The following is a 115,343-nucleotide window of genomic DNA, read 5'->3' as shown; positions in this document are numbered from 1 at the left end:
GGGCAGCGGCAGGGATCAATAGTGAAAATGTCGCTATGAGTGCTACAGAAACGATTACCACCAACAGTCGCATTTTGGGGCTGGACCCCTTAGTCGACGATGGCTTAGGAGAAGAAGATATCCCCACCATTGTCTTGCCCTATATCCACAGTGCGCGCCAAGGAGTAGAACGTTTAGGACAATTGTTAGAAGACTACGGCACCTATGAGACTAACGGCATTTGCTTTGCCGATAATGATGAAGTTTGGTATTTCGAAAGTATTGCCGGTCACCACTGGGCCGCAATCCGGATTCCTGATGATTCTTATGTAATTGCTCCTAATCGCTTTAACATTACTGATTTTGATTTTCAATCGCCCGATACCCTCTGCTGTAGCGATTTAGAGGACTTAATTGAACAAAACAACTTAAATCCCGATCCCGAAGGCTATAATTTACGCCATATCTTTGGTAGTGCCACTATCAAAGATACCCGTTACAATAATCCTCGTGCGTGGTTCGGACAAAAATATTTCAATCCCGAATTTCAAACGACACCAATTGATCAAGACCTGCCTTTTATTTGTCAAACAACGAAAAAAATCAGCATTGAAGATGTCAAGTTTGTCTTAAGTTCCCATTACCAAAACACGCCGTATGATGTTTATGGTACAACCAATAGTGCGGAACAAAAGAAATTATTCCGGCCTATTGGCATCAACCGCAATCAAGAGTTACACATTTTACAGATTCGCAATAATGTTCCTCAAGAAATTGCCGGTGTTCATTGGTTAGCCTTTGGCCCCAATACTTTTAACGCGGTGATTCCTTTCTACGCCAACATTAACGATACTCCAGCACCTTATCGCGATACCACTGACCAATTTGATCCTCAAAAAATGTACTGGTTAGCTAATACTTTAGCCGCTTTTGGTGATGGACATTTTAATTTGGTTGAAGATTCCGAGAATGCTTTCGAACAAAAAACGGTCGCCGCTTGTCGTCATTTACAAATTAAAGCCGATCAACAAGCGATTAAAGAAAGTGATATCCCCAGTTATTTAACCCAAGTTAATGACCAAATGGCCCAAATTTCTTTGACCAACTCGACCGAATTATTAGGTGAGATGGTGGGCTTAGTGGCCCCACGGATGAATTTACAATTTACTTTGCACGATTAAATTAAAGTTGTGACAAAGAGCGGGTCAAAGCTACACTATTACTGTAGCTAGATACAAACTTATGCTTCTGAGAGCAATGTCACATAAAAATTGTGCTCAATTCCGCTTCAAAGCAAAAAAAGAACTTTCCATCCGGAAAGTTCTTTTTTACATATACAACTGATATTAAAACCCAACTATTTAAAATAATGTTGTGCCCAGTCTAAGACTTTGGTTTGATATTGTTGTGGTTGTTTTTGATAAGACTGCGCATGACTAGCGCCTTTCACTAACCACAATTTTTTAGGACCATGGTCATTATCATAGTTAATCCGCGCATTTTTAGTCGGCACGAAAGTGTCTTTAGTACCGTGAATAATAAACAGTGGTACGTGATTATGCTTTAAAGTTTGCGCAGTATCCGCATCATAAAAACTATACTTGGCAATCATTTTAGTAAACATATTAGCGGTTGGAATCAACGGAAAACTTGGCAAGTGAAAGAGGGCCTGTAATTCGTGTTCCAATTCACCCTTAATCGAAGCGTAGCCACAATCAGCAACCGCAAATTTGACTTGCTGCGGCACGTTTAACCCCAAATAATACATGACCGTGGCCGCACCCATACTAACGCCAAATAAACCAATCTGACTCTGCGTGCCATTTTTACGTAAAATTTGCTGCACCCAGCCTTGATAATCCTTGCGATCTAACCAACCGTAGCCCAAGTATTGGCCACCACTGCGTCCTGAAGCACGATCATCCGGTGCTAACACATTATAGCCTGCTTGATGGAATAATTTAATATATGCACCCATTGTTAAACTATTATCGCCATAGCCATGAGCCAATAACATCGTTTTCATCGTCGTCTGAGCAGCTGGATAATAGCGCGCTTTTAAATGAACTCGTGCTTTGTCACTTGTTGTTTGCTGCCAAACTTGCTGCGGCGCTTTTTTGGCCCATAGCTCACTGGTCGTTAATGCTTGACCAGCGTTACGGGCACTGTAGCCCCCCTTTTTAATTGCAAAATTAAACAAATAATAGGCGCCACCCAAATCTGCCGCGAGCAACAACACGACTAAAGTGATCACCAATGCTTTCCAGTGCTTTTTAATCATGCCTGAACCTTCTTCACTAAATCTAACGGTTGCTCAATTAAATCAACGACGCCCGCCTGCTGTAATTCTTGAGCCGTACCAAAACCGTACAATACCCCAATCGTTGCTATTTGATTAGCTTGTGCGCCGAGAACGTCCGTATTACGGTCACCAATCATCAGCGTTTCGGCGGCTGTTAATTGATTATCAGTTAAAGCTTGAGCGATGATCTCTTTTTTAGACATGGTTTCACTCAAATCAGCGCCGTAAATACCATTAAATTGGTCTGTTAAGTTTAATTCTGCTAAAATTTGACGCGCAAAATTCTCCGGTTTGGCTGTTGCCACAAAAAGTTGTTTTCCTAATTGGCGTAATTGTGCTAACATTTCAGTAATCTGCGGATAAAGATTTAATTCTAACCAACCTTTTCGACCATAGTAATCTTGAAAATCTGCAATCAGTTTAGTCGACAATTCACTGTGTGCCGGAATTTGACTGTATTGCGCCAAGCTTTCCATCAAAGGTGGCCCAATGAACTTCCGTAATTGGCTATCAGCTGGGACTGCTAAGCCTTCCGTTTGATACGCAAACTTCAAGGAATTCATAATTCCTAAGCCACTATCAACTAGGGTTCCATCTAAATCAAAAAAAATATTTCTTAACAAATTAATTCCTTCTTCACAATTTTTTTACAAAATAAGACTACAATCATTCGTATATCATAATTGAGGTGAACTCATGAAAGGTACTAACGTCCAAACTGGTCTGAGTCAACAACAGGTGCAAGAACAGTGCCAGCATGGCAATACTAATCAGGTCAAAAATCAAAATTCCACACCAATCTCTAAAATTATATCAAAAAATCTGATTACTTTATTTAATCTGGTCAATTTAGTCATTGCCATTTTGATTTTTAGCACTGGTCGTTTCGCTAATCTGTTCTTTTTAGGACCCGTCGTCGCCAATTTTATCATCGGTACATATCAAGAAATCCACGCTAAAAGGCAGTTGGATCATTTAACTTTTTTAAATCGCCAAAAAACCCAAGTTCTCCGTGCTGGACAGCAAACTACGGTCTTTCAAGATGAATTAGTCTTGCATGATCTCGTAATCTTACAGCGTGGTAACCAAATTCCCGCCGATGGTCGCGTTCGGCAAACCTCCCATTTAGAAGTTGATGAATCTAACCTTACTGGCGAATCAACCCCGGTCATTAAAACCGAAAATGATCAAGTTCTATCCGGCAGTTCCGTTGTTAGTGGCCAGGCCCTGGTTGAATTAACAGCTGTGGGGGAGCAAAGCTTTGCGAATCGCTTAGCCAATTCTGCCAAGCAACAACAACACAATGTTTCACAATTATTAAACATCATCAACCAAATTATCAAAGTTCTCACCTATATCATTGTCCCCTTAGGATTGTTGCTCTTTTGGAGCAGTTTTCAGCATTCCCATAATTGGTCAGCGGCCATTTTAGGGACCTCCGCCTCCATTATCGGCATGATTCCTCAGGGACTCGTCTTACTAACTTCTGTGGCCCTGGCCGTTGGCGCGGTTCACTTGAGCCATAAACAAGTCCTAGTCAAATCTATGACGGCGCTCGAATCCTTAGCACGCGTTGATACACTATGTTTAGACAAAACTGGCACCATTACCACGGGCAACCTGCAATTAACTCAAGTAATTGCGGAAAGTTTAACTACGCAACAGTTGTTAGCCATTAGTCAAACTATCGTTCGTGCTACCAATGAAACCAATGAAACGGCCCAGGCCATTTTAACAGCGCAAGAACCAGCAGCTGATTTACCAGCCATTGAGAGTATCGTCGCTTTTTCTTCACAACGTAAATGGTCCGCCGTTAATTTAAAACACCAAGGCTCGTTTGCCTTAGGTGCCCCGAATTTTATCTTACATGACACTGACCAAATTAAGCGCGCGCAAACTTATGCGCAACAAGGTTATCGTGTCTTGGCTGTCGTCCAATCACCAAAACTCATTACTGAAACCATTGAACAGCCACAACTCTTAGGCTATCTTTTGATTCAAGATGAAGTGCGACCGACGGCGGCTAATACTTTTCAATATCTTCAAACGCAAGGTGTCGCTTTAAAAATCATTTCTGGCGACGATCCAGCTACCGTTCAAACCATTGCGCAACAAGTTAATTTAAGTACCGACATCAAAGCTATTGATATGTCCAGTGTGGCTGTAGACCGTCCCCTCGAAGATTACGGCCAAATTGCCCAAAAATATACCGTTTTCGGGCGCACTTTACCGGAGCAAAAGCAAAAATTAATCAAAGGTTTACAACAAAACCAGCACCAAATCGCCATGACCGGTGATGGAGTCAACGATGTTTTAGCAATGCGCCAATCGGATTGTGGCATTGCTATTGCGGGCAACAGTGATGCCGCTGAAAGTGCTGCCGACTTTGTTTTATTAAACCAAGATTTTGATTCCATGATTTACGTTCTGAATGAAGGGCGGCGCGTTATTAATAACATTGAACGAGTAGCAGCCTTATATCTGATTAAAACTATGTATTCAGTGCTGTTAACCATTTGTTTTATTGTTATGCGCACCAACTATCCTTTTCATCCGGCACAATTAACGCCGATTAACGCTTTAACCGTAGGAATTCCCACCTTATTTTTAGCCTTGCAGCCCGATTTTCGTCCTCCTGAAGGCCGCTTTTACAAAAATGTTATGCAAGTGGCGTTGCCAGCTGCTTTAGATATTACATTATTTGTAGTCTTACTTGTTTTATTTGGTACTAAGTATCAACTTCATTACCCGTTAACTTCCACCTTGGCAGTTTTTGCCGTTAGCATGATCAGTTTTGCTGCATTATGGACTATCTCGCGCCCCATTAATCGCGGTACACTAATTATTTTCACCCTCCTTTTTATCACTAATCTACTCATGTTCATTGGTTGGGGTAAACCGTTTGAGCTGTTGAATTTGTTTCACCATCAACAACTTTATTGGAGCTTAATCATCCTAATCACCTTTTATCCGGTATTTAAAATTTTACGTGAATTTCTGGTCCGTTACTGCTTCAAATAATACCGCGACAAAAGTCGCCTAAAAGCTGAGGAACGATTAAGCAAAAAATTGAAGTTTGACTTTGTAAACTGAATGATTAATTTGTTGTTAACCATCATTTAAATTAAATCAGAATTGGGCCTTTAACAGCTTGTTTGGCATCCGCAATCACCAATCCCATTTCTTGATCACCTAATGCTTTAGTGGCGGTTCTCAGATTTTGTTGATTGATAATCGTAAAAGCATAATTTAATTGCACCGCTAGTTTCACTAATGGCTGACGATAACTATGACTCAAACGACCATTAATATACAAATGATACTGCGGATATCTTTGCATGACTTGTTTAACTACTGCTAAATTTTGCACTTGGCGCACTTGTGCTACCGTTAAAGCTAACGCGACTCGCTCTTGAAAATTACCCAAAAATTTACGTTTTTCATCGGGTTTTAGTTGCGGCTTGCCAAAAACATTTTGCTTTAAATAGTCTTCTACACTTGTCATTTCTACACCTAGATTCATCAAAGATGATACTTTTTAACTTGATACAAAGTTTTCAAAATTCGATAATTAGCCTGACCAATACTTTTAACATGCTGCAAGTTATACGTATGGGTTGCACTTTGACCATGTTGCCAGTAATGATACAATGGCGTAGAGTCCACATAGAAGCGACTTGTCAACGCCACGTATTTGATATTAAATACCTGATCTTCCATCAAAGACAAGTCGGGTGCAAAAGTTAAATGATGCTTGCGAATCGTTGTCAGACGATAAACTTTATTCCAGGTGTAACCCATAACCGAGCCATTTGTCATTTTAGTTATTTGTTTAACTAATTGTGCTTGCGAATAATAAGCTGGGGGCAATGGTTGGATTTTATTGAGGACTTTCTTCGCAGATTCTTTAACAAAACCACACACGGCTAAGTCTAATTGTTGATCTTGAAAGCACGTTAAAAAATAATCGGTAAATTGTGGTTCCAGCCAGTCATCACCATCAATAAAAGTAATTAAGTCCCCCTGTGCTTCTAAGATTCCCCGATTGCGAGCCGCCGAAATGCCTTGATTAGTTGTCTGACTGATTAACCGAAAGTTAGCGTGGTGTTGGACAAACTCTTGGGCAATCGCCACCGTTTGATCAGTGGAAGCATCATTAACCATCAACAATTCAAAATTCTGATTAATTTGTTGAACAATGGACGTTAAACTACGTCGGAGCAATTGTTCTTCGTTATACAAAGGCATCACTAACGTTAATTTCACTATAAACTGTCTCCTAATTTTCAATACCTATATTGTATTAATTTCAGTGAGGATTCTCAATGCAAAGAATTTTTCAATTTTCTAACACTAATAATTTTCGAGAATTGGGCGGTTATCCCACAACCGACCACCGTCACATTCGCTGGCACAAAATTTTGCGTGCCGGTTACTTAAGCGCCTTAACACCGCGTGAATTGCGCTACTTAAAGCATTACGGCTTACGCTACAGTTTTGATTTGCGATCTGAATATGAACGAAAAAATTGGCCGGATCCCGAGACTTCATTTTTAACATTAATTGCCGCACCACTCTATGCAGCACCTTCTAGTACTACTACCGGTGATAAGCTTTATCAAACATTGCCCCCGGACCAACAATTTTCTGGGTTACCCGGCATGTACCAACAAGTTGTCTTAGATCATTATTCCCAACAAGTTTTTTATCATTTTTTCGCGGTTTTATTAGAAAATCAGCACCCCAATCAATCCGTTGTCTTCCATTGTTCAGCGGGTAAAGATCGCACAGGCATTTTAGCCATTTTACTACTCCTAGTTTTACAAGTACCCATCGACTATATTACGCAAGATTATCTTCTGACTAATCTCATGTACACCCACGCCACTGATCTAGCTTATTTAGATAATCCTAACGATCAAACTATTCAACAAATGAATTTCACACCCGCGGATCAAGCTGCTGTTGTGGCTATTCAGACGGCCGTAACGGCAGTGTATGGTTCCTGGTCAAAATTTGAACAACAAATTCTGGGTTTAAGCCCCACTAAAAAAGCACTTTTACTTCAGTTATACACCACCAAAGATTCCATATAAAAGAGTCCCTTCATCAAGTTCGTGATCCAGTTACCAATAAGTAGCAACTGTGATCCAATTGAAACTTGTACAAGGGACTCTCCTTATTTTTGGAAACCAGTTTGGCCGGCATGCCATTGGACGGGCAAAATATATTCCGAATCTGTGGCTTGTCCGTGTAATCTTTGCTGTAAAACTTCAACCGCCAGTTGCGCTAATTGAGCAATTGGCTGCACAACAGTCGTTAATTGTGGAAAGAGGTTTTGTAATAAAGTAGTGCCATCATAGCCCACTACTAACAAATCGTCAGGTACTCGGCGCCCAAATTCTAGAGCCACTTGGCAAATTAAGATCGCGTCTGTATCATTAGCGGCAAAAATAGCTTCCACATCTGGATGTTCTTGAAAAATCTTTTGAAAAACGCGCTGCTTAGCCGCGGCACTAATATTAAAATCTAGTTCATACGTCACTGGCGTTAACTGATGGTCTTGCATCACTTGTTCATAAGCTCGCCTTCGCTGTTGGGCGGGCGTAGCGAGATCATGGGGACCATTCGTATGAATAATTTTCGTGACGCCTTGATCCAACAAATGTTGGGTCGCTAACTGACCGCCGTGAAAGTTGTCCGAAGCAATAATGGGTATGTCATCACTGACAATGCGATCAATCGCCACAATCGGCAAATTTTTTTTCTGATACTGGCTTAAGCCTTGATTATGCGTACCGACAATTAAACCATCCACCTGTTTAATTAATAGTTGATCCAAATAGTCCGCTTCCTTACGCGAATTATTCATCGAATTACCAATTAAAACTTTAAAGCCTTGTTGATATAATTGATTCTCCAAACTCGTAGTCAACTCACCAAAAAAAGGATCCGCCACAGATGGTAATAAGATACCAATCAAGTCCGTTTTATGATGATACAATTGGCGTGCCACAACATTGGGATGATAATCCAATTGGTCCATGGCTGCATAAACTTTATCAATCGTCGTTTGACTTAAATAGCCGCGGCGATTCAAGACACGTGAAACCGTCGTTTTCGAAACTCCTGCCAGTTGCGCAACATCTTCTAATTTTGGCACCTAACATTGCTCCCCACTTTTTTAGTTTCATTATAGCTCAACTATTTTGACCAAAAAAGTTGCTATGAAAAAGTGGTTAGGACAAAAAGAATGGTTCGTCAATTTCAACAAACAATCTTTTTAATATTGATTCGTGTCTGCTTCCAACTGGTAAACCAAACTATCAGCTACTCCTTGACCGTCAGCTTGCAGTTGAATTACAGGTGCTTGGTTAAAGTAATAACGTTCACTAAAGACCACTTCGCCTTGATTGACAAAAATTTCTAAGGAACTACGATCAACAAAAATTTGTAATTGCAACTGATCACAATTTTGTAATTGACCATAACGCGCCGTTTCGCGGTCGGTGCGACTCACAATTAATTGCTGTTGCTTAACTAAATAAGTGAGCTTTGTTTGGGCAGTAGTGGTGGGATCTTGAAACATAACTTCGATTTTAGTACCCTGAAATTGTACTAGATCTACGTTTAATTGCCATTCCACCGTGGCTTGATCTTGACTAATGATTATTGGCTTTTCACTTAAGGCACAGCTTTGTTGTTGCAATACCTTTTGTCTTAAGGACTGCACTTCTTGAATCGGTCGCATATATAAATGCTCATTTTGCCAAACTAACTCGCGGGGCAAAGTTAACGCTCCCGACCAACCATCAGCTTGTTCTGGCATGTCACTTTCCCACATTGCTAGCCAGCCAACCACAATGCGCCGGCCATCAGGAGCAAGCATCGTTTGCGTCGCATAAAAGTCATGCCCTAAATCTAATTCGTGAAAACCCATCTGGGCAAACTGCGGTGTTTGATAATCTAGCTGACCCGCAAAGTAAACCGTTTGGTGTAAGTTCAAATATTGCTGGTTTTGTGCTTGAATCCCTTGCGGCGAAGTCAACAATAAGTCTTGACCGTTTAAATGAAACAAATCCGGACACTCCCACATATAACCTTCTAGTTGACTATTTTTAGCTTGCGTCAGTGGTCCTAAATAGTCCCAGTCCACTAAATTATCGGAGCGATACAACAATACGCGGCCCAAGCCAGCCTTAGTTTGCCCACCTAAAATAACATAGTAATGACCGTCATGCTCCCAAACTTTGGGATCGCGAAATTCTTGTGTATTATCGGCTGGCGGTGTAGCAATAACGGGATTATGTTCATATTTGGTAAAATGAATGCCATCAGTGCTATAAGCTAAGTTTTGATTCTGCCAGTAACGATCGGGATCTTTTTCATCATAATAGTTATTACCGGTATAAATTAAATACAAAGTATCATCTTTAACAATCGCACTACCAGAAAAACAACCGTTTTGATCTTCCGCATCGCCTGGTGTTAATGCCACAGGCAAAGTTTCCCAGTGTAATAAATCCTTACTGCGCGCATGACCCCAGTGCATCGGTCCCCATTTAGGGGCATCCGGATAGTACTGATAAAACATATGATAATAACCTTGAAAATAACAAAAACCATTGGGATCATTAATCCAACCCGCTGGAGCCATCAAATGATATCCCAAGCGATAACGCTGATTAGTTACTTGTAAAGCTGTCATTTTTTTACCTCAACTTTTAATTTATGAACGAATAAAGGGATCACCGTTAACATCTTGATCATCTTTTTTCAAAACGAAGAATGCATAAATTCCCGCTAACAAAACTGTAATGGCAATCACATGAAAGGTACTACTATAACCAATATGATCGCGCAAGGTTCCTAAGGGGTTGGACAGTAACACTTGACCAATCTGTGACGCGACTTGAAAGCCAATCATATATAATGTCGCAGATAATTTGGTATCAAAATGTAATGTGAAATAACGGAAGATCGGCAACGAAAACAGTGGTACTTCAATTGAATGTAACATTTTAATGCAGGAAATCGCAACCGGATTATGGAACAAGCCGCAAGCTCCAATACGCACAAACATAACTGTCACACCAAGTAATAAGGCATTTCGGACACCAATTTTTCGCATCAAGATCGGCACTAAACTCATCATTATAGCTTCGCAAAAAACTTGAATCGAATTTAACGTACCATACATATGTTGACCCAAAGCGGGATTAGCAAATAATTTCGTATAAAAATCTGGGAACATTTGTTGATCAAAAACCGTATAGAAAGTATTCGTAAACATAATAAAGATAATAATGAGCCATAACTCTTTCATTTTTAACAAACTCAACATATCTTTCAGAGATGGTGTATCACTGCCTTCGCCTTCAAAAGTTAGGTTTTGATCCACCGTTTTTTCTTGTTTAGGCTTCCAAAAGATTAATTCCAATAATAGCAACACCCCAAATCCCGAGGCTACGACAAAATTCAGTTTGGGATTAATGACAAAGAGATATCCTGCTAATAGTGCCACCATTGCATAACCAAAAGAACCCCAAGCCCGCGCTTGACCATATTCAAAATCAAAGCGGCGACTCATCTTTTCTGCCACGGCTTCAAAAATTCCCGAAGCCGATAAGAAACCGGCTGATAAAAAGACGGCCCCGACAATAATTCCTAAAATAAAATGATGACTTAATAATGGTGCGTAAATCCAGACAAAAAACGGTCCGATTAAAGCATCTAAAATTGCACAAAAAATTAATAAGTAACGTTTAATCACTAATTTATCCTGTAAAGTACCATAGATAAACATTAAACATAGAGTAACTAACGAATTGGCTGAATAAATAGTTCCCACAGCACCACCAGATAAACCTAAACCATTTTGTTTAGAAGTCAGCCAAACTTGAAAGAATGACCACCAAACACCCCAAGATGCAAAAAACAAAAGTAACGTCACTGAATTTTGTAAATAAGAAGGATTCTTCAGCGTTTTTTTAAGATTTAACATACAATTTTCAATCCTTTCTGCGGTGACTCTGACTGTCAACCGGTTATCATAATCTTAAAGCGTTTACAGATATTATTATATGATTTCGTTTTCATATGTCAACCGGTTATCATATTTTTAGATAATCTTTTTTTAATCCATTAATCATCAAATGAAACGAAATATCAAAGTTTAATCCCTTTTTTGGAAATTCTGTCCCACTTTTGAAACAATTATCCGACAATTACTTTTGTTGTGTCGTTTCTGCAACACTTCAACCGTTCTTGTAGTGGTTCTTTGCCTAAATTTTGGTTAATATACAATTGTCAACTGAGAGAAGTTCTCTCATCTGATCATAATTGTAGAACATTGTAACTTAAGACCTCTTATTAGGAGGTTGTTACAATGAAAACATTTTTAAGTCTTTTAAGCGTTTTAGCATTAAACGCTTCTGTGGTTTTTACTAATCCTGCTGGTTACTCCCCTAGTGCCGCAGCTGATGATGTAAAAACTGAAACAATGAGTGCTGTAAACCCCATATCAAATAATAAAAAACAGCAACCCATTCAAGTTAAGTCGGAATTAGCCAGTACTCCCCATACTGGTAGTTCTCTTAACTACTTCCCCAAAGATACTACTAGTCAAATGAATCAAAGTTCTCCCCAGAACAATGAATCAAAACAAACGGTACCTTCCCCCCAAGCAGATACCGCAAAGACCCCAACGTTGAGTGGTCAGCAAAGTAGTGATACTACTAATGCCATCGCGTTTAACAATGTTAAGTTTCCAATCGGAGATTTCCACGGCAATGGAAATGTTCCCGGAGACGGACATATTTATCGTTGGGATGACGCACCAGTTGATAATTGGTTTTTACTAGAGCGTTCAACACCGCAAGCAAACATGGTCTGGAAGTTACAAGTAGGTTCTACAATTTCGGCAAATAATCAGACATATCATGTATATTCCATTTTAAATGGAGTGAGTCATAGTGACCCACGGCCGATGGAAGCTTTAAAGAGCAATGGTGGGATTTTAATTCAAACATGTGAACAACCAGTTTACAATTCCCCGTTAACCTTTGTGCTCGCTAAATAAATAATTGTAGATAAAAATAAAAAGATTAGACACGTTGGTCTAGTCTTTTTTAGTAGCTTGATTAATCATTATCTAAAAACAAATTCTTATACGATATCTCTGCTAGATGTTGACTTAATTCCTCGGCCGGTTCTTTTGACCCATCAAAATACCATTGCCGCACAGCACCTAAACCGCCTTCCACATTATACCAAACTAAATCAAAAGATTTATGTGGTAATACTCCTTTAACAATATAGTTAGTTAACGTTTTGACAAATAAAAAGAAACATTCATCGCTACACAACACCCGAAACTTTTGATTATCATCTTTAATTTTCAAAAGTGCCTGCGTCAAAATTTTAGTATATGCTGCCAAGAAATCTGGTTGTTTACGGCACTCCCTTACCGCATTAATCCAAAGATCACAATTTTGCTCGATGATTTCTATCATGATTTCATAAGTATTACGATAATGTGCATAAAAAGTCGATCGATTCACATTAGCTACATTGCACAACTCTTTGATAGTAATGTCATCTAACATCTTCTTCTGCATCAATTGAACTAAAGAAGTTTGTAACATTAGTTTAGTATAGTTAAAACGTGCTGATTTTGTTAACATGAGAATCCCCCCAATACCCATACATGTTTATCATAAACCCTAAGTCAAATAAATGTAACAAAAAAGACACTACATATCGAATTACCAAAGTCCTCCCCAGAACAATGAATCCAGATAAAGTGTCTTAATGTTATTTTATCTATTACTATCAATAAGCTAATAACTATTCTACGGCAATAGAACAATATGCTATTAAAACTTATTGGTTTTTTTTAACGCACTAATGATAATTACCTTTTATTAAAACGTACAGTACCGCAAGCAAACGGATCATAGTCTAATTAAGTAAGTTCTATCATTGCACAATTAATATTATAGCACGTAGAACTATAAAATAACACCCTAAATCCAGTTAAATTATTTTTATTTGCTGGATCTTGAGGCAAATCCCCATCAGTAGGGGTTTTTGAATTAAAGTAATTGTTCACCCTTTCCTCAACAAAAGCCTTTCAGAAAACAAATTGCCCACTAGCTAGTAGCTAAGCTTGTGCAATGATTAATTTATTTCAACCCATTATCTTTTATTTTTCTGAAAAATCAAGTGCAATTTCACTCAGATTAGTCAATATTAAATTACAAAATAAATAATTTTTTCGCAACTTTTGCAATAATTAATAAGTGAACCTGACCTTATGTAAAAATAATCGTTGCTTTTGCCAGTAACACTAACTGACCAGTTAGCACCCAACTTCTCAGAGCTTTTGTGCCCACCGCAATATTTTAACCTACAAAAAAAGCATTGATATAATTTCAGATCAATGCTTTGTCTTAATTATTATTTAGCTAGTACATAAAAGTTAGAAACTTTTTGATTGTTAGTGGTTTGAATGTAAAGAACAATGCCACCATTTTCTGCTTGAATAGCAGCAGGACGAGAAGTACTTTGATCGGTTTTAGCTAGTAAATCATAAACTTGATAGCTTTTTTGGTTAACTACAACCTTTGTACCTACTCGTAAATTTTGAACCATGTTTGCTTGCGTTCCTGTACGTTCTAGTAAAAACCAATTATCGCGTGGTGCATCGGTCCAGTGATAAACCTTACCTGAGTCGGGAATAATACCATTGCCGTGGTAATCTGCGACTTGATAAGTTGAATTATCAATTGTCATCACATCTCGGGGATAACTTTCAGGATGACTAGGATCAATAATGGTGACACTCGCCTGTGAAACTGCAGTGCTAGAACCGCTTGTTGTGTTTACCACTGCGGGGGAAGATTTCACTGGTTGATTATTATTAGTTGTTTTAATGGTTTTAGTTGCTTGTTCTTGATGATTAACAGTAATTTCTTGTGTCGGCTGAACAGTATTTCTATCCGCCAAAGTTTGACGATTCATCTGTCCAATCGGTAGTGCTAAGTTAATTGCTAAAGCACTGAAAATTGTTAATAAAGTTTTACCTTTCATGTTGGTTGCCTCCTTAATTAGCCAGAGGTCCAAAATCACGAGTATTACAAGTTTGTTTAAATGTCCCTTTTAAGGAACAACTATATAATAACCACATCAATTCTTAATAACAACGACAGCTGTTGTTAAAATGTTGCAAAAACGACACAATCAAAAACGTTGTCGGATAATCGTCCCATAAATGAAACACTATTTCATAAAAAATGAGAATAAATAAAATTCATATCCATTTTACCCATTTTTCTTAGTCTAGCACCAATAATCTCTCATTGTCTTCATACTTTGTTACTCATTAAAAGCTTCGATAGCTTCCAAACTCTTATTCAGATTAAGTTGACATTGTTTAAAGTCTCAGTTATACTAATGCCAATTTAGACATGAAAGGATGATCAACATGAGTCAGTTAACAATTAGTAACGTTCAACTATCTTGGCAAAGCCAGCACTGCTGATCGTAATCGTTCTAAGCGGATACGATCTGGCAAACAGTTTGTATCCGTGCTGACTTATTTTTTCATTCCCAAAGCCTGCATGGTTCTAACACAGCAGACTTTGGCTTCTCAAGGGCAAACCAGAGTAATGCTGGTTTGCCTTTTTTATTTGCCCGGATAATTTAACGAGGTGAATCATGAAACGAATGCTAACATTTATTAGTCTAATATTGATTTTTCTGGGCTTTGCTTTCTTTCAAAATCCCAAAGTTAACACCCAAACTGCTACCAATTCCACGCAAGTAACGCGTGTGGGAATTTTACAAATGGTCACTCATCCCGCCTTGGATCAAATTCATAAAGGCGTAGTTCTAGGATTAAAGAAAAAAGGATTTATTGTCGGTAAAAATTTGCGGATTGATTTTTTAAATGCGCAGGGTGATCAAAGCAATCTCAAAACTATGTCCCAACAATTAGCTAACAAAGATCATTTGTTAGTCGGGATCGCTACTCCAGCTGCACAGGCTTTAGCCAACAGTGCTCAAAGTAATACTCCCATTATGTTAGCCGGCATTTCTGCTCCTGCTTCTAGTGGCTTAGTCAAGTCCGAACGCCATCCAGGTGCTAATATTACAGGTTCTTCTGGTTTGAATCCTGTTAAACAACAGTTCAAACTCATTAGAACTATCATGCCACAGGCTCAAAGAATTGGTATTATCTATACTTCCTCTGATCATGGTGGGCAAACTAACGCCCATGCTTTTGCCAAAGTGGTCCGCCAAGCAGGTTTAACACCCAAATTGTTCACTATCACGAACACCAATGATTTACAACAAGTTGCTGCCCAAATGGTGACACAAGTCGATGCCGTTTACGCTCCCCAAGATAATGGCATTGCTTCCGCGATGAAGACTTTAGTCAAAGTAACTAATAATGCTAACATTCCGGTTTTTCCTTGTGCGGAAACCATGGTGCCTGATGGTGGCAGTGCTGCTTATGCAATTAAGCAAAAAGATTTAGGAATCGTAGCTGGTGAAATGGCGGGCAATGTTTTACATGGACACCAAACCGCTAATTATCCGGTGCAACACGTGATCAAAGGACATTATCTTATCAATGAAAAAGAAGTTCAGCGCCTGCATTTACATGTTCCCGCTAAAATTATGCAAGCTGCGCAGAGAGATGGAGGCATTATCAAATGAGTTTAATTACATCAAGTATCGGGCAAGGATTACTCTGGGCTATTTTAGGTATTGCGTTGTTTTTAACTTTTCGTATTCTCAATTTTGCTGATATGACCGTTGAAGGAACCTTTCCTCTAGGGGCAGCGGTTACTGTAACTGCCATTACCCACGGTCTTTCACCTTTAATAGCCACCATTTTGGGTTGTTTAGCAGGAGCTGTGGGAGGCTTAATTACTGGATTGTTATATACAAAGGGGAAGATTCCCATCTTATTAGCGGGCATTTTAGTTATGACTGGCTGTCTATCCGTTAACCTGCGAATTATGGGGGGCGCTAATGTCTCACTACTAGGCCAAAAAACTTTTTTCACTGCCGCTTTCTTCAAAACTTTACCCCGTTATTTTGACAGTATTACCATTGGTGGGTTGGCTATCATTATTATTACTGGATTAATTTGCTGCTTTTTAATGACTGACTTAGGCCAAGCTTTCATTGTAACTGGTGATAATCCGACCATGGCGCAGTCGTTAGGCATTAACACCGATAATATGACTATTCTAGGTTTAGCCATTTCCAATGGTTTGGTTGGACTCAGTGGCGCCTTAATCGCTCAAAATAATGGTTACGCTGACGCTAATATGGGTATTGGCATTATTGTAATTGCTTTAGCGTCCATCATTATTGGCGAAGTTGTTTTTGGCGAATTAACCCTCAATCAGCGCTTAATTGCGGTCACTTTAGGTAGTATTATTTATCGTTTTATTCTCCTAATTGTTCTGCAACTAGGTTTTTCGACTAATGATTTAAATTTGATTTCGGCCATTATCTTAGCCATTTGTTTGATGTTACCGCAATTGCGACATTGGTTAAAATTAGACACTATTTTTGCAAAAGGAGGCCCTAATAATGACAAATAGCCAACCAATCCTACAATTAAAAAACATTACCACTTTAGTTAACCAAAAGACGAATAATGAGGCTACTATCCTTAATCAACTAAATTTCAAAATTTATCCTGGAGATTTCATTACCATTGTTGGTGCTAATGGTGCCGGTAAATCGACTTTGTTTAACGTGTTAGCGGGAGATATTAAACCAAATTATGGGCAAATTTTACACCATAAAAAAGATATTACGACAACTTCAATTGCCCAACGTACTAAATTTTTAAGCCGGGTTTTCCAAGACCCTAAAAGTGGTACCGCACCTAGAATGACGGTGGCCGAAAATATTTTATTAGCAACTAAAAGAGGGCAAAAGCGGGGGTTACATTTTCGTCATTTGCAGGCTAATCGGCCCCAAATCAAAGCACTAACTACCCGCATCGGCAATAGCTTGAACCAACGTCTCGATACTCCAACCGAAAATTTGTCTGGCGGTCAAAGACAAACTTTAAGTTTTTTGATGGCCACCTTAAACCAACCCGAGCTTTTATTATTAGATGAGCATACCGCCGCATTAGACCCGCATAGTAGCCAACAGTTACTGGACCAGACTAATCAGATTGTTACCCAACAACATTTAACTTGTTTAATGATTACCCACCATCTTGAAGATGCACTCCAATATGGTAATCGGCTAATTGTTTTAAATCAGGGGCAAATTCAAGCTGATTTTACAGCCGCTGAAAAAAAGCAGCTAACCGCTACTGCGTTAGCTGCACTCTTAACCAAATCCGCGCACGAATCTCCAGAAAATATTTCTCAGTCCTAACATGCAATCTTTTTTTATTAAGGACAGCTATTATTCAGTCAAGGCTGCACCATTAGTTGCAATAATCTTTTTCAGCCAATAATAGGACTTTTTAGGGGTTCTGTTTAAAGTTCCTCGGCCCTGATCATCCATATCCACATAAATTAGACCGTAACGTTTTTTCATTTCACCTGTGGACAGCGAAACTAAATCAATTGGGCCCCACATCGTATATCCCAGACATGGCACATGATCAATATTAATTGCCGCGGCCATCGCAGTTAGGTGTTGTTTCAGATAATCAATTCGGTAATCATCGGCCACATAACCATGTTCATCAACTTGATCCTCCGCTCCTAATCCATTTTCTACAATAAAGATGGGCTTTTGCAGGCGATCATAGATTTCATTCATACAATACCTTAACCCCAACGGATCAACGGGCCAACCCCAAGGTGTAGTTGGTAAATAGGGATTGGAATGACCGCCAACATTAAACCATTGATCCTGAGCTTGCGTCGTATTTGAACGATAATAACTAAAAGCGATGTAGTCTAATTGTCCCGCTTGTAAAATTTTGCGATCTGCCGCAGTAATGTCCAAGTGCTGAAAACCGTGATGCTGCCAAACTTCGGGAGCATAGTTAGGATAATAGCCCCGACTCATCACATCTATAAAATACCAATTTTCACGCCGTTCTTGCAGCTGCCAGAAGACATCCTCTGGTTTACAAGTAGCTGGATAAAGACCGCTCATGGCATACATGGCCCCAAATTGACTTTGGGGCATGAGTTGATGCCCTAATTGAACTGCTTTCGCAGAAGCGACAAACATATTATGAGCTGCTTGATAACGTTGTTGACCACTGGCTTGTCGCACACCCGTTGGACCAAAGCCACGGACCGCATTAATTTCATTAAAGGTTAACCAGTAACGACAGCGATCCCCAAAAGCCTCAAATAATGTGCGCGCATATTTAACATAGTAATCAATCACTTTGGTAGACGCCCAGCCATTATATTTTTGTGCCAAATTCATTGGTAATTCATCGTGACAAATCGTAATTAACGGTTCCATCTGATATTTGGTTAATTCATTAATGACGTCATCATAAAATTTTAAACCCGCTGGATTCGGTTGATCTTCTTCACCCGTTGGAAAAATTCGACTCCAACAAATCGAAAAGCGAAAAACATTAAAGCCCATGCCAGCCATCAGCTTAATATCCTCTTGATAATGATGATAAAAGTCGACCGCTTGATGACTAGGATAATATTGCTGCTCTAAAAATACTGGTTGGGCATCTGCAGGCACCGAATCAGCGTCAAAAAAGGAACTTTTGGGTTGAAGCAAATTGCCCTGAGCATCTTGCAGCGTGTGATGTCGCGGGTGGGCTTTGGAACCGGCAGTTTCATAATCACGTGATAAGATGCCACGACCACCTTCATTAAAACCACCTTCATATTGAAAATCTGCTGTCGCCCCACCCCACAAGAAACCTTGTGGCAATTTTGTATCTTGCACCATTAATTATCTAACCTCTTTACTCCAAAATTAGTTGACCGTTTTCATTTTACCATGATTATACGACTTTATTCCTAGATTAATTGCAGACAAAAAGCCTTATCGTTCATCATAGAAACGATAAGGCTTTTATTTTTATCTACAATTATTTATTTAGCGAGCACAAAGGTTAACGGGGAATTGTAAACTGGTTGTTCACATGTTTGAATTAAAATCCCACCATTGCTCTTTAAAGCTTCCATCGGCCGTGGGTCACTATGACTCACTCCATTTAAAATGGAATATACATGATATGTCTGATTATTTGCCGAAATTGTAGAACCTACTTGTAACTTCCAGACCATGTTTGCTTGCGGTGTTGAACGCTCTAGTAAAAACCAATTATCAACTGGTGCGTCATCCCAACGATAAATATGTCCGTCTCCGGGAACATTTCCATTGCCGTGGAAATCTCCGATTGGAAACTTAACATTGTTAAACGCGATGGCATTAGTAGTATCACTACTTTGCTGACCACTCAACGTTGGGGTCTTTGCGGTATCTGCTTGGGGGGAAGGTACCGTTTGTTTTGATTCATTGTTCTGGGGAGAACTTTGATTCATTTGACTAGTAGTATCTTTGGGGAAGTAGTTAAGAGAACTACCAGTATGGGGAGTACTGGCTAATTCCGACTTAACTTGAATGGGTTGCTGTTTTTTATTATTTGATATGGGGTTTACAGCACTCATTGTTTCAGTTTTTACATCATCAGCTGCGGCACTAGGGGAGTAACCAGCAGGATTAGTAAAAACCACAGAAGCGTTTAATGCTAAAACGCTTAAAAGACTTAAAAATGTTTTCATTGTAACAACCTCCTAATAAGAGGTCTTAAGTTACAATGTTCTACAATTATGATCAGATGAGAGAACTTCTCTCAGTTGACAATTGTATATTAACCAAAATTTAGGCAAAGAACCACTACAAGAACGGTTGAAGTGTTGCAGAAACGACACAACAAAAGTAATTGTCGGATAATTGTTTCAAAAGTGGGACAGAATTTCCAAAAAAGGGATTAAACTTTGATATTTCGTTTCATTTGATGCGGAAAGTAAAAAAAATAGAATCTTCATTAAAGGTGTCTTTCGACACACTTGAAGATTCTATCAAACATTCTTCAACTACTTTTTCAGACGGACGTTAGTCATGTTATACATATTGTCCGGATTCAATTCCAGGTTCTTAATTCTAGATTTCGTCATAAAGGCTTGACCATTTTGATATAGCGGAATGACACCTTGTTGTTCATTAATGATATCTTGCGCTGCTTTCATATCGTTCCAACGTGCGGTGACATTATTGGCATCTTCATTCATGCTCTTATTCAATAAAGCGTCATACTGTGGATTACTCCACTTACCACTATTATAAGAATTATTAGTCATAAATAAGGTTAAGAAATTAATCGGATCTGGAAAATCTGCATTCCATTGCGTAATGACCATATCAAAGTCTCCACTCACTGAGCGACTGAGTCGACTCTTATACGGTACATTATTCAATGTAACTTTCAAACCTGGTAATTTTTGTAATTGACTTTGTAAAAATTCACTTTGTTGTTTGGCAATATCCGTATCGTCACTTAACAAAACCAAATTAAATTTTTTCTTGGTTTGACCACTTTCTTGTAATCCTTGTTTCCATAACTGCTTAGCTTTAGCCAAATCATATTTGGTATAGGCTTTACCAGTGCCACTCGTTTCACTGACAAAATCTTTCGATTGATCCTTAGGATCATAAGCCATATCGGCAGCCGTTACAGAAGTAGCTACTGAAGTTCCATTACCCAAAACTTTTTTCGTCAATTGTTTGCGGTCAATTGCAAAGGATAAAGCTTGCCGAATTTTTTGATTCTTGAACATCGGCAACTTCTTCTGGTTGAGTTCAATATAATCAGTCGAATTTTGCTTTTGGACGCTATAACCCTTGGAATTCTTCATTTGTTTAGAAGTATCGCCACTCAATTCCGCACGGTCCAACTTATCCGATTGATACAAATTCAACGCAGTCGAAGCATCTTTGACGACTTGGTATTTCAAAGTTTTGACCTTAACGTGCTTGGCATTCCAATAAGTATTATTCTTAACTTCAGTCCACGTATTATCGGAATTACTCCAATTCTGCAATTTGTAGGGTCCATCGAAAACTAAAGTCTTCGAATTGGTTCCATACTTCTTCCCCCACTTTTTAGTGGCCCGCGGATTCTGCGGATAAAATTGCGAGCCCGTTAATAATTCATTAAAATATGGAATTGGCTTCTCTAGAGTAACCTGTAAAGTATGTGCATCTAAGGCTTTAACCCCCAAAGAATCCACTGGTTTTTTCCCGGCAGTAATCGCCTTGGCGTTAGCAATCCCCTCATAGATATAAGCGTATTGAGATTTAGTTTGGGGATTAACCGTCCGCCGCCAAGAATTAACAAAATCGTTAGCCACTACTGGATCGCCATTGCTCCATTTAGCGTTCTTGCGTAATGGAAAGGTATAAGTTAAACCGTTATTGGTTGGCTTAACCACTTTAGTGGATAATTCTGGTTCGATAGTCTTACCATTATAACGATATAAACCTGCCATGGTATTCTGTGCCGCTTGCGCGCTCAAAATATCAGTCATCATGGAAGTATCCATGGTTGCTAACAGGTCTTTGGACATAATCCGCACTTCATTAGTGGGCGCTTGAGCCTGTTTGGAACCACAGCCTACCATTAATACAGCCGCCGTCAAGGTCATGCCACCACCCAGCAACATCTTTGGTAACTTCATTGCTCCCATCTCTTCTCCCTTAAATTTTGTAGCCGTTTAGTTGTGTTGAGTTTACTCTCTTTTTAATTAAAAGTAAATGAGATGTTGTGGCTATTTTTATAATTATTATTAATGTAAAAATAATCAGCAACCCGACCAACACGAACCAAACACTTGAGTTACGCGTTTAAAACTACTATAATCACTTTTATTAAGATTAATTATGAGGAGATTTTTTTAATGCCAGCAACTTTTCGTTTAGCGACGCTGCCAGATTTAAGTACCATCGTTACCATTTATAACCAAAGTATTCCTATCCAAACGATTACCGCCGATTTAGAACCCGTTACTGTCGCCCAACGCCAAAGCTGGTTTTTAGAACATCAACAAAATCCCCTACGTCCGTTATGGGTTATTTTACAAAAGCAACAAATTGTGGGCTGGGCTAGCTTATCCGATTTTTATGGTCGGGCTGCTTATCAAACTACCAGTGAAATCAGTATTTATTTAGATAAGAATGCACAACATCAAGGTCTCGGCCAAGCCACCCTAGATTTTATTTTTCCGCAATTAAAAAGTTTGCATATAAAAACAGTTGTTGCCTATATTTTTAGTGCCAACTTAGCCAGTGAACATTTATTTAGTAAAAATAATTTCCAACGTTGGGGTCACTTACCGGCCGTAGCCAATAATCAAGGCAAAGTTTTGGACTTAGATATTTGGGGCCGCCACTTTCAAGATTTTTGCAGTAAAAAAGCTGGTCATTAATCACTGACCAGCTTCAAACTTATTTTTGACCGTGACCTGTGCACAGAATTGTTGAATCACTTGTGCGTAACGCTGCGGATCACTTTCAATGGAACGAATATGGCTCCCATCAACAAAGTCCACCAATTGCACTGCTGAAGTTACTCCTTGCATTAATTGAGCTGACATTTGTGGGGGCACTGTCGTATCTTTTAAACCACGAATTAGCAAAACCGGGACTTTCGTTTGCTGCAATGCTGGTCGAACATCAATTTGCGCATAACTGGCACCAAACTTAACTTTCGACCATAATGAAATCAACTGGGTTATGGCTTTACTAGGCAACTTAAACTGACGATGAATAGTATACTCACTAATAGCCTGGGCATTAGTGTAACTAGAATCAGCAATCACGCCAGCTAATTGTGGCGGCAAAGATAAAGCCAAACTCTGTAAAACAGTCGCTGCTCCCATCGACGCCCCAAATAAAATCAAAGGTGCCTGTAATTGAGATTGTTGTTGTAGCCACTGCAGCCACAACTGCACATCGTATTTTTCCAAATAACCATAACTTAAATAATCACCTCCACTTAAACCCGCAGCGCGATTATCAGGTTGTAAAACGTTATAGCCCAATTGATAAAATAAACCACCAATTTTATCTAATGAATGATGATCCACCCCAAAACCATGAACAATTAAAACCGTTCCTAAGTTTTGGGGATTACTGGTCAAAAAGCCCGTTAACGTCCAGCCATCATGGGCTACTAACTGGACTGTGCGATGTGGTAATTGTTCAAACTGTTGGGCCCATTTAATGGCTTGGTTAGTGGATGCATATTGTGGTGGTTGCGTTTTTAACGCTGAACTGTCACGACGCTGTACATATTCAAACAAGACTTTTCCGATTAGTAAAGGAACTGTTCCTAAAACTGTTACACCGGCTAATTTTTTCTTAAACATTTATCGGACCTCCTTTACTAAAAAAACGCCCATGGCAGCTAATGTAATCGTAATAAAAATCAATAAAAATAGATTATTAAAAGTCCATTGAGTTGCCAATAGACTGCCTAAATAAGGACCGACAGCCCGTCCTAATGAACCAAAGATGACATAAAAGCTTTGATAGCGTCCTTGGTTATCCGCGTTCGCAAATTTATTGAGTAAGGCAGGAATGGTGGGGAACGTAACTGATTCTCCAATGGTTAGTAATAACATGCTCCACACATATTGACTATAATGTGTCGCATTAGGTAACAATAAAAATGACCCCGCCATAATCAATAATCCCGTACCAATCTGAAATTTTAAGGATTGAAACAAATGCGTCATGATTTGATTCATCAAGGGCTGAATAATAATCAGTGACGCCGCGTTAATACTAAATAATAAACTATACTGGTGCATTGTTAAATGCCGATCTAACATATATAAGGACATATTGCTATCCCACTGTGAGTAACCTAACCAGACAATTAAAGTGGCTAAGCATAAAAGTATCAAATTCAACCTCAAATGTTGGGACTTTAACTGGTTAGTGTGCCCATTATTAGTTGAAGGAGCGTGGTAGTTTGCATGCTGGACCTGTTGAACGCCATCCAAGATCGAACCACGCCAAAACACAATTACCAAACACAAGCCAAAACACAATGCTGGCAAAAAGAAAGTTAAAAAAATACTACTTTGAAAAATCACACTCACCAGCATGGAACCAATGGCAATTCCGACATTAGCCGCCAAATACATTGCATTAAAAACCCTTTGGGGCGCATGACTTTGCTGAGCTGCCACCGCCGTATATGAGTTCACCGCCGTATAACTAATGCCCATGCCTAAGCCTACGATCACTAACCAAATAGGATACAAGGGCCACTGATGATTAACCGCCATAATCACAAAACCGAGTGCCGCTAATAAATAGCCACAGCACAACGTTTTCGTATGCGAAAACCGATCAAACAAATAACCGCCCAAAGCATTACCCAGCATCATCACTAAGGAATAGATCATTAGGACCCAACCAGCAGTAATCATTGATTCGTGTAAATATTTCGTTATAAAAATAGTATTCACTGGTAAAATAAAGCCCATAACGAGATTAAAAATTACATTCATAATTAATAACCACCGTTGCTGTTCATTTGCCATCGAAGAATTCCTTTCCGTTTTTGGATTAAGTCATAGTTACTAACATCTAGCCACAATCTTTTGAAGAGGAGCATTTAGATTGAACATTCATTTATTAAATATTAAACAACAAGGACAACAAATCTTAACTTGGATCTATCCCTTTGTCCTAGTTGATGCTTATTCACATCTCATCACTAGTAGCGTTATAAACCCGAATGGTTTTTTACGTCATCTCTTACATTTACCGAACCTCAGTCACTATTTACCCTTATTCCTAAATTTAAATAATTTATTGGAGTTCGGTATTTTATTACTACTTAGCTATCTTATTTCACAAAAATTCCAGTCGCAAGCATCTTTAGTCACACATTGCTGCACTTGCTTAGTAATTATTTTAACTTGTTTAAACCATGATACCAATCTTTATCTGAATCAACCACCGATTTTATTGGTGATTATTATTAGTTTGATGAGTTCCTTAATTTTAAGTCGTCTCCACTGTCCCACCTTGATTATTACTGTGGCTATTATTTTAGGCTATAGCTTAAATTGGTTAAACCCTTTGAGTTGGTTCAATAATATTCCTGGTATTTCCACTAATGTTCAAAAAATTCAACCACTCAGTTTATTTTTTCTGACAATTATTCGTTGTCTGGGCAGTTGGCTCGGGCTCATCAATCCCTTTAATGCTAAAAGTCAAGCCATCAACTCACCCGCAGCTACTGCCAATTTGAGTGCTGCTTTATCACATCAAAGTTTGCCTTATCCATTGAATACCCATTCGCTTTATACTAGCTATGCCTTTTTAGGAGGAATTGGGTGCTGTTTGGGGTTAATTTTTGCGCTTTTGTATTATCATCGCTACCAAATCGTGCTCGAAAATTTGATTCCCAGCATGTTTGGACTGAACGCCCCATTACTCATTAAACTACCAGTCTTATTCAATTATCGCTTCCTAATTCCCTTTATTGTGAGTCCTTTAGTCAGCATGTTGATTGGTTACTGTTTCATTAATTTGAAATGGGCGTCACCTGCCATTTACCAAATTTTTGCCGGCACCCCAACTTTTCTTTGGAACTTTTTAGGAACCAATGGCAACTGGGCAGCTTTGTTCGCGACTCTTTTAGCCATCCTTAGTTCCACTTTAATTTATTTGCCATTTGTGAAAGCGGAGGTTGCCCATGAAAAAATCACTATGGATTAAAATTATTCTCTTGATCTTTGTCCTCAGCAGTATTCCTGCCTATTTTCAAATGAAGCAGGCTGTTTATAGTGAAAAAGCGTTCCACAATTCAACACTATCCCCGGTGATCTTTATCCCTGGCAGTTCTGCTTCACAAAATCGCTTTGATGATTTATTAAAGCAATATAATACCCCTAAAAAAAGACATAGTATTGTCAAAATTACGGTGCGGACGAACAATCACTTGCATGTGACGGGTAAAATTACTGCTCATGATAAACAACCTTTTATTGTGATTGCTTTTCAAAATAACGCTGACGGATACCAGAATATTAAAAAGCAAACTTACTGGCTCAAATTAGCTATCAATTATTTAACTGCTAATTATAACTTTAACAACTTCTCTGCCGTCGGTCACTCTAACGGCGGCTTAATTTGGACGTGGTATTTAGAAAAATATTTTAATCAAAACGCTTTGCGCATCAATCATTTAATTACCATTGGTACGCCCTACAATTCTTTAGAATCCAATATCAAAAATCAAACCGCAATTTTCCACCAATTACACCAGCACCGCCAACAATTACCCAAGAATTTAATTGTCGATTCCATTGCGGGCACTAAAAATTATCAAGATGATGGCACTGTACCTTATCAAAGTGTCGAAGCGGGTAAATATATTTTTCAAAATACGGTCGCTAAATACACACAGGCCACCGTCACTGGTGACGATAGTGAGCATTCCAGTTTATTAGCTAACCAACAAGTTCGAAACATTATTCGTGAAAATATCTTGAATCAATTTAATTTTAATAATGAAAAAAAGCCATAACTTTTGTTATGGCTTTTTTAAAGGGATATTACTTCAAGTAATATTTATCATCAGTTCACATCTAATGATAAAAATGTCACCATATCCGCTGGCTATTGTTATTAATAACAATCGACATTCCCAGAATCATCACTAAAAAGTGATCACTCGACTCATCGCATATCATCAATTTATCATGAATAACGCCGAAATGCAAGATCTACAATTAATTGGGCTAAGATATAGCCCATTGCAATTGCCCCAATAATTAAAATGACTAGCACTGTTAAATGCAGCCCTTCGAAGATTTGTCCAAAAACCAGTGCTCGTACAGCTTGATATGCGGTTGCTCCAGGAACTAGTGGCACCAACGCTGGTATATTAAATAGACTCACGGGCATCTTTTTATAACGCGCACATAAATAACTAACAATTCCAATCATTAGTGCCGCAATTAAGTTAGCGAATACTTTACCTGATTTCACAAAATTACTTAAAATCCAATAAATCATCCAGCCTAATGATCCACAAACACCACTAGTAATGAGCGCTGTGCGCGGAATATTAATACAGAGTGCATATCCAATGGTGCCGACAAAGCTAAATGTAATTTGAATAATAATTTGAATCGCATTTAGTATCATATACGAAACTCCTTTCTTTAAAAGAATCTCAGTACCATTGCGATACCGCCGCCAATCGCCATTGCACTCAAAATCGCCGAACCCATTCGAGCTAACCCTGATATTAAGTGCCGTGCCATCAGGTCGCGCAGTGCATTCGTTAACGATACTCCTGGCACTAAGGGCATCACAGCACCAATAATTAAGTAGTTTAAATTATTTACACAGTGAATTTTTTGAAGCACAACGGCTAAAAGCGCAATAGTGGTTGCTGCTAAAAAAGTACTGATAAAACTAATATCAATCCATTGTTTGACAAAATAATCAATTAAATAACCAATCATTCCTACAATTCCTGCAGGCACAAAATCAACCCAATCATATTCGCCCACAAATAAAATCATCAAGGTGCAACTCAACAAAAAAGCGCCAGCTGCTTTTAACCACAATGGAAAATCTAACATCGACCGCTCAATTTGCTGTAACCCTTGTTCTAATTGCTCTAAAGTTAATTGTTCAGCCACAAATTGACGTGATAATGAATTAACTTCCGTCACTTTATATAAATTAGTCGTTTCGTGGTTAATTTGCACCATTCTTGTATTAGTCAAACGATCAGCGCTTAAAAAAATTCCCGTCGGCGTCGTATAAATCTCCGGGTGTTCAATTCCACCCTTTAGCAAAATTCGTTGCATTGTATCCTGGGCACGATGCATTTCTGCTCCGGATTCAATCATAATTTTTCCCGCTAATAATCCGACGTCAACTATTCGTCGTTGTTGTTTGTAAGCCATAATCAGTACTCATCCCATTCTTTTTAAAGACACAAAAAAAGATTATCATTATTAAAATGATAATCTTTTTTAAACAGCATGGCAACGACCTATCCTCGCAGGTAGTTTCCCACCAACTACTTTCGGCGCTGAGAAGCTTAACTTCTGTGTTCGGCATGATTCCAGGTGTTTCCTCCTCGCTATCGCCACCACACTTGCTCTCTTCTTACCTTCTGAAAGAACCTTAGTCCTCTCAAAACTGAATATTATGTTCTTACTCGACACCCTTGGTTAAGCCCTCGACCGATTAGTATTGCTCAGCTCCATGTATCACTACACTTCCACTCGCAACCTATCTACCTCATCTTCTTTGAGGGGTCTTACTTCATTACTGAATGGGAAATCTCATCTTGAGGTGGGTTTCACACTTAGATGCTTTCAGCGTTTATCCCTTCCATACTTAGCTACCCAGCTATGCCTTTGGCAAGACAACTGGTACACCAGTGGTATGTCCATCCCGGTCCTCTCGTACTAAGGACAGATCCTCTCAAATTTCCTACGCCCGCGACGGATAGGGACCGAACTGTCTCACGACGTTCTGAACCCAGCTCGCGTACCGCTTTAATGGGCGAACAGCCCAACCCTTGGGACCGACTACAGCCCCAGGATGCGATGAGCCGACATCGAGGTGCCAAACCTCCCCGTCGATGTGAACTCTTGGGGGAGATAAGCCTGTTATCCCCAGGGTAGCTTTTGTCCGTTGAGCGATGGCCCTTCCATACGGTGCCACCGGATCATTAAGCCCGACTTTCGTCCCTGCTCGACTTGTCTGTCTCGCAGTCAAGCTCCCTTCTACCTTTACACTCTACGAATGATTTCCAACCATTCTGAGGGAACCTTTGGGCGCCTCCGTTACTGTTTAGGAGGCGACCGCCCCAGTCAAACTGCCCACCTGACACTGTCTCCCGCCGTGCTTCAACGGCGCGGGTTAGAGCTTTCATATAACAAGGGTAGTATCCCACCAGCGCCTCCTTCGATACTAGCGTACCGATCTCTACGGCTCCTACCTATCCTGTACATGTTACACAAAAACTCAATATCAAGCTACAGTAAAGCTCCATGGGGTCTTTCCGTCCTGTCGCGGGTAACCTGCATCTTCACGGGTATTATAATTTCACCGAGTCTATCGTTGAGACAGTGCCCAAATCATTACGCCTTTCGTGCGGGTCGGAACTTACCCGACAAGGAATTTCGCTACCTTAGGACCGTTATAGTTACGGCCGCCGTTTACTGGGGCTTCAATTCTGGGCTTCGACCGAAGTCTAACTCATCCTCTTAACCTTCCAGCACCGGGCAGGCGTCAGCCCCTATACGTCATCTTACGATTTTGCAGAGACCTGTGTTTTTGATAAACAGTTGTTTGGGCCTTTTCACTGCGGCTGGCTCTTACACCAGCACCCCTTCTTCCAAAGTTACGGGGCTATTTTGCCGAGTTCCTTAACGATAGTTCTCTCGCTCACCTTAGGATTCTCTCCTTGACTACCTGTGTCGGTTTGCGGTACGGGTATTCAGTGTCTCACTAGAAGCTTTTCTCGGCAGTGTGACTATTGTGCTTCGCTACTTTAATTTCGCTCCCTATCACAACTCATCCTTCGCGGTTATAAGCATTTGACTCATATCCAGACTCGCTGCTTAGACATGCTTTTCCAGCTGCATGCTCACAATTCATCTCCTGCGTCCCTCCATCGTTCAAACAACACTGAACAGTACAGGAATCTCAACCTGTTTTCCATCGATTACGCCTCTCGGCCTCATCTTAGGTCCCGACTAACCCTGGGCGGACGAGCCTTCCCCAGGAAACCTTAGTCATCCGGTGGACCAGATTCTCACTGGTCTTTCGCTACTCATACCGGCATTCTCACTTCTAAGCTCTCCACCAGTCCTCTCGATCTGGCTTCTTCGTGCTTACAACGCTCTCCTACCACGTACATCTTTCGATGCACATCCACAGTTTCGGTACCATACTTAGCCCCGGTACATTTTCGGCGCAGAACCACTCGACTAGTGAGCTATTACGCACTCTTTAAATGAGTTGCTGCTTCTAAGCCAACATCCTAGTTGTCTGTGCAGTTCCACTTCCTTTTCCACTTAGTATGGATTTTGGGACCTTAACTGGTGATCTGGGCTGTTCCCCTTTCGACGATGGATCTTATCACTCACCGTCTGACTCCCGGAGAAAGATCTTTGGCATTCGGAGTTTATCTGAATTCAGTAACCCATGTTGGGCCCCTAGTCCAAACAGTGCTCTACCTCCAAGATCCTCTTCTCCGAGGCTAGCCCTAAAGCTATTTCGGAGAGAACCAGCTATCTCCAAGTTCGTTTGGAATTTCACCGCTACCCACACCTCATCCCCGCAATTTTCAACTTACGTGGGTTCGGTCCTCCAGTGCGTTTTACCGCACCTTCAACCTGGACATGGGTAGGTCACTTGGTTTCGGGTCTACGACTACGTACTCTCTTTCGCCCTATTCAGACTCGCTTTCGCTGCGGCTCCGTCTTCTCAACTTAACCTCGCACGCAATCGTAACTCGCCGGTTCATTCTACAAAAGGCACGCCATCACTCTTTAACGAGCTCTGACTACTTGTAGGCACACGGTTTCAGGATCTATTTCACTCCCCTTCCGGGGTGCTTTTCACCTTTCCCTCACGGTACTTGTTCTCTATCGGTCACTAGGGAGTATTTAGCCTTGGGAGATGGTCCTCCCTGCTTCCGACGGGGTTTCACGTGCCCCGCCGTACTCAGGATACTGGTAGAGTGTCTCTGATTTCGCCTACTAGACTATCACTATCTCTGGTTCAGCTTCCCAACTGATTCAGCTATCTTCGACTATCTCACGTCCCAGTCCTACAACCCCAAAGAGCATGCTCTCTGGTTTGGGCTCTTTCCGTTTCGCTCGCCGCTACTCAGGAAATCGATTTTTCTTTCTCTTCCTATGGCTACTTAGATGTTTCAGTTCACCACGTCTTCCTCACTTACAACTTTCGTCGCAGTGTGACTAAGTTTTACCTTAGCCGGGTTCCCCCATTCGGATATCTCCGGATCTTCGTTTACTTACAACTCCCCGGAGCATTTCGCTGTTCGTTGCGTCCTTCTTCGGCTCCTAGTACCTAGGCATCCACCGTGCGCCCTTATTATCTTAACCTTAATTACTACTGTTTCTTACTTTCTTCGAATCTCTCGATTCTCGGTGTCTTTCTTCTCATAATATTCAGTTTTCAAAGTACTAATGTTTGAGAGTAGACCTCTCAAAACTAAACAAAGTTTCTTGCCAACTGCTTTCCGTTTATTTTTCCTTAGAAAGGAGGTGATCCAGCCGCAGGTTCTCCTACGGCTACCTTGTTACGACTTCACCCTAATCATTTGTCCTACCTTAGACGGCTAGCTCCCCGAAGGGTTACCCCACCGGCTTTGGGTATTACAAACTCTCATGGTGTGACGGGCGGTGTGTACAAGGCCCGAGAACGTATTCACCGTGGCATGCTGATCCACGATTACTAGCGATTCCAACTTCATACAGGCGAGTTGCAGCCTGCAATCCGAACTGAGAATGGTTTTTAGAGTTCTGCTTGCCCTCACGAGTTCGCTTCTCGTTGTACCATCCATTGTAGCACGTGTGTAGCCCAGGTCATAAGGGGCATGATGATTTGACGTCGTCCCCACCTTCCTCCGGTTTGTCACCGGCAGTCTCACTAGAGTGCCCAACTTAATGCTGGCAACTAGTAACAAGGGTTGCGCTCGTTGCGGGACTTAACCCAACATCTCACGACACGAGCTGACGACAACCATGCACCACCTGTCTTCCTGTCCCCGAAGGGAACCCTGTATCTCTACAGCTTTCAGGAGATGTCAAGACCTGGTAAGGTTCTTCGCGTTGCTTCGAATTAAACCACATGCTCCACCGCTTGTGCGGGCCCCCGTCAATTCCTTTGAGTTTCAACCTTGCGGTCGTACTCCCCAGGCGGAGTGCTTAATGCGTTAGCTGCAGCACTGAGAGGCGGAAACCTCCCAACACTTAGCACTCATCGTTTACGGCATGGACTACCAGGGTATCTAATCCTGTTCGCTACCCATGCTTTCGAGCCTCAGCGTCAGTTACAGACCAGAGAGCCGCCTTCGCCACTGGTGTTCTTCCATATATCTACGCATTTCACCGCTACACATGGAGTTCCACTCTCCTCTTCTGCACTCAAGTTTGACAGTTTCCGATGCACTTCCTCAGTTAAGCTGAGGGCTTTCACATTCAGACTTTTCAAACCGCCTGCGCTCCCTTTACGCCCAATAAATCCGGACAACGCTTGCCACCTACGTATTACCGCGGCTGCTGGCACGTAGTTAGCCGTGACTTTCTGGTTGAATACCGTCACTACTTGAGCAGTTACTCTCAAGCACGTTCTTCTTCAACAACAGGATTTTACGATCCGAAAACCTTCTTCATCCACGCGGCGTTGCTCCATCAGACTTTCGTCCATTGTGGAAGATTCCCTACTGCTGCCTCCCGTAGGAGTTTGGGCCGTGTCTCAGTCCCAATGTGGCCGATTACCCTCTCAGGTCGGCTACGTATCATCGCCTTGGTGGGCCTTTACCTCACCAACTAGCTAATACGCCGCAGGTCCATCCTTTAGTGACAGCCGAAACCGTCTTTCATTCCTTAATCATGTGATTAAGCACTTTATGCGGTATTAGCAACTGTTTCCAATTGTTATCCCCCGCTAAAGGGCAGGTTACCTACGTGTTACTCACCCATCCGCCGCTCGCGTCCATATCTTCCTACCCGAAGGTATTCCGTTACTTCTGCTCGCTCGACTTGCATGTATTAGGCACGCCGCCAGCGTTCGTCCTGAGCCAGGATCAAACTCTCATTTTTTGTTAGTTTGTTGACTCAGACTTAGAACTCTAACGTTCTTTGTCTTCTTTATTACTTTTAAATTGACAGGTTCTTTTTCAAGAACCCAGCACTTGGCTTTTAAAGAAACTTTGTTCAGTTTTCAAAGATCTACTTAACTTTTTGTTGATTACCACTTGATTAAGCGGCTTATTTAGTTTATCATCTTATCATGAGCTTGTCAACTGTTTTTTTTATTTGCTTAACAGTGACGCGCATGACTCATTGACAACAGAAAATATATTATCAACTTTTTTACCCTTTTGCAACCCCTTTGCCCATCTTTTTTTATTCTTTTTTGCTACTTATTGCTCTATCCCTTGGTATGACTGCTTTTTCATGATATAAAAAAAGCAATTTATTTTTAAAATAAATTGCTTTTTAGTTATCAATCAAGTAATTACTATTAACATTTTCGCCATAAATTACATAATTTTGATTTACTTTTTCCTTAAAATCAAAACCATTTTTCGTCACATTCATTTTATTTTGTCGTGTCTCGACGTTATTAATCTTTTCTTTATCTTGGCCAACACTGGTTCTTAATTTATCCGATACGCGCTGTAATTCTTTAGTTGGCGCTACTTCATAAGAAATTCCGTCAATTAGGGTGCCGTGCCCTTGCAAATGATCAGAGTCCATGTTTTTAGACGCTCCTCGATAATATTGAATTAACGCAGTAATATCATCCAATGATAGATTAGTACTCATCGAATTAGAAATGCTATTCAACACTTTTTGAAGATTAGGTAACGTACTTAGAGAAGTTGCTTTTTTGACAATTGCCATAATAACCTGACGTTGTCGCATTTGCCGACCATAATCGCCTTGCGGATCGTCGTAACGCATTCGTGCGTAAGACAGACTTTGTTTGCCGTTAATGACTTGCTTACCTTTATGAAAACTACTGCCATCGTAACTGAACGCAAACGGTGCATCTACTTCAACTCCACCGACTGCGTCTACTATTTTAGGCAGTGAATGAAAGTCCAAAGTAATATAATTATCAATCTTGATATTAACTAATTTTTGCACAGTTTTCATCGCTGCCTCAGACTCTCCTAAATTATAAGCGGAATTAATTTTCTGAATCACATGCTGGCCGCTTTTTATCCCATAAATTTCCGATAAAGTATCCCGTGGAATACTCATTAACACTGTTTTTTTAGTTTGTGGATTGATCGTTGCCAAAATCATAGTATCTGAATTACCACGATCAGTGCGTCCTTCATCGCCTGTATCTACTCCTAACAATAGAATAGTAACTGGCTTTTTTTGCGCGATCGTTTTGGAAGGTCGAATTGCGGTACTCGGCCGATAAGCATTGCCTAAAGCATTACTAGCTTGCGAGTAAATCCGAAAGCCGTAAGCCCCGACGATAAAAATAGCCATAATTAAAAAGAGCAAAATGCTCTTCAAAAAACGATGACTTCCCATTTGGTGCTGTGATTGCATCGAAACTTTTTGATTGCGTTTCAATAAGGATTTATTTGGTTCTGAATTATTCATTACTTCAATTAACCTCAAAATTCTAAATGATTTACTCAACTGTGAATTTTGATTTAGCGCTAAGCTAAATAAGCTTTTCACAATTTAGATTATTAATTATACATTATCAAAGCAATAATGCAATTCTAATATAAAATAATTTTCAGTTTAGGACTGCGCTACTCCAGCTTGAATCATTACGGGTAAGCCTTGCTGTAGCCTTTGACCTAAATTGACACAAGTATCAACCATAATACTTTGCGCATCAACTACTGAATAATTATGTTGCGGTGCTTTCTCTTGGGCCAAAGAAAGTTCTGTACAACCTAAAATAACCACGTCGGCTCCAAAATCATGCACCATTCGCTTGAGAATCTGATGATATAACTGTGCATCAACTATCCCTTGTTCTTTGATACAATCATAGATCAAAGTCATCACATCCGCCTGCAGCTGTTCATCACCCAACGTATAATCTAATCCCTGTTGTTGTAATTCTTGTTGATAGACTTGATCCGCTAAAGTACCTTTCGTGGCAATTAATCCCACTTTTTGCGCTCGGGGATAGTGCTGTTTCAAATAGCTAACAGCACTCCGGGGCATATGCAATAATGGAATTGACGTCTCTTGTTGTAATTGTTCATAGAAATAATGCGCAGTATTGCAAATAATAACCATAAAAGCGGGCTGTAAGAGTGATTGTTGTTGAATATCTTCTAACAAATCGGGATAAAAATTCGGTTTTTGATGATCCAAAATATAATCGGTTCGATCAGGAATACTAGCATGATTGACTAATAAATAATTTAAATATTCTTGATCCTTAATTGCAGGGGTTCTTGCATTTAACAGACGCACAAAACTTTCCGTGGCTGCCGTGCCCATGCCGCCAATAATTGTAAAAAAGTCTTTCATCGCTATCCCTCAATTTCCTGAACTATCTGTTGTGCCACATTTAAGTCATTGGGATAATCCACATTCACACCACGAATTTTTTGGTACTTATCTTCACCTTTACCAGCTAACACGACAATATCTTGCGGTTGACTAGTAGTAATCGCCGCTTGAATCGCCTGCTGACGATCTAGAATAATTGCCACTTGCACTTTCGTATGATCAATTAACTGATTGATTTCTTCACAAATAGCTTGAGGATCTTCAAATCCCGGATCATCAGTCGTTAAATACGCCTGATTAGCGTATTTACTTAGAGCTTTAGCAAAGCCCGAACGCCGTGAAACGCCCTTGTCGCCTGTACTACCAACTACCACGATAATTTTGGATTGTGGATTTTCCGTTTTTAAAAAATGTAACAATGCCGACATGCTAGCGTAATTATGCGCATAGTCAACGTAAATCGTGCCGTGTTGCTTGGTTTTAATTGATTCCATCCGCCCCGGAATATGCACATCCATAATAGATGTTTGCGCCAATTCATAAGGGGCCCCCGCAATCCCAGCACCAATAATTGCGGCAGTCGCATTGGCTTCATTAAAGTCACCGATCAAACTTAATTGATAATCACCAGCAATATTCAGTTGCTGAGCTTTAGCACTTTGAGCCCTGATCGTAAATTCACTTTCTGCCAATGTACTCTCTTTACTCTGATAAACAAAGTCCGCCACTTGTTCATTGCCACCTTGGCGTGAAAAAACATACAGTTTAGAACTAGGAGTTGTCGCTTTAGCTGCTAAATATACTTCGTCAAAATAGTCAGTATCTCCATTAATCACACAACTCTTTGAATTTACTAAGAGCTGTAATTTGCAATGAAGATAATCGGCAAAATCGGGATGTTCATTGGGACCAATATGATCAGGTGAGATGTTTAAAAAGAAGCCAACATCATATGTTAAACCATAAACACGGTTACGCTTATAAGCCTGTGATGAAACTTCCATCACCAAATGCGTCATCCCACTATCTACAGCTTCACGCATATCATGAAATAAATCCAGTGATTCTGGAGTAGTTAAATTGGACTTAAATTTCTGACTGGGCTTCGGTCCTAAAATCCGATCAATCGTCGAAAATAAGGCGGTCTTTTGATTCGAATAATTTTGCAAAATTCCACGTGTAAAGTAGGCCGAAGTCGTTTTCCCTTTAGTTCCTGTAAAAGCAATAATAAACAGATCATTCTGTGGGTAACCATAAAAAGCCGCCCCTAATAACGCCATCGCTTTCTGCACGTCGGTTACAATTAAGGCATTCATGCCCTTGATATCTGGATATGCTACTTCAGAAACATAAGTTGTTGCTCCATTAGCCTGAGCCTGCTTTAAATAACTTTCTTTAAAATGTGTTCCTTTGCAAAAGAACATACCATCCTTTTGTGCCTGCCGTGAATCGTAAGTTACGGCGGTAATTTCATTGTCAAACACAATATCAGCCTGTTTTAGCAACTTATGTTCCTGCAATAATAAAGTACAACCATTTAAAATCAAAGTCATGATTTATCTCCTTCACTGGTTAAATTTTTCGGTAAGTCAATCTGAAAACAAGTTTGTTGTGCATCAGAGTGGACTGTAATCTGTCCATGTTGCATTTGCACCAAGCTTTTGGCAATGGCCAACCCTAAGCCTGTCCCCCCCGTTTTACTCGAACGAGACTGATCGACACGATAAAAACGATCAAACAAGTGTTGCTGATTTTCTGGAGCAATCGCTTGGCCATTATTAATCACCTGTAAAATTACGTGATCTTGTTGTTCTTTAGCGCACAACCAAATATGATCGGCACCTTGACCATACTTGATGGCATTAATTACTAAATTATTAAAAACTCGCCCAAGCTTTTGACTATCAGCTTGCATGATTAACTGCGGAACATCACTGACCACTTCCATTTGAATATGCTGTTTTTTAGCTTCTAATTCAAAATCTGCATCAATCTGTTCCAGCATTTGAATCATATCGAATGTTTGAATATTTAATTTAGTGTTCGAGTTATTAGCACGAACATATTCAAATAAATCATTCACTAACGAACGTAATTGTAACGATTTTTGATAAGCAATATGCACGTATTTTTGCACATCGGCCGTTGACGTTTGCGGATTTTGTTCAATTAAACCTAAAAAGCCAATAATTGACGTCAATGGCGTCCGTAAATCATGACTCACATTAGTAATCAATTCGTCTTTACTTTGTTCCGCAGCCACTTGATTTTTCATGGATTCACTGGCGGTTTGCATCACTTTATCCATTTGCTGAATTAATTGTTGTAGTTCCAAAATAGTAATGCCATCAGCACTAGTCGCTTCGCCACGCGCCAAATGTTGCAGATAATACTGTGTACGATGTAATTGGCGTTGATACAAATATTGATAGGCTAAAAGAATTATTATTAACCCATCTAACAATCCTATCAGCCACCATAACTGGGGCGTTTGATTAATCATCGTGGCCCATTTGAGTTCACCGCCGACGGCCAATACGAAAATAATGGTCGTTATATAAACTACCCACCGACGGGATAGCATTGCCTTCATGTTTAAGCCTCCACTTTGTAGCCAACACCCCAAACGGTTTCGATGACTTGTTCACCATTAGTTGCTTCTTCTAATTTATCACGCAAATGACTCACATGAACCATCACTGTTTTGGCAGAAATCACACTTTCTTGCTTCCAGACACGCTCAAAGATCTCATCTGCAGAAAAGACGCGATTAGGATGACTGGCTAGTAAATATAAAATGCCAAATTCCAATGCTGTGAGTTGCACTTTCACTCCCGCATTGGTCACGACTTCGTGGGAGCTTTTATCGATGGTAATTGGTCCAATTTCTAATTTATCTGGTAAAATTTCGTGACCTTGAGCATGGGTCCGGCGCAACAAAGATTTCACCCGGGCCATCACCTCTAACGGATTAAAGGGTTTAACCACATAGTCATCAGCACCCGTAATTAGTCCTTGGATTTTATCCAAATCACTAGTTTTGGCAGAAACTACAATAATGGGAATTTGTGAATCCTTACGTAATTTTTTAATCACTTCAATTCCTGACATGCCGGGCATCATAATGTCTAATATTAAGAGTGCAATATCCGGATTAGCTTTTAATTGATCGAGCGCTTGTACACCAGAATTAGCAACAACTGGTTGATAGCCTTCATTTTTTAAATAAATGCTGAGCAGTTCCACAATATCTTGGTCATCGTCTACCACTAAAATTTTCAACAATTATCGCCTCACAAGTTAACTTATATCTCCCAAACTTAACCATATCATACCATATCTTAAGAAACGCTTATTGCCGCACATTACTCTGTTTGAATTGATGCCAATCCCAAATTGTTAAAATTAATAATAAAATACTCAATGTTAAAGCTGATTTGCCACTAGCACCGAGACTTAGTGGTTGCATGACACCACTTTTAGCGGCAAAGCTCAAACTCACATGTAAGATTAACCAACCACCAAAATACCACAGTAAGTTCCAAACATTACCCCACTTAATTAACTTTTTCCCAAAATGATTCGGCATCAAGGCGCCCAAGATAATCAATAATGGTCCGGCAGCAATAATCCATAATCCTAGATCCGGATTAATTTGAAAATGTAAGTAATAATTTAACAAGTTAAGTGCTTGTTTAATAGTCTGCGCTAAAGAGAAATTAGTCACCACATTGCTGCCAAAAAAGTTATTACTAAAAAAGTTTGGCCAGTAGCTGCTACTCAATAAAATACCTGCAATAATTAATAACAGCCACGAGCGCTGATTTTTTGACTTGGTTGTTGGCGCAACCGTTGACACTTCTGTTACTCCCGCTTGAGTTTGTGGTTGTAAGGGTTTGGTAAAATTCGGTTGTTGATAGTGATCAGCGCGCGCTTTGATCATTGGACGCCGTTTAATAGCCGCAGAAGTTGCCGGCTGTTTGCGGCGAAAAGCATTCCGGATTTTTTGATCCAGATTAGTTTGCCGCCGATTAGCGTGCCAATAACCGGCCGCAATCAATCCCAGTGCGACCACTAAGCTCAACCATTTACCGATATAAACATAAGTCAAAATAACAAAAATAACGGCTAAAACATCCATAATGGGATTATTCTTGAGCCAGAGCAAAAAACTGACCATAGAATTAGTCGAAGATTGATGATAACGCTGTGCCCGCGAATAAGTTTGATCTCTACCATCAGCATCAGCGTGCGCTCTTTGCGGCTTCGCCACTAATTGATAACCACAGGTCGGACATTTTTTGGCATTAGCTTTGATTTTGGCACCACAGTTGGGACAATATTGCATCAAAATCATCCTTTCAATTTCAGTTATATTAATTGATAATTATAGTTTTATCTTAAAGGATAATTATGAAGAATTACCAAATTTTATCAACTAAATTTTTAAACAAATTAAGCGCAACCAACAAAATAGGTGCTGGCTGCGCTTAATCAGACATTTTATTAAAATTTACGAAATCGTTCTTTGCGCTGTTGCAATAAATCAGACAAACTTAACTGATCGAATTGAGCCAATTGTTGATCAATCAAGGTCTGTAATTGTTTGGCTTGCTCATCTAAAACCGTCTCGGGTAAAACTTGTTCAATAATTTGATTTTGTTTCAACCAAGCGGGTTCAATATGCATCATTTCCGCTGCTTTATTAGCCAGCTTGGAATCTTTCCACATAATAGAAGCAAAGCCTTCTGGCGAAAGAACAGTATACATACTGTGTTCTAGCATCCACACTTGATCAGAACAGGCCAAAGCTAACGCGCCACCCGAACCTGCTTCGCCAATAATAATAGTTAAAATGGGAACTTGCAGTTGCAACATTTCACTGATGCTCTTAGCCAATATTTGGCCTTGACCTTTCACTTCAGCCTCTTCACCCGGATAAGCACCTGGAGTATTAATCAACGTGACAATTGGTGCACCCATTTTTTGCGCTAATTTCATTACGCGTAAAGCTTTCCGATAACCTTGCGGGGTTGGACTACCAAAATGAGTGGCTAGGCGTTCCTCTAATTCCTGACCTTTATTCGTGGCTACTACCGCCACCGTCCGTTGCTTGAGCTTAGCAAAGCCGGCAATAATCGCCGGATCATCACTATCCACTTGATCGCCATGTACAGCAAAAAAGTCCGTAAATAATTGATCAATCAGCGGTTGCAAGTCAGCTTTCCTATCACTTCGCGCACCTTCCATGATCGTACTAACTTGTTTACTCACTTTGCGCAGCTCCCTTCCACTTTTGACCAGCAAAAATTGTCAAGATTTGATCTAATTTCTGTAGTTGTTGTGGTCGCGCCACAATTTCATCAATAAAACCATGCTGATAAGCGTTTTCTACACTTTGAAAATCTGAAGGCAATTTCTTATTGATGGTTTGCTCAATGACGCGCCGCCCAGCAAAACCTAACAACGCTTGGGGTTCTGCTAGCGTAATATCAGCCTGTGAGGCAAAGCTAGCTGTTACGCCTCCGGTAGTAGGATCCATGATCACTGCCACATACAATAATCCAGCTTGGCGATGTTCATTAATTGCTTGCGAGATTTTCGCCATCTGCATTAAGGAATGAATTCCTTCTTGCATCCGAGCACCACCAGAAGCAGTGAACATAACAACTGGTAATTTTCGTTCTGTTGCTTGCTCAAATAAACGGGTAATTTTTTCACCAGTAGCTGTTCCTAAACTTCCCATAATGAAGTTAGGATCCATAATTCCTAAAGCCACATCATGTTGAGCCAACTTGGCTTGTCCAGTTAAAACTGAATCCAACAATTTTGTCTTCGTCTGAGCCTTATGCAATTTCTCTTGATAATCTGGAAACTTTAAAGGATCAGTCGTGGCTAACTCAGCATCCCATTCTTGAAAATCTTTCGTTAACATCTTCAAGCGTTGGCGAGCATTCACCCGAAAACCATAACCACATTCCGGACAAACTTGAAATTTACCGGCCCGCCGAAAATAAAACTTACTGCCACAATGAGGACAATAACGAAAAATTCCTTGTGGAACATTATGATAATAACTATTTAAGGCTTGAATCGGATGAGGCGCAAAATGATTTTCACTCATCGTCACTAGCCCCCTTTGAGGATTGTGCCATATATTGCGGTAAAAACTTTTGATCAATATATGTGGTCAAATAATGACCTTGGCGAACTTCCTCTTGTTGTAATAATTGAATCAAGAAATCATCGTTCGTCGTGACACCATCAATTTTGAATTCTCGCAATGAATTAATCAAACGGCGCAAAACGACCGGGCGCTGTGAACCAAAAGCAATAATCTTAATAATCATTGAATCATAAAATGGTGATATCTGATCACCACTGTTCACGCCACTTTCAACGCGAACCCCTAGCCCACCGGGCCAGGACATTTGCTTAATCTGACCAGCCTGCGGTTGAAAATTCTTTTTCGGATCTTCCGCATTAATTCTCGCTTCGATAGCTGCACCATGGATCTGCACATCCGCTTGCGTCATGGACAAATCAGCGCCTGCAGCAATTTTTAATTGCTCTTGCACCAAATCAACTTGCGCTACTTCTTCAGTAATAGAATGTTCTACCTGAATCCGCGTATTCATTTCCATGAAATAAAAATGATGTTGCGGATCCATTAAAAATTCAATCGTCCCTACATTTTGATAGTCAATTGCTTTGACTGCGCGAATGGCTAACTGCTGCAAATGTTGCCGTTCTTGCTCATTAATCTCTACGCAAGGCGTTTCTTCCAAAACTTTTTGTTGCCGTCGTTGTAAGGAACAGTCTCGTTCAGGCAAGGCCACCACGTGCCCTGCTTGATCAGCCATAATCTGAACTTCAATATGCTTAGCAGGAGAGATAATCTTTTCCAAATACATGCGGTCATCACCAAAAGATAACTTTGCTTCTTCTTGCGCTTGCACAAAAGAATCACTTAATTCTTCTGGTTTAAAAACTTTACGAATTCCTTTACCGCCACCACCAGCAGCGGCTTTGAGCATGACTGGATAACCGACTTTTTGGGCAATTGCTAATGCTTCTTGCGCATTAGCGACAAAACCTTCACTACCCGGAATAACCGGCACCTCATTTTGTTGCATGGTAATCCGCGCATTAGCCTTATTACCCATCAACGCAATGGTTTTGGCCTTAGGACCAATAAAAGTCAACTGACATTCTTCACACAATTGTGCAAATTCCGGACTTTCGGATAAAAAGCCATAACCTGGGTGGATTGCTTGCGCTCCTGTTAATAAAGCCGCACTCACAATGTTTTGCATATTCAAATAGGAATCAGCTGGTTGTGGGCCACCAATGCAAACTGCTTCATCGGCTTCTTTCACATGTTGTGCATTTTTATCAGCCGTTGAATAAACTGCTACTGAGGTAATATTTAATTCGCGTAAAGCGCGAATAATCCGCACAGCAATTTCCCCACGGTTGGCAATTAAAACTTTTTCCAACATTTCAACTCTCACCTACTGTACGGCAAATGTTAATTCACCAGAACAAGCAATTTGGTCATCAACATAAGCAGTCGCTTTACCAATACCAATATTTCCACGTAATTTATCTAATTTAACTTCCAAACGTAAACTATCGCCGGGACGTACCATTTGCCGGAATTTAACTTTCTTAACACCACCGAAATAAGCGGTCTTGCCTTTAAATTCAGGCATCGTTAATAAAGCAATTGCCCCTGTTTGTGCCAAAGCTTCCAAGATTAAAGCTCCAGGCATCACGGGGTTACCCGGAAAATGTCCCTGGAAATAACTTTCATTGACAGAAACATTCTTGCGACCAATTGCATATTGACCAGGTTGATAATCTAGTACTCGATCGACTAATAACATTGGGTAACGATGTGGTAAAATTTCTTGAATTTGGACAACATCTAAACTTTGTTTATTTTCATTTGCTTCCATTAATCTTCTGAGCCCTCCTAATTGGGTGTGACAGTAAATAGGGGTTGATCATATTCCACAACCTCTTCATCAGAAACTAAGATTTCACTAATAGTTCCCTTAATCTCACTCTTAACTTCTGTCATCATCTTCATTGCTTCAATGACACAAACAACATCGCCCACTTCTACTTGATCCCCAACTTTTTTAAATTGTGGTTGGTCAGGAGAAGATTGGAGATAAACAATCCCAACTAAAGGCGACTTGATTTGCGGCAATTGTGCTGTATCTTCTACCACAGTAGCTTGATTATCTGGTACTACTGAACTAGGAGTTACGGTGGCTGGAGCAGTTTGACTTTGCTTGCTCAAATACAAATGTCCACCATCAAAATCCAAATCTAATTCATTAATGTTACTTTGATTAACTTGCTTCATGAGAGCTTGAATTTCTTCAAAAGTCATTTAAGCTTGCCACCTTTTCATTGCTAGAACTGCATTATGACCACCAAAACCAAAGGAGTTGCTGAGTGCATAATCAATTGTCCGTTGGTTATTGTTAGTTGTTACTAGGTTCACATCACAGTCTGCATCTTGATTCATAATTCCAACATTCACTGGCAATTGTCCAGATTGTAATGCCAAGGTTGTGGCAACTGCTTCGACTGCACCCGCAGCGCCCAATAAATGACCAGTCATACTCTTCGTACTGGAGACTAAAACTGAACTATCAGCACCAAAAACTTGATTAATAGCCTTTGATTCTGCCGAGTCATTGCCTTTAGTTCCCGTGCCATGAGCATTAATATAGCCCACTTGTTGCGGCGTGATTTGGGCTTCTTGCATAGCTAAACTCATTGCCCGCGCCGCTTGGGTACCTTTCGGGTCTGGAGAAGTAATATGGTAAGCATCAGATGTTGTTCCATAGCCAACAATTTCACCCAAAATTTCAGCACCACGTGCTTGCGCATGTTCTAAAGATTCCAAAATTAACGTTCCGGCACCCTCGCCCATCACAAAGCCTGAACGACTTTCGTCAAATGGTAGGCTAGCTTTGGTCGGATCAGTGGCCTTAGACAAGGTTGACAAAGACGCAAAACCTGCAATCCCAATCTGATTAATGGAAGCTTCTGAACCACCAGTAATCATAACGTCACTACGTCCATCTTTAATTTGACGGTAAGCTTCACCGATCGCATTCGTACTGGAAGCACAAGCAGTCACAATTGTCGTACTAATATTATGGGCCTGGTAACGCATAGACAAATTACCAGCTGCCATATTAGCAATCGCAGTGGGCACAAACATTGGCGAAACCCGATCCGCACCCTTATCATGCATTTTGATCACTTGTTGTTGAATTGTCGTTAAACCGCCAATACCAGAACCCCAGATTACGCCTAAACGATCGGCATCAGTATTCTCAGCATTGATTTGGGCTTGCGCCATGGCTTCATCGCTAGCATAAACCGCATATTGGGTAAAAGCATCCATGCGCTTCGTATCTTTTTTTGTTAAATGCTGTAACGCATCAAAATCATCTAACTGTCCAGCAACTGTAACTCCTGTACTAGTTGCATCAAAATAAGTAATTGGTTCAAAACCAATCTTTTGTGAATTTAAACCTGCTTGAAAACTAGCAACATCGTTACCGATAGGGGTAACAGCCCCTAGTCCTGTTATTACTACTCTTGTCATAATGATTCTCCTTACTGCATTGTTAAGCCGCCATCGACCGTCAATGTTTGGCCAGTAATATAATTATTTTGAGCCAAAAAGACAGCAGTTTGGGCAATTTCTTCAACTTGACCAAAGCGCTGTAGTGGAATTTGTTTAATAATTTCTTGTTGCCGTTTATCACTTAATTGCTGCGTCATTTGGGTATCAATCATTCCGGGAGCAATTGCATTACAACGTAAATTACGCAAAGCCACTTCTTTCGCAACTGATTTCGTTAACCCAATGATGCCGGCTTTACTGGCAGCATAATTAGCCTGACCAATATTACCAGTCAAGCCAACAACACTGGCTAAATTAATAAAACATCCCGAACGTTGTTTGTACATTGGCCGTAATGCCTGACGAATAACATTAAAAGTTCCCACTAAATTAGTTTGTAAGACACTGTCAAAGTCTTCTTGTGACATCCGGTTCAATAAACCATCGCGAGTAATTCCTGCATTATTAACTACAACATCAATGTGGCCCGCTGCAGCCAATGTTTGCTTAATTAATTGTTCTGCAGAGTCCATCTGCGTCACGTCAGCACTAATATCAAAACATTGAACCCCAAAAGCGGTAATTTGAGCTTGCACGTCGGCACTAATGGGATGCCGCGCATTTAAAACGATATTCGCTCCTTGCTGTGCAAAAGCTTTGGCAATTGCTAAACCAATACCTCGTGAGCTACCGGTTATTAAAACTACTTTGTCTTTGAGTTCCATTAATCCATTGCCTCCAACGCTGTAATTGTCTGTTGCAGTCCATCATAACTATCAACTTGATAAGTAGGAATCTTCCGCACAATCTTTTTAGCAAAGCCTAATAAGGTTTTCCCAGGTCCCAACTCCAGAACTGCCGTTAAATCTGATGCTTGCTGTTGTAAAGTAGCTGCAAAATAAGTGGTCGAAACTAACTGTTGCGTAAGATTATCACTCAAAGTTTGCGGAGCAAATTCTTGTTTAGTGGTCGTACTAAATACTGGAAATGTTCCGGTCTGCCAATTAACTTTCGTTAAGGCCGAATTTAATTGTGCCTGAATTGGTTGCATCAACGGTGTATGAAAAGCTCCACTAACTTTTAATGGAACAACCCGCAGTTTTTCCTGCTGCTGCTTTAATAAATCAACAGCCCGCTCTACTGCTGTAGGGACGCCACCAATGACAATCTGTTGTGGTGTATTAACATTGGCCACACCAATGGCACCGAATTGACTAGCTTGCTGAACTGCTTGTTCAACACTAGCTAAATCGGCTTTCATAATGGCGACCATTTCACTGGCCGTTTGCTCACTAGCTTGTTGCATTAATTCGCCACGCCGCTTAATCAATTGCAAACCGGTAGCAAAATCAACGTAACCACTGCTAGTTAAAGCACTATATTCGCCTAAGCTTAGTCCTAAGCCAAAGCAATCTTTAGTAGTTAAATAGTCTTTTAATTCCTGATATAAGCTCCAACTCATGGCCAAAATAGCCGGTTGCGCCAAGCGCGTTTGTGCTAACTGATCAGACAAAGCTGCATCATATAAAATACTTGGCAAGTCTAACTGTAAAATTTCGGCTGCTTGATCAATATGCTGCTTAAAACTTGGCAAACTTTCGTACAGGTCCTGTGTAATTCCTGTTTTTTGGGCACCTTGACCGCTAAACAGTAATCCCAACATCTTAATAGTCACCGCCTAAAAGCCGATCTGCCCGGGAATAAACATCTTCCAAGATCTCAGCTGCTGGTTGTTCTTTTTTAACCAAACCAGAGATTTCACCAGCCATATAAGCACCGGTCTTGGCATCACCATCTAAAACTGCACGCCGCAAACTACCATTACCTAATTCTTCAATATCACTATAATTAGGATGCTCTTTAGCGGCTTCAGCTTTTTCTAACTTCACATAAGTCTTAGCCATTTTGTTTTTCAAAACTCTAGATGGATGACCTGCAAAGTCACCGGTAACCATTGTGCTGGCATCATTAGCCTTCAAAACCGCTTTTTTATAAGTGGGATGAACTTTAGATTCGGTAGCTACTAAAAAGCGGGTTCCCATTTGGACACCTTGCGCACCCAGCATCATAGCCGCTGCCAAACCACGGCCATCACCAATACCACCAGCCGCAATGACAGGAATATTAACCGCATCAACCACTTGAGGAACTAAGGCCATTGTCGTTAACTTTCCAATATGACCACCAGATTCCATACCTTCTGCAATCACGGCATCTGCACCAACACGTTCCATCATTTTGGCCAATGCTACAGAACCAACGACTGGAATAACTTTGATATTAGCCGCTTTAAAGCGTGTAAAGTAATCGCCAGGATTACCAGCACCCGTAGTAACTAAAGCGATGCTGTCTTTATATTCCAAGACAACTTCCACCACTTCTTCAACATGCGGTGACAATAACATAACATTGACCCCGAAAGGTCGATCGGTTAAAGACCGCGCAATTTTAATCTCTTCGGCAATTGCAGAACCTGGTGCATTGCCTGCACCAATAATTCCTAAACCACCAGCATTGGAAACAGCGGCCGCCAATTTACCATCAGCGACCCAGGCCATTCCCCCTTGAAAAATCGGATATTTCAATCCCAGACTTTGAATAAATGGACTTAACTTCATGCTTAATCTTCCTTTGCTTCTAGTTGTTGCTTCACAAAATCAACTAGATCTTGCACAGTTTGAATACCATCTTCATTTTCAATTTTGATGTCAAATTCATCTTCTAATTCGTTGATTACTTCAAAAATATCCAAACTATCAGCATTTAAATCATCTTTGATATTAGCTTGTAAAGTAACTTCTTCTTCTTCTTCACCTGTTTGGTCGACAATAATTTCTTTGACTTTGTTAAAAATTTCTTGATCTGACATAATATAAAACTCCCTTATAATTAAAATTAATAAACTAACGCTAAACTACCGACGGTTAAACCTCCGCCAAAACCACTTAAGATCAACTTTTGCCCGCGTTGAATTTGCTTGTTTGCAACACTTTGCGCCAATAGTAATGGTACACTAGCTGCCGAAGTATTGCCAAATTCTGCAACATTCTGCAAAAACTTAGTTACGGGTTGATCTAAATGTTGTGCAATACTTTTAATAATGCGCCCATTTGCTTGATGCAATAAAAAGTAATCAATATCATTCACGTTCCAATTAGCTTTGGCTAAAACACGTTGAATGGAATTGGGTACTTCATGGGTGGCAAAGCGATAAACAGCATGACCATCCATCATAAAATAACGCTGTTGTGGATCAGTTTGATCTTGATTAAAGATCGAATTTAACGGCAAATACCCAGCTGTGAGTGCCGAACTTTGCGCACCTAAGGTTTGCAAATCCTCAGCCACCAATCCTGGATGCTTAGCATCAGCTTCCACCAAAACGCCTGCAGCACCATCACCAAATAAGACCGCGGTTGAACGATCTTGCCAATCAACCAATTTAGATAAAGTTTCCGCACCAATCACTAAACCACGTTGGTAAGTAGTTGCTAACAGTTTATCAGCCAAAGCTAAGCCGTAAATAAACCCCGAACAAGCTGCACTAATATCAAACGCAAATGCTTGATTGGCTTGTAACTTGCCTTGAACTAAAGCCGCTGTGGATGGTGTTTGATAATCTGGTGACATCGTCGCCACAATAATAAAATCTAAACTAGTTGCTGGTAAATCACTAGCTGCTAATAACTGCTGTGCTACTTGCAACGCTAAATCTGAAGTTTGTTGCTTTTGCGCAATGTGGCGTTGCTTAATGCCGGTTCTGGAAGCAATCCACTCATCCGAAGTATCCATAAACTTTGTTAGATCATCATTGCTGACAATCTTGTCAGGTACATAATAAGCTGTTTGCTTAATTCTCAATCCCAATCTGGATTACTCCTTTGTTTTATCGATATGCGCGGGAAATTCTAAAAAGGCTCGTAAATTGAGTAAGGCATGTTCAATAATCTCAACTTGGTTCTCGTCAAAGTTTTCAATAAACTTAGCTACCATTTGTCGATGAAACAAATCATGTGCTCGATAAACTAAACGGCCTTTTCTCGTCAAACCCAAACGCACAATTCGGCGGTCATCATCGCCATGAATCCGGACGACATAACCTTTACGTACCAAATTATTAACCATTGTCGTGACTGTACCAGGAGTAATCATTAACTCTTCTGCTAATTGCGAACTGGTTTTGTGATCATACATAGTAATTGCATCAATGGCGTGCATTTCTTTAACTGAAATGTCCTTAAAATCACTCTTTTTTAATTCCCGTTCTTCAACCCGCATAATATCAGTATAAACCGTGGTCAATAACCGGTTGATCCGTTGCATTTTATCTTTCATTCGTATTACTCCTATAGAATGTCAAAATAACTGCAACTAATCCGTTAACTACGAACCGCATCCTCGACAATAAACATTAATTCCGCTGTCACTGCTGGCTTATCATGAACCGACGCCACGCAACTAACCAAGCCAATATTTTGACGTTGTCTTTTTAATTCCACTTTTAACTGCAACTGATCGCCAGCATGAACATCAAACAAAAATTCAGCCTTCGGAATCCCACCTAAGTAAGCTGTTTTATTTTTAAAACTCGGTGAGCTCAAAATAAAAATTGAGGCTGCTTGAGCTAAGGTTTCAATAATCAACGTTGATGGCATCACAAATTGTCCCGGTCGATAACTGTCAACAAACGATTCATCAGCGGTTACGTTCTTCACCGCTTGAATTGATTTATCGACTTGCATGTCTTGCACTCCGTCCATGAAAAAGATCGGATATCGATTGGGAATTAACGCCCGTATTTCACTTGAATTTAGTTCCATTAAGATTCCAACAGCTCCTTTATTTTATTTCAAACATCAAACTGTTTGATGGCAGTATCATATTGCAACTTGCTTAAAATGTCAAATTTGACTATGATAAAGACCGATTTGAATAGCTTTTAGTTCGTCTCTTTTTACGTAATTATTTTATTTTGAAGCTCAAATTAGTTTACTCATGTGAGGTCTAATTAATTATGCAACATTTAACTTTGTTAGAACAACAATTAAACCAGCAGCTGCCGTTTTTAGCTCAGCAAATTGCCTGGTATGATCAAGTCACTTCCACCAACCAATTATTAAAGCAACAAGTCGCCCGCCAAAAAAAATTTTCACCTCAGCTAGTGATCAGTAATCAACAAACGAATGGCTATGGTAAAAAAGGGCGTAACTTTATTTCTCAAACTGGTGGCATTTATCTCTCACTTGGTTTAGCTTTACCCAAGTTAACTGCCCAAAATCAAGGACTCTTAACAACCGGTATTGCTTGGTGTTTAAATCAGGCCATTGAACAACAATGGCAACTCGAAACCCAAATTAAATGGGTCAATGATCTTTTAGTCAATGATCAAAAAATTTCTGGCATTTTAGTCGAACAGCCGCGTCCCCAAGTTGCTATTATTGGCATTGGTCTTAATCTTTATCAAGAGCACTTAGCAATTGGGGCCAATCTTTTGACCAAACAACCGACTGAGCAAGCAATCTGTCAGTTGATCATCCATTTATTGCAGCAAATCTGGCACTTCAAAGATCATTTTGCGACTGGCTTTTTCTTACCTGACTATCAAGACAAGCTGGCTTGGAAAAACCAGACAGTGCAAGTGCAAATGGGGCCAAAGGTCGTTTACGGCCAAATTGTCGGTGTTACTCAAAAAGCCAGTTTAATTTTACAAACCGCTCACGGCTTACAAGTCATTGCTAGTGGTGATGCCACGAAGGTGCGAACAATTTAATCAATCACTGACGTGGTGCTTATTTTCCTTCTCAAATTTGAGAATTTTATCATAATTAATTTTCAACATTCATCATTAAATACCTCAATTAGGTGACTTACCAAATTGTTGGTAAAATTAAAAAAGAGAAGTTGGGTAAAAAGAAAATATTCGTTGAAATTTACGAAAAATTCTTTTGATCCCCACTTCTCTTTGCTTTTTTACAAAGCTGTTAATACTGCCAAAGCCCCAAAAATCACACCGGCACCATTGCTAACAGCCAATGGATAATCACGATGATCTTTGAACAAAGCATAGATAACCCATAATAAGGTATTCAAGACGGTCGCTAGTGGCTGCGCTGGATTACCCTTCGCTCCATGTAAATTACTAATAATTTGTGGAATATAGGAAACATACATTAAAATCGCTGTTCCCGTAGCAATCCAGCCTAAAGTAGTCATAAATCTTTCTTTTTTTGACATCAACCTTACTCCTCCCAGTTCAGTAAAATAACAATAATGTTTTTAGTTTAAAACACCCTTGATTTAATTTACAGTAAAATTACATATTTTTTTCATGCAAGAAACGGCGCTGTTGCAAAAAGCTCACTTGCTGTTGCAAAATTTTATCAATTTCTTGACTAAACGCTATGCGGGTCATCGGCGCAATGGCTGGTAAATTACTCAGTCGTAATAATTGCGCCAAGCCCCAACTAGTTAGCCGTTGTCGATCATAAATTAAATTTGGATAGATAATCACTGCTTGCTGCTGTAACTGGTGTTTGACATACAGGGCTGTTTGATCTTTATAAAATAAATATTTTTTCAAGCCCCACGGCGCCCAATTGGCCGCCACATACAACATCTTCGTGGTTAATTGTTGTTGAACAATATAATCTGTCACAATCTTGGCTGGAGCGAAAGTCATCGTTTGATAAGTTATATTTTGCCGCGGCTGTTCTCGTAAAATTCCGACTAAATCAATTACCCAATCACATTGGTTTAACCAATATTGCCACTGATCATCGTGCAAAATATCAGTGCTTACAAATTGAGCCATTTGCTGAATATTTGTTGGCAAGTTTTGCTGCCCATGACGAGAAAAACTAATAATTCGCCAAGTCGGATGTTTGTGCAGCTGGCGAATCACTTGCTGTCCTAAATAACCGGATCCGCCCATAATTCCAACTTGCACTCTTTTCACCTCCCCCAAACAATTTAACGAATATAGTATAATAATGATTAATTAGTTTCAAAGAAGGTGCTTAGATGCAGCAAGATCAATTAATGGAAGTGTGTCTTTTAGCCGGACAGATTTTAGTGGAAGCCGGTTCAGAAATGTATCGTGTCGAAGATACAATGCGCCGCATTGCCTTTTGTGGTCAAGAAGTTGATAATGCCGCTTTCACCAGTTTAACGGGAGTTTTAGTCAGCTTTAAAAAAGCGCCATATACTCGTTTTTTACAAATTTCACGGCGCGGCATCAATATGAATAACATTACCAGAGTCAATACACTCTCCCGCCAGTACGAAGCTCAAGAAATTGATTTAGCTACCTTTGAGCAACAATTACGGCAAATCAAGCGCGATCGCCCCTTATTTTCCTTAGCAACGCAAACCTTTGGTGCGGGCTTAGAAAGTGCGTGTTTAATGATTATCTTCACGCAAAAATACGACTGGAAGGATTTTGTGAGTACTTTTATCATTGGCGCTTTAGGTTATTGGATCGCTATCGTAATTGGGCAACACAGTCGTTTGCGGTTCGTCGGCGAATTAATCGGCGCGTTAGTAATTGCCTTATTGGCTATGGGTGACGTTCATTTCTTTGGTGGTAAAAGTATCAATAACATTATCATTGGCGCCATTATGCCGTTAGTGCCCGGCGTCCCGATGACTAATGCTTTACGAGATTTGTTTGAAGGCAATTTGTTAGCGGGGATTGAACGCGGCATTGAGTCCAGCATGGTCGTTGGCGCCATTGCTGTCGGCGTGGGGATTGCTTTTTATTTAATTAGTTAAGGAAGTGCTAGCATGTATCACTTATTAGTACAAATCGGGTTAAGTTTTATCGGCACAGTGGCGTTTGGGCTCTTTATTCAAGTGCCTGTCAAAGCTTTAGGCTGGGCCGGATTTGCTGGCAGCTTAGGCTGGACCTGTTATTGGTTGTTGGTTCAAATTAATGTTGGTAAAATTGCCGCGAACTTTTTAGGGGCGCTAGTCGTCGGGTTAAGTGGACTAATCTTAGCACGGGTAAAAAAACAGCCCAGTACCATTTTTAACATTCCTGGACTCGTCCCATTGGTACCAGGCGCCAGTGCCTACCAAGCCTTGGAACAATTCATGACTGGACAACGTGACAGTGCCTTAACACAGGTTTTACATGTTACCTTATTAACCGGGGCCATTGCTTTAGGCTACGTTCTAGCGCAATTGATTGGGGAAGTTTGGTTTCAACATATCGCTACCAAATTGCGGCACCCAAAGTAAGTTAAATATTGTGCCAAATTTGAAAGCCAAAGAATGTCTATCAATTAAGACATTGTAGTGTTTCAACGAATAGGAACTTGTATCTAACTGTCTAACTACAATTAAGGACTCAAGCAAAAAATGCTTAAGTCCTTAATTTAGGTTAGTCTTCGGCTTTTAAGTGGCATTTGCTACAACATTTTTGCCAAATACGTTTTACAAATCGGTGTCCTTTAGTACTACAATCCACAATCATTAAACTGGCACCAACAATAAACAAACCTGCCAATAACCCTGTTGTCCACGTTACAGGTTGCACGAATAGCCAAGCAATTCCGATACATAACCAAGTTAAGGCAATAATTAATTGGGTAGGATAACGTAATTCAGTTTTCAACTTTGATTTCATAACAATTCTCCATAACGTTGGACGTAAATTCTTTTGACGATTGTTACTAATACTAAATAACAAACTACCGTTAATCCGAGTAACCACCAGAAATTAGTTGGCAAAGGAGCCAATCTTAAAAAGTGTCCAATGGCGGTAAACGGAATTAATGAACCAACCAGGACGGCCCCTATTGTGACAAGTAGTACTGGCTTAGCAGCACGACTTTGCACAAAAGGAATTTTCTGTGTTCGCAAAGCGTGCAAAACTAGAGTCTGCGTCCAGAGAGATTCTACAAACCAACCACTATTAAATATTTGCATAAATTCTTGTTGCGCCAAACCATGAACTTGTCCGAAAGTATGCCCCAGTACTTGTGGGCAAATCACAAAATACATGGCTAAATACGTCGTAATATCAAATAATGAACTCGTCGGTCCCAAAATTGCCATAAATCGGCCAATGGAGCGTGCCTCCCATTTGCGTGGAACTTTTAAATACTCGGGATCCATTCTGTCCCATGGAATAACTAAGCAGGACAAATCATAAGTCAAATTTAAAAATAGTAATTGTAATGGCTGCATGGGCAAAAATGGTAAAAAGATACTAGCACACAAAACGGATAACATGTTGCCAAAATTGGAAGAACACGTCGCTTTAATATATTTCATAATGTTACCAAAAGTTTGGCGCCCGACTAAAACTCCTTGTTCTAAGACCTGCAAATCTTTTTGTAATAAGATAATTGCTGCCGACTCTTTGGCAATATCAACAGCACTATCTACGGAAATTCCTACATCGGCAGCTTTCATGGCCGGTGCATCATTAATGCCATCACCTAAAAAGCCCACTACATGTTGATTTTTGCGCAAAGTTTGCACAATTAAAGCTTTTTGCTCAGGCCCAACTTTCACAAAAACGTTGGTTGTTTCCACCGCGCGTTGCAACTGTTCAGGAGTTAATTGACTGACTTCTTGTCCCGTTAACACATTCTGTACTGCAAAATTAATTTTTTGACAAACAGCTAAAGTTACTAATTGATTATCACCCGTAATAATTTTGACTTGTGTGCCATACTCTGCCAAAGAAGATAATGCTTGTTTCACCGATTGTTTCGGGGGATCTAAAAAGGTTAAATAGCCTAAAAAGACCATATCTTGTTCATCAGCAACTGTTAATTTAGCATCAGCTGAGGCTTGAGGATTGGTTTTATAGGCCAAGCCTAACACGCGCAAGCCGGCTTGATTCAAATTCCTGACCTGTTGTTGCAATTGCTTTTGCCACTCAGGCGTCAAAGCTACAACTTGTCCTTGGTCCTCTACATAAGAGCAAATTTGTAGTATTTCTTCAAATGCACCCTTGGTAACCATTGTGACAGCTTGCTGGGGCACCTGTACCACTGTACTTAAACGGCGCCGTTTAAAATCAAACGGTATTTCATCAATTTTTTGATAATTCGTAACTTTCAAATCCAAAGTTGTCGCAGCTTGGATAATGGCCTGATCCATTAAATTATTTAACCCCGTTTGAAACTGACTATTTAAATAGGCATACTGTAAAACGCGAGGATTGACCTGTTGATGCACATCTAAATAATGTTCTAAAATAATTTGATCTTGAGTTAACGTCCCCGTTTTATCCGTACATAAGACATCCATGGCGCCAAAGTTTTGAATCGCATTTAAATCCTTCACCACCGTTTGCTGTTTGGCCATTGTTAAAGCTCCGCGGACTAAATTAGTAGTCACAATCACGGGTAACATTTCGGGCGTCAAGCCCACTGCCGTAGAAACGCCAAACAATAGGGCTTGTAGCCAATTACCTTTGGTTAAACCATTGAGAACACAAACAATAGGGGCCATAATTGCCATAAACCGAATTAAGAGCCACGATGTTTGACTAATCCCCACATCAAAATTAGTCACAGTGGTTTTTTTGTTCGTTAATCCTTGAGTAACTTCCCCAAAACGCGTCTGCTGTCCGGTAGCCACAACCAAGGCCAAGGCTGTACCACTAACCACATTACTCCCCATAAAAATTAATGTTTTTAAATCAGTAATTTGCTCATAATGAGTGTCCGTTGACTGTACTACTTTTTCCACTGGATAACTTTCACCCGTTAACGCCGTTTGTGATACCAACAAATCGCGGGCTTGCAGCACTCTTAAATCTGCAGGAATCAAATCGCCAGCAGCTAATTTAACAATATCTCCGGGTACTAAATCAGCCAAAGCAATTGTTTGTAATTGTCGATCTCGAAAAACCTGGACATTAACCTGCACTAACGATTGCAATTTTTCCGCAGCATTGCTTGATTGAATGGACTGAATTAAAGTCATGGTGCCACTGACAATAACCATGACTAAAATAATTACCGTCGCCGTGAAACTTTTATCAGCTGGACTGGCTAAAACATAATCCGTCCAAAAAGAAATGACAGCTAAAACCAGCAGTACTAGTGTAAAAGGTGTAGCAAAAGCTCGTAAAAATTGGCGATACACGGGAGTTTTGTGGTGATAAACTAACTGATTACTCCCATACTTTTGTTGAAGAGCTGTCACTTCTTGACTCGTCAAACCGGTTGTTTGCGTATGAAACTGTTGTTGCACCGCCTCTGGAGTTGCTTGAGCCAACTTCAATAATTCTGGATTTGATAACATCAAAAAAGACCTCCTTGTTTTTAAACAAAGGAGGCTCATAAACACCCATTGACTGCCTGATAAACTTTCATTGAAGTTGAGATACAAAGAAAATCTTCATATTAGTAATACAAATAATGTTTCTTCATACCATGCCTAACTGACATTAGTCACAATTTCAATTGATACAGTCAAAAAAAGAAGCCGCAAAAAAATTATTCGCGACTCCTAAAATTTTCGTTTAGCACTACCCGGCGTAAAGACTTAGTCTAGCTACTTGGGAACTTGCCTTCGGTCGGCAAGTTCTGTCCTATACATTGGCGTTTCGCAACGTTTCTGTACAGTAGCATGTGTCCGAATAGGAGCCTCTTTTATTCTTTTAGTTAGTTATCAATTATATATAATACAAATGATAAGTTAACATGGCATAACGGACAAGTCAAGTATTCTGCTTAATTAATTAGAAATCAAGTATTTACCGGTGAAAACTACTCATGCTTTCCTAGTAATGCTATACTAGCTGTGATAGTTTTGACCGATTATTCAGACCACTATTGGTTGGTTGAACTCTGTCAAAAAATTAATAAGGACAACTATATCATGAAAAATTTAGCAATGTTGACTGATTTATATGAATTTACCATGGCCAATGGTTATGATGCAGTTAGCAAAGACAAACAAGGCGTGTTTGACGTCTTCTTTCGCAAAGTTCCCGACAATGGTAGCTTTATTATCGCTGCTGGCTTACAACAAGTTATTGAAGCGGTTGCAGATTTCCACTATACGGATGACGACGTTAAGTATCTGGCTTCATTGAACACATTTAGCCCTAGTTTTTTAGATTATCTCAAGAATTTTAAATTTGACTGCTCCATTACCGCAATCCCCGAAGGTACCCCAGTCTTTCCTCGCGAACCAATTATGACTGTCCAAGGACCTTTAATTCAAACGCAATTGTTAGAAACATTAATTTTAAACATTTTAAACCATGAATCCTTGATTGCTACAAAAGCGCGCCGGATTACTTTTGCCGCACACAACAAACCCGTGATGGAATTTGGTGCGCGCCGCGCCCAAGGACCGGACAGTGCCGTTAACGGTGCCCGAGCAGCAGTTATTGGTGGATGCACCAGTACTTCAAATGTCTTAGCCGCCCAAATGTTTAACATTCCCCCAGCTGGCACAATGGCACATGCTTGGGTAGAATCTTTCCCAGATGAACTTACCGCTTTTCGCCAATGGGCACAAATTTACCCTAACAATGCTTCCTTTTTAATTGACACATATGACGTCTTAAATTCGGGTTTACCTAATGCCATTACTGTCTTTCAAGAATTACAGCAAGGCGGCCAGCAAGTTCAAGGTGGAATTCGCATTGATTCTGGCGATATTGCACAACTAACCAAAAAAGCCCGTCAAGCCCTCAATGATGCCGGATTGTCTCAAATTAAAATTACGGTTTCAAACGCCTTAGACGAACGCGTCATTCAATCATTACTCAATGAAGGTGCACAAATTGATAACTTTGGTGTCGGGGAAAAATTAATTACCAGTGCTTCTTCTCCCGTCCTCAGTGGTGTCTATAAATTAGCAGCCGTCATTGACAATGGACAATTAATTCCGAAGATTAAAGTCAGTGATAATCGCGACAAGTTAACTTTACCAGGTATTAAGAAAACTTATCGCTTATACGACAAGCAAAATCACCAAGCTTTTGCGGATGTGATTAGTTTAGCGGATGAAGTTTTACCAACTAATTTGTCAGTAGTGGACTCCAATCCGTTATCCGTTAAAAAGCAGGTTACTCTGGCCAACTTTGATGCTGAAGAATTATCACAACAAATTTTGGACCACGGTCATGTAGTCAAAAGCGAAACTGACGTGTTCAAAATTCAAAAACAATGTCAGCAAAAATTAGCGGAATTACCTGAAGCCACATTAAGAACGGTTAATCCTGATTTTTATCCGGTTTATATCACCACTAAATTGGCTGATTTACAAACCGAATTAATTCAACAAAGTTTAAACAACTAAGAAACAAAAACCACTGAGTAAGCCAGATTAAAAATCTGATTGCTCAGTGGTTTTTTAATTTCTATACTTTATTTCTTTCCATCACTTGGACTTACGCTTTTGTAGCCGGGAGTTAATACGCTGAACTTGCTGCTCACGGAGCGTTAAAATCACTAACCAAATAATAATATATGTCACTAGAAAAAGTACAATCGTCCAAACAGCAATAGGCCAATGACAAACTAGCATCATCATTAAAAATAAAATCAACATCAAAATGAAGTGTAATCCTAGTGCTATTAAAAATGGAAAGTCAGTATCCATCAAAAAAGATCCTTCACCCATTAATCCACTAAATATGAAAACGCCGCAAACGGTTAGTAAAGAAATATTGATTTCATGAGGAATACATGCCAAAACTAGCAAATAAACCATTGATCCAAATCCGACCCCTGTAATAAACCGTTTGACAGCTTGACGTAATATTTTTATCATAAGCCCAACTTCTTTTCTAATTCTATTAAATACTTCCGCGAAACATCAGTCTTTAAATTAAATTGTAAAATAGCCACCATATTGCCAGCAAAACCCGTTTCCAGTGAATCCAGATAATCCAGATTAATGACACAATGTCGTGAAACTTGAATAAAATCAGCAGTTAATTTTTCTAAAACTTGATATAAATGGCCTTTAGACTCAATGACAGTTTCTTTAGTATAATAGGTTAAATTTTTACCCTGTACTTCAATTTTGATTAAATCTTTCATCTTAATTGTCAAAATCCGATCTGCTATTTTAATCGGTAATAAAGTTTGTTCCTGTAACTCATATTGCTTAATGTAGGATAATAAGTTATCAACCGCCAGTGACTCAGCACCCGCCTTAAGTTCTACCGCAATCTCGTCTTTATTCAGGCCAGGGTCAATGTGTACGCTAATTTTCAAATCATTTCTTCTTTCTTTGATTCATCATTATTGATAAACCCGCAACTAATAGCAAAAGCACAGCTATGATCACCAGTTCTACATAAGTATTCAAGGCATTAGTCAAAAGTTGTCCTTTAATTTCCAAATGAATTGCCAAATCCTGCAACATTTTTAATCGCAAGGGCAAAGCCAGATTGCTTCCCCGCAAATCATTGAGTAAAAGGCTACGTAAACTGGCTGCTTCATAACTACTTGGAATTAATTTTACCAAAGTTTGCATACTTTTGGAGAGCATCCCATAAGGCATATAAGTGGCTACGATAAAGCCGGATGCAGCACTGATAATGGAAGCCCAGTGACTATAAGTTGTACTGGAATTAATGAATAACGCTAGTAATTGATTAGCTAAAGTGGCTGCCAGACCACCAACAAACATGACACCCACTGCTGGTAAATAAAAATCAGCTGGTAGATCAACTTTATCAACTAACTTAAAATAACTACCTGCTAGTACTAACACCAAGATTTGCATTAAGAAGCTAATAAACGTTGCCGCCAAAATATAACTAAAACTCCGTTTGGCTGGTGATACATGGGTCAATTGAAAATCAGCTGCTGTATGAGTTTCTCGATCGATCACGAATTGACTCAATGCTTGAAAAGAAGTAGTAATACCCGCAATGACTATTAATCCCGCCAACATCCACAAATCCAGTAACTGTTTTTTATTAGAAACAACTGGTAGTGACCCCAAAAGATACCTTTGTAAGAAACAAACATAAATAAAAAAACCAATTAGTGCCCCTAAACACGACATCATAGCACCTGTAACATTGCTAAAGTAAACTTTAATATTGCGCTGAACCAAAGCTATCATCATTGCAGCTCCTTTCCCGTAATTTTAATAAAAGCATCATCAATGGACCCTTGCTGGTATTCAAAATCACGGATTATAGTGGCATTATTTTGTAAAACCTCTATCGCTTGTTTACTAGTCAACCCCAATAGTTCAATTTGATGCTCAGACCTTTTTTGTATACCACTGGTAGCTTTAATTTTCTGAACATCATCAGCTTGAATCTTCAATTTATTAGGAGCATAGCGTTTTTTAACGCTTGCTGTTGAACCACTGGCCAAAAGGTTACCATTTTCTAAGATGTACATTTGATCAGCATTTTCTGCTTCTTCCAAATAATGCGTGGTCAAAAAGATTGTTAAACCTTGTTCGCGTTGCAATTTCTGTAACAAATCCCAAATTACTAACCTAGTCTGTAGATCCAAACCTGTAGTTGGCTCATCTAAAAACAACAAGTTAGGTTGGTCAATTAAAGCTCTGGCAATGTCTACGCGTCGTCTTTGACCACCTGATAGAGTGCCATATTTTTGTTTCCAAAATTGCTTGATTCCAATAACTTCAATTAACTCCGCTAACCAGTCTTTGTCATAATGTCTGTACATTTTTGCTCTGGATAAAATATTGCTTTTTACCGATAACCTCTTGTCTAAAACACTGTCTTGAAACACGACACCCATCTTTAAGTCGGCAGCATAGCGAACGATTCCTGTCGTGGGTTTCATCAGACCTGTTAAAATATTTATTGTCGTTGATTTGCCGGCACCGTTAGTTCCTAAATAAGCGACCAATTGTCCAGTGGCAATTTGGAGATTAATCGCATTTAAAGCGACCTTGGAACCATATTTTTTAGTTAAGCCAATAGTTTCAATTAACATTTTTTTCTCCTTTACTAGCAGTTATTGTTAGTATGTCTAAGAAAAGTTAAATTGTCTCAGCATTGGACACAAGTGGTTATTTCTCGATTATTAAAAAGCCAATGAAGTACTTAAAATTTTTTACTCATCAAGTAGTATCTTGCTTTTTCAATCAAATTTTGAAAAGCAACTATTATTTAGAAACAGACTATCCTACTAACTACTATTCCAATTTTTGCAATAAAAAAGATGCAATTGGGACAAAAGATTACAAAACTTTTTTGTCTCAATCGCATCTGAAATAAAATTTGATTTTAAGCTTCAGCTGCTGCTTTAATCATTTCATAAGCTTCTAAGGCTAAATGAATTTTATGACCTTCAATCATCTCTTTAGGCGTTCCTTTAGGAAAATAAACACAAGTCCGTAATTCAAAGCCATTTGGTATATCACGCATTTGATGATGTGCAATATCATGCCGTAAAGTGCCATCCAGTAACCGTGAAGTACCTGCCTTAGCTGGTGGAAACCCAGGATCTGCGGTCACTTTAGTTTGAATCGTGGGATCATCTTTCATCAAAACAACTTCGGTCGGGCCACCATACATTCCCATCGTTTCCATACCCAAATTCTCTGTTACATCACCGTTAGTCATTTTAGTAAACTGAAAATGTTCGGGATTTTCCGACATCACAGATAAGTCACTGCCACTCAAAACAGAAGCTAATTTTTCTTGATATTGTGCCAAAGTCATTCCAGTCACCACTAACGTGGCTCGTGCAGGAATCATTTCAGCTTGTTCATCAAAGTTCTGAACAATATCGCGCCACATTTGTTCTGAACGTTTGGTAGACTCTGCATATAATTGTCGAATCTTTTCAATTCCTAAGTCCGCTTTAGCCTGTAAATTAACCTGAGTAGCTTCTTCATAACTTAGGTAATTCACATCTTCATAGGTTAAATCCCGTCCTTGATATTTGATGTTTGCTCCTAAATGCAACAGTTCCTGTAAAACATGTTTTTCGCGTTCAAATCGCAGCAATCGTAATTGTTGTTCTGAATAATTGTCACCGTCAATATTAACTTTAATCGTGATCTCCTGCATAATAATGGACACTTCCTATTTTTAATTAGGATTACTATACTGTTATCAATGCAGTAGTACAATATAATTTAGTGCAACAGTTTTAACTTATTTGTGTCACTAAAATAAGGGGAGAAAACAACATGTATTATGGAACTAATGAAAATCAGCGCATCAAGCAGCAGTTAATAACTGCATTTTTCCAACTTTTGAAAAAGTACGAACCAAATGAAATTACTATTACTCAACTCACTAAACAAGCCCACACTGCCCGCAGTAGTTTCTATCGTAATTTTCAAAGCAAAGCTCAACTGATTGAATTTTATTTGGATCAATTACATGATAAATTAACTTCAACACACGAATACAATAACCTAAAAGATGTCTTCTCTTATGAACAAGTCGTGCAAAAATTTGCCCAATCACTCACCGTTTTTTTAGAAAATCGGACTTACGTACTTTTGATTTATCAAAAGGGTTACGGATTACTATTATTACAAACTTTAGATCGCTATATTGAAGAATCCATCGGCAATATGCCCGCCAATTCCATTGATCGTTATCAACTCTACTTTTTATCCGGTGCTAGCTTTAACGTTTTAATTCACTGGTTAACTAGTGCTAACCCGGAAAGTCCACAACAACTAGCGCTAACTTGTGCTAATTATTTAACGGGATTTATCTAAAATTCTCCCCACAATTAAATAGTTATTTAAAAAATCACTTAATTTGTCAGATTTAGGCCCGACAAATTAAGTGGTTCTTTTTATTGCAGCTCATTATTTTTTATCACAGTCCTTAAGCTTTTAGGTTAATCTTACGCAACCAGTCTTGCACTTTTTGACTGGCTTCTTGACGTTTTCGTCCTTGAATAGCCAGGCCAATGCCCCGTTTTTCTAGTCCGCCTTCAAACGAAAAGCCTGGCAACACTTGTTGTGCCCGCACAGTTTGTTTAATCTGCGTAAAGCTCGCACCACTACCAAAGCCACCATGGGTATTAAAGGGAATGACAATTTTATTAGTAAAATCGTATTGTTTCAGAAATGTCATGACAATTTGTGGTAAAGCCATATTCCAGGTAGGGGCCCCCACAAAAATTTTTTGATAGTCTTCAAAATTCGTTATTTTCGTTTTAATTGCTGGTAAAATATTTTCATTTTGTTCCAATACATTTTGTCGCACTTGTTCTTCGTAGTCTTGGATTGGTGTATCTTTTCCTTGGATTGCAAATAAATCACCACCAACTAGTTGTTGAATGATCTGTGCCACCGCTTTTGTATTACCCGTTCTACTGTAATAAACCGTCAAAACTTTCCCTGATACCATCTTCATAACTCCTCATTTAGTAATGTGCTCTGGCTTACGTATTAACAACATAGCGACCGACAAGATCAAATATACGACCGCACTAACCCAAAAGAGATTAGTTAATTGACTTAAATGACCAATTTTCTGAATCAAAAGTGCCGTATATGGCGACAATGAACCAGCCAAATTATAAACAATTAATACCAATGATGTTGCTAAGGTGTTACCACTATTTTCTGAATTTATTGTATTCAATAACCAAGGGAAAAACAATCTAATTCCTAAGCCGGTTAAAAAACCACCAACCACTGTCACCCAAGTTGTATTAGAAACAGCAATCAAAGTCATTGCTAATGCTTCCAAGAAAAACGCCAAAACTAGAATTTTATTACCTAGCATTTGAAAAATTTTACCAAACAATAAACCGCCTAACATGGCGCCAAGACTTAATGCCAAAATGACAAAACTAGCTTGCGTTGGATTACCATAGCCTTTGTTGACCATCAAAGTTGGTACTTTAATGCCCATAATCATATACAACGTAATCACTACAAAAGTTAACAGCAATAATCCATAAATATCACGGGATAGACGGGCATGCTTTTGCGTTTTTGTATTGGACTGTACGCGTGATGCTTTAGGCAGCTTGGGTACAAACAAACTAAACATCAACAAGGCCGGAATCGTAATGATATATGCCCAAAAAGACATATGCCAACCAAACTGAACAAGTTGACCCGCAATAAACGTGATTAAAACACCACCTAGTCCTTCAAAAGTACTTTGAAAACCTAACATTTTAGAACGCTCATTATTTTTAAAAAAGTAACTAATAATGGTGACCAAGAGCGAATTGAAAAGGCCAATACCTAACCCTAAAAGGGAGCGCGAAATCATTAATAATGTAAAGTTATTAATAAAAATCGGTGATAACCCGGCAATCACGGTCAATAAAATACCAATCATGACTGTTTGTTTAACACCAATGCGTTTGGCAATGAAATTACTAAATAAAATCCCCACAATTAAGAATAGTGAAGGAATAGTCGTTAACAACTCCACTTGTGATAACGGAACATGTGAAAAAGATTTCGCCAAAACCGGAATATCGGCATTAATCGCTGGCGCAGAGGAGGTAATGACGGATACTAATAAAATAGATAATTTTAATAAACTCTTGTTCTTCATACTGAATGCTTCTCCTTTTTATGACTATCAGTCATTTTTTTGTTAAAAAAATTAATCAACTAATTTAGTCGATTAAATATTCATTAATTGCTGGTATTAAACAGGTCAAACAAAATTCGTCAACTGCTTGAACAGGGTGAAAAGAATTCGGACTCATGGTCCAACTTAAGATAATGCCATAGATTTGCGTCATACTCAGCTGCGTTATTCTTTCAATTGGCGCTGAACTGGCCAACTTATGACATGCAACCAAATCTTGCAGAATATTTTGCAACCATAATAAGTCATTCATCCATTTGCTATGGACATCACTACGATTATCACCATGGGAAATATATCGCACCCATTGTCGAGCTAATTGTACCTTCGAATCAACAATTACTTGCATGAAAGCCGTTAAATAATTCGTAATAATCTCTGCCGCCGTCATTTGTTGTAAATCAGCTTTGGGCACTACTACTTTGTCAAAGTGTAATTTACTAAGTTGTAATATCAGGTCTTCTTTACTCTCAAAGTAATTGTAAAAAGTTCCTTTCGCAATGCCACTTTGATTGACAATGTCATCAACAGAAACATCTTCATACCCGTGCTTTACAATTAATTGATCTGATACTTGTAAAATCTTTTCCCGCGTTTTCTTAGCCTTCTGTTCACGTTTTCCCATTCAAACCACCTTGCTATAAAAATGACTAATGGTCATTATTTTAACAGCGATTTTTATTTTGTCAAATTTTGACAACAAAAAAACACTTGACTCCAAAATCAGAACCAAGTGTTTATTAGTTTAATCTAAATTTTCACCATTAGAGGCAATAACTTGCTTATACCAATCAAAGGACTTCTTCTTGTAACGTTTGAAAGTTCCTTGACAATTATTGTCTTCATCAACATAGATAAAGCCATAGCGTTTTGCCATTTCACCGGTGGAAGCACTAACTAAGTCAATGCACCCCCATGGCGTATAGCCCATCACGTCAACTCCATCATCAATCGCATCATCGATTGCTTTGATATGTTCACGTAAATAATCAATCCGGTAATCATCAGCCACGTAATGATTCTCATCAGCTTGATCCATCGCACCTAAACCATTTTCTACGACAAAGACTGGTTTTTGATAGCGATCAGACAATTCATTTAAGGCAATCCGTAAGCCGGTAGGGTCAATTTGCCAACCCCAATCACTAGACTTCAAGAACGGATTCTCGACGCCACCCATTAAATTACCAGCAGTGGTTTTGTTATCAGAGCGAGTCACTTCCGTCACTGTTGACATGTAGTAACTAAAGCCAATGTAATCAACCGGATATTTAGCCAACAAGTCTAACTCTTCATCCGTATAATCTAAATCACTAATTTGTACACCATTGCGTGCTAATAAACTCTTCGTATAAGCTGGGTAATGTCCACGTACTTGCACATCCGCACAGAAGAAGTTATTAGCTTGATTATCTTGCAAAGAAGCTAATTGATTGACCGGATTAGAGTCATAGCTGTAATTAGTAGCATACAAAATCATGCAACCAATTTGTAAATCAGGATCTAATTCATGTCCAATTTTGACAGCTTTAGAACTCGAAACAAATTGATTATGCCAAGCTTGGAAAATATTCTTCTTATCATTGGCACCATTAGATACGACTAAACCTTGGCCCATCACTGGAAAATGGGCGGCACTATTAATTTCGTTAAAAGTCATCCAATACTTAACTTGCTTATGGTAACGAGTCAAGACAGTTCTAGCGAAACGTTCGTAAAAGTCGATTAACTTTTTATTTTTCCAGCCACCATAAGTGGTTACTAAGTTTAAAGGCATTTCATAATGTGAAATCGTAATGACTGGTTCAATATTATATTTCAAACATTCAGCAATCAATTCGTCATAAAATTTCAAGCCTGCTTCGTTGGGTTGTTCTTCATCACCATTGGGAAAAATCCGCGACCAAGCAATGGAAAACCGGTAACACTTAAAACCCATCTCTGCGAATAATTTGATATCTTCTTTAAAGTGATGGTAATGATCATTACCAATATGGTTGGGATAGAAATACTTATCAGTATCAATCGAAAAATCAAATTCTGGATCATTCACAATAGCCATGCGATCCTTACCGCCGGGCAAAGCATCTGGTAGTGATAAACCCTTGCCACCTTCTTGATAAGCACCTTCTAATTGGTTAGCCGCCGTAGCGCCACCCCATAAAAAGTTTTTTGGAAAACTCATTAAACTTCCTCCTAAATCTTGAGTCATTCTGAGCGGTTAATTTTCAACTATGACTAGCGCTACTGCCGATCATTTGTAAATGATGCAACTGTAGCGCTTACTTTTTAGCATAAGTTGAAAATTACAAGCGAAAGGTCAGCATAAAACTACTACTTTTTATCCGACCAGCAATTTTAACCGCATCTATAGAGAACACTATATCATTTTCTTACATGAAAAATCACAGAAAGTTTTACTTTTTTAATATTATTTCTGTAATTGGCAACTGGTGTCAACAGGCTGACTAACAGCAATAGAACAAATATTTCACCAAGAAAGTGCAATTAATTTTTTTCTTTTCAATGCTTTTTCCAAAAAGTTCGTTGGAAATTCAATTAATCAGTGATTTAGCAGGGTAATTATTATTTAAATTAAATTTTAGTCTGTCAGATTAAAAGTGAATTGCAAAATTCTCCTTTTAGAGTTATAGTGTGGTAGTACACAGCTGATGTGTTACATACTTCAAAGTTAAAGGATGTTGAATATGAAAAAGAAAAGCCTTTGGATAACAATTATTGTCGTCATTATTCTTGTACTAGGTGGTGGTTTATGGTGGCACGGTCAACAAGCCCACTCCAAAGCTGCTGCTAAACCGAAGCACACGCAACATAGTTATGTCGTTCATGCTGCTAGCCCGCTGGAGTTATCTGCCAACGTCACTTACCAACAAAAATATCCGGTCGTGAAAGTTAACGATTGGCAATTATTAGTTCAAAACGGCGCCAGCGTTTATCGCGGTGAAAAATTAGATACTACCGGCCAACTAGCTCCAAGCAACGGTGTCTTTGAACTCGGTAACGACCAAAACGCTGTTTATACGACTCCGTTTAAAGCTCAAGGAACCGTTTCAGAATATGATTTAAATAAAATTCAAGTTGGCGATAATGTTCAGGTCAAAGCTTTAACTGGTAACAACACAACAGCTCAAGCGGCTCAGATCACTTATTTACAGTTAAATAGCGTTAAACAAACGGCGGGCGTTTCTTATTATAATTTTGAAACATCACTTCCCCAAACGTATCGTTTAGGGCAACACGTCATTATCTCCATTCCTTCAAAATACACACAAATTCCGAAAAAATTAGTTCATCATCAACAAGTGCAACTAGCAGACGGGACTAAAAAAGCTTTAGGTCCGGAGCAAATTCAACAAAAAGACCCCCAATATTATTATGTTGACCGTAATTATTTACAACCACAAACTAAATTAATTGACAAGGATAAATAAATGACAAATGTAATTCAACTTTCGAACATTCATAAGTCCTATGATCAAAAAAATCAGTATGTCTTAAGTATTCCCGATTTAGCCATTACTGAGGGCGAGTTCGTGGCGGTCATGGGGCCTTCAGGCTCGGGTAAATCCACTTTAATTAATATTCTCGGGTTATTAGACACTGCTTACCAAGGAACTTATCAACTCAACGGGACCAACGTGAAACAAATCAAAAGTGATCGCCGCTTATCACATTTGCGTAATCAATACATTGGTTTTGTCTTTCAAAATTTCAAATTATTGCGCAACTATACTATTTTCGACAATGTCAATTTACCTAATGTTTATAGCAAAAATCCGTTTCGCTCGCGTAGGTCCAGAATTTTAGAACTCTTGGAGCAAGTCGGCTTAAGTGATCAAACCAATAAATACCCCACGCAATTATCTGGTGGTCAGCAACAGCGGGTATCAATTGCACGAGCTTTGGTTAATGACCCCAAACTAATTATTGCCGACGAACCAACCGGAGCCTTAGACTCAGCCACTTCGCTGAAGATCATGGAATTAATGCAACACTTGCACGCTAAGCAACACAAAACCATCATTATGGTGACGCATAGCGAAATGGTGGCACAATTTGCTGATCGGATTATCAAAATCAAAGATGGGCGGTTATATCAATGAAATTTTTTAACAACCTGCGCATCGCTATTAATAGTGTACGCAAACGCTTCTTCCGTAATCTGATGTCAGTCATGGGCATTATCGTGGGCACATTAAGTGTTTTATTAGTCCTCGGCATCGGTAATGGTTTAAGTAAAACGGTGAGTCACCTCTTTTTCCAAGGTTACGAAGGTGACAAGCTCATGATTGAATATATTCCCAACGAAGAGACTGGGAGCTTTCAAAAATCAGATTTACAACTAATTCGCAATTTGCCCCATGTTCAAAAAGTCACTCTGCCGTCTTACGACATTTTGAGTAAGAATCTCGTTTGGCAAGGGCAAAATAAATCATTGGATTTGGAAGCCATTAAATCTGGGCCCAATGCTCATAAAACTAATGTTATTGAATTAAATCAGGCTTTACTCAAAGATACGAATTTTAGTAATATCCGCGTGGGGGAATATCTCTTCATCCAAGATCGCCCGTTTAAAGTTACCAAACTTTATAGTAAACCCGTGCCCGCCATTGGCTCTGGCCCCGCTGGCGGCAGAATCAGTCAAGATGATTATCGTTTACTCAAGGGACGCCATGCTAACGATTATGATGAAATGGATGTCACTTTACAAAAGAACCTCTCCGCAAAACAAGAACAACACGCCAAAGCTCAAATTTTACAAACGTTAGAGAACAAGGGTTTTTATCATACTTTGGGCGATTATAGTTGTCCGGATACAAGTGGTGCCAAAAAACAAATGGATAAAATTATTAAAATGCTGGCCGCCTTTATTGCCATTATTGCCGGGATCTCATTAGTAACTGCCGGGATGGGGATTATGACCACCATGACTGCTAATATTGCTGAACGTACGCAAGAGATTGGTTTACGCCGCTCCATCGGTGCCAGCAAACATGATATTACGTTGCAATTTTTAATGGAAGGAACCCTATTAACTTTAGCTGGTGGGTTGGTATCCTTATTACTAGCCCTGAGCATTCAAGCAATTGTCAATGCCATGCATATTCAACATTTTGCCATGGATATTACAGCCACCAACATTATTATCGTCTTAGTAATTGTCTTATTAGTAGGCATTATCTTTAGCTATACTCCCGCCCGCCGCGCTGCTAAACGCAATATTGTTAACTTAATTAGGTAATTCAAATCGCTAAAACAAAATTAGTTTAACAGTAAAGCACTAACCGAATTCAATTTTAAAATCTGAATCCGCTTAGGCAAAAACTGTTGACTTTTAAAACACAATCATTAATTAATGCTCGGATGATCTAAGACCCAATGTGAGCATTAATTTTTTGTTTCCATCTTATTATGCGCGCTACTGCCCTGCTGGCTGGTAAAATCATTACTTAAATTAGCAGAGCGTAGTTTAACTGATAACGTATGAAACTGTAAAAAAATGGGATGTTCATATTGTAATTGCTTTTGAAAAGTTGTTAAATTATGCCGCATTTGTTCCGAAATGGGGGCCACAATTTTCAGACTACCTTTTAACATCACTGACGAATAATCTTGTTCGTTAAAGCAAAGTACAGCAGCATTGGCACAATTGGCCAAATTAACCACTGTAGAGTTTTCAAACCGTGTGTAAAACAAGATAGTCGCCACACTGCGTTGATAAGTTAAGGGGGTTAACGAAACAAGACTGGGAAAACCCATTCGATCAATCGTCGCCACTTCACAAACTTTAGCATTTTTAATGTATTGGTTAGCTTGCAGAATTGTTTGCTTCATGTTATCCACCCATTTCCATTATTTGCCCTTAGTCTACAATTGATACCGTTAAATTACACGTTTCAAGTCTTACTTTGGACAAAAAACTAACAAGATTTAAAATATTTCTCACCAAATAATCATATTATTAGACCGCTAACAGATCGCGTGCTACCATAACAATTAGTTGGAGAAAGGATAGTGAAAAATTGAAACGAAGCAAAAAATGGTTTTTAATTATTAGCTTAATTCTTTTATTACCGCTACCGCTCTATATTTTATGGAGCAATAATCATTTGTGGCAACAATATCTAGGACTAAAATTGCCTGATTTAGTCTCACTAAATGATCTTTGGATTTGGTACCTGGTAATTATTAGTGCCTTGAGTGGTTTATTAATAATTGTCTTATTATTAATTTTAATTTTCTGGCCGACACGCAATAAATTTCAATTAATTCATAAACCCACTGGACAAGTCAAAATTACTAATAAGGCCATTAATGGCTTTATCAACGCTTCACTGGCGGACTTACCTTACCTGCAAAATCCCAAAGTTAGTTCCAAATTAACCAACCATCATTTGCGGATTAAAGTCAGCGGGGATTTAGCTCCCGGTGATAGCGTCAAACAAAAGCTAGTGGCCTACTTAAAGCAACTAGAAGATAATTTACGTCAGTTATTAGGAGTCCAACAAAAGCCCAAGATTGAAATTCGTTTTACCAATTTTGAGTCACAGACTGATCCGAAGAAAAAGCGTGTTTATTAAGGAGGCATTCCAATGAAAGAATGGTTGGACCAACACGCTGGCGAAACTATTGGCGTGATTATTGGTTTACTTTTAGCAGTTTGTTTTTTGGTTTTAGGTTTTTTAAGCACTATTTTCTTAGTAGTACTGGCAATCATCGGTGGCCTTGTTGGTCATTATTGGCCACTACTGCAACAATTGCATGATAAATAATTTAATTTTGGATAAAGGAGAAGATCAAAATGGCACAAACAACAAATACGAATGCAGAACAAATTAAAGGTGAATTAACTTATGATTCCAAAGTTATTCAAAAAATCATTGGCATTGCTTTATCAGATATTGATGGTCTTTTAACAATTGATGGTGGCTTTTTCTCCAATTTAACGGATAAACTAGTCAACAATGATGATGTTACTTCCGGTATTAATGTTGAAGTCGGTAAAAAACAAGTAGCAGTTGATATTGATATTGTTGCTGAATACGGCATTGATATTGCCAAATTATATGATCAAATTAAAAAGCAAATTTTTGAAAAAGTTAAATCCATGACTGATTTAGATGTCGTAGAAGTTAATGTCAGTGTCGTAGACATTAAGACACAACAACAACATGAAAAAGATTCCGTTAGCTTGCAAGATCGCTTGAGTGGTTCTGCCAAAGATACCAAACAAAAAGTTGAACAAAAGCAATCCCAAAAGCAACAACAAAAGCGTGATGAACAACGAGTTCAATAATTTTATTTGTGACAAAGAGCGGGTCAAAGCTCAGGATTATAAAGTCATGACAAAAGATTTGTTTAGAAACTGAGTATAGCCTAAATGAAATCCTGAAGTTAGTTTTTAACTTGAGGATTTTTTTGTAGTTAAATGCCAGTTTCTATCCTTTATAAAACAACTCAAATCTGCGTACTATCTTTTCATTTCGCTTTCAAAGCAAAAAAAGACAGCTCAATCTAAATTAGTGAGCTGCCCTTTTTGATTAACTTTTATTTATCCGATTTATCATACACTGGAAAATCGTTTGCTTGACCATAATCCTTGATATGTTCAATAGTCTTTAATTGCTCCATATCAGCGGCTGAAATTTCAAAATCAACTTGCGTATTACTCTTAATATGCGCTGGTGTTTGTGACTTTGGTAATGGTAACAAATTGAGTTGTAGACAATAACGAATACATAACTGTGCGGGCTCAACTTGGTACTTAGCAGCCATTTGTTGTACGAGCGGATTTTGTAAAATCTCACCGTGGGCGACTGGTGAATAGGCTTCAACTAAGATATCCTGCTTTTGGCAGTAGTCAATTAACTCAAATGGTGTATTAGCAATATGAGCTAACACTTGATTAACCATTGGTTTAACCGAGCCATTCTTCACAATATTATCAACGTCTACCTTTTCAAAATTGGAAACGCCAATAGCGCGCAACTTACCAGCTTGATAGGCTTCTTCTAAAGCGCGCCAAGCCGCTAAGTTACCTTCAAAATAATGTTCACCATTACGAAAATCAGACCACGGCTGTGGTGCATGAATAATCATCAAATCCAGATAGTCCAAATCCATTGTTTGCAGTGATTGATCAATGGCAGCCACTGCTTCTTGATAAGACTTGATTTCAGCAGCCAATTTTGAAGTGACAAAAATATCTGAACGCTTAACTCCTGAAGCTTGTAGTGCTTGACCAATGCCGGCTTCATTACCATAAGCTTGAGCTGTATCAATATGACGATAACCAGCAGCCAAAGCTGTTTGAACTGGTTGTTGAACTTGATCATTATCAATTAACCATGTTCCAAAAGCTAACTTAGGAATTTTGACACCATTAGCTAATGTATAGTCTTCTGTTAAAATACTCATCTTCATCTCTCCTTTAATAAAATACTGCGACAAAAACCGCTTAAAAGCTGAGGATTAACCTAAACTAAGGTCTTAAGTCGATTCTTGACTTGAGAGCTTAGTTGTAGTTAAACGCAAGCTTTTGGTTTTTGGAACGCTATATCAAATACTGCGACAAAGGACGTTTAAAAACTGAGCAATAACCTAGACCAAGACTAAAGTCGGTTTTAACTTTAGTACTTGGGCGTAGTTAGGCGCAAGTTTTTGTCCTTTGGAGCGCTATATCAAATACTGCGACAAAGGACGTTTAAAAACTGAGCAATAACCTAGACCAAAACTAAAGTTGGTTTTAACTTTAGTACTTGGGCGTAGTTAGGCGCAAGTTTTTGTCCTTTGGAGAGCTATATCAAATACTGCTATCAAACTGCTGAAAAACTACTCAGCTACGTTTTAATCATAATACTTATAGTTAACTCTAAGTCAATCAAAACGTCTAAAAAAGCAGCGGATACAAAAAAATGCTCGTATTTAATACGAACATTTTGCTTTATGATGCACCAAAAGTCAGAAAATTGTTCCAACTTCTGTTTTTCAAACATTTTATTTTTCTTCTAAATGCGTTTGCGGATCTTGCTTGCGTAAATTAAAAGCAATTAAGACCCCAGCAATGGCTAGAGCTAAGGTAAAGTACAAGCCATAGTGGACACCATTGGTAAACTTCGTTGCCATATTGCCCGCAATATTATGTTGGCCTAAGCTTAAAAAGCTCGTTGATAAGGCCGTAGCCACAGCACCGACAACTTGTTGCATTGTATTTAAAATCGTACTACCATCCGCGGACTCAATTCCAGATAAGGAATTCAAAGCATGCGTCTGAGCAGGTGACATCGCTAGTGGACAACCAATCATTAAGATCACGTGCGCCAAAATAATGTAAAACAGCGTTGAATGTTGATTGGATAATAATAACATAACCACACCTAAAACAGCGATTAAAAAGCCAGCCACAGCCGGTTTCTTAGCCCCAAAAGTATCGTATAAGCGGCCTGCTACGGCAGACACAATCGCGTTAATAATCCCTCCAGGTAACATAATCATTCCTGTTAGAGCAACTGGTAGTGAAAGTCCTTGCTGCAAATATTGTGGTAATAAATACATTGCCGACAAAATAATCGCAAAGTCTAACATGACGCCTAGTGCTCCTAAAGTGAACGCTGGATGTCTAAAGACATGTAAGTTCAATACTGGAGTGGTCAAATGTAATTGCCGCCAAGCATACAAAACTAAGACAATAATTCCCACAACTAATAAACCTAAGACTAAAGGTGAACTCCAGCCCCATTCACTTGCAAAACTAACGCCTAACACTAAGGCGGAAAAACCAACAACGGATTCTAAAACTGACCAAAGATCAACATGAGGCTTAGAAATTTGCCCAACATTTTTTAAACCAAAGATCGCTAAAATTAAACCAATGGCTAAAAATGGAACAAACAACCAAAATACCCAATGCCAAGTTAATTTGCCTAAAATTAAACCCGTTAACGTGGGACCAACAGCTGGTGCTAACATAATCACCAACGCACAAACGCCCATCGCTGCGCCTAATTTATACGGCGGAAAAATCGTCATTGCGACGGTAAACATTAACGGTAAGATTAAACCCGTCCCTAAGCCTTGAATGACTCGACCTAACAACAAAATACCAAAGTTTGGTGCCAGCGCCGCAATAATCGCGCCGACAATAAAATCACTTAACCCAAAAATCACAATTTGCCGTGTCGTAAACCATTTTGTTAATAAACTCGAAAATGGTAACACAATACCAATAACTAACATATAACCAGTGACTAAGAGCTGCACAGTGGCAGCACTGACATTAAAAGCCTTCATTAATTGTGGTAGTGCAATGTTTAATGATGTTTCCGATAACATCCCCACAAAGGCCCCAATTAACATACTAGACATGACTAGCCAGGGTTTTTGCACTTTTACAACAGCTTTCATTTCATCCATGTAAAAACTCCTTTGAATTTCAATTCATTTTTTCGCAACTTGATTATCTTAGCAAAATAAAAAATTTGATGTAAGTTTTTTTTGTAAAAAAATGAAATCAGCACTCCTACTGTCACTCAAATTTCTAGCGATAATTAAAAATACCCTTATCACCAAGGAATTGATAATTACCATCAACCCTGCATAATAAAGGCATCTTTGAAGCACTATAAATAAGACTATTTAAAAGAACAACTTTGTAAATGATCATTAACAACACCAATAGCCTGCAAGTAAGAATACATAATCGTGGGACCGACAAATTTAAAACCTTTTTGTTTAAAATCACGGGTCATTTTTTGCGCTAAAGGTGACGTGGTAGGCACCTGTTCTGGCGACTGCCAGTGGTGATTGTGCACCCGATTACCAGCTAAAGTCCAAACCCATTGGTTGAAAGTACCAAATTGTTGTTGTACTGATAAAAAGACTTGGGCATTATTAACCATCGCCGCTAGCTTTCGTTTATTCCTAATTAAAGCTGGATTCTGCAACCAAGCAGCCTGCATTAAGGGATCTGCCTGCGCAATTTTTTGCACGTCAAAATAACAAAATGCTTGATTCATCGCTCGACGCTTATGCAAGACGGTTTTCCAACTTAAGCCTGCTTGCATCATTTCCAGTACTAAAAATTCAAATAACTTACGATCAGCATGCGTCGGTCGACACCATTCGTAGTCATGATAGCGTATCATTAAGGAATCATCGCCCACCCACGGACAACGCTGAACATTTGGAGAATTAGTTAACTTCATCAAAGACTCCTGGCGCTTGGCGGTTATAATAGCGCAAATAAGTGGCCCCCGTCTGTTCATTGACAGCAACGTTAATTACTCCCGCATTCTTGACTTCACCCACAGCACTCACCATGGGAATGTGAAATAAGCGTTGGATCAAAACACGTGACACAGTTCCGTGACATACTAATAAAATTTGTTGATCGTGATGCTGAGCTAATAAATCCTGCCAAAAGCTCTGTAAGCGTTGCGCCAAATGATCGTAACTTTCACCCGTGCAATACTTTACATAGTCCTCAGTTAAATATCCCAATTCGTCAAACACTTGGGGATATTGCTGGTAAATTAAGTCCGTTGCTTGACCGTCCCAATTACCATAATCAATTTCTTTCAAACGAACATCCGTCTTTATCGGCAAAGCGTCTGCACTTAAAATTTCGGCTGTTTGGAATGCTCTTTTCAAAGGACTAGCATAGATACAATCAATTTGTTTAATATCAAAGCTAGTATGTAAAGTTTGTACTTGCTGAATCCCCACCGAATTTAATGGTAAATCGGTTTGAGCACCGTTAATTCGATTGCTTTTATTAGTATCCGTTTGGCCATGTCGTACGATAAAAATATTTAACACAATAATCATCCTCAACAATTTTAATTTGCTTCTATTATAACAAATCCCGTTGACCGCGACTTGACTTTTCTAATTTTGCACACTATGATACCTACAACGATCCTTTAATGAAAATTAGTTCTGTGAAGCTACAAAGGAGATTCTTAACATTCAAATAAGCGCTGCACCAATTGTTAGTGCCAGCTAATTTCTCACATCCCTTGTAGTTGTTTGGCAAACTATGAGGGATTTATTGGTTGATAACCAGTTTCAAAGTCTAGTTTCAACATGAACTATTGGTATCTAAAAACACATTTTTAAATCAGGGGGAAATTATGGAACTCAAACAGTTACGATATTTTGCCGCGATCATTTCTCACGATAGTTATCGTCAAGCTGCGCAGTCACTGGGAACCGTTGAATCGAATCTCAGTATTCAAATGAAACATTTAGAAAAAGAATTAGGGACCAAATTGCTGGTGCGCGAAGGCCGCACAATGCGCCCGACAGCAGCCGGGTTAGAACTTTATCGCCATACGAAATTAATTTTACAACAAGCCCAAATTATCAGTCGCGCAATTCCTAGTGTTAAGGAAAATCCTTCTTCCAGACAAACGATACATATTGGCGTCAGTGGTAATTACTTAACGCCACTCATTGTGCAAGCGGGTAAACATTTACGCCAACAATTTCTTTTTGAATTTGTTCAATTAGACACCAACCAAATGTTAACGCAATTAAAAAATAATCAATTAGACTTAGCCATTACTCCGCTAGCACGTAGCATCACGCAAGATCCCTTGTTAGAATTCACTTTTTTGTTCACTGATAAAACCGTTGCCTTAATTCCCAAAAAATGGAGTAAGTTGGCTCAAAAAAAGCAAATTACTTTTGCTGAACTTTTCTTAAACCCCTTAGTAGCCCTCAAGCACCAATTCGTTGTGCGGCAACACTTAGACGAATATTTTCTGCAAAATCATCTCAAAGCCAATATTGAATATGAGGTTAATGATTACTCCGCTTGTCTCGCAATTGTGCAGCAAAATGAAATTGCTGGCATGGTGACCGAATATTTTATGCAACAACAAGCACCGCAAAAACAATTGCAAGTTATCCCCATCATCTCGCAAATTCTGCCCATTCAAATGGGCATTGTCAGTCTCAAGCAACCCAACTTGGCGATCCCTGTTAATCAACTCAAGACTGCCTTATACGAAGAATGCTTAACGATTAAATAATCGCAAAAAAACTGAGTCTCCACCGCGGATCTTTCGCCAGTTAAACTCAGTTTTTACATTTAACATTTAATTTTAATTACGCATTTTGAATTTGGTAAGCTAATGCAAAATTGCCTAAAGTTGCTGAGCCATTATTCTTCACTCGCGGCATGGTAATATACTTATCTAAAGCAGGCACTTGTACATAATCATTCAATAATGTTTTAAATTGTTGGCGCACTTTCACTAAGAAATCTTCGCTAATTACACCGCCACCAAAAACAATATTATTTGGCCGTAAAATTAAGGTTTGTTGCACAGCAGCTTGTGCCACATAATAAGCCATAATGTCCCAAACGTGATGTTCATGTGGGACATCTTTACCGGCTTTGTTTAAGCGTGCTTCAAAGGTTGGGCCTGAAACCAAGCCTTCTAAGCAATCATGATGAAACGGACAAATACCCGCAAAATCCAAATCATCAGGATGGCGTTTGACAAATGTGTGTCCCATTTCTGGATGACCAATACCTTGCAAAATCTTACCGTCTAAAACGGCCCCACCACCGACGCCAGTACCGACAGTGTAATAAACTAAAGAATTAATTTTTTCATTAAATAAATTAGCTGTCACATATTCACCGTATGCGGAGCCGTTAACATCCGTGGTGAAGTAAACAGGCACGTCAAAATTGCGCTTTAACGGGCCAATTAAATCGACATAATGCCACTTGGCTTTCGGCGTATCGGTAATATAACCATAATATTGATTATTTTTTTGTAATTCAATGGGTCCAAACGAAGCGACCGAAATAGCGGCTAATTCAGGAAACTTCTGAAAATATGTAATCATTTGCTGAATTGTCGTTTGCGGATCAGTCGTTGGAAACTGTGTCTGATCTAAAATCCGATAATCCTCATTACCCACAGCACAAACAAATTTGGTTCCCCCAGCTTCAACACTACCTAATAACATCTTTTGCTACCCCTTTACAATTTTTCTTAATCATACCGATTTCTCAAAGCATCTGCAAGTTAGCCTAGCTCTCAATCTAACCTAGCGCACTTTTTAAAACTAGCAACATGCTTACTCAACTTAATTAGCAGCTAACAAATTCTCTAAAGTTTTGACCTTGCGACGAGCAACCGGACAAGTAATTCCATTTTGTAAAACAACTACCTTTTGCTTTTTATTAAATTGCAACAGAAAATCAGTATTAATAATAACCGATTTATGAATCCGCACAAAATTAGTGGGCAAGCGCTGCTCCAAATCTTTCAGGTCACTATTTATTGTTTCTTGTTTAGTTATTTCATGAATTAACAGTTTATGGTCACCCAAAGTTTCTATGAACTCTATTTGTTGACAATCTAAATACAAAATTTGATCAGTCGTTTTGACGACCAGTAATTTTCGTTGTTGTTGCTGTTGTTTTAACTGCTCTTGAACTTTAATCAAGATTTGAATGACATCATGTTGCAACTGCTGCGGATTATCTTTAACTATAAAATCCAACGCCGCAACTTGGTATTTAAAAGTTTCCCGAGCTAATTCATCATGTGTCGTCACAAAAACAATAGTACCTAAACTATCAAATTTTCTGATTTCTGCTGCTAATTCCAAACCATTTAATTGTGTCTGCAAATCAATATCTAAAAAATAAATGTTGGGTGTCGAATTGTTCAACTGTAAAGTTTTTAAAACTTCTTGTGGGTCAGCAGTAGCTTGTACAATTTGCATATCTAAATTTTCAATCAATAAATAATTATTAATTATTTTTTGCAATCTTTTTAATTGCGCGTTGTCATCTTCACACAGGTATATATCCATTTTACTGCTCTTTTTTGATAATTAATTTTTGAATAAATTCTTCCTTAGTAACTTCAGTTTGTAAACTCAGATGGGAATATTGCTGGGTAATTTCCTTAATATTTGCCAGTCCTAACCCTGAATGATCAGCTTTAGTTGAGTAATTAGCTTGATAAATTTGTTTGAGATTAATCGAGTTTTGATAATGGTTCTTGATAATTGTCGTTAACTGACTAGAATCGTCATAAATAACAATAGTCATTAAGCTTTGCGCTGCTGTGCTTTTGGCTAAATCTTCAATTGCTTCAAGAGCGTTATCTAATAAAATCCCCAAGCAACGATTGTAATCCAGTATTGAAACATTCTGTGGAAATTGTCTCACTTCCTGAGCAATTTCTACATGAATGCGGTCTTTTAAAGTGGTCAATTGTCCTAACTTAACGGCTAATAAACCTTTAATTTCAACAATTTTTAAATTACTCAAAGATGACAGATTAAATAAATCCGTGGTTTGTTGGACCTGATTATTTTGAATTACTCCGTAAAAATATTTTTTCAGACCCGCTAGATCTTGATCTTCAATATAACCAGCCATACCTGACAAAATATTGAGATAATCATGCTTAAACTTACGGAATTCTTGCTGCGCATTTTCTAAAGTCTTCAAATAAGCAGTGAGCTGTTGCCGATTTTCCTGTTCTAGCTGTAATTGTCGTTGTTGATTTCGATCACGACTCCATAACAAAAACGTTAAGATAAATAAAAGACAAGTTCCTAAGAACAAAAAACTAATTTGCGTAATAGTTTGATTGGTAGTAACTGCTTGATTCATTAAATAAAAATAACCAATCATCATTATGATTGTTATCAAGCTAGTAATTAACATAGTTAATCTATGTTTTTGCAGCACCTGATAAGTGTGTAACTTTTCAAAACCCCAATTTAAGAGCTTAACAATCATTAAATCAGATATTAAAGCAATTACAACATTCACCCAGATCCAATTTAAACTATTCTCTTGAATTAAATATGAAATTTTGAAAACTTTATATAGTAGTACTTCACTCAACTGGCTAGTTGTCAGCAAAATTAAAAAAGATAATAATAAGAAAAACAGTTGTTGCAGAATGATTTTTTTATAGAGTAAATAAATTCCGACAATGACAACTTCCATAAATAATAGAACAATTAATGTCCCGTTCACTTTCAGTCTATTCAATATCAGCATAATACCCGTCAAAATTACACCGTTACTGCTTACAAGAATTAAGAACTCTTTGTTGGAAAATTGCATTTGAAAAAACTGCAAATTCACTAAATATGTCACAATATACAATAATAAAATGATTAACATGATTAAACCTAAAATTGATCTAAACGACATTAGCAATCAGACTTTGCTGGAAATAACCATTAACTAACAAATTAATATTCAATTAATTTTGTTGTTAGAGACACCTTTACACCCATCTTAACTAAAATAATTTTAACATACCTTATGGCATCACTTGCAACGCCAATTTACTACAAGAACAAAGTTCTAGATCTTCTTCAATATCGCAATGTCTATCGAAGCGCCTTTAAGAAAAATTAACCGATAAAGATGAAAATGAACCGTTTAAGATTTGTTACCATGTTCTTCAAAAAACAAATTATTATGAACTCAGACAAGAGAGGTGAGTTCAATGCAAGCAAAGACTAAAAAAACAATTTGGATAGCTATTATTTTATGTATGGTAGTTTTCATTATGCTAATTACTAACTTATTCCTAAAAAATCCTTACCAAAGTTTTCAACAAAGTATTCCCTTGAAACAACAGGTAAACTCCTTAGTCATTAAAACGGGCGGTGCTGATGTACAAATCAATATAAAATCCAGTTCAGTCAATGATATTGATTTAGCAGGTTACTTACCTGTCAAGATGATTCAACCACTCAATCATTGGTCTAAGCAAAATTCTGATAGTTTAATTATTGATTTTTCAAAAAGCAGTCATCAAAGCGGATTAATCTCTAATAAAAACAATCCCCATATCAAGTTGACTTTATCAGCAAATCAATTAAATCAATTATCCCATTTTCGTGTTAATAGTGATGGTGGCAGTATAACTCTTAACAACACTTCAACAAAAAAGTTACGGTATCAAGCTAATCTTAATGGTGGTCAACTTTATCAACACAATTCCAAATACTATCAATCAGGAAAACAGTTTTTAATTAAAAGTAATGGTGGAAATTTGCATATCGAATAAATCTTAATTACTCAATACAAATAAACTAGAACCTGAATTAATGCCTTTATGGTGGTGCTTGATTAATCACTAGTCAAATTTAGCGTCCAATCCAGCGAAAATGGACTGGACGCTTTTGCTGTTGGTTACTAATAAAAATCGGTGCAGTTCAAAAAGGTCTTAACAACCAAATTCTCCGTATAAGATTTTAGTGAAATCCAACTTAAATTTAAGAAAGCTTATGTTAGACTTAACTTAAAACTAAAAAACCAAAGGAGTTCAGCAAATGACAAAACATTTATCTGCCTGTACCACGATCTTAGTTGGCAAGAAAGCTTCATTAGATGGTTCCACCATGATTGCGCGTAATGATGATACTTTTCACGCGGTAGCACCACACAAGTTTGAATTTCATCCAGCACAACACTTAGACCACCAACCAGTAGTCAAGTCTTGGTTGAATAACTTCGAAGCGCCGGTGCCTCAAGATAGTTTCAGTTGGCCAGGAGTTCCCAACGTTGATTACAAACACGAAGGCTATTATGACGAAAGTGGGATTAATTCTCAAAATGTCGCCATGTCCGCCACTGAAAGTACTTATGGTAACGAACGGGCCTTAGCTTATGACCCGCTAGTTGTGGATGGCTTAGACGAAGATTGTATCGTACGGATGGTTTTACCTTACGTTACTTCTGCTAAACAAGCAGTCCAACGCACGGGCGAATTAATCAAACAATACGGTTCACCCGCAGGAAATTCCGTTTTATTTAGTGACCACAACGATGTTTGGTATATGGAAATTGTTACTGGTCATCATTGGGTGGCTCAACGCATTCCGGACAATGCCTACGCCATTGCTGCTAATCGCGTTTCCATTCAACAAGTCGATTTTGACAATCCACAAGAATTTATGTGGTCCGACCAGATTCAAGAATTTGTCAGTGAGCATCATCTAAATACCGACCAAACTGGTTGGAACTTCCGCCATATTTTTGGAACTGATAATCAAAAAGACCGTCATTACAATAATCCCCGTGTTTGGTTCGGCCAAAAATATTTCAATCCAGAAATTGCGCAAGCACCTGAAGATGGTGAATTACCATTTATTTGTTACACGGATCATAAAATCTCCGTGGAAGATATTGAATACGTCCTTGGTTCTCACTATAACGAAACACCATTTGATCCGTTGCAAGCTGGTGAATCAGCTGATAAATATCGCTACCGGCCAATTGGGCTCAACCGGACTCAAAATTCCCATATTTTACAGATTAGAAATGATGTTCCAGCTGGTTTAGCCGGCGTTATGTGGCTGTGCTTTGGTTATCCGAGCTTTGCACCATACTTGCCGTTTTACACCAACATGAATGAAACTGATGCTTCCTTTAACGATACTGCCATGAAATTTAATTTAAAAGACGCTTACTGGCTGTACAATGGCTTGTCCGCCTTAGTTGAGAGTCATTATACGCATTTTGTTCAAAGTGATATTGATTTTCTCACCAATTGTAAACAACAATTCCGCACTGCTTTAGCTAACAGTGATCAACAGGCAACTCAGTTAACGGGGGCAGACTTAACTACCTTTTTGACTCAGCAAAACCAAGCATTGGTGCACACTAACCGGCAACAAACTTTAGACTTTATGGGTGATTTAATGACCCAAAGTATCAATTTATCTAAATTAACTTTTAATATGGATAAGAATCTGTAAACCACAACACCTGGTGGTACGTAATAAACTTGATGTTTAGTAAATTGTCGTGGTAGCTTTTAGTTGATTAATAAGGAGTCAGATAAACATGAAAATTGTTAGTTTTAGTATCCGAGACGATGAACGACCAGCTTTACAAGAATGGCAAGAGCAACATCCAGAAGTCGAAGTCCAAATTGAAACTGAATTATTAACTCCCCAAAGTGCCAGCAAAGTCCAAGGCGCTGATGGGATTGTCACTTACCAACAGTTACCTTACACTAGAGCCACTTTACAAGCCGTACATGATTATGGCGTCAACAAAATGTCTTTGCGCAATATTGGAATTGATAATATTGATCAAGCAGCCGCTAAAGAATTTGGTTTTCAAATTACGAATGTGCCGGTTTATTCCCCCAACGCCATTGCTGAACATGCTGTTTGGTTAATGGGGCGTTTGTTACGTCGCGAACCCGAAGCCACAGCTAAAGTTGCCCAACGTGACTTGCGCTGGGCCCCAGAAATCGGTCGTGAATTGCGAATGCAAACGGTCGGGATTGTCGGGACTGGCCATATTGGGCGCGTCTTAATTCAGATCTTAAAGGGCTTTGGTGCCAAGGTCATTGCTTATGATCCTTACCGCAATCCAGAACTGGAACAAACAGGAATTTATGTCGATGATCTCAACGACTTATTCAAACAAGCTGATATTATCAGTTTACATGTTCCTTCGACTCCAGAAAATATTCACCTGATCAATGAACAAAGTCTGCAAGAGATGAAACAAAACGTCATGATTATCAACGTTTCACGAGGTGATTTAATTGATACTAATGCCTTAGTAGCTGGATTAAACTCCGGCCAAGTTGGTGCCGCTGGTTTAGATGTTTATGAAAATGAAGTTGGCATCTTTAACGAAGATTGGCGGGGCAAAACTTTTCCAGACGCTACTTTAGACGATTTATTAAACCGCAAAAATGTCATTATTACCCCCCATACCGCCTTTTATACTGAAACCGCGGTGAAAAATATGGTACAAATTGCCCATAATGAAAATCTGAAGATGATTCAAGGTCAAACTCCAGATAATGCTATTAAACTTTAATCACACTGCGACAAAAGCTGGTTTAAAGCTGAGGATTAAAACCTAGACTAAGGACTTAAGTCGGGCTTTGACTTGAGTTCTTAGTTGTAGTTAAACGCAAGCTTTTAGCTTTTGGAGCGCTAGATCTAACACTGCGACAAGTGCTGGTTAAAAACCGAGGACTAACCTAGGATAAACAATTAAGTTACGATTTTTAACTTGATTGTTTATTCGTAGTTAGACACAGGTTTTTGGCACTTGGAGCGTCAGATCACACTAAAACTTCAACAGATCCATAGCTAAGAGAATGTTCGCAATAATTAATGCGGACATTTTCTTTTTATTTACCAATCTTTCACTCACTAATCTACAACGTTTTATTAATCAATTTTCATTGTAAACGTTTGTACAATATGTTAGAGTACCTGTGTTATCAGCTTGCCACAGCTAGCAAGTGTTGAATTTTTTCCAGTTTTGTGGCAAGTCAATTTACAGATTGAGGAGAACACCCATGGCCAATTGGTTTAAAGATTCAGTAGTTTATCAAATTTACCCCCGCAGTTTTCAAGACAGCAATAATGATGGTATTGGTGATTTAAACGGTATTAAGCAGCGTTTACCTTATTTAAAAAAATTAGGTGTGGATGTTTTATGGCTCAATCCAATTTATCAATCACCTGATGTTGATAATGGTTACGATATTTCGGATTATCGCAAAATCCAACCGGTTTTTGGGACGATGGCTGATTTTGATTCTTTGCTGGCAGCAGCACATCAACAAGGTCTCAAGATTTTGATGGATTTAGTGGTTAACCATACTTCGGATCAGCATCAGTGGTTTCAAATTAGTAAACAATCACAAGATAATCCTTATGCTGACTATTATATTTGGCGCGATCCTGTCGACGGTCACGAGCCAAACAATTGGGGCTCTGCTTTTAGTGGTTCTGCTTGGACTTATGTACCTGAACGAAAACAGTATTATTTACACTTGTTTGCTGAAGGTCAACCAGATTTAAATTGGGAAAATCCCCAAGTTCGCCAAGCTGTATATTCTCTTATGAAGTTTTGGCTAGATAAAGGTGTCGATGGTTTTCGAATGGACGTCATCAACTTTATTTCGAAACCACAAGGCTTACCAGATGCTCTTCAAAAAGACGGTGCTAAGTATGGTGATACCTTTGCCACCGTGGCTGATGGGCCACGACTGAATGAATTTTTACAAGAAATGAACCGAGAAGTGTTATCACAATACGATATTATGACTGTCGGTGAAATGCCTAACTCTAAGCCAGAAGATGTGATCAATTATACGAATTTAGACGGACGCGAATTGAATATGGTCTTTCAATTTGAACATGTAGACTTAGGTGCTAATCCTGATGCTCGGCTTGGCAAATGGAACGACCAACCAACGCAATTAAAAGATTTAAAGCGTGTTCTCTCAAAATGGGAAGAAACACTGTCAGGCAAAGCTTGGAATAGTTTATACTGGGGCAATCACGACCAACCGCGGGCGGTATCCCGTTTTGGCAACGATCATCCAACATATCGCGAGCTATCTGCCAAAATGCTAGCGACAACTTTACATTTGCTGCAGGGTACGCCTTACATTTATGAAGGTGAAGAACTGGGAATGACAAATACTAATTTTACCCAATTATCTCAATATGAAGATATTGAATCAATCAATGCTTATCATCAATTAGTGGATCAAGAACAGATCGTGCCCTCACAGACAATGTTGCATTATTTGGCTTACAAGTCCCGCGACAACGCCCGCACGCCCATGCAATGGTCTGCACAAAAAAATGCCGGTTTCACCACAGCCCAACCTTGGTATCAATTAAATACTAATTATCCGCAGATTAATGTGGAGAACGAATTAGCCGATCCAGACTCCGTATTTTACTATTACCAAAAATTAATTCAATTACGGCATGATTCCGATTTAATCAAATATGGTGATTATCAGTTATTAGATGCTGATGATGAGCAAGTCTTTAGTTATCTCAGACATTATCAAGGTCAAACTTTACTAGTCATGAATAACTTTACTGACCAAACTCTCCAGCGCGACTATCACCAAGAAACTGGGCAATTAATCATTGGCAATTATCCTGATGATTTAGGAACTCAACTACGACCTTATGAAAGTAAAGCTTATTTATTATAAATAGCCGTTGATCACTTAAAAAGTAAAAAAACTCCCGTTAGCCAAAACCAACGGGAGTTTTTCTTAATTATTATTACTTATCAGCTTTATGATAATCTTTCTTCATATCATCTAAACCGTTTTGCAAAAAAGCAAGTACTTCGTCTGTATGTTGACGACGCTTTGCAGAATTCAACTTGGAAACTGGGCGGCGACGTCCGGTCACACCTTTATGTGTATTAGCCATCGTAATCCTCCTCCCTGTTCGAAAATTAATTTAACTCAACTATTTTATTTTACGTAAAAAACCAACAAGATTCAAGTCATAATTCTGATAAATTATTTTTCCAATCAACCACCCTAAATTGGCCGTTATTGATGCGGCAAACACTTAACTGCGCGAGCAGGTAACCATTCATCAGCAGCGACTTGGTAAAAGGGCTGACCAGCAATCATTTTAAAACAATTCGTGTACCACTGCGAATTACTCGGCAAAAAGCGTTGAGCTATTTTTTGCCCCAGATGATTATATACAGGCGTAGTTTGCACAGTTTGTACTACACCTTGTAAGCGAAACATGGCACTCGTGGCATTTTTTTGCGGATATTGCCACCAATCTTCCTTTTGCGACAGGTCATAAGTGGACGGATAATCAGCAGCTAAACCCTGAGCTTGTGTGTATTGATAATAAGCTTGCGCTTGTTGTTGCTGCGTTATTGACCAATTAGTGGTGTCTGGTGTCCAAAAAGTTTGCACCAAGTATAAGACCCCATCACCACTTTGAGCAATTCCCACACCTACTTGCGTGTATAACGGATTAAGCATGTTCTTGCGGTGCCCAAAATCCGGATTACCGTAATCATCATAAAAAAAAGCTAACGCGTTGACGACATTTTGCCGCACATTACCCGTGTCCATAATTCGTTCTAAATTCTCACCTGTATAACTATTGGGATGAAAGGTTCCCCAGTTATTATCATGACTTAAACTACGTTGTTGCGCCAAGTCCTGGGCCCGCTGTTGTGAAAAACTTTCCAACTGTGAATCAACTTGTAACACTGGCAAATCGTTTTGCTGCCGCAACCGATTTAATTCCTGATTCAAAGCTTGGTGATACTCACTTAAATTTAATGAAGCAGCATCAACCGGCATCATGTTCATATAACTTGCTATCCATAATACCCATCCGAAAATAAGCACTGGCAGCCAATAGCTTTTGAGTTTCATTGCCGCCCTCCTCGCAAGCCTTTTTTCTTATTATAACTTAACCAATCACCAATAGTTAAATTTAATCTCTGTGTAATCCTGCACGTGGAACTAATGAATTTCCTTAGGCAGTATGCTAACATTATGGTATATGGGGGTGGTTCGTTAGTGACCGAAAACGTTATGCACTTGATCAAAATTGTTTCTAATCAATTATCACGACAAATTAATCATTTTGCTAAACAATTTGGTTTAACTGGTGTACAAATTCAAATTATTGACTATTTAAATCATTTACCACAAAATCAATACGTTTATCAAAAAGATATTGAACGAGAATTTAATATTCGTCGTTCCACTGCAACTAGTGTTTTACAAAAAATGGAAGAAAATGAATTAATTGTTCGCAATATTTCACCGTCTGATTCACGCTTAAAAATTGTTTCCGTTTTACCAAAAGCTGAGGCTTTACAGCCCCAAATCAGTCACTTTTTAGAAGAAAGTAACGAGCAATTACTCAGTAGTTTGAGTACTTTTCAGCGCCATAGTTTCATCAAAGCTTTAGAAAAATTGCCGGCAGAATTATCCAAGCTTAACCACCAGGAGGAAAAGAAAAATGATTGAAAATATTGTTTTTGATTGTGATCCAGGTAGCGATGATTCCATTGCTATTCTTGAAGTTTTTGCACATCCTGAAAAGTTACACGTGACAGCGATGACAACGGTTGGAGGCAATCAAGTACTCAGTAACGTCACTCGCAATTTACAACACATTCTATGGTTTTTAAAACAAACAACCCCGATGGCGCCGGGACAAGCGCAACCGATTATCAAAAATTTACAAAACGCTTCTGAATTCCATGGTAAAAATGGTCTAGCGGGACCAACTTTTCCCCCTGAAGCGGATGAATACCCATTGGCCAGCCAGAACGGTGTGACTTTACTGCACGAAATGATTTCTCACAGTAGTACACCCATGACCATTGTGGCCACTGCACCGTTAACTAATATTGCTTTATTGCTAAAAGTTTTTCCTGAAGATCAAGCAAAGATTAAACAAATCATCATTATGGGTGGCGCTTTAAGTGGGGGTAATGTCACCAAGGATGCTGAATTTAACTTTTACGTTGATCCCGATGCAGCGAATATCGTCTTGACTTCAGGGTTGGATATTGTTTTATGTGGCCTAGACGTGACCAATCACACAGCAATAAGCAGCACGGAAATCCAAGCTTTAAAAGGGCGCGGTCCAGCTAGTCAATTAGCTTATGAAATTTTAGTACCATATTCCCGCGCTGAACAAAAAAGTCACGGCTTTGATCTGGCTCCGATCCATGATTTATCAACTGCTTCTTATTTATTACAACCTGATATTTTCCAAGGTCAAAAATTAGCTTTAAAAGTTAACACTACTTGGGGCGACTTACGTGGCAAAGTCCAAGTCAACCCCGACCAAGAAGCTTCGGCTAACGTCTTAGTCTTACAACAAGTTGACAGACCCCGTGTGATCCAACTTTTAAATGATTCCTTGAGTATTTTAGATCAAAGATTATCATAATACTGCGACCAGTAGCGCTCAGAAGTTGAGTATAGCTAGATAAAGGACTTAAGTTTTGGTCTTTAAACTTGAGGACTTTGGCGTAGCTAGACGCCGACTTCTGCTACTGGGAGCGCTAATTAAAACGCTGCGCCACCAAGCCGGTCGCTCAACAAACTAAAGAATAGTCAAACTCGTTTGAGTTTGACTATTTTTGGTTTTAGATTATAATGATTCTAAACTAGAAAGTTAGGAAGGTCTATTATGCACTACAAGAAATTATTGGTTATTTTTTTGATTGCATTAGTTGCTTTAGTTTTACAATTTGGATTGCACCTCAATCTATGGGCGCAAATTTTAATTACTGTAGTCGGCTTGTTCCTAGCTCTTTCCATGACTGTTGAAATGATTAAAACGTTAAGATCTGGCAAGTATGGCGTTGATTTATTAGCTATTTTGGCCATTATCTCCACGTTAGCGGTGGGCCAGTATTGGGCTAGTTTGATCATTTTATTAATGTTAGTCGGTGGCGATACTTTGGAAGATTATGCAGCCAACCGAGCAGGTAGTGAACTCAAGGCGTTATTAGATCATGCTCCGGAACAAGCACACCGGATCAAGCAGTCGGATGACATTGATGATATTTCTTTAGAGGAAGTTCAAATTAATGATCTGCTATTGGTCAAGCCTGGCGAACAAGTTCCTGTTGACGGAATCGTCACTAAGGGCACCGGCAATTTTGATGAAGCTTCTTTAACTGGGGAATCCAAACCTGTTGAAAAAAGTGTTGGTAGTGAACTCATGTCCGGTTCTATCAATGGTTCTTCGGCGATTGAATTTCGCGCTACTAAGTTAGCTGCCGATTCACAGTATCAAAAAATTATTCGCTTGGTTAAAGAATCTCAAGACCAACCAGCGCATTTCGTTCGTTTAGCTGATCGCTACGCGGTACCTTTTACAATTATTGCCTTAATTATTTCGGGCATTGCTTGGATTATTACCAAAGATCCGAACCGTTTTGCCCAGGTTTTAGTAGTTGCTTCGCCATGTCCGTTAATTTTAGCAGCGCCCATTGCATTAGTTTCAGGAATGAGTCGCACTAGTCGCAACGGAATTATTGTTAAAAGTGGAACTTCCATTGAAAAAATGGCGCTCTTAAAAACCATTGCTTTTGATAAAACCGGAACCATCACTCAAGGCCAATTAGCTTTAGACCAAGTACAACCTCAGAATGGTTTTACCAAAGAACAAGTACTCCAGTTTGCCGCAAGTGTCGAACAACAATCGAATCATATTTTAGCTACTTCTTTACTGAACTCTTATCATGATCAATTACTGGAAGTTGACCAATTAAGTGAAGTCACTGCTCAAGGGGTGCAAGGTCAGATTCAGCAGCAATTAATTAAAGCTGGCAAACTCGACTTTGTGGCCCCTAATTTACCAGCAGATCATAACGACCAACCGACAATTTACGTCAGTGTTGCCGACCAGTACGCTGGTAAAATTACCTTTTTAGATCAAGTTCGTCCCGAAGCTGCAACGACCATGACCCAACTCAAACGATTAGGCTTAACCAATTTACAAATGTTAACCGGCGACAATCAAACTACTGCTGAGACAGTTGCTCATGAAGTTGGTGTCCCTACCGTTAAAGCCAATCTCTTACCCGAAGATAAAATTAACGCCTTAAAACAAACGCCCTCAACCCAACGGCCTTTAGCGATGGTCGGCGATGGCGTGAATGACGCTCCTTCTTTAGCCGTTGCTGATGTGGGAATTGCAATGGGCGCCAAAGGTTCAACTGCTGCTAGTGAAGCCGCTGATGTCGTAATTGTCAAAGACGACTTAAGCCGCTTAACTCGAGCACTGATTATTTCGCGCGAAACGATGACCATTGCTAAGCAATCTGTTTTAATTGGAATCTTCATTTGTATTGGCCTGATGTTAATCGCGGCAGTCGGAATTATTCCAACAATTATTGGCGCACTACTGCAAGAAGTAATTGATACAGTTTCTATTTTATGGGCCTTAAAAGCGCGGCATGGTAAAACTAATTTTAACTAACAGCCAACTTTATTATTACTTAAAAGTTACCATTTATGCAAAAATGAGTGGTAACTTTTTCTTTACCCTGATAAGATAGTTTATAATTAAAAGATAAATTGCAGTCAAAAATTAATAATTGGTGTGATTTAGCGGTATACTAGTTAGTAGTAGATACTTTTTGTAGATCATCAGTCACTCAATTATTTTTTTACTGTTTCTGATTTCAGCAAATTATTTTTTTCATAAATCATTGAATTTAGAAGTGATAGGTAGGGAAGTTGTAAATGCAGCATATTGGTCAAACTATTGCTAAAATCCAAAAAATGAAAGGTATTAAAGTTACTGAATTAATCGATAATATTGTCTCACGGTCTGAATATTATCGGTTTATTAACGGACAAACTCAACTAGCAGTTGATGTTTTTTTTCAACTTTTAGATCGGTTACACATTACACTCGAAGAATTTCAATATATTAACAACGATTTTCAACGTTCCGATTTTTTTCTTTATCAAGATAAAATTGCCGATTTATTAAGCAATCATCAAGCCACCGAATTACACCAATTATCCGAAGAAATTAAACAACGCCATGGCTCCGATCCAAACTCCAAGTATCAACATTTAGCCATCCAAGCAGAGCTATCATCTGATTACTTATTGCACCAATTTCATTCGGAAAAAGCCGATCCGTTAGTTAAATATTTTAGCCACTTAGAGTATTGGTCACAGTACGACATTACTTTATTTTTAAACTGTATTTTTGCTTTCAGTAATAAGGCCATTGATCAGTTTTTGCAAGTTTTAATGAAAGACATCAATAAGTATATGTATTACCCGAGTGAAATGAGTTTGGTCGTGCAGATTCATGTGATCTTAGCTTTTTTGGCAATTGAAAAAAAGCAAATTGAAAAACTAGAATTACTAACAGGTTCTTTAAATCAAATTAAGTTATCACCTAATCAATTATTGGAACGCTTGTTGCGCCAATATATTAATGGTGCCGTTAGTTATATTCATGGTCATCCTACAGACGGTCAACCGCAAATGGACTCTGCGATTGCCACCTTAGAGCATTACCAGATGGAACGCTGGACTAATAAATTAAAAGATTCAGAGCAATTAGTCTTTGAATTTAACAATTAATATCAAAAAAGCCAACTAAAAAACGTGTGAGACAAAAATCAGAAGTTAAAGCCTAACTACAAATTAGACCCAAACTTCTGATTTTTAAGGTACTATAAACAGTTATTAGTACCCTCGCCTGCTTTGGTTGGCTTTTTTTGTGATCGATAAATTAATTAGTTGACCCTTTATGGTGACGTCTTTGCCATAAAATATAATAATTCGTTAAGTAAACTGCGCCAATAACTCCTAAAAAAGAGATTAATAATTCCAAAACGGCGGCAATAAAAATAGCATTATTAACAATTTTTTGCCAAGAATAATTGAGCTGGACGAACCATAACCATAAGGTCAAATAACTCCCAAAAAAACTAAATAGCAATGTATTTAAGGCAGTGGCAATATTCTTTTGGCCAATCGCTAACCCCGCCTTTAACAGCTGGTGTTCCTCAATGTTCGGTTGATAACGCACAATTTCCCAGACGCCGGAACTCACAGCAATACTAGCTTCAGCAATGGCACCCAAGGCGCTGATTAAGACCACGACCACTTGAATTTGCGGAAAAGAAACGCCGACCCCTAAAACAAATTGCTCAATTTCTTCAGTATCCTCAACCGAAAAACCGTGACTAAATGACAGTCGTACCACCACTAGGGTCACTAACAAGACCACTGCTAACATAATTAAGGTGGTGACTAATGCCGTTTTTTGTACTTGGGGATTTTTCGTATTCGGATAAATCGCCAAACAAGTTAAGCCAATCGTTAAGAGCACCCCCACTAAGACTGGTGGAAATTCATCGGCAATCAACATAATTAACGCCAATAAAACAATAAAACTACTGGCTAAACTTAAAAATATTTTCCAGCCTTGATAGCCGCAAATTAATAATAAAAGAACTAATAAAAAGAGTGTTAAATAAATCATGCTTGATATCCTCGTAACCATTTACCGGCTAACACAGTGGTAATCGGCACAGCTAAAACAATGCCAATCGCACTAATAACCGTTTGCGTGTAGCCTAGAGTCATTGTTCTAGAAAGTGCAAAACCTAGTGTATTACCATTACGCAAATATAAAACCACAATTGGAATTAACTCTGCAATAAAGATAAAAAATAAAATATTCACTAGCGGTCCGATAATTTCACGACCAATGACTAAGCCCGATTGAAAAATTTCTTTCGCACTAATTTGCGGCTGTTCTTGCAGTAACTGATGCAAAGAGGCCGTAATATCAGTCGTTTCATCCATCACTGCTCCCAAAACCCCTAACAAAGTTTCTGCAAAAAAGACTAATTCAAACGGTTGAATTCCATAATTCAATGTTTCAAAATGGATGCCTTCGTTATGACTTAACTGTAGGATCAAAGCACTCACACCCAAAGCTAGTAGCGTACTACTTAAAGTCGCGACGACAGCAATCAAAGTTTGTCGCGAATAGCCAAAGATAATCCATAACGTGCTTAAAGTTACTAACAAGGTCAAACCTAAACTAATGGCTAAGATATGCTGATTCTGCCATTTTGTCGTTAAAACCAGAGCTCCCACAAAGAATAAGACATTGATTAGTGCGCTACTCAAGGCTTGCCAGCCGGCTTTGTTGAGCAAACCGATTAATAAAACACTCACGATGAGTAACATGCACCACAAAACCCCATCTCGTTTGGGACCGACAATATTAAAATGTTGATTTTTTTGATCTTGACCAATAAATAACTGCGTATGCACAAAATAGCGATTCGTATTGGCCTGTGACTGGAGATAAGTGTTCAATAAAGTCCGCTTTTGCCCCCGTTTGGGACCATTTAAAATTTTGACACGCAGTTTTTGGGTAATACGTTGATCATGATTTTGATAAGAATCTTCTTGATTATGACGCTTGATCACTTGCACTGACTGAACTTGCGCCACCGTTTGGTGGCTAAAGCTCTGCCAATTAACGATACCTAACAATCCCACGATCAGAATGATTAATAGCCACCATTTATTAGGACGAATCTTTTGTTTCAAATAACATACTCTTTTCTTCGATTAATTAAGCTCTCGCAACTTTTCATCTTCCATAACGAACTATTATAGTCTAACATTCTTACAATCCAAGTCCACACCCAAAGTAACTTATAGCCAAGTTTCATCATAAGTTGCCTCATCAAAACCACAAGTCAAATGATCACCTTCGACTACTAAGGGACGTTTAATTAACTTACCATTGTGAGACATTAATTCGGCTGCTCTATCAATCGACATTGTGGGGAGCTGTTCTTTCAAATTTTGTTGTCGATAATCAACACCATGCGTATTAAAAAAATATTTCAGCCCACGATCTTGATGCGCGCTCAACCACTGAACCAACTCTATTTTCGTTGGGGGTTGGGCCACTAAATCTTGAAATTTGTATTGGACATGATGTTCATCCAAATATTTTTGTGCTTTACGCGAAGTGGAACACTTTTTATAACCGTAAAATTTTTTCATATCATGACCTCCCCTTAATCATACTAGCATTGCTTATCAGCGTAATCATCATTTTTCTAATATCAATCAGCATAAAAAAAGGCGACCAAAACTGGCCGCCTTTTTCAACACGTGAATATCGAGGATAAATTATTTGTTTGATTAAAATTTTAGTTTAGTACCAGCCGTGGCTCATCCAAAATTGTTGTGCACCAGCCCATGAACCGTAACGTGAAGTTACGTAGTTATTGGCAACCCGTTCTTGGTTAGCTGGTGAATAGTCACCATTTAAATAGGAAGAATCTAATTGATACTTACCATAGTAACGACCGTTTTGGGCAGTATAAGAACCACCAGATTCACGACCAGCAATCCATTCACGAGCACTATCATAATTACCAGTAGCGGCATTTGTAGATTGGCTTGTCTGGGTTGTTGCTTGAACTGCTGGTTGTTGGTAACTAGCTGCATTATTATTAACAGCTTGTTGGACTGAATCAACAGCTGGGGTATTTTGAACTTGGCTATCAGTAGCTTGAGCTACTTGACCGTCGTCTTTGATGACTAACTTTTGACCCACATAAATCATATTAACATCTTGAATATTGTTATCAGCAGCAACTTGATTAATTAAACTAAGATCATTACGAAGCTGTAAGGAAATACCGGATAAAGTATCACCTGGTTTAACTGTATAAATGCTGTCTGCTTTAGCAACCTGTGAAGCACCGAAGAATGAGACAATACTTAAAACTGTGGCAACGGCTACTTGTCTAAATTTCATAGAATATATACTCTCCTTTAAAATAAAAAAACGAAAATAAATTTACCAAACGGGCTGTGCCGTTCAACAAGAGATATACTAACAAAGAAATATTACGAAAGTGTTTCAAACTAATAATAAATTTCGAGCTATATTACAAACGTGTTACATAGAATCTAATTAATTTTTTAGATTAAGCTTATATGTGAAATGAAAGACTTTTAAAAAAACAATCGGCGCCAATCAGTATTGTCATTAGGCTTTATTCGACTTTAGTTTGAGCTATTTTATTTTTAGCACGTGCTGATTGAGAATTTCCCCACGGAAACTTCAGCCAATTTTCTCAATTAAATATTACAATTCTCCTCTAAACTAGTCGTTTGTTCCTTATTTATGGTACGGATTACCCGCATTAATCATAAATGCACGATAAATTTGTTCTGTTAAGACTAAGCGCATTAACTGATGGGGCATCGTAAATTTGCCAAACGACAATTGCAATTGGGCCCGTCGTAAGACTGCCGGACTTAAACCTAGCGATCCACCAATCACGAAAGTTAACTTACTATGACCATAAGTTACTAACTCATCAATCTGAGCGGCTAATTCTGGCGAAGATAATTCTCTTCCTTTAATAGCTAGCGCAAAGACGTACTCATCGGGTTTGATTTTAGCTAAAATCCGTTGCCCCTCTAAATCCTTAACTTGCTGCATTTGCGCCGCACTTAAATTTTCAGGAGCCTTTTCATCATTCACTTCGACAATCTGCAAGTCACAAAAACTTTGCAGCCGATGTGCATATTCATCAATTCCTTGTACAAAAAATTTCTTCTTAATTTTGCCTACACCAATAATTTTAACTTTCATGCTCTTCTCTTTTCCACAAATTTCTCTCTCAAACAAAATCCACTATAAATAGCTTTTGCTAGACCAATTTGGATATTTATCCACTTATCAACAAGATTTGCACAATTCTGTTGATAACTTTTCTGCATAACTGCTTCCAATCTTACCAGTTATAAACAAACTTATCCACTTCCTTGTGGATAAGTTTTCCTAATAGCTCTTACTTGTCTAATCGGCCAAATTTTTATTGCTTAATTTGCAAAAAAACTGGAACTAAAGTTTGTCTAGTCCCAGTTCATATTTATTTTACCGATATTTTGCTAAAGCGCTCGTTTTAATCGGCTTTCGTTAATTTCATATCAACACTCTGTTCTTTGCCATCACGATAGAATTGCAATTTAACCGTATCCCCAACGGAATGGTTATAAAGTTGCGTGTGCAAATCAGCAATATTATTAATTTTCTTACCATTTAAAGCAACAATCACATCATACTTCTTTAAACCAGCCATCTTAGCAACCGAATCGTTGGACACTGAGTAAACTAAAACGCCTGAGTTAACATTGTCGGGTAATTTTAAGATGGAACGTTGTTGCTGACTCGGCACTTGATCCAAGTCGGCTACTTTAATGCCTAAAGCCGGCCGTTGAATCTTACCATTTTGCACTAACTGATTAATGATTTTGACAACTTCATTACTAGGAATGGCAAAGCCCATTCCCTCCACAGAGGTACCGTCTGTACTAGAGGCCAATTTCATTGAATTAATCCCAATGACTTGCCCCGCGGCATTAACCAAGGGACCACCAGAATTTCCAGGATTAATAGCCGTATCTGTTTGTAAAACGGTGGCTTGGCCCGTCTTTTGACCCGTTTTTTCATCCGTTGTATCAATGGTCCGATTTTTAGCAGAAATAATCCCTTCGGTAACTGAAGTAGCATATTTACTGCCTAAGGGTGAACCAATGGCAATGACCGATTCACCCGGTGTGACAGCATCTGAATTGCCAAAAGTAGCGGTGCCTTTAATTTTATCAGAACTAACCGAGAGCACTGCTAAGTCAGTAATCGAATCCGTTCCGACTTTCTTGGCCGTAATCTTGCTACCATCACTCAAAATAACTTCCAACTTTTGTGAACCTGAAACCACATGATTATTAGTTACTACATAAGCTTTACCATTTTGTTTAGCATAAATCACACCCGAACCTTCACTAGATTCTTGTAATTTACTTTTATTATTGGAATCAGTATTACCTTGGGCATTGGAACCATCATCACCATATAGACTGCCAAATAAAGCTCCCAGTGAATTATCATCATTTTGCTCTTCACGTTGATAATTAATCACTGAAACGACCGAACCTTTGACCTTTTTAAAAGCATTGGTCATTTGGTTATTCGACTTCACAGTCACATTGCTGACCTTCGTGGTGCCTGCTTTACCGGAGCCTGTAATCACACTTTGATTAGCATTATTGGCAGAATTACCCCAATGACTAAAACCATAAAAGCCCAGTCCCACACCGATAAAAGCCGAAACCAAGGCCACAATTGCGACTTTTAATAATCCTAATTGCGAATTATTTTTCAAGTTACGTTTCCCCCTTACATTTGTTTGCAATTTTTGTTGAGATACCTAATTTCCTACTGTACTGAACTACAAGAATAAGTTATCCCACGCTGCAAAAATTAAATCTCTCAATCTATCATGCTTCGACTTTACCTTTAGTCTTGTTCTTATTGTAAACAATAGATGTTAAAAAATCATGAATATTCTTTCAAATTACCGTTAACTTCGTGGCTTGTTGGGGGAAAGTATCATGCAACCAAAAGTCATGATCCACGCCATAATCATGTTGCATTAAAATTTGACTGACTGTTTGATGAGCCAAAGTCGGTAAATTATTATGCGGACTTAAATGACCTAAAAAGACTTGCTTCGTGCGATTCCCAAGCACATCTAACAAAACTTCGGCGCCATCACGATTAGACAAATGTCCTTCGTCACTGATAATTCGTTGCTTCAAAGGCCAGGGATATTGCCCTTGTCGTAACATTTCTAAATCATGATTACATTCCATTAAAAAACCATCCGCATTTTGAATCACATATTTAACCCGATCTGACACATAACCTGTATCGGTTAAATCAACAAAGCTATGATCTTGGTAATGAAAATTATAAAATTGCGGATCTACTGCATCGTGAGACACGCTAAAACTTTCGACGTCTAAATCACCTAAGCTGAGTACACTGTTTGCCGCAAAGATATGTTGCTGTGGTTGCGGTATGGGTCCTATTTTAGCACTCATTTTTTGCCAAGTCTTTTGGTTTGCATACACATCTAAACCGTACCGCCGCGCCAAGACACCCACGCCTTGAATATGATCACTATGTTCATGCGTGACAAATAAAGAATCAATCTGGTTAATATCTTCACCAATACTTGCTAGTAAAGCCTTAATTTTCTTGCCCGAGAGCCCCGCATCAACTAAGACGTGTTGCTTGGGAGTTTTAATATATAAACAATTGCCCTGACTACTACTAGCTAAAACACTAACTTGCATTGCTGTAGTCACTAACTTTCACTCCTTGTGTAGTATTCTTTTTTAAAATTGCGCCACTAAAGGCATTAACTCGGCGAATTTGTGGTGTATGCTCACCTTTCGGCACAAAAGCAACGTACCAAACGGGAATATAAATCGTACTATTTTTAACTTTTAATAATTTAGCATAGGCCAAGTCCGCCCATTTCACCTGCGAATTACTCGGGATTTCGTTATTAGTATACAAATTATAAACCGCGCGTTGCTCACTAATTGTGCTTTGTTTTTCATGCAAAACATTCATCGCATTCACATAAGTTTGCTCATAACTGACTAAACGATGATTCACAATTTTAAAATTAATGCGGCCTGTAGGTTCGTACACTTGACCTAATTTCACCTTTTGAACAAAAACGATCGTATTAGCCGTCGATAAATGCTTCGCATATTGATATTCGCGGCCATGAGTAACATTTTGGGACTTCGCAACAAAATTGTTCAATTTAGTCACGGCATTTTGGGTCGTTAACGTTAGCGGATTGTCCAAATAACAATTTAATTGCTTTTTAATATCGTCATAACTCCACGTAATCCCACGCAATTTCATTTGCCCTGTATGCAAAATATGTTGATCATCCTGGCTAGCCAAGTAATAGCCAGCACTATTTTTGGTGCTTAACTTACCATTAATCGTGATATTATCTTGATTCATTTCTTTTTCTAACGTGGAATGGGCAATATTATTAGTGATTACCACTTGTTTGCGCGTTTGCGTATATGAAGTAAATAAAAAAACATCCAATGCAATAAAGACACATAAAAAGATAATTTCAATTCTGCGAAAGTCCATTAATTACCTCCCATGATTCAACCAACTCGTCAAAGAACGCCATTGATTATTCATCAAAACATAATATTCTGGCGTTAAGTTAACGATTTGCTTGTTTTGATCATCAGCCATCCAGGTATAACCAATTAAAATCTTTTGAATATTTTTCGGATTGTAAGCTGCCTGGGTCAACTTTTGAATCACGGTTTTGGTATCTGGCAACTGCACTGGTGCTTGGTCAGTTGGTAAAGGCACTTGCAAAAATTGCTTCGAAAAAGTTAACCGCTGAGCGTTAGTCGTGTAACTAACATTCACACTGCCCACATCTTCAGGATAAAAAATAGGAAAGCCATTCACATAATTGCGAAAGATCAATTGCTTATTTTTATCATTATAAGAAAAGAAGTATAGCCCGTTCAAGGAACTTCCAGATTTAGCTAAAATTTGAAAAGATTGATCAAACAAAGATCCCATAGTCTGGGGAACGGTGGTTTTAGAATAATCACTATAGGTGACTAAATTAGTTTTATTATCCACCACTAAACTGCGATTAACGCCACTACGATAAGTCGTCATCGTCCCGTTCTTGTGGGTGGAAATATCCGATTCCTGTTGCGAATTCAACAGATTAGACACATAGGTATTATTGGTTTGTCTCGCAATTAAATAACTGACTTTACTCAGCCGTAACGGCTTTTGATAATCCAAATTAGCAGTTTTAAATTTACGATTTTGTTTAATTGTAACTGGTACTGTAAAACTAGCATCTTGCGTAATTTTTCGTAAGCGCTGGGGCAGTAACTTCCGTTGCTGAACTTGATAAACGGATTGCTTTTGATCATCTAATAAAAAAATCTGAACTCGCTTTTTGCCCGTTGGTCGAGTTACTACTATCCGATTAATTTTTTGTTCACCGTGCTGTTGAATACCGCGTTGATTAATCAATTCCGCCAGCGCATTAATGCTCAATTGCGTTGGATAAATTAATTGCAAGGTATTATTTAATTGCAAATAATGCTGATAATTAGCCGCACCATGCTGACTTAACAATTTAACATGACCTAATTTGGCCGTCTTTAAAAGATTCATCGTTGTCGTAATCAAATTGGCTTGATTACTGCTAGCCGCATACTGTTGGTGCTTTTTTGTGAGTAAGAGTTTGGTTGGTAAAAAAATCTCATTCATTTTTTTGGAGACCCCAGCATTACGTTGACTAATTGTTTGCTGTTTACTGCTTGGCGGTAAGGCCTGCTGATACTTGGCATTATTCGTCCAAATTAACCATGACAAAATCAAACTAATCAAAACTGCTACTGCCAAACTCACGCGCAACAACAAATTATTCAGGTGCTTCATCCCACTCACCCTCACTTTCACTAGGATCATATGGTAAGGAAATATAAAAAGTGGAACCCCGATTTTCCGCACTGTTCACCCAAATATGGCCACCTTGAGCTTCAATCACTTCTTTAGAAATGGCTAAGCCCAAACCCGTACCACCTTGTTTGCGCGAACGTGCCTTATCAACGCGGTAAAACCGGTCAAAAATACGTTTGATATCTTTACGCGGAATCCCCAAGCCTTGATCGGCAATACTCAAAATCACATTATGATTGGTATCCAATAAGCGGCAAGTGATCGTACCACCGTCAGGTGAATACTTCAAAGCGTTATTCATAATATTATCAATGGCTTGCGTCATTTTATCAGGATCAATCTCAACCCATAAATCACGTTTTGTAAAGATTCGCTTAATTCGATGTGGAACAAAATTCTTTTGTTCAGCTTGCGCATGGTCGGCTTCTTTTTGCAGCATCAAGTCAAACCGATCCAAAATATAATTGAACATTTCGTTAAAATTAACTAACTCAACGTTGATTTTAGCCGTTCCTTGATCTAAGCGCGACAGACTCAACAGGGAGTTAACCATGCGAATCATACGCTCCGTTTCTTGTTGCGTCACTTTTAAAAATTGCGGTGCTAATTGCGGATCTTGCCACGCACCATCATTTAAAGTTTCCACATAACTACGCAAACTCGTCAACGGTGTGCGCAATTCGTGCGAAACATTGGACACAAACTCCCGCCGATCGCGATCAATCTTTTGCTGCTCCGTCACATCATGTAAGACACAAACGACCCCCGTGACAAACCCCGTATTACGTTTGATTAAAGAAAAGTCAGCCTGCAAAATCAATTCATCACCATCAGCTTGCAATTCAATAATCCGTTCTTCCTGATTATCTAAAATATCTTCAAAATCTAAATGTTGATCTAAATTTAATAACTCCATTAAATCTAATGGTTGCGTTGAATTCGAATCCACATTCAAAAATTCTTGAGCGGTTTCATTAATAATCGTAATTTTGCCGTGCCGATCTGTGGCTAGCACCCCATCCGACATCTGGGTTAAAACACTATCCAACCGGCGCCGCTCGGCATCGGAATTTTCCTGTTCTTCTTCAACTTTAACCGATAAATTGTTCACCGCAATCGCTAATTGGCCTAATTCATCTTCACTATAAACTCGAACCTGCCCAGAATAGTCCCCGCGGGCCATCCGTAAGGCTTGGCGCTGCATTTCAACAATCGGGCGGGTAATGGCACGCGCTACTACGATGGAAATCACCGCCCCTAAAATCCCGGCAACTAACGACGCTACAAAGAAGATAAAGACAATCCGGTTAATATTTTTATAAACTGGATCCATATCAGCGCGGACATAGACCGCCCCGACCGTTGAATTGTTATCACCATTAGAGTTTAACAAGGGCGTAATGGATAAATAATAACTACCATCACGGTCATTATGTGAAATCTGTGTTAATTTTCGTCCGGAATAAATCACATCTTTAATTTGAGAATTCGCCGTTCGCTTACCTACTGAAGCTTGATTATTGTCACCTTTAATGGCCACAATCCGCCCTTGACTATCAATTACTTCCATCTCAGAAATTTGAATATTCGTAAAATCCCGCACTGTTGCTCGAATATTTTTACGAGCCTTAGCTGTATTACTTGTCAAATTAACTGCTAAAGGCGTAGTTAACCATGAAGGTAATTGTACCTGCGTTTCAAAGGTTTCTACATTTTGCTGCTCTAAACGATGCACAAAATAAGCTCCGATAATTTCAATCGTACTCAACAACAATAAAATAAAAACTAATGCAATTTTGAATTGCATAGAACTAAAAAATTTTGTTCGCTTTGTCACGGCCATAAGCCCCTATTAATCTTTTTTAGGATCCTTCGAACTAGTTTCCGCTTTTAAATAGTAACCAACACCGCGGCGTGTAATTAAATATTCAGGCTTACTAGGATCATCTTCTACTTTTTCACGCAAACGCCGAATTGTGACGTCGACTGTGCGCACATCACCAAAATAATCATAGCCCCAAACTGTTTGTAACAAATTCTCCCGAGTCATTACCTGGCCAATATGCTGCGCTAAGTAATACAATAATTCAAATTCCCGATGCGTTAATTCCAATTCCCGACCATTCTTCATGACCGTATAAGCTTCTGGCAAGATTGTTAAGGAACCAACTTCAATTTCGGCAGTTGAATGTTCATCACTATTGTTCAAATTAACTTTTTGCCGCCGTAAATTAGCCTTAACCCGTGCTACTAATTCACGATTGGAAAAAGGTTTAGTCACATAATCGTCGGCACCCATCTCTAGGCCTAAAACCTTATCTAACTCTGAATCTTTAGCCGTCAGCATAATGATTGGTGTATCTTTGGTCTTGCGCACTTGCCGTGCCACCTCTAAGCCATCAATTTTCGGCAACATTAAATCTAAAATAATTAAATCCGGAGCTTCACTCTCCACTTGCTCTAACGCTTCTTCACCATCAAAAGCTACGACGGTTTGAAAACCTTCTTTATCTAAATTGTATTTGATAATATCAGAAATTGGTTTTTCATCATCAACAATTAAAACTTTATTAGCCATAAGGTAGAATACCTCCTTGGTTTCTCGTATCCAGTATACTAGATTTTAGCAATTCATGACAAAATTCTCTAAATCTTATTGCCAAAAGCTGGAGAATATGCTAATATATTCATTGTGCTTACGGGTGGTTAGCTCAGCTGGCAGAGCAACGGACTCTTAATCCGTGGGTCCAGGGTTCGATCCCCTGACCACCCATCAATCTTAGTAAAAGCTGTTATTATAACTTCAAAAGTTAGTATAACAGCTTTTTTGTTGTATTCAAAATTTACCCCAAGACTACTGACTTCAAGCAAAATGTAGTTTTGTCAATCAGTGATTGTCTCCGTCAATAAAACCATTATAATAATCATGTAATCGTTTTAAAAAAGGAGTGCTATTTTTGAAAAAAACTAACTGGAATCAAGATTGGCTCTTTTGGCAAGACCATAATTCTTTTGCTTTAATTTGGGATGTCCCGAAGACTGCCCAAAACGTCACTTTACCGCATGACGCTATGCAAGAACAACCGGCTTATAGCGCTAGTCCGAACGGCGGCAACACCGGTTTTCGCGATGGTGGTACTTATGTTTACGTGAAGAATCTCTTTGTTCAGCCGGAAGATCAAACTAAAAACTATCAATTACAATTTGACGGTGCCTATATGAATACCTTCGTCTTCGTTAATGGTCAATTAGCCGGTAAGCGTCCGTATGGCTATTCCGCTTTTCGCATTGATTTAACTCCCTTTTTAAATTTTGGAGCTAATAACGAAATTCGCGTCCAAGTAAAATCTGGGGCCATGCCTAATAGTCGCTGGTACTCGGGCTCTGGTTTAATTCGCGATGTGTACTTATTAACTAGTGCTACTAAAACTTATTTAACGCCCACTACGCAAATCACAACTTTGCAAGCCACTTCTGCCCAAGCGACGATTAATTTAAAGACGACCATTCAAAACCAAACTATTAATTCAACCGCTGCTTTGCAACTGCAAGTTCAAATTTATGATGAACAGCAACAACTCATCTTAACCGACCACTATCCCGTGCAGTTAGCTGCCAACGAACAGCGCCCCTTACAGCTACGTTTATCATGGGCACACCCCAGCTTGTGGAGTGCCCAAGAACCACATCTGTATCGTTGCTTATTGCAATTAAGTCAAACAGAACAATTGCTTGATCAAGATGAACTGGTTTTCGGTGTACGACAATTAGCTCTCAATGCCACTCAAGGCTTATTAGTCAATGGTCAAAGTGTCAAATTACGTGGCGCGGGTATTCATCATGATAGTGGTTTGCTAGGAGCTGCAACTTATGATGTCAGTGCCTATCGGCAAATTAAATTGCTGAAACAAGCGGGGTTTAATGCCATTCGCATGGCTCATCAGCCGGCGGCTCCCGCCCTCTTAAAAGCTTGTGATGAACTAGGAATGTATGTCCTTGATGAAACTTTTGACATGTGGAACCGTGCCAAATCTGATTATGATTACAGCCTTTATTTTCAAGAATGGTGGGCCAAAGACGTTCAAGCCATGGTCGAAAAAGATTTTAATCACCCTAGTGTCATTTTATATTCCCTGGGCAATGAAATTCCTGAAATTGGAACCCCACAAGGGATTAGCTTACTGACAAAAATGGAGCAACTGATTAAACAGTTAGATCCGACTCGGTATACTTTATCGGCAGTCAATGGCTTGTATTCGGTAGGTAACGAACTGTTAAATATTATCAGTGAAGTGGTTGATCAACAAGAACCCCAACAAAACCATGAAGCAATTACCGTGAATAATTTTATGGTAGCCATGGATCAATATTTAGATCGCATCGTCGTTGACCGGCGCATTTCCCAAAAATTAGATCAAATTTTCCCGATCACAGATTTAGCGGGCTACAATTATATGACTGCTCGCTATGAACAAGACGTCAAAGATCACCCCCAGCGCTTAATGGTCGGCACCGAAACTTATCCGCCACAAATCTGGCAGAACTGGCCGTTAGTTCAAAAATATCCCCAAATTATTGGAGATTTCACTTGGACGGGTTGGGATTATATCGGTGAAGCCGGCGTGGGCATTCCCGGTTATCACTTTGGTGAAGGTGGGTTTGGCGCTCAATTTCCTGCACAATTAGCTTACGTCGGCGATTTTGACTTAACTGGTTTTCGGCGACCACTTTCGTATTATCGCGAAATCATTTTTGGCTTACGAACCACACCTTATCTTGCAGTGCAAGACCCCAAGCATTATGGTGAAAAACTCATGACTACGCCGTGGATGTTAAGTGATACGATCCACAGTTGGAGTTTTGATGTTGCTGATGATGCGCCCGTAATCGTTGAAGTTTATAGCAATGCTTCTTATGTAGCATTATATTTAAATGAACAATTAATTGCCAGCCAAGCTGTTGATGAACATTGTCGCGTATTATTCAAAACTACTTATCACCCTGGTCAGTTAACAGCCATCGCTTATGATCAACACCACCAAGTAATCGGACAATCTAGCCTCCAGACTGTTGCTGTCCAAGATGCGCAATTACAAGTTCATGTGCAAAATTATTTACCAGAAATGAAGACGCGCCTCAGTTACCAAGCCTTGCCGATCAATGGCGCTTTATATTATCTGAACGTGCAATTGGCAGCTCCAGATGGTACTATTTGTTCTCTTCAAGAACAAACTTGCCAACTGCAAATTATCCAGGGCCAAGCTAAAATCTTAGCTTTTGGTAGTGGTAATCCTAAACCTCAAGCGGATGAACCATTAGCACAAACACAAACTTTTCACGGCAGAGCTTTAGCAATTGTCCAAAAGTCTGATGTGAAGCAACCAGTTGTCTTAGCAGTGCAAACAGCTAACCACCAGGTTCAACAAATTGAAATTTAACTCATTAAAAAAACGGTCATTCTGCAAGTTGAGATCCTCAGTCAAGCTTGCAGAATGACCGTTTTTTAATTGTTCAGTTTAAAATAAATTTAATTTGGCAATGCGTTGACAAGCCTCACTATAGCGCGGCTCATCAATCAATAAACCAATCCGCACATAACCTTCACCAGCGGCGCCAAATCCAGTTCCTGCAGCTACCGCAACCCCAGCTTGCTCTAACAACAAATCAGCAAATTCTTGACTGGTCATCTGTTGCGGTGTCGGCATCCAAGCATAAAACGTTCCACCTGCGGGCACTGGTTTCCAACCAATCGCTTGTGCCGCCCGTTCAAAATCGTCGTGACGTTTTTGATAGCGCGCCACTAATTGTTTAACCGATGTTTGATCACTTCTCAATGCCGCAATCCCGGCTTTTTGAACTGCCGGAAAAACACTGACGAACAGATGATCTTGAATCAAATTAATTGCTTCAATCATCTCTTTATTCCCCACTGCAAAACCTAAGCGCCAGCCCGCCATGTTATATGTTTTCGAAAAAGTATACAGCTCAATGCCGACTTCTTTAGCATGCGGTGTTTGCAAAAAACTGATGGGGCGCTGGCCATCAAAACCAATAGCACCATAAGCAAAATCGTGCACAATTCCCACTTGATTTTGTTGCGCCCAGGCCACCGTATCCTGAAAGAATTCGGGGGTCGCCGTCGCTCCAGTAGGATTATTGGGATAGTTTAAGTATAAGTATTTAGCTGCGGCAACTACTTTCGGATCTAAGGACTGATAATCTGGTAAGAAATTATTCTCTGCTCGCAAAGGCACTAATGCGGTTTTGGCTTGTGCTAAAGCTACTCCGGACAAATAGTCTGGATAACCGGGGTCTGGTAAAAGAATAGTCTCTCCCGGATTTAATAAAGCTAATGGTAATTCGACTAAACCTGTTTTAGAGCCACCCAAGACCGCTACTTCTGTTTCCGGGTCCACTTCCACTCCATATTCACGTTGGTAAAACTCAGCGGCAGCCTGTTTAAATTCTGGTAACCCTCGAAACGGTGAATATTTATGATTTTGGGGATCTTTAGCTGCTGTATTTAATGCCTGAACAATAAAATCAGGCGTTGGTTGATCTGGATTACCTTGACCAAGGTTAATCACGTCGACACCCGCCACAATTTTTGCATTGACCTTTTGAACTAAAGTGGCAAAAAATTGTTGGGGCAGCTGTTGCAATAAATTGGATTCTTCAAATTTCATTTTAATCTTCTCCTCACCTGTTAAGCATATTATAACCACTTTGCTACTAAAAAGTGCATTTTTTTATTCTTTCACGTAGCCTTTTTTCATTTTCAAACAACTAAACGTTATATAATAACAGCAGAATATTTTTTTACGATGGAAAGGATTAATTACATGCGCACTGAACCAGTCGAATTAACTAATATGGTCTTAATTTTAGATGCCCAAAAGCAACAAGTGCTCGTTGAATATCGCCGCGATCCTCATTGGCCGGGGATTGCTTTTCCGGGGGGCCACGTTGAAGCTCACGAAAGTATCACCCGCTCTGCTGAACGTGAAGTCCAAGAAGAAACTGGCTTAACCGTAACTAATTTAGAACTCTGTGGTTTAAAACAATATCCTTTAAGTCATGGACGCTTTATTTGTTTCTTGTATCGTACTACGCACTTTCAAGGTAATATTCAATCATCAACTGAAGGTCCCGTCTTTTGGATGAAGTTAACTGATTTCCCAGGAAATAAACAACTAGCTTCTGGCATGGATGATCTATTAAATGTTATGACTTCCGGTTTCAATGAGGTACTCTATCAAGGACCACAAACCTATTTCTTTTAAATTTATGACTAGTTTAGTGCTCTGTAAAAATAAAAATCTTACTAAAAAAGTAATTGGCAATGACGACTAAAACATTGTCAATAATTTTTACCCAAAAAGCATTCTGGTGTAAAACACTAATTCCCACAGCCATAATGGCCAGATCTAACAGCAAACTTAAAATCCGAAAAAAGAAAAAAGACACAATTTCTTTGCGCGCGGCTTGAGAACTTCTTTGATGTGAATCAAACACATAAAGTTTATTGGTTATATACGCAAAGATCACAGACAATAACCACGCTGTGACATTCGCAATTTGGTAACCACAAAAATGCCACCAAGTATATAAACAATTAAAAACTACTAAATTTATGAGCGTCGTTAAACCACCAAAAATCAAGTAGCTAATAACGCTCCAGTAAGTAACTATCATTTGTTTTAAACGTTGCATAATTTTCTCCACATTAAAATTTTATTGTTATTTTCTTAAAAATTCGTTACACTATGAACCATATTACTATAATTAGGAGGTCTTAACCATGGAACAAACCAAAAAAATCCGTTGGTATAACGTTGCCTTCATTGCCTTTACGTCCGTTTGGGGCTTAGGCAATGTGTTTAACAACTACGCTAACCAAGGCTTAGTCGTTATTACTTCATGGATTTTAATCATGTTATTGTTTTTCATTCCTTACACCTTAATGGTCGGTCAATTGGGCTCGACATTTGAGAATTCCGGCGGAGGGGTTGCCTCATGGATTAAACAATTATCTGGTAGTCGGCTCGCCTATTTAGCAGCTTGGACTTATTGGGTGGTCCAAATTCCTTATTTGGCGCAAAAACCGCAAATGATTATCGTGGGCTTAAGTTGGCTGTTTCAGGGTAACGGTAACTTTGTGAATACCGTGCCAGCACTGCCGTTACAAATTATTTGTTTAGTCATCTTTTTGGGCTTTTTATGGTTGACCGCCCGCGGGTTTACTACTTTAAAAAATCTCGGTAGTTTTGCCGGTATTATTGCTTTCATTATGTCGATGCTCTTTATCATCTTAGGCCTAGCCGCTCCTTTCATGACACACTTAACGATTCAAACACCGCATATGAACCAATTGCATACTTACTTACCGAAATTTGATTTTAATTATTTTACTACTATTTCGATGTTAGTTTTTGCAGTCGGAGGTAGTGAAAAAATCGCCCCCTATGTCAAACAAACACATAACCCCAGTCATGAATTTCCTATCGGCATGATCTGCTTGGCCGTTATGGTCAGCGTTTCCGCTATTTTAGGATCATTTGCTTTAGGGATGATTTTTGATTCGAATCATATTCCTAACGACTTGATGGCTAACGGTGCTTATTATGCCTTTCAGATTCTGGGCAAATATTTCCATGTTGGTAACTTATTCGTTTGGATGTATGCCATCACTAATGTCTTAGGTTCCGCCACCGCTACTGTCATTTCGATTGACGCACCGTTACGCATGTTATTAGAAGATAGTGATCCTCAGTATATTCCGCGGAAACTTCTCAAAAAAAATAAAAACAATATTTTTATTAATGGTTATTATTTAACCGGTATTTTAGTCACCATTTTAATTATTTTACCTGCTTTCGGCATTGGTGGCATGAATGATTTATACAAGTGGCTATTAAACTTAAATTCTGTCATTAATCCATTCCGGTATTTATGGGTTTTTGTCGCTTTTATGGCGTTAAGCAAACAACTCAAGCACCACCAAGCAGATTACATGTTTGTTAGAAAACCACTAACTGGCTTTATTTTGGGCTTATGGTGTTTCTTATTTACAGCTTTTGCCTGCATCTTAGGCATGGTTCCCAAATTAAATTACAGCAGTAATCCGCACGCTTGGTGGTTCCAAATTAGTCTCAATGTGATTACGCCTGTCGTTTTGATTGCGTTAGGCTTTATTCTACCAATGATTGCCCGGCGCCAAAAAAGCGAACTAACTAACAACTAAATTTTAAATTACACTACTAAAAAAGTTTGGGTTTCAACAAATGACCCAAACTTTTTTGATGCAGCCAAAATAACAAGAGATAATTGTACTCAATTGATCCAACTACTGTTGCTTCCTAATAACTGTGCCCCATTAATTAACATCAATCACTGGATCTGGGACATTGCCACCATAACTGCGAATTTGATTAATTAAGTCAATTAATTTTTGCTTTTGAGCTTCTTTATCAGCAGCATTATTTTGATAAGCCGCCTTCACACGACTTAATTGCTCCTCATATTGCGGTCTTAATTTATCAATCATCGCCTGCTTTTTAGTGGCCCGTTGAGTTTCAATTTGATTCTTTTGAGCTTCAAATTTGGCTAAGCGACCATTTTCTTTCTTAGCTTCTAATTGCGCTTGCGTCAAATTTAATTCTCGCTGCAATTGCATAATTTGTTGATTGAAGTTTGCTTTAGCTGACATGCGTTTAACATTCTCATTTTGATAACGGACTTTTTGTAATTTAGTCAATTGGTGACCGTACTGACTTAATTTATCAAAGGGAACCTGCTGGTAACGTTCAATGGCTTGCTGCACCTTACGTTCCCGTTGCAGTTCCTGCTTTTTAGTTAAATGATAGATTAATCGGTAGTCTAAATCCGTTAGACGTTTTTTATTTGCATTAATTTCGGCACTATTAAAGGCCAAGTAACTATCATGGATTACTTGTTCAATACTTTTACCCGTTGCTTCACGCCGCACATAAAGATTATCGCCGTCACGCCGAATGGTATTTGGCATGACAAAATCTTTTTTAGGTTCTTTCAACGCTTTAACTAAATAATCACCTTCAGTTTTAAAAGTCTTAATCGACAACTCCTCTTGCTCGGCCGTTAATGGTTGTTGGTGATCAAAGCCCGTCCAATTAGCAATGGTAAAATATGGTGTCATACCAACAAAATAACTATCTAAATTTTTATCCGTCGTTCCGGTTTTACCAGCGACATAAGGATAATCACTTAAAGCAGCATCCTTGCCCAAACCATTGTTGACCACACTTTGCATCGCATTCAGCATCATATAACTGGCATCTGCCGAATAAACATTGACCGGTACGTGGGGATTTTCATATAAAATTCGTGAATTATTTGTATCATAAATACTGCGGACATTACTGGGGGCAATAAAATTACCTTGTCGAGCAAACGAACTATATGCCGAAGCCATTTCAGTAGTCGTTACTCCCTTCGTAAAGCCTCCCACCGCAATAATAGCATTTTGATCAGCAGGATATAAACCTTGAAATTGCATTTTACCCAAATCTTGATAGAAGCTTTGTTGCTTATCACCTAAGGCCAACTTAAAGGCCACCGTATTAATCGAATCTGCTAAGGCCGTTCTTAAAGTGACTGCGCCGCGATAGCCACTGTACCAGTTGCTCACATTTCCGACAGGTCCATCAACCACTTTGGATTGTGGCGCATAACCGCGCTCAAACGCTGGCGCATAAGCAATTAAAGGCTTAGCCGTGGACCCCGGCTGCCGATAGGCATCACTCGCCCGATTCAATTGATCACCATCTGTCGTTCGGCCACCAACAATCGCTAATACATCGCCAGTCCGATTATCAACGATGGTACTAGCCACTTGCGGCTCTAATTTGCCATCTTGATCACGCTGTTGATAAGCAGCATACTGCTGTTGCACCAATTGTACGATCTGTTGTTGCAAGTTTTGATCAATGGTTGTTTTGACCACATAACCACCATTTAATAATTCACCATAGTACTTATCATAAGCTTGCGCATACTCATTTTTATAAGTGTTTTTTGCTTGATCATTGTTAAACAAATACTGCATTTGAAAACCGTGAATCGTCATTAATTGTTGTACGGCAGATTTCACCGCATAATTCAAGGCGTAATTTTGCGAAATATCATTATCATACTTAAAGTTATGAATTTTTAAATGTAACGATTGTTTACTAGCATGTTGATAGGTTTTCTTCGAAATCATTTTTTGTTGATACCAGCTATACAAGACCGTATTCCGCCGATTAATTGCTCGTTGCGGATGCAATATCGGATCATACAACACTTGATTGTTGGGAATTCCAATTAATAATGCAGCTTGCCCCCACGTTAATTGTTGCTGGGACTTGGAAAAATAATATTGAGCCGCACTACCAATCCCATAACAGCCATGGCCTAAATAAACATCATTCAAATAAAATTCCAAAATTTGCTGCTTGGAAAACTTCTGTTCTAAGGCTTGCGCTACTACCATTTCTTTAATTTTGCGGTCAAAGCTCTGCGTTTGGTCTTTCAAAATCACATTTTTGACCAACTGTTGGGTCAAAGTGGAGCCCCCTTGAACTTGTCTTCTCAAGACTAAGGAAAATACCCCCCGCAGCATTCCCGTTAAATCAACCCCGTGATGTTGGTAAAAGCGGCGGTCTTCAACAGCGACTACGCCTTTTTTTAACTTGGGATTAATTAATTGATGCTGGACATACGTTGATTGACTATGCGCTAAAGTTTTCATCACCTTATTATGCCGATCTTTGATCACCGTCGGCTGCTTTGGATAAAAAGTTTTAGTGGTAATATCGTCACTAATCAAGTAGCCGGCAGTCACATCTTTCTGTAATTCTTGCCAATACTGATGTCCAACTTTACTGCCGACAATTAGGAGTAGCACCAAAACGAGTAATATTAGATATTTAATTGCTTTTCTAATTGGATGTGCGCAAACTTTTTGCCACCAACGCTTACCTAAATTTTTCATACTTTCTCCTAATTACCGCACATATAAAACCGTTCCGGGCGTTACAATTGCCATTAATCGCGTTAAATCACTAGTACTTAAAGTTAAAGTATTATGGAGATTAATCAGCGAACTAGCAATAAACCCAATTTGATTTTGATTTTCAATTAGCATCGAATTCTTCAACGCCACATTATTCTTCAACCAAAAAATAGTTTCGGCTTGATTAAAATCACTAATATCATTATCTTGGTCGGCAAAATTCGTGGCATCTGCTAAATAATCGCCAAACGAGCTACTACTCAAATCGGTAACCACGCCCGCATTAATTCCGGGATCAGAAATCAAATTTTTAACGGTATAAGTTCCCGTGGGTAAACCATTATTCATAGCCATTAAGCTGGCCATTTTCGGTAAATATTTAGTACCGTTACGTTGTAATAACGTCAAGGTTTGATCCGCATTAGAATAAAATAAGACATTAGTAGCACTCACATCATCTTGTTGTAAACTATGACTAAACTGATCTAACTGTTTGGCATTATCAATAATAGTCACATTGGCTGGTTGATAATTCTGTGTTAGCGGGGCATTTTTCAAAGCTTTAAGTTCCGCTTGCTGCTGTTTAACTTGTGCCTGAGTTTGATTTTGTTGGGCCACTTTAAATTCCTTTAAAGCTTTAGCAACTTTCGGGCGCCAATATTTTTTCAGGGCTCGATTTTTGATGAGTTTATAATAAGTATTAATCGTCGAAGCTTTCGTCATGGTTAACTGCTTGGGACTAATAGTCTTCGCTAAATTTTTATTTAGATAAGTTTTAGCATCTTGGGTTTGGTCATACCAAATTCTAATGGTATCAATTCGATTTTTTTCTCTTTGATAAATAGTTTGATTTTTTTCCTTTAACAAATTCTGGTCTGTTTGATTTAAGCGTGACGTTGTTACTTGATTAGCGTAATAAGATCCGTCATAATAACGTGCAATTTGTTGCTGATTATCTACTCGCAAAGTTAATAACTGCTGCACTCGCGTCAGTTTTTGCCGCGTGGTCGGATGTAAGGTCAAATGCCCCAATGGACTGTTAGCTAAATTGGTCGTAAAATTTAACCGACGCGTATTAACCCGCGTAACTAAAGCCGACTGTTGGCGATCTTGATATTGTGAATCAATAAAATGCTGGGTACTAACATTAAAGTAGCCATTGCTCAATTCCAACAGAAAGCCTACTACGCCAATGATCACCATCGCCCAGCTAGTCAATTCTAAATTATGCAATAATGATTGTTTATTAATTTTCATAAAAACTAATCTTTCTTAAATTAAGATAATTAATGAGGTGCTCTTGTGAAAAGAAATATGAAAAAAAAAGGTTGTTTAGTTACCCTAATTTTAATGATAGTTATACTAATTCCTACTTATTATAACCGGAAATTAATCATTAATGCCACCAGTAACTGGTTATCTAGTCAAACTATTCCTTTTCAACTTGTCGTGAATCCTAAAACTATCAATCACAGTCAGCATCCTACCAGTCTAACGCTCGACGAAGTCAACGATCAAGACTATCAACACCAACTCAAAAATGCTAATCATATTGTAAAACTTTTTAATCGTAAACAACAATCTTGTGGCTTCTTATCTAAACAACAAAACCACCAATTACGCCAGTGGGTTACACAAAAGCCGCACCGCTATTTATATAGTGTGACGCCACTGGTCCTCGGTCAAAACCGGCACGGTCATTATGTAACGGTCAGTGTCAATCGCTACGATGATACTCACCAGATTCATAGTTACCGTTACCGCGTTTATTACCACCAGCAAAAGCCACAACAAGCTCGTTTTTTAGGTAATTTTAGTAGTAATAA

107 protein-coding genes, 1 tRNA gene, 3 rRNA genes and 1 riboswitch (2 of these 112 cut by a window edge) are annotated in these 115,343 nt (G+C 38.9%); of the genes, 35 read left to right on the top strand and 76 right to left on the bottom strand.

Features of this window, described 5'->3' with window-relative positions; all coding sequences use genetic code 11:
- A protein-coding gene (locus AC3B5B_RS04515; protein ID WP_489769420.1) for a C69 family dipeptidase crosses the window boundary here: on the top strand, window positions 1–1,160 show its 3' portion. The gene continues 253 nt to the left of window position 1, outside the view; 1,160 of the gene's 1,413 nt are visible here — the last part of the coding sequence; the start codon falls outside the window, past its left edge; its stop codon occupies window positions 1,158–1,160.
- Between the two features lie 176 nt (window positions 1,161–1,336).
- Here the strand turns inward: AC3B5B_RS04515 and AC3B5B_RS04510 are convergent, their stop codons facing one another.
- Both AC3B5B_RS04510 and AC3B5B_RS04505 read right to left on the bottom strand, forming a co-directional pair.
- Window positions 1,337–2,260 (bottom strand): alpha/beta hydrolase, encoded by a 924-nt coding sequence (locus AC3B5B_RS04510; protein WP_489769419.1) that lies wholly within the window; start codon window positions 2,258–2,260, stop codon window positions 1,337–1,339.
- Window positions 2,257–2,904, bottom strand: a complete 648-nt coding sequence (locus tag AC3B5B_RS04505; RefSeq protein WP_489756787.1) for an HAD hydrolase-like protein — start codon at window positions 2,902–2,904, stop codon at window positions 2,257–2,259. The genes AC3B5B_RS04510 and AC3B5B_RS04505 overlap by 4 nt, the downstream gene beginning before the upstream one ends.
- 73 nt (window positions 2,905–2,977) lie before the next feature.
- On the opposite strand from AC3B5B_RS04505, the gene AC3B5B_RS04500 reads away from it, so the two are divergent.
- Window positions 2,978–5,302, top strand: coding sequence for an HAD-IC family P-type ATPase (locus AC3B5B_RS04500; RefSeq protein WP_489756788.1), 2,325 nt, complete (start codon window positions 2,978–2,980; stop codon window positions 5,300–5,302).
- Between the two features lie 103 nt (window positions 5,303–5,405).
- Here the strand turns inward: AC3B5B_RS04500 and AC3B5B_RS04495 are convergent, their stop codons facing one another.
- Window positions 5,406–5,786 carry a YueI family protein gene (locus AC3B5B_RS04495; RefSeq protein WP_489769418.1) on the bottom strand — a complete coding sequence of 127 codons (381 nt, stop codon included), beginning with the start codon at window positions 5,784–5,786 and terminating at the stop codon, window positions 5,406–5,408.
- A gap of 17 nt (window positions 5,787–5,803) precedes the next feature.
- Complete coding sequence (locus tag AC3B5B_RS04490; protein WP_489769417.1) at window positions 5,804–6,547, bottom strand: glycosyltransferase family 2 protein; 744 nt, start codon at window positions 6,545–6,547, stop codon at window positions 5,804–5,806.
- A gap of 59 nt (window positions 6,548–6,606) precedes the next feature.
- Here AC3B5B_RS04490 and AC3B5B_RS04485 point away from each other — a divergent pair, with 59 nt between their 5' ends.
- Window positions 6,607–7,377, top strand: a complete 771-nt coding sequence (locus AC3B5B_RS04485) for a tyrosine-protein phosphatase (RefSeq protein WP_489769416.1) — start codon at window positions 6,607–6,609, stop codon at window positions 7,375–7,377.
- Between the two features lie 83 nt (window positions 7,378–7,460).
- Here AC3B5B_RS04485 and AC3B5B_RS04480 read toward each other — a convergent pair whose 3' ends face one another.
- The 3 genes from AC3B5B_RS04480 to AC3B5B_RS04470 form a co-directional block, all read right to left on the bottom strand.
- A complete protein-coding gene (locus AC3B5B_RS04480) occupies window positions 7,461–8,444 on the bottom strand; it encodes a LacI family DNA-binding transcriptional regulator (protein WP_489769415.1) in 984 nt (327 codons plus the stop codon).
- A gap of 120 nt (window positions 8,445–8,564) precedes the next feature.
- The gene (locus AC3B5B_RS04475) at window positions 8,565–9,989 is read right to left on the bottom strand and encodes a glycoside hydrolase family 32 protein (protein ID WP_489769414.1); all 1,425 of its coding nucleotides are present in this window, start codon (window positions 9,987–9,989) and stop codon (window positions 8,565–8,567) included.
- A 21-nt stretch (window positions 9,990–10,010) separates the two neighbouring features.
- Window positions 10,011–11,285: an MFS transporter gene (locus AC3B5B_RS04470; protein WP_489769413.1), complete on the bottom strand. Its 1,275-nt coding sequence runs from the start codon at window positions 11,283–11,285 to the stop codon at window positions 10,011–10,013.
- A 384-nt stretch (window positions 11,286–11,669) separates the two neighbouring features.
- Here AC3B5B_RS04470 and AC3B5B_RS04465 point away from each other — a divergent pair, with 384 nt between their 5' ends.
- Window positions 11,670–12,362 carry a hypothetical protein gene (locus tag AC3B5B_RS04465; RefSeq protein ID WP_489756795.1) on the top strand — a complete coding sequence of 231 codons (693 nt, stop codon included), beginning with the start codon at window positions 11,670–11,672 and terminating at the stop codon, window positions 12,360–12,362.
- Between the two features lie 61 nt (window positions 12,363–12,423).
- Here the strand turns inward: AC3B5B_RS04465 and AC3B5B_RS04460 are convergent, their stop codons facing one another.
- On the bottom strand, window positions 12,424–12,966 hold the full coding sequence (locus AC3B5B_RS04460; RefSeq protein WP_489756796.1) for a TetR/AcrR family transcriptional regulator: 543 nt from the start codon (window positions 12,964–12,966) through the stop codon (window positions 12,424–12,426).
- 775 nt (window positions 12,967–13,741) lie between these two features.
- Window positions 13,742–14,374 (bottom strand): hypothetical protein, encoded by a 633-nt coding sequence (locus tag AC3B5B_RS04455; protein WP_489756797.1) that lies wholly within the window; start codon window positions 14,372–14,374, stop codon window positions 13,742–13,744.
- Window positions 14,375–15,001: 627 nt separating this feature from the next.
- On the opposite strand from AC3B5B_RS04455, the gene trpX reads away from it, so the two are divergent.
- Genes trpX through AC3B5B_RS04440 form a run of 3 tightly spaced genes read left to right on the top strand, consistent with a single transcriptional unit; the run spans window position 15,002 to window position 17,701 of the window.
- The gene (gene trpX, locus AC3B5B_RS04450) at window positions 15,002–16,006 is read left to right on the top strand and encodes a tryptophan ABC transporter substrate-binding protein (RefSeq protein ID WP_489756798.1); all 1,005 of its coding nucleotides are present in this window, start codon (window positions 15,002–15,004) and stop codon (window positions 16,004–16,006) included.
- Complete coding sequence (locus tag AC3B5B_RS04445; RefSeq protein ID WP_489756799.1) at window positions 16,003–16,905, top strand: ABC transporter permease; 903 nt, start codon at window positions 16,003–16,005, stop codon at window positions 16,903–16,905. Before trpX ends, AC3B5B_RS04445 begins: the two co-directional genes overlap by 4 nt.
- Window positions 16,895–17,701 carry an ABC transporter ATP-binding protein gene (locus tag AC3B5B_RS04440; protein WP_489769412.1) on the top strand — a complete coding sequence of 269 codons (807 nt, stop codon included), beginning with the start codon at window positions 16,895–16,897 and terminating at the stop codon, window positions 17,699–17,701. The genes AC3B5B_RS04445 and AC3B5B_RS04440 overlap by 11 nt, the downstream gene beginning before the upstream one ends.
- Before the next feature lie 30 nt (window positions 17,702–17,731).
- Here the strand turns inward: AC3B5B_RS04440 and AC3B5B_RS04435 are convergent, their stop codons facing one another.
- From AC3B5B_RS04435 to AC3B5B_RS04425, 3 genes are all read right to left on the bottom strand, one after another.
- Complete coding sequence (locus AC3B5B_RS04435; RefSeq protein WP_489756801.1) at window positions 17,732–19,207, bottom strand: glycoside hydrolase family 1 protein; 1,476 nt, start codon at window positions 19,205–19,207, stop codon at window positions 17,732–17,734.
- 146 nt (window positions 19,208–19,353) lie between these two features.
- Complete coding sequence (locus tag AC3B5B_RS04430; protein ID WP_489756795.1) at window positions 19,354–20,046, bottom strand: hypothetical protein; 693 nt, start codon at window positions 20,044–20,046, stop codon at window positions 19,354–19,356.
- Between the two features lie 315 nt (window positions 20,047–20,361).
- Window positions 20,362–22,002, bottom strand: a complete 1,641-nt coding sequence (locus AC3B5B_RS04425; RefSeq protein ID WP_489756802.1) for a peptide ABC transporter substrate-binding protein — start codon at window positions 22,000–22,002, stop codon at window positions 20,362–20,364.
- 219 nt (window positions 22,003–22,221) lie between these two features.
- Here AC3B5B_RS04425 and AC3B5B_RS04420 point away from each other — a divergent pair, with 219 nt between their 5' ends.
- Window positions 22,222–22,749, top strand: coding sequence for a GNAT family N-acetyltransferase (locus AC3B5B_RS04420; RefSeq protein WP_489756803.1), 528 nt, complete (start codon window positions 22,222–22,224; stop codon window positions 22,747–22,749).
- On the opposite strand, the gene AC3B5B_RS04415 is transcribed toward AC3B5B_RS04420, so the two are convergent.
- Window positions 22,750–23,691 (bottom strand): alpha/beta hydrolase, encoded by a 942-nt coding sequence (locus AC3B5B_RS04415; protein WP_489756804.1) that lies wholly within the window; start codon window positions 23,689–23,691, stop codon window positions 22,750–22,752. It lies immediately after the preceding gene.
- A complete protein-coding gene (locus AC3B5B_RS04410; RefSeq protein ID WP_489769411.1) occupies window positions 23,692–24,876 on the bottom strand; it encodes an MFS transporter in 1,185 nt (394 codons plus the stop codon). It abuts the gene before it with no gap.
- A 79-nt stretch (window positions 24,877–24,955) separates the two neighbouring features.
- On the opposite strand from AC3B5B_RS04410, the gene AC3B5B_RS04405 reads away from it, so the two are divergent.
- Together AC3B5B_RS04405 and AC3B5B_RS04400 are read left to right on the top strand one after the other, a co-directional pair.
- Window positions 24,956–26,062, top strand: coding sequence for a hypothetical protein (locus AC3B5B_RS04405; protein WP_489769410.1), 1,107 nt, complete (start codon window positions 24,956–24,958; stop codon window positions 26,060–26,062).
- A complete protein-coding gene (locus AC3B5B_RS04400; RefSeq protein WP_489769409.1) occupies window positions 26,040–26,873 on the top strand; it encodes an alpha/beta hydrolase in 834 nt (277 codons plus the stop codon). Before AC3B5B_RS04405 ends, AC3B5B_RS04400 begins: the two co-directional genes overlap by 23 nt.
- Before the next feature lie 173 nt (window positions 26,874–27,046).
- Here AC3B5B_RS04400 and AC3B5B_RS04395 read toward each other — a convergent pair whose 3' ends face one another.
- From AC3B5B_RS04395 to fabZ (AC3B5B_RS04280), 24 genes are all read right to left on the bottom strand, one after another.
- Complete coding sequence (locus tag AC3B5B_RS04395) at window positions 27,047–27,496, bottom strand: threonine/serine exporter family protein (protein WP_489756808.1); 450 nt, start codon at window positions 27,494–27,496, stop codon at window positions 27,047–27,049.
- 17 nt (window positions 27,497–27,513) lie between these two features.
- The gene (locus tag AC3B5B_RS04390) at window positions 27,514–28,269 is read right to left on the bottom strand and encodes a threonine/serine exporter family protein (protein WP_489769408.1); all 756 of its coding nucleotides are present in this window, start codon (window positions 28,267–28,269) and stop codon (window positions 27,514–27,516) included.
- Between the two features lie 76 nt (window positions 28,270–28,345).
- A 5S ribosomal RNA gene (gene rrf / locus AC3B5B_RS04385) occupies window positions 28,346–28,462 on the bottom strand.
- Window positions 28,463–28,535: 73 nt separating this feature from the next.
- A 23S ribosomal RNA gene (locus AC3B5B_RS04380) occupies window positions 28,536–31,452 on the bottom strand.
- 155 nt (window positions 31,453–31,607) lie between these two features.
- Window positions 31,608–33,174 (bottom strand): 16S ribosomal RNA (locus AC3B5B_RS04375).
- The 16S, 23S and 5S rRNA genes sit together here, the layout of an rRNA operon.
- A 399-nt stretch (window positions 33,175–33,573) precedes the next feature.
- Window positions 33,574–34,701 (bottom strand): LCP family protein, encoded by a 1,128-nt coding sequence (locus AC3B5B_RS04370; protein ID WP_489769407.1) that lies wholly within the window; start codon window positions 34,699–34,701, stop codon window positions 33,574–33,576.
- A 147-nt stretch (window positions 34,702–34,848) separates the two neighbouring features.
- The gene (locus AC3B5B_RS04365; RefSeq protein WP_489769406.1) at window positions 34,849–35,595 is read right to left on the bottom strand and encodes an aspartate/glutamate racemase family protein; all 747 of its coding nucleotides are present in this window, start codon (window positions 35,593–35,595) and stop codon (window positions 34,849–34,851) included.
- A gap of 2 nt (window positions 35,596–35,597) precedes the next feature.
- On the bottom strand, window positions 35,598–37,130 hold the full coding sequence (locus tag AC3B5B_RS04360; protein ID WP_489756812.1) for a UDP-N-acetylmuramoyl-L-alanyl-D-glutamate--2,6-diaminopimelate ligase: 1,533 nt from the start codon (window positions 37,128–37,130) through the stop codon (window positions 35,598–35,600).
- Window positions 37,127–38,170 carry a sensor histidine kinase gene (locus AC3B5B_RS04355; protein WP_489769405.1) on the bottom strand — a complete coding sequence of 348 codons (1,044 nt, stop codon included), beginning with the start codon at window positions 38,168–38,170 and terminating at the stop codon, window positions 37,127–37,129. The genes AC3B5B_RS04360 and AC3B5B_RS04355 overlap by 4 nt, the downstream gene beginning before the upstream one ends.
- Window positions 38,171–38,172: 2 nt before the next feature.
- Window positions 38,173–38,859 carry a response regulator transcription factor gene (locus tag AC3B5B_RS04350; RefSeq protein ID WP_489769849.1) on the bottom strand — a complete coding sequence of 229 codons (687 nt, stop codon included), beginning with the start codon at window positions 38,857–38,859 and terminating at the stop codon, window positions 38,173–38,175.
- Between the two features lie 70 nt (window positions 38,860–38,929).
- A complete protein-coding gene (locus AC3B5B_RS04345; protein ID WP_489769404.1) occupies window positions 38,930–39,925 on the bottom strand; it encodes a zinc ribbon domain-containing protein in 996 nt (331 codons plus the stop codon).
- A 158-nt stretch (window positions 39,926–40,083) separates the two neighbouring features.
- Window positions 40,084–40,827 carry a carboxyltransferase subunit alpha gene (gene accA / locus AC3B5B_RS04340; RefSeq protein ID WP_489757691.1) on the bottom strand — a complete coding sequence of 248 codons (744 nt, stop codon included), beginning with the start codon at window positions 40,825–40,827 and terminating at the stop codon, window positions 40,084–40,086.
- A 16-nt stretch (window positions 40,828–40,843) separates the two neighbouring features.
- Window positions 40,844–41,701, bottom strand: a complete 858-nt coding sequence (locus AC3B5B_RS04335) for an acetyl-CoA carboxylase carboxyltransferase subunit beta (RefSeq protein WP_489756815.1) — start codon at window positions 41,699–41,701, stop codon at window positions 40,844–40,846.
- Window positions 41,694–43,079, bottom strand: coding sequence for an acetyl-CoA carboxylase biotin carboxylase subunit (locus AC3B5B_RS04330; RefSeq protein ID WP_489756816.1), 1,386 nt, complete (start codon window positions 43,077–43,079; stop codon window positions 41,694–41,696). Before AC3B5B_RS04330 ends, AC3B5B_RS04335 begins: the two co-directional genes overlap by 8 nt.
- Before the next feature lie 12 nt (window positions 43,080–43,091).
- Window positions 43,092–43,538, bottom strand: a complete 447-nt coding sequence (fabZ, locus tag AC3B5B_RS04325) for a 3-hydroxyacyl-ACP dehydratase FabZ (RefSeq protein WP_489756817.1) — start codon at window positions 43,536–43,538, stop codon at window positions 43,092–43,094.
- Between the two features lie 17 nt (window positions 43,539–43,555).
- Window positions 43,556–43,981: an acetyl-CoA carboxylase biotin carboxyl carrier protein gene (locus AC3B5B_RS04320; protein WP_489756818.1), complete on the bottom strand. Its 426-nt coding sequence runs from the start codon at window positions 43,979–43,981 to the stop codon at window positions 43,556–43,558.
- Window positions 43,982–45,214 (bottom strand): beta-ketoacyl-ACP synthase II, encoded by a 1,233-nt coding sequence (gene fabF, locus AC3B5B_RS04315; RefSeq protein ID WP_489769403.1) that lies wholly within the window; start codon window positions 45,212–45,214, stop codon window positions 43,982–43,984.
- Between the two features lie 11 nt (window positions 45,215–45,225).
- Window positions 45,226–45,960: a 3-oxoacyl-[acyl-carrier-protein] reductase gene (gene fabG / locus AC3B5B_RS04310; protein ID WP_489756820.1), complete on the bottom strand. Its 735-nt coding sequence runs from the start codon at window positions 45,958–45,960 to the stop codon at window positions 45,226–45,228.
- A complete protein-coding gene (locus AC3B5B_RS04305) occupies window positions 45,960–46,910 on the bottom strand; it encodes an ACP S-malonyltransferase (protein ID WP_489769402.1) in 951 nt (316 codons plus the stop codon). Before AC3B5B_RS04305 ends, fabG begins: the two co-directional genes overlap by 1 nt.
- Window positions 46,900–47,853 carry an enoyl-[acyl-carrier-protein] reductase FabK gene (fabK, locus tag AC3B5B_RS04300; protein ID WP_489756822.1) on the bottom strand — a complete coding sequence of 318 codons (954 nt, stop codon included), beginning with the start codon at window positions 47,851–47,853 and terminating at the stop codon, window positions 46,900–46,902. Before fabK ends, AC3B5B_RS04305 begins: the two co-directional genes overlap by 11 nt.
- A gap of 2 nt (window positions 47,854–47,855) precedes the next feature.
- Entirely contained in the window at window positions 47,856–48,104 is a 249-nt protein-coding gene (locus AC3B5B_RS04295) for an acyl carrier protein (protein WP_489756823.1), read from the bottom strand.
- Between the two features lie 26 nt (window positions 48,105–48,130).
- Complete coding sequence (locus AC3B5B_RS04290) at window positions 48,131–49,102, bottom strand: beta-ketoacyl-ACP synthase III (protein ID WP_489756824.1); 972 nt, start codon at window positions 49,100–49,102, stop codon at window positions 48,131–48,133.
- A 6-nt stretch (window positions 49,103–49,108) separates the two neighbouring features.
- Entirely contained in the window at window positions 49,109–49,570 is a 462-nt protein-coding gene (locus tag AC3B5B_RS04285) for a MarR family winged helix-turn-helix transcriptional regulator (RefSeq protein WP_489756825.1), read from the bottom strand.
- A gap of 44 nt (window positions 49,571–49,614) precedes the next feature.
- Complete coding sequence (gene fabZ / locus AC3B5B_RS04280; RefSeq protein WP_489756826.1) at window positions 49,615–50,055, bottom strand: 3-hydroxyacyl-ACP dehydratase FabZ; 441 nt, start codon at window positions 50,053–50,055, stop codon at window positions 49,615–49,617.
- A 194-nt stretch (window positions 50,056–50,249) separates the two neighbouring features.
- Between fabZ (AC3B5B_RS04280) and AC3B5B_RS04275 the strand changes: the two genes are divergently transcribed.
- Window positions 50,250–51,005: a biotin--[acetyl-CoA-carboxylase] ligase gene (locus AC3B5B_RS04275; RefSeq protein ID WP_489769401.1), complete on the top strand. Its 756-nt coding sequence runs from the start codon at window positions 50,250–50,252 to the stop codon at window positions 51,003–51,005.
- 200 nt (window positions 51,006–51,205) lie between these two features.
- On the opposite strand, the gene AC3B5B_RS04270 is transcribed toward AC3B5B_RS04275, so the two are convergent.
- Window positions 51,206–51,469, bottom strand: coding sequence for a SemiSWEET family transporter (locus AC3B5B_RS04270; protein ID WP_489756828.1), 264 nt, complete (start codon window positions 51,467–51,469; stop codon window positions 51,206–51,208).
- Window positions 51,470–51,548: 79 nt separating this feature from the next.
- Window positions 51,549–52,181: an NAD-dependent epimerase/dehydratase family protein gene (locus tag AC3B5B_RS04265; protein ID WP_489769400.1), complete on the bottom strand. Its 633-nt coding sequence runs from the start codon at window positions 52,179–52,181 to the stop codon at window positions 51,549–51,551.
- Window positions 52,182–52,255: 74 nt separating this feature from the next.
- On the opposite strand from AC3B5B_RS04265, the gene AC3B5B_RS04260 reads away from it, so the two are divergent.
- Window positions 52,256–53,005 (top strand): threonine/serine exporter family protein, encoded by a 750-nt coding sequence (locus tag AC3B5B_RS04260; protein WP_489769399.1) that lies wholly within the window; start codon window positions 52,256–52,258, stop codon window positions 53,003–53,005.
- Between the two features lie 12 nt (window positions 53,006–53,017).
- Window positions 53,018–53,473: a threonine/serine exporter family protein gene (locus tag AC3B5B_RS04255; protein ID WP_489769398.1), complete on the top strand. Its 456-nt coding sequence runs from the start codon at window positions 53,018–53,020 to the stop codon at window positions 53,471–53,473.
- Between the two features lie 142 nt (window positions 53,474–53,615).
- Here the strand turns inward: AC3B5B_RS04255 and AC3B5B_RS04250 are convergent, their stop codons facing one another.
- Window positions 53,616–53,861, bottom strand: coding sequence for a hypothetical protein (locus AC3B5B_RS04250; RefSeq protein ID WP_489769397.1), 246 nt, complete (start codon window positions 53,859–53,861; stop codon window positions 53,616–53,618).
- A complete protein-coding gene (gene mgtA, locus AC3B5B_RS04245) occupies window positions 53,858–56,500 on the bottom strand; it encodes a magnesium-translocating P-type ATPase (protein WP_489769396.1) in 2,643 nt (880 codons plus the stop codon). The genes AC3B5B_RS04250 and mgtA overlap by 4 nt, the downstream gene beginning before the upstream one ends.
- Window positions 56,501–56,703: 203 nt before the next feature.
- A riboswitch (M-box (ykoK) riboswitch) is annotated at window positions 56,704–56,866 on the bottom strand.
- Window positions 56,867–57,076: 210 nt separating this feature from the next.
- Here mgtA and AC3B5B_RS04240 point away from each other — a divergent pair.
- Window positions 57,077–58,513: a nicotinate phosphoribosyltransferase gene (locus AC3B5B_RS04240; RefSeq protein WP_489757692.1), complete on the top strand. Its 1,437-nt coding sequence runs from the start codon at window positions 57,077–57,079 to the stop codon at window positions 58,511–58,513.
- Window positions 58,514–58,594: 81 nt separating this feature from the next.
- Here the strand turns inward: AC3B5B_RS04240 and AC3B5B_RS04235 are convergent, their stop codons facing one another.
- The 5 genes from AC3B5B_RS04235 to AC3B5B_RS04215 form a co-directional block, all read right to left on the bottom strand.
- Window positions 58,595–58,987, bottom strand: a complete 393-nt coding sequence (locus AC3B5B_RS04235) for a DUF3021 family protein (protein WP_489769395.1) — start codon at window positions 58,985–58,987, stop codon at window positions 58,595–58,597.
- On the bottom strand, window positions 58,984–59,436 hold the full coding sequence (locus AC3B5B_RS04230) for a LytTR family DNA-binding domain-containing protein (RefSeq protein ID WP_489769394.1): 453 nt from the start codon (window positions 59,434–59,436) through the stop codon (window positions 58,984–58,986). The genes AC3B5B_RS04235 and AC3B5B_RS04230 overlap by 4 nt, the downstream gene beginning before the upstream one ends.
- 1 nt (window position 59,437) lies before the next feature.
- Window positions 59,438–60,295 (bottom strand): ABC transporter permease, encoded by an 858-nt coding sequence (locus AC3B5B_RS04225; RefSeq protein WP_489769393.1) that lies wholly within the window; start codon window positions 60,293–60,295, stop codon window positions 59,438–59,440.
- Entirely contained in the window at window positions 60,295–61,149 is an 855-nt protein-coding gene (locus AC3B5B_RS04220) for an ABC transporter ATP-binding protein (RefSeq protein WP_489769392.1), read from the bottom strand. The genes AC3B5B_RS04225 and AC3B5B_RS04220 overlap by 1 nt, the downstream gene beginning before the upstream one ends.
- A 293-nt stretch (window positions 61,150–61,442) precedes the next feature.
- Complete coding sequence (locus AC3B5B_RS04215) at window positions 61,443–62,231, bottom strand: hypothetical protein (RefSeq protein WP_489769391.1); 789 nt, start codon at window positions 62,229–62,231, stop codon at window positions 61,443–61,445.
- Window positions 62,232–62,353: 122 nt separating this feature from the next.
- On the opposite strand from AC3B5B_RS04215, the gene AC3B5B_RS04210 reads away from it, so the two are divergent.
- Window positions 62,354–62,896 (top strand): TetR/AcrR family transcriptional regulator, encoded by a 543-nt coding sequence (locus AC3B5B_RS04210; RefSeq protein ID WP_489769390.1) that lies wholly within the window; start codon window positions 62,354–62,356, stop codon window positions 62,894–62,896.
- 112 nt (window positions 62,897–63,008) lie between these two features.
- On the opposite strand, the gene AC3B5B_RS04205 is transcribed toward AC3B5B_RS04210, so the two are convergent.
- From AC3B5B_RS04205 to AC3B5B_RS04190, 4 genes are all read right to left on the bottom strand, one after another.
- Window positions 63,009–63,542, bottom strand: coding sequence for a flavodoxin (locus tag AC3B5B_RS04205; protein ID WP_489769389.1), 534 nt, complete (start codon window positions 63,540–63,542; stop codon window positions 63,009–63,011).
- 6 nt (window positions 63,543–63,548) lie between these two features.
- The gene (locus tag AC3B5B_RS04200; protein ID WP_489769388.1) at window positions 63,549–64,706 is read right to left on the bottom strand and encodes an MFS transporter; all 1,158 of its coding nucleotides are present in this window, start codon (window positions 64,704–64,706) and stop codon (window positions 63,549–63,551) included.
- 64 nt (window positions 64,707–64,770) lie between these two features.
- Window positions 64,771–65,370, bottom strand: coding sequence for a TetR/AcrR family transcriptional regulator (locus AC3B5B_RS04195; RefSeq protein WP_489769387.1), 600 nt, complete (start codon window positions 65,368–65,370; stop codon window positions 64,771–64,773).
- A gap of 120 nt (window positions 65,371–65,490) precedes the next feature.
- Window positions 65,491–66,930, bottom strand: coding sequence for a 6-phospho-beta-glucosidase (locus tag AC3B5B_RS04190; RefSeq protein ID WP_489769386.1), 1,440 nt, complete (start codon window positions 66,928–66,930; stop codon window positions 65,491–65,493).
- A gap of 523 nt (window positions 66,931–67,453) precedes the next feature.
- Here AC3B5B_RS04190 and AC3B5B_RS04185 point away from each other — a divergent pair.
- Genes AC3B5B_RS04185 through AC3B5B_RS04175 form a run of 3 tightly spaced genes read left to right on the top strand, consistent with a single transcriptional unit; the run spans window position 67,454 to window position 70,008 of the window.
- Window positions 67,454–68,197 carry a hypothetical protein gene (locus tag AC3B5B_RS04185; RefSeq protein WP_489756836.1) on the top strand — a complete coding sequence of 248 codons (744 nt, stop codon included), beginning with the start codon at window positions 67,454–67,456 and terminating at the stop codon, window positions 68,195–68,197.
- Window positions 68,198–68,869, top strand: coding sequence for an ABC transporter ATP-binding protein (locus AC3B5B_RS04180; RefSeq protein WP_489756837.1), 672 nt, complete (start codon window positions 68,198–68,200; stop codon window positions 68,867–68,869). It begins immediately after the preceding gene.
- A complete protein-coding gene (locus tag AC3B5B_RS04175) occupies window positions 68,866–70,008 on the top strand; it encodes an ABC transporter permease (protein ID WP_489756838.1) in 1,143 nt (380 codons plus the stop codon). The genes AC3B5B_RS04180 and AC3B5B_RS04175 overlap by 4 nt, the downstream gene beginning before the upstream one ends.
- 146 nt (window positions 70,009–70,154) lie before the next feature.
- Here the strand turns inward: AC3B5B_RS04175 and AC3B5B_RS04170 are convergent, their stop codons facing one another.
- Complete coding sequence (locus AC3B5B_RS04170) at window positions 70,155–70,601, bottom strand: pyridoxamine 5'-phosphate oxidase family protein (RefSeq protein ID WP_489769385.1); 447 nt, start codon at window positions 70,599–70,601, stop codon at window positions 70,155–70,157.
- Between the two features lie 188 nt (window positions 70,602–70,789).
- Between AC3B5B_RS04170 and amaP the strand changes: the two genes are divergently transcribed.
- From amaP to AC3B5B_RS04155, 3 genes are read left to right on the top strand one after another with little or no spacing between them, the layout of a single operon-like run.
- Window positions 70,790–71,347, top strand: a complete 558-nt coding sequence (gene amaP / locus AC3B5B_RS04165; RefSeq protein WP_489769384.1) for an alkaline shock response membrane anchor protein AmaP — start codon at window positions 70,790–70,792, stop codon at window positions 71,345–71,347.
- Between the two features lie 12 nt (window positions 71,348–71,359).
- Window positions 71,360–71,539 (top strand): DUF2273 domain-containing protein, encoded by a 180-nt coding sequence (locus AC3B5B_RS04160; protein ID WP_489756841.1) that lies wholly within the window; start codon window positions 71,360–71,362, stop codon window positions 71,537–71,539.
- A 29-nt stretch (window positions 71,540–71,568) separates the two neighbouring features.
- Window positions 71,569–72,063 (top strand): Asp23/Gls24 family envelope stress response protein, encoded by a 495-nt coding sequence (locus AC3B5B_RS04155; RefSeq protein ID WP_489756842.1) that lies wholly within the window; start codon window positions 71,569–71,571, stop codon window positions 72,061–72,063.
- Between the two features lie 251 nt (window positions 72,064–72,314).
- Here AC3B5B_RS04155 and AC3B5B_RS04150 read toward each other — a convergent pair whose 3' ends face one another.
- From AC3B5B_RS04150 to AC3B5B_RS04135, 4 genes are all read right to left on the bottom strand, one after another.
- On the bottom strand, window positions 72,315–73,184 hold the full coding sequence (locus tag AC3B5B_RS04150) for an aldo/keto reductase (RefSeq protein ID WP_489756843.1): 870 nt from the start codon (window positions 73,182–73,184) through the stop codon (window positions 72,315–72,317).
- Between the two features lie 579 nt (window positions 73,185–73,763).
- A complete protein-coding gene (locus tag AC3B5B_RS04145; protein WP_489769848.1) occupies window positions 73,764–75,170 on the bottom strand; it encodes a DHA2 family efflux MFS transporter permease subunit in 1,407 nt (468 codons plus the stop codon).
- Window positions 75,171–75,397: 227 nt separating this feature from the next.
- Window positions 75,398–75,970 carry a DNA-3-methyladenine glycosylase I gene (locus tag AC3B5B_RS04140; RefSeq protein WP_489769383.1) on the bottom strand — a complete coding sequence of 191 codons (573 nt, stop codon included), beginning with the start codon at window positions 75,968–75,970 and terminating at the stop codon, window positions 75,398–75,400.
- Window positions 75,957–76,583 carry a histidine phosphatase family protein gene (locus AC3B5B_RS04135; RefSeq protein WP_489769382.1) on the bottom strand — a complete coding sequence of 209 codons (627 nt, stop codon included), beginning with the start codon at window positions 76,581–76,583 and terminating at the stop codon, window positions 75,957–75,959. Before AC3B5B_RS04135 ends, AC3B5B_RS04140 begins: the two co-directional genes overlap by 14 nt.
- Before the next feature lie 314 nt (window positions 76,584–76,897).
- On the opposite strand from AC3B5B_RS04135, the gene AC3B5B_RS04130 reads away from it, so the two are divergent.
- A complete protein-coding gene (locus AC3B5B_RS04130) occupies window positions 76,898–77,800 on the top strand; it encodes a LysR family transcriptional regulator (RefSeq protein WP_489756846.1) in 903 nt (300 codons plus the stop codon).
- Between the two features lie 76 nt (window positions 77,801–77,876).
- Here the strand turns inward: AC3B5B_RS04130 and scrK are convergent, their stop codons facing one another.
- The 3 genes from scrK to AC3B5B_RS04115 all read right to left on the bottom strand — a co-directional run bounded on the left by scrK (window position 77,877) and on the right by AC3B5B_RS04115 (window position 80,790).
- Window positions 77,877–78,752 (bottom strand): fructokinase ScrK, encoded by an 876-nt coding sequence (scrK, locus tag AC3B5B_RS04125; protein WP_489756847.1) that lies wholly within the window; start codon window positions 78,750–78,752, stop codon window positions 77,877–77,879.
- 120 nt (window positions 78,753–78,872) lie between these two features.
- Entirely contained in the window at window positions 78,873–79,607 is a 735-nt protein-coding gene (locus AC3B5B_RS04120) for a LytR/AlgR family response regulator transcription factor (protein WP_489756848.1), read from the bottom strand.
- Between the two features lies 1 nt (window position 79,608).
- Window positions 79,609–80,790: a GHKL domain-containing protein gene (locus AC3B5B_RS04115; protein WP_489769381.1), complete on the bottom strand. Its 1,182-nt coding sequence runs from the start codon at window positions 80,788–80,790 to the stop codon at window positions 79,609–79,611.
- Window positions 80,791–81,271: 481 nt separating this feature from the next.
- On the opposite strand from AC3B5B_RS04115, the gene AC3B5B_RS04110 reads away from it, so the two are divergent.
- The 4 genes from AC3B5B_RS04110 (at window position 81,272) to AC3B5B_RS04095 (ending at window position 86,770) form a co-directional block, all read left to right on the top strand.
- On the top strand, window positions 81,272–81,838 hold the full coding sequence (locus AC3B5B_RS04110) for a hypothetical protein (RefSeq protein WP_489769380.1): 567 nt from the start codon (window positions 81,272–81,274) through the stop codon (window positions 81,836–81,838).
- A 265-nt stretch (window positions 81,839–82,103) separates the two neighbouring features.
- Window positions 82,104–83,531, top strand: a complete 1,428-nt coding sequence (locus AC3B5B_RS04105) for a C69 family dipeptidase (RefSeq protein WP_489769379.1) — start codon at window positions 82,104–82,106, stop codon at window positions 83,529–83,531.
- 88 nt (window positions 83,532–83,619) lie between these two features.
- Window positions 83,620–84,615: a D-2-hydroxyacid dehydrogenase gene (locus tag AC3B5B_RS04100; RefSeq protein ID WP_489769378.1), complete on the top strand. Its 996-nt coding sequence runs from the start codon at window positions 83,620–83,622 to the stop codon at window positions 84,613–84,615.
- A 490-nt stretch (window positions 84,616–85,105) separates the two neighbouring features.
- Window positions 85,106–86,770: a glycoside hydrolase family 13 protein gene (locus tag AC3B5B_RS04095; protein WP_489769377.1), complete on the top strand. Its 1,665-nt coding sequence runs from the start codon at window positions 85,106–85,108 to the stop codon at window positions 86,768–86,770.
- Between the two features lie 73 nt (window positions 86,771–86,843).
- Here AC3B5B_RS04095 and AC3B5B_RS04090 read toward each other — a convergent pair whose 3' ends face one another.
- Window positions 86,844–86,996, bottom strand: a complete 153-nt coding sequence (locus AC3B5B_RS04090) for a hypothetical protein (protein ID WP_489756854.1) — start codon at window positions 86,994–86,996, stop codon at window positions 86,844–86,846.
- Window positions 86,997–87,121: 125 nt separating this feature from the next.
- The gene (locus tag AC3B5B_RS04085; RefSeq protein ID WP_489769376.1) at window positions 87,122–87,976 is read right to left on the bottom strand and encodes a CAP domain-containing protein; all 855 of its coding nucleotides are present in this window, start codon (window positions 87,974–87,976) and stop codon (window positions 87,122–87,124) included.
- A 147-nt stretch (window positions 87,977–88,123) separates the two neighbouring features.
- Here AC3B5B_RS04085 and AC3B5B_RS04080 point away from each other — a divergent pair, with 147 nt between their 5' ends.
- From AC3B5B_RS04080 to AC3B5B_RS04065, 4 genes are all read left to right on the top strand, one after another.
- Window positions 88,124–88,579 (top strand): MarR family winged helix-turn-helix transcriptional regulator, encoded by a 456-nt coding sequence (locus AC3B5B_RS04080; RefSeq protein WP_489756856.1) that lies wholly within the window; start codon window positions 88,124–88,126, stop codon window positions 88,577–88,579.
- A complete protein-coding gene (locus tag AC3B5B_RS04075) occupies window positions 88,572–89,513 on the top strand; it encodes a nucleoside hydrolase (RefSeq protein WP_489769375.1) in 942 nt (313 codons plus the stop codon). The genes AC3B5B_RS04080 and AC3B5B_RS04075 overlap by 8 nt, the downstream gene beginning before the upstream one ends.
- 243 nt (window positions 89,514–89,756) lie before the next feature.
- A complete protein-coding gene (locus AC3B5B_RS04070; protein WP_489769374.1) occupies window positions 89,757–91,556 on the top strand; it encodes a heavy metal translocating P-type ATPase in 1,800 nt (599 codons plus the stop codon).
- A 266-nt stretch (window positions 91,557–91,822) separates the two neighbouring features.
- A complete protein-coding gene (locus AC3B5B_RS04065) occupies window positions 91,823–92,683 on the top strand; it encodes a helix-turn-helix domain-containing protein (protein WP_489756859.1) in 861 nt (286 codons plus the stop codon).
- A 151-nt stretch (window positions 92,684–92,834) separates the two neighbouring features.
- Here AC3B5B_RS04065 and AC3B5B_RS04060 read toward each other — a convergent pair whose 3' ends face one another.
- The 11 genes from AC3B5B_RS04060 to yycF all read right to left on the bottom strand — a co-directional run bounded on the left by AC3B5B_RS04060 (window position 92,835) and on the right by yycF (window position 104,061).
- Entirely contained in the window at window positions 92,835–93,590 is a 756-nt protein-coding gene (locus AC3B5B_RS04060) for a YibE/F family protein (protein ID WP_489769373.1), read from the bottom strand.
- Window positions 93,587–94,675 (bottom strand): YibE/F family protein, encoded by a 1,089-nt coding sequence (locus tag AC3B5B_RS04055; protein ID WP_489769372.1) that lies wholly within the window; start codon window positions 94,673–94,675, stop codon window positions 93,587–93,589. Before AC3B5B_RS04055 ends, AC3B5B_RS04060 begins: the two co-directional genes overlap by 4 nt.
- 108 nt (window positions 94,676–94,783) lie before the next feature.
- Window positions 94,784–95,140, bottom strand: a complete 357-nt coding sequence (locus AC3B5B_RS04050) for an arsenate reductase family protein (protein ID WP_489769371.1) — start codon at window positions 95,138–95,140, stop codon at window positions 94,784–94,786.
- Window positions 95,141–95,294: 154 nt separating this feature from the next.
- Window positions 95,295–95,903: an aggregation-promoting factor gene (gene apf / locus AC3B5B_RS04045; RefSeq protein WP_489756863.1), complete on the bottom strand. Its 609-nt coding sequence runs from the start codon at window positions 95,901–95,903 to the stop codon at window positions 95,295–95,297.
- A 366-nt stretch (window positions 95,904–96,269) separates the two neighbouring features.
- On the bottom strand, window positions 96,270–96,749 hold the full coding sequence (gene rlmH / locus AC3B5B_RS04040) for a 23S rRNA (pseudouridine(1915)-N(3))-methyltransferase RlmH (protein ID WP_489756864.1): 480 nt from the start codon (window positions 96,747–96,749) through the stop codon (window positions 96,270–96,272).
- Window positions 96,750–97,062: 313 nt separating this feature from the next.
- On the bottom strand, window positions 97,063–98,322 hold the full coding sequence (locus AC3B5B_RS04035; RefSeq protein WP_489756865.1) for a S1C family serine protease: 1,260 nt from the start codon (window positions 98,320–98,322) through the stop codon (window positions 97,063–97,065).
- Window positions 98,323–98,509: 187 nt separating this feature from the next.
- Window positions 98,510–99,298: an MBL fold metallo-hydrolase gene (locus AC3B5B_RS04030; RefSeq protein ID WP_489769847.1), complete on the bottom strand. Its 789-nt coding sequence runs from the start codon at window positions 99,296–99,298 to the stop codon at window positions 98,510–98,512.
- Window positions 99,288–100,127, bottom strand: coding sequence for a two-component system regulatory protein YycI (locus AC3B5B_RS04025; protein WP_489756866.1), 840 nt, complete (start codon window positions 100,125–100,127; stop codon window positions 99,288–99,290). The genes AC3B5B_RS04030 and AC3B5B_RS04025 overlap by 11 nt, the downstream gene beginning before the upstream one ends.
- A gap of 3 nt (window positions 100,128–100,130) precedes the next feature.
- The gene (locus tag AC3B5B_RS04020) at window positions 100,131–101,462 is read right to left on the bottom strand and encodes a YycH family regulatory protein (RefSeq protein ID WP_489769370.1); all 1,332 of its coding nucleotides are present in this window, start codon (window positions 101,460–101,462) and stop codon (window positions 100,131–100,133) included.
- Window positions 101,446–103,320 carry a cell wall metabolism sensor histidine kinase WalK gene (gene walK, locus AC3B5B_RS04015; RefSeq protein ID WP_489769369.1) on the bottom strand — a complete coding sequence of 625 codons (1,875 nt, stop codon included), beginning with the start codon at window positions 103,318–103,320 and terminating at the stop codon, window positions 101,446–101,448. The genes AC3B5B_RS04020 and walK overlap by 17 nt, the downstream gene beginning before the upstream one ends.
- A gap of 15 nt (window positions 103,321–103,335) precedes the next feature.
- Window positions 103,336–104,061 (bottom strand): response regulator YycF, encoded by a 726-nt coding sequence (gene yycF, locus AC3B5B_RS04010; protein ID WP_489756869.1) that lies wholly within the window; start codon window positions 104,059–104,061, stop codon window positions 103,336–103,338.
- Window positions 104,062–104,183: 122 nt separating this feature from the next.
- Between yycF and AC3B5B_RS04005 the strand changes: the two genes are divergently transcribed.
- Window positions 104,184–104,256 (top strand) — tRNA-Lys (locus AC3B5B_RS04005).
- A gap of 184 nt (window positions 104,257–104,440) precedes the next feature.
- Window positions 104,441–106,921 carry a glycoside hydrolase family 2 TIM barrel-domain containing protein gene (locus AC3B5B_RS04000; protein WP_489769368.1) on the top strand — a complete coding sequence of 827 codons (2,481 nt, stop codon included), beginning with the start codon at window positions 104,441–104,443 and terminating at the stop codon, window positions 106,919–106,921.
- 78 nt (window positions 106,922–106,999) lie between these two features.
- Here AC3B5B_RS04000 and AC3B5B_RS03995 read toward each other — a convergent pair whose 3' ends face one another.
- Window positions 107,000–108,169, bottom strand: coding sequence for a pyridoxal phosphate-dependent aminotransferase (locus AC3B5B_RS03995; RefSeq protein ID WP_489756871.1), 1,170 nt, complete (start codon window positions 108,167–108,169; stop codon window positions 107,000–107,002).
- A 156-nt stretch (window positions 108,170–108,325) separates the two neighbouring features.
- Here AC3B5B_RS03995 and AC3B5B_RS03990 point away from each other — a divergent pair, with 156 nt between their 5' ends.
- On the top strand, window positions 108,326–108,766 hold the full coding sequence (locus tag AC3B5B_RS03990; RefSeq protein WP_489756872.1) for an 8-oxo-dGTP diphosphatase: 441 nt from the start codon (window positions 108,326–108,328) through the stop codon (window positions 108,764–108,766).
- Window positions 108,767–108,779: 13 nt separating this feature from the next.
- On the opposite strand, the gene AC3B5B_RS03985 is transcribed toward AC3B5B_RS03990, so the two are convergent.
- Complete coding sequence (locus AC3B5B_RS03985; RefSeq protein WP_489757695.1) at window positions 108,780–109,199, bottom strand: GtrA family protein; 420 nt, start codon at window positions 109,197–109,199, stop codon at window positions 108,780–108,782.
- Window positions 109,200–109,284: 85 nt separating this feature from the next.
- Here AC3B5B_RS03985 and AC3B5B_RS03980 point away from each other — a divergent pair, with 85 nt between their 5' ends.
- On the top strand, window positions 109,285–110,727 hold the full coding sequence (locus AC3B5B_RS03980) for an APC family permease (RefSeq protein ID WP_489756873.1): 1,443 nt from the start codon (window positions 109,285–109,287) through the stop codon (window positions 110,725–110,727).
- 132 nt (window positions 110,728–110,859) lie between these two features.
- On the opposite strand, the gene AC3B5B_RS03975 is transcribed toward AC3B5B_RS03980, so the two are convergent.
- Together AC3B5B_RS03975 and AC3B5B_RS03970 are read right to left on the bottom strand one after the other, a co-directional pair.
- Entirely contained in the window at window positions 110,860–113,496 is a 2,637-nt protein-coding gene (locus AC3B5B_RS03975) for a transglycosylase domain-containing protein (protein WP_489769367.1), read from the bottom strand.
- Between the two features lie 12 nt (window positions 113,497–113,508).
- On the bottom strand, window positions 113,509–114,774 hold the full coding sequence (locus tag AC3B5B_RS03970) for a hypothetical protein (RefSeq protein ID WP_489769366.1): 1,266 nt from the start codon (window positions 114,772–114,774) through the stop codon (window positions 113,509–113,511).
- Between the two features lie 45 nt (window positions 114,775–114,819).
- Between AC3B5B_RS03970 and AC3B5B_RS03965 the strand changes: the two genes are divergently transcribed.
- On the top strand, window positions 114,820–115,343 hold the 5' portion of the coding sequence (locus AC3B5B_RS03965) for a hypothetical protein (RefSeq protein WP_489769365.1). Its footprint extends 397 nt past the window's final position; only the first 524 of its 921 coding nucleotides appear in the window; it begins with the start codon at window positions 114,820–114,822; the stop codon falls past the right edge of the window.

The organism is Bombilactobacillus sp. ESL1187, assembly GCF_058107155.1.
Note: the sequence above shows the minus strand (reverse complement) of the source record. Positions and strands in the feature narration are given on the sequence as shown.

Excerpts from the sequence above, each read along its gene's own strand:
- AC3B5B_RS04510 (WP_489769419.1), bottom strand. The coding sequence starts at position 2,260 with ATGATTAAAAAGCACTGGAAAGCATTGGTGATCACTTTAGTCGTGTTG.
- AC3B5B_RS04500 (WP_489756788.1), top strand. The coding sequence starts at position 2,978 with ATGAAAGGTACTAACGTCCAAACTGGTCTGAGTCAACAACAGGTGCAA.
- AC3B5B_RS04495 (WP_489769418.1), bottom strand. The coding sequence starts at position 5,786 with ATGACAAGTGTAGAAGACTATTTAAAGCAAAATGTTTTTGGCAAGCCG.
- AC3B5B_RS04485 (WP_489769416.1), top strand. The coding sequence starts at position 6,607 with ATGCAAAGAATTTTTCAATTTTCTAACACTAATAATTTTCGAGAATTG.
- AC3B5B_RS04475 (WP_489769414.1), bottom strand. The coding sequence starts at position 9,989 with ATGACAGCTTTACAAGTAACTAATCAGCGTTATCGCTTGGGATATCAT.
- AC3B5B_RS04470 (WP_489769413.1), bottom strand. The coding sequence starts at position 11,285 with ATGTTAAATCTTAAAAAAACGCTGAAGAATCCTTCTTATTTACAAAAT.
- AC3B5B_RS04465 (WP_489756795.1), top strand. The coding sequence starts at position 11,670 with ATGAAAACATTTTTAAGTCTTTTAAGCGTTTTAGCATTAAACGCTTCT.
- AC3B5B_RS04460 (WP_489756796.1), bottom strand. The coding sequence starts at position 12,966 with ATGTTAACAAAATCAGCACGTTTTAACTATACTAAACTAATGTTACAA.
- AC3B5B_RS04455 (WP_489756797.1), bottom strand. The coding sequence starts at position 14,374 with ATGAAAGGTAAAACTTTATTAACAATTTTCAGTGCTTTAGCAATTAAC.
- trpX (WP_489756798.1), top strand. The coding sequence starts at position 15,002 with ATGAAACGAATGCTAACATTTATTAGTCTAATATTGATTTTTCTGGGC.
- AC3B5B_RS04445 (WP_489756799.1), top strand. The coding sequence starts at position 16,003 with ATGAGTTTAATTACATCAAGTATCGGGCAAGGATTACTCTGGGCTATT.
- AC3B5B_RS04440 (WP_489769412.1), top strand. The coding sequence starts at position 16,895 with ATGACAAATAGCCAACCAATCCTACAATTAAAAAACATTACCACTTTA.
- AC3B5B_RS04435 (WP_489756801.1), bottom strand. The coding sequence starts at position 19,207 with ATGGTGCAAGATACAAAATTGCCACAAGGTTTCTTGTGGGGTGGGGCG.
- AC3B5B_RS04430 (WP_489756795.1), bottom strand. The coding sequence starts at position 20,046 with ATGAAAACATTTTTAAGTCTTTTAAGCGTTTTAGCATTAAACGCTTCT.
- AC3B5B_RS04425 (WP_489756802.1), bottom strand. The coding sequence starts at position 22,002 with ATGAAGTTACCAAAGATGTTGCTGGGTGGTGGCATGACCTTGACGGCG.
- AC3B5B_RS04420 (WP_489756803.1), top strand. The coding sequence starts at position 22,222 with ATGCCAGCAACTTTTCGTTTAGCGACGCTGCCAGATTTAAGTACCATC.
- AC3B5B_RS04415 (WP_489756804.1), bottom strand. The coding sequence starts at position 23,691 with ATGTTTAAGAAAAAATTAGCCGGTGTAACAGTTTTAGGAACAGTTCCT.
- AC3B5B_RS04410 (WP_489769411.1), bottom strand. The coding sequence starts at position 24,876 with ATGGCAAATGAACAGCAACGGTGGTTATTAATTATGAATGTAATTTTT.
- AC3B5B_RS04400 (WP_489769409.1), top strand. The coding sequence starts at position 26,040 with ATGAAAAAATCACTATGGATTAAAATTATTCTCTTGATCTTTGTCCTC.
- AC3B5B_RS04395 (WP_489756808.1), bottom strand. The coding sequence starts at position 27,496 with ATGATACTAAATGCGATTCAAATTATTATTCAAATTACATTTAGCTTT.
- AC3B5B_RS04390 (WP_489769408.1), bottom strand. The coding sequence starts at position 28,269 with ATGGCTTACAAACAACAACGACGAATAGTTGACGTCGGATTATTAGCG.
- AC3B5B_RS04370 (WP_489769407.1), bottom strand. The coding sequence starts at position 34,701 with ATGAATAATTCAGAACCAAATAAATCCTTATTGAAACGCAATCAAAAA.
- AC3B5B_RS04365 (WP_489769406.1), bottom strand. The coding sequence starts at position 35,595 with ATGAAAGACTTTTTTACAATTATTGGCGGCATGGGCACGGCAGCCACG.
- AC3B5B_RS04360 (WP_489756812.1), bottom strand. The coding sequence starts at position 37,130 with ATGACTTTGATTTTAAATGGTTGTACTTTATTATTGCAGGAACATAAG.
- AC3B5B_RS04355 (WP_489769405.1), bottom strand. The coding sequence starts at position 38,170 with ATGAAGGCAATGCTATCCCGTCGGTGGGTAGTTTATATAACGACCATT.
- AC3B5B_RS04345 (WP_489769404.1), bottom strand. The coding sequence starts at position 39,925 with ATGCAATATTGTCCCAACTGTGGTGCCAAAATCAAAGCTAATGCCAAA.
- accA (WP_489757691.1), bottom strand. The coding sequence starts at position 40,827 with ATGGAAGGTGCGCGAAGTGATAGGAAAGCTGACTTGCAACCGCTGATT.
- AC3B5B_RS04335 (WP_489756815.1), bottom strand. The coding sequence starts at position 41,701 with ATGAGTGAAAATCATTTTGCGCCTCATCCGATTCAAGCCTTAAATAGT.
- AC3B5B_RS04330 (WP_489756816.1), bottom strand. The coding sequence starts at position 43,079 with ATGTTGGAAAAAGTTTTAATTGCCAACCGTGGGGAAATTGCTGTGCGG.
- fabZ (WP_489756817.1), bottom strand. The coding sequence starts at position 43,538 with ATGGAAGCAAATGAAAATAAACAAAGTTTAGATGTTGTCCAAATTCAA.
- AC3B5B_RS04320 (WP_489756818.1), bottom strand. The coding sequence starts at position 43,981 with ATGACTTTTGAAGAAATTCAAGCTCTCATGAAGCAAGTTAATCAAAGT.
- fabF (WP_489769403.1), bottom strand. The coding sequence starts at position 45,214 with ATGACAAGAGTAGTAATAACAGGACTAGGGGCTGTTACCCCTATCGGT.
- fabG (WP_489756820.1), bottom strand. The coding sequence starts at position 45,960 with ATGGAACTCAAAGACAAAGTAGTTTTAATAACCGGTAGCTCACGAGGT.
- fabK (WP_489756822.1), bottom strand. The coding sequence starts at position 47,853 with ATGAAGTTAAGTCCATTTATTCAAAGTCTGGGATTGAAATATCCGATT.
- AC3B5B_RS04295 (WP_489756823.1), bottom strand. The coding sequence starts at position 48,104 with ATGTCAGATCAAGAAATTTTTAACAAAGTCAAAGAAATTATTGTCGAC.
- AC3B5B_RS04285 (WP_489756825.1), bottom strand. The coding sequence starts at position 49,570 with ATGAAAGATAAAATGCAACGGATCAACCGGTTATTGACCACGGTTTAT.
- fabZ (WP_489756826.1), bottom strand. The coding sequence starts at position 50,055 with ATGGAACTAAATTCAAGTGAAATACGGGCGTTAATTCCCAATCGATAT.
- AC3B5B_RS04275 (WP_489769401.1), top strand. The coding sequence starts at position 50,250 with ATGCAACATTTAACTTTGTTAGAACAACAATTAAACCAGCAGCTGCCG.
- AC3B5B_RS04270 (WP_489756828.1), bottom strand. The coding sequence starts at position 51,469 with ATGTCAAAAAAAGAAAGATTTATGACTACTTTAGGCTGGATTGCTACG.
- AC3B5B_RS04260 (WP_489769399.1), top strand. The coding sequence starts at position 52,256 with ATGCAGCAAGATCAATTAATGGAAGTGTGTCTTTTAGCCGGACAGATT.
- AC3B5B_RS04255 (WP_489769398.1), top strand. The coding sequence starts at position 53,018 with ATGTATCACTTATTAGTACAAATCGGGTTAAGTTTTATCGGCACAGTG.
- AC3B5B_RS04250 (WP_489769397.1), bottom strand. The coding sequence starts at position 53,861 with ATGAAATCAAAGTTGAAAACTGAATTACGTTATCCTACCCAATTAATT.
- mgtA (WP_489769396.1), bottom strand. The coding sequence starts at position 56,500 with ATGTTATCAAATCCAGAATTATTGAAGTTGGCTCAAGCAACTCCAGAG.
- AC3B5B_RS04235 (WP_489769395.1), bottom strand. The coding sequence starts at position 58,987 with ATGATAAAAATATTACGTCAAGCTGTCAAACGGTTTATTACAGGGGTC.
- AC3B5B_RS04225 (WP_489769393.1), bottom strand. The coding sequence starts at position 60,295 with ATGATAGCTTTGGTTCAGCGCAATATTAAAGTTTACTTTAGCAATGTT.
- AC3B5B_RS04220 (WP_489769392.1), bottom strand. The coding sequence starts at position 61,149 with ATGTTAATTGAAACTATTGGCTTAACTAAAAAATATGGTTCCAAGGTC.
- AC3B5B_RS04215 (WP_489769391.1), bottom strand. The coding sequence starts at position 62,231 with ATGCAGGAGATCACGATTAAAGTTAATATTGACGGTGACAATTATTCA.
- AC3B5B_RS04210 (WP_489769390.1), top strand. The coding sequence starts at position 62,354 with ATGTATTATGGAACTAATGAAAATCAGCGCATCAAGCAGCAGTTAATA.
- AC3B5B_RS04205 (WP_489769389.1), bottom strand. The coding sequence starts at position 63,542 with ATGAAGATGGTATCAGGGAAAGTTTTGACGGTTTATTACAGTAGAACG.
- AC3B5B_RS04200 (WP_489769388.1), bottom strand. The coding sequence starts at position 64,706 with ATGAAGAACAAGAGTTTATTAAAATTATCTATTTTATTAGTATCCGTC.
- AC3B5B_RS04195 (WP_489769387.1), bottom strand. The coding sequence starts at position 65,370 with ATGGGAAAACGTGAACAGAAGGCTAAGAAAACGCGGGAAAAGATTTTA.
- AC3B5B_RS04190 (WP_489769386.1), bottom strand. The coding sequence starts at position 66,930 with ATGAGTTTTCCAAAAAACTTTTTATGGGGTGGCGCTACGGCGGCTAAC.
- AC3B5B_RS04185 (WP_489756836.1), top strand. The coding sequence starts at position 67,454 with ATGAAAAAGAAAAGCCTTTGGATAACAATTATTGTCGTCATTATTCTT.
- AC3B5B_RS04180 (WP_489756837.1), top strand. The coding sequence starts at position 68,198 with ATGACAAATGTAATTCAACTTTCGAACATTCATAAGTCCTATGATCAA.
- AC3B5B_RS04175 (WP_489756838.1), top strand. The coding sequence starts at position 68,866 with ATGAAATTTTTTAACAACCTGCGCATCGCTATTAATAGTGTACGCAAA.
- AC3B5B_RS04170 (WP_489769385.1), bottom strand. The coding sequence starts at position 70,601 with ATGAAGCAAACAATTCTGCAAGCTAACCAATACATTAAAAATGCTAAA.
- AC3B5B_RS04160 (WP_489756841.1), top strand. The coding sequence starts at position 71,360 with ATGAAAGAATGGTTGGACCAACACGCTGGCGAAACTATTGGCGTGATT.
- AC3B5B_RS04155 (WP_489756842.1), top strand. The coding sequence starts at position 71,569 with ATGGCACAAACAACAAATACGAATGCAGAACAAATTAAAGGTGAATTA.
- AC3B5B_RS04150 (WP_489756843.1), bottom strand. The coding sequence starts at position 73,184 with ATGAGTATTTTAACAGAAGACTATACATTAGCTAATGGTGTCAAAATT.
- AC3B5B_RS04145 (WP_489769848.1), bottom strand. The coding sequence starts at position 75,170 with ATGAAAGCTGTTGTAAAAGTGCAAAAACCCTGGCTAGTCATGTCTAGT.
- AC3B5B_RS04140 (WP_489769383.1), bottom strand. The coding sequence starts at position 75,970 with ATGAAGTTAACTAATTCTCCAAATGTTCAGCGTTGTCCGTGGGTGGGC.
- AC3B5B_RS04130 (WP_489756846.1), top strand. The coding sequence starts at position 76,898 with ATGGAACTCAAACAGTTACGATATTTTGCCGCGATCATTTCTCACGAT.
- scrK (WP_489756847.1), bottom strand. The coding sequence starts at position 78,752 with ATGTTATTAGGTAGTGTTGAAGCTGGGGGAACCAAATTTGTTTGTGCT.
- AC3B5B_RS04120 (WP_489756848.1), bottom strand. The coding sequence starts at position 79,607 with ATGGATATATACCTGTGTGAAGATGACAACGCGCAATTAAAAAGATTG.
- AC3B5B_RS04110 (WP_489769380.1), top strand. The coding sequence starts at position 81,272 with ATGCAAGCAAAGACTAAAAAAACAATTTGGATAGCTATTATTTTATGT.
- AC3B5B_RS04105 (WP_489769379.1), top strand. The coding sequence starts at position 82,104 with ATGACAAAACATTTATCTGCCTGTACCACGATCTTAGTTGGCAAGAAA.
- AC3B5B_RS04100 (WP_489769378.1), top strand. The coding sequence starts at position 83,620 with ATGAAAATTGTTAGTTTTAGTATCCGAGACGATGAACGACCAGCTTTA.
- AC3B5B_RS04095 (WP_489769377.1), top strand. The coding sequence starts at position 85,106 with ATGGCCAATTGGTTTAAAGATTCAGTAGTTTATCAAATTTACCCCCGC.
- AC3B5B_RS04090 (WP_489756854.1), bottom strand. The coding sequence starts at position 86,996 with ATGGCTAATACACATAAAGGTGTGACCGGACGTCGCCGCCCAGTTTCC.
- AC3B5B_RS04085 (WP_489769376.1), bottom strand. The coding sequence starts at position 87,976 with ATGAAACTCAAAAGCTATTGGCTGCCAGTGCTTATTTTCGGATGGGTA.
- AC3B5B_RS04075 (WP_489769375.1), top strand. The coding sequence starts at position 88,572 with ATGATTGAAAATATTGTTTTTGATTGTGATCCAGGTAGCGATGATTCC.
- AC3B5B_RS04070 (WP_489769374.1), top strand. The coding sequence starts at position 89,757 with ATGCACTACAAGAAATTATTGGTTATTTTTTTGATTGCATTAGTTGCT.
- AC3B5B_RS04065 (WP_489756859.1), top strand. The coding sequence starts at position 91,823 with ATGCAGCATATTGGTCAAACTATTGCTAAAATCCAAAAAATGAAAGGT.
- AC3B5B_RS04060 (WP_489769373.1), bottom strand. The coding sequence starts at position 93,590 with ATGATTTATTTAACACTCTTTTTATTAGTTCTTTTATTATTAATTTGC.
- AC3B5B_RS04050 (WP_489769371.1), bottom strand. The coding sequence starts at position 95,140 with ATGAAAAAATTTTACGGTTATAAAAAGTGTTCCACTTCGCGTAAAGCA.
- apf (WP_489756863.1), bottom strand. The coding sequence starts at position 95,903 with ATGAAATTTAGACAAGTAGCCGTTGCCACAGTTTTAAGTATTGTCTCA.
- rlmH (WP_489756864.1), bottom strand. The coding sequence starts at position 96,749 with ATGAAAGTTAAAATTATTGGTGTAGGCAAAATTAAGAAGAAATTTTTT.
- AC3B5B_RS04030 (WP_489769847.1), bottom strand. The coding sequence starts at position 99,298 with ATGCAAGTTAGTGTTTTAGCTAGTAGTAGTCAGGGCAATTGTTTATAT.
- AC3B5B_RS04025 (WP_489756866.1), bottom strand. The coding sequence starts at position 100,127 with ATGGACTTTCGCAGAATTGAAATTATCTTTTTATGTGTCTTTATTGCA.
- AC3B5B_RS04020 (WP_489769370.1), bottom strand. The coding sequence starts at position 101,462 with ATGAAGCACCTGAATAATTTGTTGTTGCGCGTGAGTTTGGCAGTAGCA.
- yycF (WP_489756869.1), bottom strand. The coding sequence starts at position 104,061 with ATGGCTAATAAAGTTTTAATTGTTGATGATGAAAAACCAATTTCTGAT.
- AC3B5B_RS03995 (WP_489756871.1), bottom strand. The coding sequence starts at position 108,169 with ATGAAATTTGAAGAATCCAATTTATTGCAACAGCTGCCCCAACAATTT.
- AC3B5B_RS03990 (WP_489756872.1), top strand. The coding sequence starts at position 108,326 with ATGCGCACTGAACCAGTCGAATTAACTAATATGGTCTTAATTTTAGAT.
- AC3B5B_RS03980 (WP_489756873.1), top strand. The coding sequence starts at position 109,285 with ATGGAACAAACCAAAAAAATCCGTTGGTATAACGTTGCCTTCATTGCC.
- AC3B5B_RS03975 (WP_489769367.1), bottom strand. The coding sequence starts at position 113,496 with ATGAAAAATTTAGGTAAGCGTTGGTGGCAAAAAGTTTGCGCACATCCA.
- AC3B5B_RS03970 (WP_489769366.1), bottom strand. The coding sequence starts at position 114,774 with ATGAAAATTAATAAACAATCATTATTGCATAATTTAGAATTGACTAGC.